The organism is Fictibacillus sp. WQ 8-8, assembly GCF_024494405.1.
GTDB lineage: Bacteria > Bacillota > Bacilli > Bacillales > Fictibacillaceae > Fictibacillus_C > Fictibacillus_C marinisediminis.
The window spans coordinates 1-98347 of the sequence record NZ_JAMXKG010000012.1; the positions used below are offsets into that span (position 1 = coordinate 1).

Genomic DNA, 98347 nt, shown 5'->3' on the forward strand with positions numbered 1-98347 from the left:
TGGAGATTCTTTACCTCCTTGAAAAATTGAGGTAATGGCATCCAGTATTACTTGAAGCCCCACGGCTACCATGATGAAAGAAGCAACCATTGAGGCAATGGTTTCACTTTTCCAATGTCCATACCCGTGATCTTCATCGGGTGGCCTCTGAGACAGCTTTAAACCGATTAATACAGCAATAGAGGCGATGATATCGGTTGTATTGTTTAGACCATCCGCATTTAAAGCAGCAGAGTCACTTATATATCCAATCGCTAACTTTAGAATGGAAAGACAAATATATGCAATGATACTAATGATGGCTCCGCGTTCGCCTAATTTAAGTTCCTTATATTTTTGCTCTTCCACTATCTGACCCCTCCTATAAGCACCTCACTATAATAACCACAGGGATAGTGGTGGGTCTAGAGCAATGTTCTTGTCCTATTTTATCTTTGTAAACACTATGCAATTTAGTTGTGTAAAGGCAACAAAAGAAGAAGGAAGTAAGACATTGCTAAAAGTAAAAAAGCCGCATGATTAGCGGCTTTCCTTTTGCAATTCTTACGGTTCGCAAAGTATCAGACAACGCGAATTATCGCTGTTGTTCTGTCATCTGTTTTGTTTTTAATCTTTCTTCTAATACATGAATCATAAATAGGAAATGATCGGCTTCCCGAAGTACATGGTCTGCTAATAAGGGATTGATCACGTTGCGGATTTGTCAGGATCTAATAAGATCGAGCCCGCCTTTTTAAAGGCACGCAGTTCAGTAGTAGCATCTTCACTGTCTTTATTCATCTTTCCTATAATCGGATAAGTTGGCTGCTTACGGTGTAACATGGATTCAACATCTCTGGCTCGGTTTAAAAGGGTCTCAAAATCATCACCAAATTTAAGAGCTGTCCTGACCAGATTTCTTTCAGACTGGTCAAGTAATGAGGCAATAAATCTTGAATGTTCCATCATGATTTTAAGCCAAAAAACATTCTCATTTATGATTGCATCCTGAATCGGATCTAGGATCCCCTGATTAAAATTTGTAACGAGAAGGCTGTTGAAAAATCTATTCTGAGAAGTTCACAGGAACTAAGGCAAAGTAAAGAATAACTCTACCGAAAGGGGTGGTCTTCAAAAGCAGAGTTATTCTTAAAAAGTGGGAAAGGAATATGCTATTGTCCCTAACATATTACTCAGTTATTAACTTAAGGTGCGTATGGAAAAGGCCCATTATTTCGGAGAGGGGCTTTTTTGATTTACTAATACAAAGAAAAGCTCTGTGAAGGGCCCAATTCCACAGAGCTTTGCAAGAGAAAAGAAGGTTTGATTGGGATTGGCATCCCTAAAATAATATATGTAAGAAGATAAACAAAGGACTGGACGTTATACCTACGGTGGTGTTTTTTCCTTATAAGAAATAACGCACATTTTTAAGTTTTGTTTCACAATCTACCATATTTCTACATAGAATATTGAGAGATTAAGAGATTTTCTCTTATTTTCTCAAAGTACTTTTAGATGGAGGTGAAATTAAATGTCATCTTCTCACAAAAAAAAGAATGTTAAACTTAAATGTAAATGTAAACGTAAACGTTCATCCTCAAGTTCATCATCAAAATTTATTTGTAAAAAAAGAAAGAAAAAGAGTAAACATCATCACTAATGGTATAAAAAGCTGGGAGGAAGGAAGTCTATCTCTTCGGAGGTAGGCTTTTCTAATTTCTTAAAAAGGACGACACTCCGAGGTAGCCAACTACCGCAGAGTGGTCTTTAACCAAGATGGTTTCTAATGGAATTACAATCATCAATTCCTCACAATTATTAGAGCTAGGGAGTCAGTTTTTAAAGAATGGAAAACCCTTAACGTATTGTTTAGATCCTAACCAATTAGATAAGGAAGTGCACAATGAGCAAAGTCCATGAATAAATAAAAAACTTCTGCTCTTCCAGTCAGGTTAGAGGAGCAGAAGCTTCTTAAGAATCCCTGATTGATGAGGATTCCGTCCTTGCATTTAATTGTATTCATTCAGTTTACCAATATGCGGAAAAGAACAAAAAAATTAATGAGGTAAAAACCTATTATCTTACCAAGGGATCATCGACTTTTGAAATCCTGGTAAATTAAATTTGTTCCAAAATGCTCTTTTATTTTTATTAATGGTTTTATATGACAGTTATTAATTTTTGTTTTTTCATTTTGTAAAATATCGAGCAGCGAAGTAAGGACCCAATACATAAACAACCACAGTGAGTGGGGAGGGTTCCTATGTAAATAAATGTCCATTGTATTATTTGAATTCATTTCAGAAAGTGTTCCAATCCGATTTCAAAGGCCGATAACAGATATTCAGCTGTACCAGGCTCGGTTTCTGATAATGCACGGAATTGCTGCATCGCTCGATTAAAACGAAAGGTAATTTGATCTTCTTCCTGGTCTGGCGGGACCATGGAGAAGATAAGAAGTTCCTTTTGAATCTTTTCTAATAAGTGAAGTTCAATATTATCTGTTTTTCCCCTTTCCAAATTACTCAAGTATCCTGAGGAAACACCAAGTTGATTGGCAAAAGCGTTTAACGTTATCCTTTTCTTTTCTCGGACATATCGGATTCGTTTTCCCAGATCTTGCATCATGAATGTGGCTACCTTCTTAACAAGTGCATATGTGAAACCTTTTCTAGGTAAGGACTATTTCTCTGCGGTGTTTCTTATTTCCTTTGTTTTTTCGTTACCTACCTTTAGGAAAGGTGATTCTTTTGTGAAATCGGCCCATTAGCTACACTAGTTCAATAGTTACCACTTTTTCATTGAGGGCACTTGAATTGGAATCCTCTCTTTTTTTAGGCTGTTTTAGCATTAATTGTAGCTTTGCTTAACCTTGTTCAACTAACGGGCAGGATAGTTCAATAACCCTATCCTTTTACGCTTCTACAACCAATGGAGGGGTAGGTATGCACCTAGCTTACAAAGATGAATATCTTATTGGTAAAACCATTTTAACTACGGAGGAATAGTTATGGGATACTTTGTTACAGTAGAGCCAGGTGTAAATCTATATGTTGAAGATCTTAACCCAGGGGGTAACAAGACCATAGTATTTCTACATGGCTGGCCGTTGAGCCATAAACAGTTCGAATATCAGTTTGATGTTCTTCCTGCAATGGGTTACCGCTGTATTGGCATAGACTGGAGGGGTTTTGGTAATTCCGATAAACCAATTAGTGGCTACACCTTAAATAGACTGGCTGATGATATCCGCACTGTTGTTGGTACACTTCAATTAGAAAATTTTACGCTTGTGGGTCACTCAACAGGTGGAGCAATTGCGATTCGATATATGTCTAGATACAACGGTTACGGAGTATCCCGACTTGTCCTTGTTGATGCTGCAGCTCCCACTGGCTTTACCGCAGAAACTGCTAATAACTTTCTTAAAGAAGCCTTAAATGACCGCCCTAAAATGATGCAGGACGTAACAGATGGCTTTTTCTTTCAGTATGTAACTCGCCCATTCTCAGACTGGTTTTTTCAAATGGGATTACAGGCTGCGGGATGGTCGACAGCGGCAGTCATTGTTTTATTAAGAGATGAGAATTTGAATGAAGATCTTCCAAAAATAGTTGCCCCAACTTTAATTATTCACGGCATTCATGATAAAGTTATTCCATTTTCACAAGCTCAGGAACTAAATCAAAAAATAAGAAATTCAAAGCTAGTCTCGTTTCAATATAGTGGTCATGGCCCTTTCTGGGAAGAACGTGGCAAGTTTAACCAGCTATTGGCACAATATATTCATTAAAAATTTTACTTATCAAATAAATGTAGAATTGAAACAGTGTCTGGTGAGCGTTCTAAACTTGGTGCATACCAAAACCGTTTAGAGCACACAATCAATAACCTTGGAACTTCTTCCGAAAACTTAACAGCTACTGAATCTCGTATCCATGAGGGTTTGACATGGCGAAGGAATTAATGCAACAAACTAAAGCTGGAATCCTTGCTAAAGCGTCTCAAGCCATGCTAGCTCAAGCCAAACCAGGCTCCGTAGGGCGTTCCAGCTTTGTTTATGAACATAAATAAGTGACCCCACATATCTTGAAATAGGTCATTTGACTTTTAATCAAAATGTGGAGGTTAATAATGGTAAATTTTGATAGGGATCGATTCTTTTGGAGGCAAGACAAATTTCATCAAATCAAATATTATTAACATATGACAAGCGGACTGATTTAGAGTCAGCCACAAATGTTTCGAATTACTGGATTAGAAGCAATATGGGGCCTGTTGGTATCGCGAGTGTAGGAATGAAGGATGCACTAACAGCAGAGAACGCAATACGTCCCGATATGGCAATGATAACACCAGCTGACAATTCGAGGATGAGATACATCATGATATTTAGGGATAATACAATGGCTGGCATAATGTACACTGTGCTCCCTTGTTTTGTTAACTTAGAGGGAATGACTGGTTTTAGGGGAGAAAACTGGGCTCCCTTTAGCAGAAATATGTTTGTTGGTATGTAATTCAATGGTGAACTTTGGATACTGACACTAATCAAAGTTGATCATTAGCTTAAAAGGAAAGCTCAAGAGCTTTCCTTTTTTGTTAAATCGGTTCCAATAAATGTCTTATGCCTGATGTATTCTGCATACAAATTAGAAAATAATCCCCTGATTTACTCCAAGTGTGACTTAGGGACTCATCTGCTTGACCTTGTTCAAATCTAAAAGTCGTTTGATCATGAAGAGCTTTTTTTGTTTCCTTGTCTTCATTATTCAACTTCTCATCGCCTCCCCAATTACGATTAATTGTAAATTACGACTGAATTAGACAAATTCCTGCAAATGATATCCATCATTTGTAATTTATTTTTAGTGTTGACCGAACATATATTCGCATATAATAGTATCAGGAAGGTGATGGATATGCTTCGGGACCGAGGGAAGATGAAGTGGCAAAGAATGTTTATCCCTGAGCATGTAAAGGGTTTAAGGGAATTTGATTGGGACAATAAGAGAAAAGTGAAGCCTGAACTGGATGAGCAGCAGTTGGAGTTGATGGAGGAGACCATATGCAGGCGATGGCCGAGAATCAGGATTTGTGTTTTACCTACTTCGAAAGAGGTGATTTTAATTGTTGATTGGGAAAGTGCACTATGTAGATAAGTATAAAAAGGAACTACGCATCGTTGATTTTCATCAAGAAGTACATAAAGTTATGATAACCGATTTAGTGGATGTGAAAATGAATTAAGTGTCTCAAAAACGGATCACGTTCGTATCGTTGAAAGAAAACATTGATACATCAACAGCGACAGGAAAGTTGATTTTCAATATCTTCGCTTCGTTATCCGAATTTGAGCGAGATATGATAATCGAACGAACAAAGGCAGGACTAGACGCAGCAAGAGCAAGAGGTAAAAAAGACGGCCGTCCGAAAAAAGATGAGGAATCTATTCAAAGAGCACTAAAACTGTATCGCTCGAAAGAATATACGATACAGGAAATTACGGAGATGACAGGCGTCAGTAAAGCAATTCTGTATCGGAATATTGGGAAATTAATAGCCGTGGCTCGTTAACGGCTGTTTTTATTTGGATTTAGGTTGATAGCGGTGAGCAAAATCGTTTTCAAAATGGATGTAAAAAATTAAAATAAAGGAATTTAGTGGATTGTGTTCGCTGATGAAAATATTCATTAACTTTTATTGGAGGGTGGTAATTTGAGTATTGTTATTGAAAAGCTTTGACGAAACGAGAGGTGTCCCTGCGGATTAAAAAAGAAGTACAAGAAATGTTGTATGAATAATCTAGATACTTTATCTGTTGATATTAATGATGATTTGGAAATTAAAAAAGGTTTAGACAGAATAATGAAATCGAGTCGGATCAAACGGTGCCTACATCCACAACAAGATGAATGCACTGATGAGCGACTAAAGCATTACAGTAGTAAACTAATACGACAAGACCTACTTTCTTTAAGGGAGGCTTTTTTACAATTTATAAATACTTGAATGAGAATCTCTTATCGAATAACCATATATGGCCTCATCATCTCATAATCCTCGTGCTCTAAGATATGACAATGCCAAACATACAATCCTGTATACGGCCCAAACTTCATGATGATTCGTGTAACTTGTTTCGGATTAGCCCTGACTGTATCTTTCTCTCCTCGTTCTTGTGGAGCGGGTGGCATCGCTGGCCCCGTATAATGGATGACCCCTCCCTTATTATATTTGTCGACATCAAAAGGTCTTCGGTCTAGTATTTGGAAATCAATTAAGTGGATGTGAATAGGGTGTGTATCCGTCGTTAAGTTAATGAGATACCATATTTCGGTTGATCCCAATTTAGGATTTTCTGTTATGGGGTAATCCCATTGTTTATTATCCAATAACATGAATTCCCGTCCATATTGATCCATATTATCATTTAAGGTTAAGTATCTTATCTTTGAAGCTGACTGTTCCTGTAACTTTTGAATAGGCTCCATGTACTGCGGAATAACACTTGTATCAATATTTGTAAGAGGAAGAGAGACACTAAATTGCATAATTATACTTACTACATTTGCAGGGTCCGCATCTGGAAAAGGTGCGGGGGCGTCATTTGTCATGATAATGTTTTTTCCCTCAAGATTGGTAAAGTTAATGATAACATCTGCTCTTTCTGCTGGAGCAAGTAGGATTTCATGGATACCTATCGGATATTCCATTAATCCGCTATCCGTCCCGATTTGATAAATGAGTTGTCCTGAATCAAGCTTGATCCTATAAAAACGTGTATTCGATCCATTTAACAATCGGAATCTGTATTTTCGTGGTTCCACTTTTAAATAGGGCCATACCTTTCCATTAACAAGGATGGTTTTCCCAAAAAATTCAGGAATGATGGATGTTTCTAATCCCTTGATCGGCTTTGGTGGCTGGTTTGGATAATAAAGAGATCCATCTTTATGAAAAGACCTGTCTTGAATCATTAGAGGGATATCATATTTGCCGCTGGGTAAATTTAATAAACGTTCCCGCTGATCTCTTATAAGATAAAAACCTGCCAGTCCCGCATACACATTGAGTCTGGTAATCCCAATCGTATGGTCATGGTACCATTGAGTTACAGATCTCTGGTTGTTATCGTATTGGTAGACTTCCTTTTTAAATTTTGGACCGACTAGTGAAAATCCATTGGTAAACCACGCATCTGGATAACCATCGCTATCAGGTTCAACGCTTGCCCCGTGTACATGTACCACCGTTCTTACTTGGGGCACATCGTTATGGGCACCATGCACTGTATAGTCTATCGGCAAAAGATGCTTATCAGGGAGATTGTTGATCCATTTAATAAACACTCTTTCTCCACTCTCTACTTCAATTGTAGGACCTGGAAAGCTGCCTTCATAACCCCAAACAGTTGTATCATTTAACTCATTATGGAGTGATTGCTTAAATTCCGTCATATTCACTTCATAATAAGTAAGAAGAGGATCTTTCCATGTAGGTTTTAGAATAGGAAGGATAGGGAGTTCATCTACAAATTTAGAGAGAATCATATTTTCCGCTCCTTTATAACTGCAATCATAATTACCTTCTAACTAAAGGTTATAAATATTACAAGCCATGTATGAATGGATTATGCCAAGAAACAAAAGAAATCAAAATATAAAAAATCTCTTGTTCAACAATCGGGTGCGATGGTTAAATAAGCTATCTATAAAAGTAGGTTCAATGTGAAATCCTTAGGAGAAGGAAGGCTGGGCAACCTTTTTCTAAGGATTTTAACACATGCTTTTAAGGCATGTTTTTTTATTGGTAAATGAATGACAAAGGAAAAGCAAGCGTTAACCTTATTAACGAGTTTAAACAGAAAGCTGACCTCAAGAATGTCTTTTTAGATGAGGCACAAGAAAATTTAGAGGTTGTCTTGAAAAGGAACGAGCTTACCTGGAATCATTGAAGAAGGTAATCTCGGATCAAGAGCAATTTCACAAAGGGATAAGTGAAATCATGGAGAGAATTTCTGAAGATAAACAGTTAAGAAGGATGTTAGCGTTGTTGATGGTAAAAGAGTGTAGCCTGATAAGCAGCAATAAAATCACTCTTACTTTTTACAGTATGGAACCTTATCGTTTTAAATTCAAAAGACAAGGATGGGAACTTTCCCGTCCTTGTCTTTTTCTATGAATAATTTTACACTTGTTAGTTTGATTTTGATACGATTTTGGTATCGAGCGTTGGTTAAGGGAATTCTGGTTTGTTACGGGGTAAGGAATAATTTCGACATTAATTTCAAAAATCATAATTATTTTCTAAGGTCATTTTATTTTATGTTATTTTATTTTACTTTATTTTATCTTTCCTTTATTTCTCGGTAGATTGGGACAAGAATGTTTTGGGACAAGCCCCCCCTGGGACAAAAAAGATAAGTAATGTACTTTTGATTAGAGAGAAAACACACCAAAATCTGCCTGAACAGAAAAATTAATGTGTATTTATTAAGTTGTGAATTTGAATCCAGTTAATCGAATTTGTTAAAAATCATTGTTACCAAAAATCAGCATCCCACAGACCAGAATTAGCTTATAAATAGGAAAATTATATCATCTCCCATTTTGTGCTTATATAAAAATTATCGATGTTTTTTTGGATACAAAATCAAGAAATTATTGGTAAAATGAGTCATATGTCGAACATTGGAGTTGCTAAATATGTATATTTCACAACTAATGATAAGAAACTTTAGAAATTTTGATAATGCAATATTCAGTTTCAATAAAGGAGTAAATTCCCTAATTGGAGAAAATGGGGCAGGGAAAACAAATGCATTATTTGCTATTCGTTTATTGATTGATACAAATCTACCTATCAAAGCTGCTCAATTAATCGAAACAGACTTTAACAGAAATCTTGGTGATTGGAGAGGCCATTGGATAATCATAAGGTTAGAGTTTAAGGATTTAGCTGCAAGTGAAGGCACGCAAATGTTGTCTAATTATATCGAAGACATGGATACCGAAGAAGATAAAGGGACCTATAATTTTCACTTCATGCCTACACAAAAGATTAGAAAGGATTTATATAAATTATCCGAGCAAATAGATAAGGATAAAGAAAAATTAAAGTCTATTTTAGACACCATAACCATTAATGATTACGAATCAGTATTTTGTTTTCGAGGAAGCGTTGATTTTACTGATGAAGAAATATACAGAAAGTATGTTGGAGATTTTGAAAACATTATATTCCCTAATCCAGAGGAAGAGTCAAAAGAAGCTTTAGGTGAAAAAACTTCACAACTTCATTTAATACGAAATGAGATTTCATGTACATTTATAAAGGCACTTCGAAATGTAGTTAATGATCTAAGAAATTCAAAAAGCAGTCCCTTGTTAAATTTATTAAGAGGTACCTCAAAAGATATTCAAGTGGAAAATTTCACTGAAATTATGGAAATGATAAAAAAACTCAACAAAACAATATGCGAATTAGATGAGATAGGGCAACTATCAGAAAAAATAAAAAAGACATTAATAAATACAATTGGACATACTTATGCACCAAATATATCAATAAAATCAGAGTTGCCAGAAGATATTAATAAGTTAATGCAGTCTTTAACTCTTTGGGTAAGTGATACAGAAGAAAGCGGGTTTGAGAGTAAATTAGAAGACCTAAGCTTAGGCGGTGCAAATTTGCTTTATATCACTTTAAAGTTGTTAGAATATGAATTTAAACAGCCAAAAGAGGAAAAAGCAGCTCATTTTCTATTGATTGAAGAGCCCGAAGCACATATTCATACTCACATACAAAAAACCATTTTCGAAAATTATTCCTTCCAAAATACTCAAGTTATCATTTCGACTCATTCAACCCATATTTCATCTGTAAATAAAATAAGTTCGATCAATATCCTTTGTAAAGAAAACCAAAGAACCAATGTTTGTCAGCCAAACAATGGTTTATCAGACGATGAGTGTAAGAGAATTGAAAGATATTTAGATGCTATTAGAAGTACGATACTTTTTGCTAAAGGAGTCATTTTAGTTGAAGGAGATGCAGAATTAATTTTAATTCCTGCACTATTTAAAAAAGTTTACGGAATCAGTTTAGATGAAATTGGTGTAAGCATTATAAATATGAGTAGTACAGTTTTTAAGCATATTTGCATTACTTTTTTCCGATTATCGCATTAAACGGAAATGCTCTATTATTACTGATCTTGATAAATCCATTATTCCACTTAATGAAAATAAAGAACTGGATGATAAATTTGAGCGTAAATGTAGAAATTCACAAGAAAGCGGACTACTAAGAAAAATTTCTCTAGATGATTTTTGTATGGATAATAAGTGGGTGAATGCATTTTATGCCGATTATACATTTGAAGTTGATTTCTTTTTGAGTGGAAATGAGGAAACCATTATTCAATCATTAAAAAATATCTATATACAGCAGGCTGCAATTAATACATCTATGGAAAAATTAAAAGTACTAGATACTGAGACTGGCGGAAGAGAAGCACTCAGATTAGCTGATGAGGTAGCTGGGAAAGGTTGGTTTTCTTTATTACTTGTTGAACAATTATCTTATCAATCATATATACCAACATACATTATAGAAGCTATTTGCTTTGTTTCACAGCTCAATGAAAATCACTTAAGGAAAATAATCAAACATAGAGCTGAAGAAGGTTTATTTATAGATGAAAAATTAAGTGAATTATATACATTTCTTTCGGACGAACCTGAAGAAGATTATTCCTTTACTGAAATAGTCAATTATTTTTATGATTTAAATAAAAATGATCAATTCTTCCAACTTTACAATGTCTATACGCAATATATGGAGAATTAGCAAATGTATAACGAACTTAATACTGAACAGAAAAACGCAGTTAAAGAAGACGGTAACGTTTTAGTAATTGCTTGTCCAGGTAGTGGTAAAACAAGAGTTTTGACTTTGCGAATTGCAAAAAATTTAATGGAATTGGAATCAAAAAAACAATGCATTGTTGCACTTACCTATACAAACCGAGCAGCAGAAGAGATCCATCAAAGAATTGAAAAATTAGAAGTAGATACAAGTCAATTATGGACTGGTACGATACATTCCTTTTGTGTAAATTGGATTCTAAAACCTTATGCAGGTTATATTCAAGAATTAAAAGATGGTTTTTCTATTATTGATGAGTTTACTCATGAACAATTATTAAAAGTTATAAAGGAAGAGTACTTTCTTTCACCTTTTGTTGAAAATATTACAGCTTTCAAAAGAAATGGTGACTATAAAACTAATGACCAAAATATTAAAAATGCTGCAAAAGAATTTCATACAAGACTATTAAATAGTAAATTTATTGATTTTGATTTAATTCTATATTTTTCGTATAGACTTTTATTGGAAAAACCTAAAATCGCAAGGACTTTATCTAGGTTTATGAAAAACTTTTATATTGATGAATTTCAGGATACTCAGGATCTTCAATATGGAATAATCGGAGAAATAATAAAATCAAGTGGAAACACCAGTAGCATTTTTATTGTAGGAGATCCAGATCAAGCAATTTACGAATCCCTAGGTGGACAAGCAAAAACACTTGATGAGATTCAACAAGATATCGGTGGAGCTAAAATTAAGGAGCTGCACCTGTCAGGAAATTACCGTTCATCACAAAGGATAATTGATTTATACAGTTACTTCCAGATGAATGAAATAAAAATTATCGCCCTAGGTAAAAAAGCAAAAACACAAGGCATTATTACTTATAACCAAACATTACCTAAAAATGATCTTCATAAGGAAATAGCTCGTTTAATAAAGAAAAGTTTGGACCAAGGTATTCCAGAATCCGAAATCTGTGTAGTTGCACCTAGATGGATTTTTCTCACAGATATTGCAAGGAAATTAAAAGGGGAACTTCCCACCGTTTCATTTGACGCTCCTGGTTTAACACCATTACCGAGGAATCCAGACAACTTTTGGTATAAATTAGCAAGGTTGTTTCTGACTAGACCTTCGCCAGGATTATATCTTACTAGAATTAGATGGGTAAAAGAAATTATTAATGATTTGAATTTTATTGGTGTTTATTCCCAAGTAGATGATTATGACAATTGTAGGAAAATGCTTAATATAATTAATCGGATAAAACCTAATGAGACTGATGGTATTAAGTATTTAAGTGCATCTTTTAAAGAACTGTTTAAAAAAATAAACGTTGATATAACAAATGAAAAGTTGCGTCTTCATTGGGAAACCTTTTTTTCTGGGATAATCAAAAGATCAGAAAGGGAGGATTTTAAACATATACCAACAGATGTTAATTCTTTTAAATCAATGTTTATGCAATCTAAAGGCGTAGTAATAAATACTTGTCACGGGGTAAAGGGTGAGGAGTATGAAACTGTTATTTCCTTTGGTTTATTAAGAGGGTACATTCCTCACTGGAATCAAATAATTAATAGATCGTACCAGACGGAATTTTCTGCTTCAAACAAGATGTTGTACGTTATTGGTTCAAGAGCTAAAACAAATTTACATTTAATTTCAGAAACAGGCCGATTCACAATAAACGGAAATTCATATGAACCAAACTATCAATTGAACAGTTTAACATTTAATTATGATTATGACCTTATTTAAGGTTATCTCTTAGTTAAGCTCTAAATAATAAAATTAGTGGGCTTGACTTCGTGTCACTATTGATGTTTTCACACATTCCTATTGAACGAGCGACCGAAAAATTCAGCTGTTCGTTCAATAGGTGCTATTATGGCAACTAGTCCAGATTGGATGATATAAATGCAAAGACACCTGCAATTGCTACATTCATCTGTTAAAGCCCCTTAATCCAGAACTGATGCTCGGTGTATCCAATAATATTATGGAGAAGGAAGCATCACTAATTGACTCCTATAAAATCCTTGCCCGAAGTCGTAACTAAGCTTTCATGTCCTAATAATTCCTGCAATGTTCGCAGATCCACTTTATCTTTATTCTCTTGCAACAAGAGCGTAGCAAACGTATGTCTTAAGTGATGCAAAGAAAAACGATGAGAGGGAAGCCCAGCATGCTCTAAAGCTTGCTTAAATATCTTGTGTAGGCCCCTTGGATTTAATGGTTTGTTGCGGGCATTATAAAAAATCGGTTCACTATAATGTAATTGAGATTCTTTTAGGTTTTTTTGATAAGCCACAAATAATGGAATAACGGTAGGATGAAGGGGAAGAAGACGCTCTTTTTTTCCTTTCCCAAAGATTTTGATGGTCTGTGAAATCAAATCCACCTGTTCCCATGTTAAATCAACCAACTCCTGACGTCTCATACCTGTGGTAGCTAAGAGTTTAAACATCAGTTCGTTGCGGATTCCTAGTGGCCTGGTGTCATTTTCTAAGGATGAAAATAGCTTATGCAAATCTTGTAGCGACATATATTTCGGCAGTTTTTTATCGGCCTTAGGTGCTTCAATTCCAGCGGTAAAATCCATCTTCATGTAATTTTCTTTAAGACAAAACTGGCTAAATGATTTTAAACATGAAATTCGGCGCTGCAAGGTGCGCGGTTTAATTCCATGATTAAGGACCTGATCCTGAACAAAACGACGTACACTGGATGCGGTAAGCTCATCAAGATTTAAAGATCGATGATTGTGCATTAGGAACTCACCAAAGAGTTTTAAATCAAAGGTGTAGCTATATAAAGTGTTAACCGAGTAATTTTTTTCAACTTCAAGATACATAAGATAGTCATCAGACGCTTGTACATAATTCATTTTTAAAAGACCTCCTTGGGAATTATGAGGATCAACCCTGGGAATTATGTTCGAAACCATAAATTATAGGAACTCCAGTGACTTATGAGGAAGAGAACCCTTATTATTGGGAACTCGGAGCAAATTAGGGGACGATATGAGATATTATCGGAACTTGGAGGCAGCAGCCCTTGACAATATTATGTTTGTTTCTAGTTAACATAATATATATTCTAGGAAGCTATGCAGAAAAGAGCAAAATCTGTATCAATTGTTAAGTTTACTACTGAAATTGAGACAAAATGAAAAATGATACAAAAATGCTCTCGAATTTATTTAGATTGTTTTATTTTACTTTTCAATTGAACCGGCTGCAGTTGTTCCATCGGTAATACATGATTAAATAAAATGAGGAGCTTTTACCTCTTTCTTTAAAAAAACTAAAAGATTGAATGTTGAAACCACGAGCTTCTTTTGAACTATAAAGTGGCCTGGTTAATTAATGGAATTTTTAAGATAGCAAGCCTTACATCAATCATGTAATGATTTATTGGGTGGTAAAGAACAACATACAGAAAATGATCCGTCTTTTTTCAATTCTGTTTTTAGTACATCCTTCAATCCTTTCCATTATTCCACTATATTTAATGTTATAATTGCTAAATATTAACCTACGTGAAAATTTTAAGGAAGTGATGGCGGATGGAACGTTGGAAAAGAAATATGTGGGTTTTATGGATCGGAGTTTTTTTCACTTCGGCCAGTTATTCTATGGTTATCCCCTTTCTGCCTCTGTTTCTTCTTCAGATTGGTGTGCACTACCACACTGAAATGTGGGCGGGAGTATTATTTAGTGCAGCATTTTTGGCAGGTGCCATCTCCTCTCCTTATTGGGGACTATTAGCGGACAAATATGGAAGAAAGCCAATGATCATTAGAGCTGGTTTTTCTCTTTTTGTTATTTATACGCTTACCGCCTTTGTGAACAATCCCTATGAATTGCTGGTTCTGCGGATCATGCAGGGGCTTCTAACAGGATTCATTCCTGGAGCCATCGCTCTAATTGGTACAAATACACCAAAGAAGAATGTAGGATACGCCCTGGCTATGATATCGACAGCAACGGCTTCAGGCGGGATTATTGGACCTCTCCTTGGGGGCGGTATTTCCACATTAGTCGGAAACAGATGGTCATTTGCCAGTGGAGGATTATTGGTACTATTTTCTACGATTCTCGTAATCTTTATGGTAACAGAGGAAAATTTCACCCCAAGTACGACGAGGGGATCGGTCATCAATGATATCCGGACTGCGACAGCTAACCGCCAATTTATGATTGTCTTGTTATTAACGATGGTGACCGTCTGTTCGCTTATGACCATTGAGCCTGTCTTACCTTTATACATACAAAAATTAGGCGGCTCTGTCGAAAATATTTCATTGCTGGCAGGTGTGATCTTTTCTTTACCTGGTATTGCAAGTATTTTATTCGGAGCGTTCTGGGGTAAATTGGCAGATAAAATCGGGTTCCGCACGGTTTTGATCATTGGGTTATGCGGCGGCGGGCTTGGTACATTGGCACAAATGTTATTTCATGGAATCTGGGGATTCTCCATCATACGATTTATGTTCGGCATTTTTTTCTGCGCGGTCTTCCCTGCTTTAAATGGTCTGGTTGTTAAGCTAACACCGGATGATTTTAGAGGCAGGGCCTTTGGACTGAATCAAACCGCTAATCAAATCGGAGGGATGCTCGGTCCAGTCCTTGGCGGTTTTATAGGTGGGATTTTTACGATTCACATTGTTTTTCTAGTCACGGGAATCTTCCTCTTGATCGCTACGGGAATCGCATGGACGTCAAATTGGGAGAATACAAGCAAAAAGAGGCAGGAAAAATTCAGAAGCACCTCTACCTCAGTATAGCCCTTATCAGTACACGTTTTGCAATATCATTCAAACACCCCTGTCGAATTTCGATATTCGACAGGGGTGTTTATGTCTGAGAATTGTTCTGGAGTAAAGGAAAGCTATAGGACGGTTTAATACCCTCTTTTAAAATCAACCTTATTATGTAGCACCCTGTTTCCTTCAATCATTTTTAGTGTTTCTACAAAACAGGCTGCACTCTCCTCAGGTGTGGTAACTGCTGAGATATGGGGAGTGATATGAACATCGGGATGATTCCAAAATGGGTGGTCGTCTGGCAGCGGCTCATGGTTAAATACATCGAGCACAGCAAATCTGACTTGACCTGAATCTAGAGCATGAATCAGCGCATCATTATCAACCGATGCACCTCTTCCCACATTTATAAAACCCGCATCAGTTAAATGATGAAAGAGTCGCCCATCAAAGAAATTGGTTGTTTTTTCGGTCAACGGTAAAGTATTAAGGATGTAATTCATTTCATGTAACTGTGAAAAATGGGCATCAACAGTCATAACCTCTTTAAAATATTCTTTTTTCTTCCCGCTTAAAGAAACCCCATAGACTTCCATCCCAAATCCCGAGAAAATTTTTGCAGCCGTTTGGCCGATCTCACCGGTTCCATAAACCATGGTTTTTTGTTTATTTAATAATTGTGGTGGAATGGGATGCCATTTTTTTTGATGCTTTAATTCTTGAAATTGCTCATGTAACTGTACATCCTTAAGTATGTAGCTCAAGCAATACTCGGCAATCCTTTGTCCAAAGGAACAAATGGTTCTGGTTAATAACACCTCTTCATTCCACTGTTTTTTGTATAAAAAACAGTCAACACCCGCTCCCAGGAATGCACCCATTTTACTGAACTGTAGTCAAAATTGGACTTCAAATTAAAGGATGCATAAGCATCAGCCCACGCAAGATCCTCCTGCGTCATCTGTTCTTCAGGCAGAAAACGGAAATCTTTTTGTAAATCTTCCTTTTCGATAATAGTCTTAAGTTCTTCGTACATGGGGCTTACGACTAGTAATTTATTTATATTAATTTTTCTCACCCCTTTTTCATAAACAATAATTGGATGACTTCATTATAATCCAGAATGTCAAAACAGGAGTGTTTATCTCTTTCCATTTTAATTTATAGAACGATTTCCATATCCATCAGCGCTGAACTCAAACTTTTCCCATGGCGATCTAATGAAAGGGAACGAGTCACACCCCCTCCTAATGCGTTATCCATAACAAAGTTTAAAGCACCGATCTTAGGGAGTTCATATCTAATAACGTCTCCCTTTACAATTTCCTGAAAAAATTCTTTTACCCGCTCTGCGGTTATAGATTTTTTTACCTTCTCATAATCACCCATTTCATAAACGATGACAGAAACATTCGAGATATTTCCTTTATCTCCAGTTCTTGAATGGGCGATTTCCTTTAGTTTCAAAATTTACACCTCCTCGTATTCCACGTCAATTTGGATATCACTTTCAGGGATGAGTATTGAGGCAATGGAAACAATGTCCTGAATGTTTACCCGTACACCCCCGCCTCCTGCAGGTCCATTCGTATAGAGGGCTTCTACTTCTTGTCCTATTGCCAGAGCATCCTTCTCTTCGCTGCTCCTAGCCGCTATTCGTAAACGAACCTCTGAAGGTGTAATGTTCTCACTTGATAAGCTTGATATTGACTCTCCATATAATGAGGACACTCCTATAAAATCAATGGTTAAATCCTGTATCTTAATATCCCTGTGATCGATTCTTTTTCTAATGATTTCCTCAGACAGTTTAGCTCTATTTAAGCAACCTGAACCGCCATAGCTGATTTCCGCTTCCACAATGAATCCATCTTTATACCCAACGCTTGTTTTATAAAAACCGCTTTTTTTCTTTCCTGACGCTCCTTTCACAAACACACGATCAGAAGACGTCTCCTCCACTTCAATTTGAGAAAAATCCGCGATCACATCAGGAGTTAAATACCTCGCGGGATCATGAATTTCATATACCAATTGTTCTTTTACCGTACTCGTCGATACAACCCCGCCTGCTTCATCAAGCTTAGTTAAAGTAATATCTCCATCCTCATTAATTTCAGCGATTGGAAACCCGACATTCCATAGGTCTTCCACTTCTTTATAGCCTGGATCAGCAAAGTAGCCTCCTGTGACCTGGGCGCCGCATTCCAGTAAATGGCCTGCAGCAGTTGCTTTTCCCAGTCGTTCGTAATCCGTCATCTCCCAGCCGAATTCATACATTAACGGACCGACCGTCAGAGAAGGGTCAGAGACTCGGCCCGTTATCACGATATCAGCATCTTCTTTTAAAGCCCTAACGATTCCCTCCATGCCGATATAAGCGTTCGCCGAAATAATGGGTGTTTGAATTTCTTTCAGCTTCTCCCCGGTTTCCATAACGGGTAAGTCTAAATACTGCTCGATGTTCGAATACACGTCATCTCCTGTAACAGCAGCAATTTTCAGGTTGCGGATTCCTTGTTCCTGTGCCATTGCTTTGACCGCTTTCGCTGCTGATAATGGATTGGCAGCTCCCATATTCGTAATCACTTTAATATGGCTTCCAGCACACAAAGGCAATATTTTATCCATTCGGTACTCCAGTAATCGGTTGTAACCCTTATCTGAATCCTTCAATTTTTCTTGTTGAGCTAAGGCAATGGTTCGTTCAGCCAAACATTCAAAAATGATATAATCCAAATGCCCTTTTTTCATCAATTCAACGGCAGGCTCAATCCGGTCGCCTGCATAGCCTGCACCTGCACCAATCCTTATCGTCCTCACACTTTAATCTCCCATCCGTTATCCTTTAAGAAGAATGAACCCCTGCTGATTGCAATATTCTTCTGGCCCGATCTACAATCGGCAGATCAACCATTTTCCCGTCCAGCTGCAAAACACCCGAGCCGTTTACTAATGAACGTTCAAAGGCTTTTACTAGTCGTTCCGCTTCTTCTATCTCTTCTTTTGTCGGAGCAAAGACTTGGCTAACAAGCTCAATCTGGTCAGGATGAATAATCAGTTTTCCATGAAAGCCCAGTTGCTTGATCAACGTAGTTTCTTTTAATAAACCATCGCAATCCTTAATGTCCACGTACACCGTGTCAATTGGGCCTTCAATGCCAGCTGCCTTCGATGCAATCACGAGGTGCGACCGTGCATAGAGCAATTCCATTCCGTTTTTCGTCAGATCCGCCCGGATGTCCAAAGCAAAATCCATGGAACCAAATGCCATACGTATTACACGGGGGCTTGCAGACGCGATTTCAAAAGCGTGATGGACCCCTAGAGCTGATTCGATAATGGGAACGATTTTAATTTGACATGAATCCATGTTTCTTTTCGTTTCTAATTCGCTGATTATGCGATCAAGAAAAACGATTTGTTCGCTGGTTTCGGCCTTCGGCAAGACAATCCCTGATACACCAGCCCTCAGTACATTCGTCAGATCCTCATAAAAGTAAGGAGAATGATAGCTATTGATCCTTACAAAATTCACTTTGTTTGCATGAAGATCAATCGCTTTTCTCACTCTTGTTCTGGCCATTTCTTTTTCATCTGGAGAAACAGCATCCTCCAGATCATAGATCAGCACATCTGCACTTAAGCTGCCTGCCTTTTGTAATTTCTTTTCATCAGACCCAGGTACAAACATCCATGTACGATATTCATTCAAGCACATCACCACCCTTTTAAACTCTCACAAAACTCCCGTTGTCCGATATTTATCAATTGTTGATGCATCAATGCCGAACTCTTTTAAAATTGACTCTGTATGTTCCCCTACTGCCGGGATCGGATTCATTGCCGGTTCCAAATCTTCAAACGTTACCGGCGGAATTAAAGCTTTCAACATTCCCGCCGGTGATTGGACGTCTCTCCAGCGATTTCTGATTTTCAACTGTGGATGATTAACAAATTCCTGAACCGTATTCAAATGAGCGTTAGCAATTTCAGCCTTTTCCAGCCTGCTGATAATTGCTTCTGCACTCAGGTTTTGGAATACAGCATCAATGATTTCTTTCAGCTGACTGCTATTGGCCAGTCTCCTGGCATTGCTGTTAAAGCTGGTATCCGCCTTTAATGCAGGGTCTTCTAAGACAATCTCACAGAAATTCGCCCATTCTCGTTCATTTTGTATCCCCATGAAAACCAGTTTTTGATCTCCTGCCAGAAAAGGTCCATAAGGATAGATCGTGGCATGGCTTGCTCCAGTTCGTTTCGGTTCAGATCCTCCATACTCAGAATAGTAGAGGGGATAACCCATCCATTCTCCAAGAGCCTCAAGCATAGAAACTTCCAACACTTGCCCCTTTCCTGTTTTAAAACGGGAAATCAAGGCGGTTAAAATACCAGAGTACGCATACATCCCGGCGGCTATATCAGCAATGGATATTCCTGCTTTGGATGGTGTCTCTTCTGTACCGGTAATCGAAACCACCCCTGTCTCACATTGGATCAGAAGGTCATATGCTTTTTTTTCTTTATAGGGTCCATACGATCCATACCCCGAAATTCCACAGATGATAAGCTGCGGATACTTTTCTTTTAAAACATCGGAACAAAATCCAAGCCGATCAACAGCCCCAGGTTTTAGATTCTGAATAAAAACATCCGCCTCCGATAGAATTTTATCCAATATGAATTTACCATCTGGATGTTGCAAATCAAGCGTTATTGACTCTTTTGAACGATTGAGCCAGACAAAGTGGCTGGACATTCCCTTGGCGGCTGAATCATATTGTCGGGCAAAATCCCCGGTGCCCGGCCTCTCCACTTTTATGACGCGTGCCCCTAAATCCGCTAATTGTCTGGAAGCAAAAGGTGCCGCTACTGCCTGCTCCAGCGTAACAACTGTTATCCCATCTAAAGGCAGCATTCAAATCCTCCTTTCTATTCATAAATCGAAACCTCGCCCCACTCTGGTAACTAGAGTGGGGCGTAAGGAAATTCAGAAAGAAATAGCACCCGTTATAAGCGCAATAACCGTCATAACGATGGTCGTTCCAAATGCCCAGAAGAAAACACTCTTCTGAAGGTCACCCAGATCCACCTTACATAAACCAAGAAGAACAAAGACAGATGGATTTAATGGGCTTAACGGAAACCCTGTTGTAGCGTTTCCTAGTAATGCGGCACGGCCAATGTCCAAAGGATCAATACCGAACGAGGCTGCTGATTCGCTCAGAATCGGAAGCACTCCATAATAAAAGGCATCGGGAGAAAATACTAAACTTAACGGCATACTGATGACGGCTATTAAAGTCGGAAGGTGCGGCCCCATCCAATCCGGTATGATGGAGACCATTGACACCGCCATGGCATCCAGCATTTTTGTGCCTGAAAGGACGCCAGTGAAAATACCTGCGGCAAAAATGGTAAAGCACACTAAGACCATGCTTTTTGCATGTGCAGCGATTTGGTCATTCTGTTTCTTTACATCTGGAAAGTTCACGATTAAAGCAAGGGCAAAAGCAAGGATAAATAAGACAGGTACTGGCATTAATTCCATGATTAAAACCGTTATAAGAACCACCGTTAGAATAAGATTGAACCAGAACATTTTTGGAAGACCAGTTGCCGGCATGTCCAAAGCGGCGGCCGTCTCTTCTTCAGCATTTTTTCCATGATGATTCGTCCATTGAACAACTCCCAGACGTTTTCTCTCTTTCTTGCCAAGTACGTAAGAAACAAACACAACCCAGGCCATTCCTGCAAGCATGGAAGGAATTATCGGATTAAACAGTTGTGAAGAAGTGGCATCCAGTGAAACCATGGCTCTTGCCAGCGGTCCGCCCCAAGGGATAATGTTCATGACCCCCGCTCCAAGGGCTACGGTACTTGCCAGGATAAGAGGATTCATGCCCAGCCTTTTATAAACAGGGAGCAAGGCAGTGATTGTAATCATAAATGTCGCAGAACCATCTCCGTCCAAAGCAACGATTAAGGTAATGATGGCAGTGGCCATTACGATTTTAAGCGGATCGCCTTTGGCAAATCGAATCAACCGTGAGATCATCGGGTCAAACAATCCTCGATCAATCATTAATCCAAAATAAAGGATAGAAAACCCGATCATGATGCCTGTCGGTGTTACTTTCTGAACGCCCTCAAGCATCATTTCTCCCATTTCAAGCCTAAAGCCGCCAATCAGACCAAATACGATCGGTACGAGTGCAAAAGCAATTAATACTGAAACTCGTTTCGTCATGACCAAATAAAGAAAAGTAGCAATCATTAAAAATCCTAAAATAGCCATTCCCTAAACCCCCTTATTATTCGTTGAGTAGAAAGCGGTTACAATTTCTCCTATACCCTCTGTTTCAGACTCCCCCCTCTCACTTGCTGCAGGTGGCCTGTCAGCCTCCGTTCTGTCATTTCTTTTACAAGACTTACGCAATCCATCAGCTTTTCAAAATCAATTCCGGTTTCAATACCCATTTCGTTAAGCATAAATACAAAGTCTTCGGTAGAATCATTTCCTGCAGCGCCTGGCGCAAATGGGCATCCACCCAGACCGCCAATGGATGTATCGAAAGAGGTTATTCCAGCTTGCAAAGCAGCTAATGAATTAGCTTTTGAAAATCCGTATGTATCGTGGAAATGTGCTGTAACTTTAGCCTTTGTACCGAGGTCTAAGGTTTTTGAGAATAACTGATAGACCTGATATGGATTCGCTCGGCCGATCGTATCGCATAGAACAATCTCATCTACCTCTAACGTTTCCAATGTCTTCACCAAATTCAATGTTGTTTCTTCCGCTACAATCCCTTCATACGGGCAGTGAAAAGAGGTGGCAATACTGAACCTTACAAACATATCCTCACTTTTTGCTTCTTCTACCACTAGCGATAATTGGTGCAGTGATTCTTCCACGGACATCCGAACATTTTTCATATTAAACGTCTCGCTTGCACCAGCAACAAGAGCAAGGTTTTTAGCGCCCGCTTCTCTTGCCAGTTCAAATCCTCTTTTATTCGGAATGAGGACCAGATATTGCAAATCCGGCTTTTGATCAATGTTTCGATAGACAACATCGGCGTCTGCCATTTGCGGCACATGCTTTGGCGATACAAACGAGGTTGCCTCTATTCTTTTGATCCCTGTCTCACCTAAGGCATGAATGAGCTGTAATTTCTGTTCGGTTGGGATAAACGTTTTTTCATTTTGGATGCCATCTCGTGGCCCCGATTCCATGATTTCTACACGTTTTGGTAAATTCATCAGTCCCTCTCCCCCTTATCGTTTTAGAGCGCCTGTTTCATTATTGGTGAGAATCCCTTCCTCTTGCCATTCTTCATATTGTGAGTCTGTAATCCCGAGCTTCCCTTTTAATACCTCTTCCGTATGTTCTCCCAGCTTAGGTCCAGGCCAGTTAATGCTTCCAGGTGTCTTGCTCATTTTTGGAACAATGCCAGGGACCTTAAGTTTTCCTAACCCCTCTACATCCAATTCGCAAATCATTTTACGAGCAATAAAGTGAGGGTCTTCCATCATATCTTCCACGCTATAAATGGAGCCGGCAGGAATGTTGTACTCATCCAGTATTTTCAGCGCATCCTTTAAGTTATGCTGGATTGTCCAGCCGCCTATGACTTTATCCAAGTACTCAGACTTCTGTACACGTCCATGATTGGAAGAATAATCTGGATCTTCACCCAAATCCTCTCGATTGATGACATCCATCAGCCTTTTAAAGATTCCATCCCCATTTGCTCCAATAACCACATATTTTCCGTCTCTGCAAAGGTACGTATTGGACGGTGCAATTCCGGGTAATGTACTGCCCGTTCGTTCACGGATCACCCCGTATTGGTCATACTCTGGAACGGCACTTTCCATTAAGCTGTAGATGGCCTCGTAAAGAGCGACATCCACACATTGCCCTTCTCCCGTATGATTTCTATGATAGACAGCCATCAATGCCCCCATCACGGCATAGAGAGCAGTTACAGAATCTCCCAAACTAATCCCTACTCTGGTCGGCGGCCGATCGGGATAGCCCGTTAAATACCGAATACCTCCCATTGCCTCCCCAATACTGCCAAAGCCTGGTTTATTCCGATAAGGACCGTCCTGGCCATATCCTGAAACACGAACCATAATGATAGAGGGATTATATTTCTTTAAGTCGTCATAACCAATGCCCCACTTTTCCAGCGTGCCAGGTTTAAAGTTTTCAATAATAATATCTATCTCTTTAGCAAGCTCTCGAATAATTTCCTGCGCTTCTTCCTTGCGAAGATCTAAAGAGATGCTCTTCTTATTCCTGGACTGCACATACCACCATAAGGAAGTCCCCTCATGCAGCATTCTCCATTTCCGAATGGGGTCCCCCTTTCCTGGCGGTTCAACTTTAATAACCTCAGCACCAAAATCCGCCAATAATCTTCCTGCGAATGGTCCAGCTATTAAACTGCCTATTTCCAAAACCTTCAGTCCTTTTAAAGGCTCTCTCTTTTGATGATCCATCATACTCCCACTCCATTCTAGTAGTTTAACCTTCAAAGGATGTAAGCGCTTTACATCCTTTGAAGCGAACACTTTTTCTGTCACTTCTTAAAGGGTTCGATCTTGTATTATATAAAAATTCTGATAATTATAATAATAGTTAGCAGCGGTTTCTTTGTCAACGGTTAACCGTTGACATTTTTTTAAAGAATGGCTTCTGTTATTCTTTAACAACCCCTCGAGTTAATGTAAACTAATAAGTAGACAGAATTAATGCCTTGAACCCATGTTGCTTAGGAGGGCTTGAATTGAGGGAAATTCAAAAAACAGAACTTTTGCATAGTCAGGTTTATACGATATTAAAAGCAATGATCATGGAGAGTGAATTTCAACCTGGAGAACGATTAGTTGAAACGAAGGTCGCCTTACAGCTTGGCGTAAGCAGAGGAACCGTTCGTGAAGCCTTTCAGATGCTGTTAAAGGATGGTTTGCTCACACGGGATAATAATGTCATATTTGTTTACAACCCTAGTGTTCAAGATATAGTGGATGTGTATGAATGCAGGAAAAGTCTGGAGTCTCTTGCCGTTAAATTGGCAACTACTCATATTCAGGACGAGCAATTGAATCAGCTTGGCTTCGTTCTTGAGGAATCAAAAAAGGCGGTAAAAAGAAATGATACCCAAACACTTACCAATCTAAATCAGGAGTTTCACGATATCATTGACTTGGCCTCCCATAATAAACAGCTCATCCAATTATGCGAGGTGATCAAAACAAAAACGCTTTATATTAGGAACAATGTCTTAAAAAATCATTTTAAAAATTTCTCGGATTTTGTAGATGATCACGAACGGATTTATTTGGCTATTAAAGGGCGAAAAGCTAGTAAAGCCGAACAGGAAATGATCACACATATTGAAAAAAGCTTCGAAACCATTCAAAACGCTTTAAATTCTGATCCTATATAAATAGGTGCCTGGCACCGGTTTTTAATAAACAAAATCCCTGATCCGTAACGGATCAGGGATTTTGTTTATTAAAGATTCTCAACCCCATTAACAACATGTCCCTCCTGTTTGTTTTTTATCTTAGAAATGTACACTAATCAAATATCAAATTATGATTTGATCCTTTTCCATCAGTTACTTTCTGCCTGATTAATTCTAAAGATATTTCCTGCTAACTGCTGATTTTCCGTTTGAAAAAATTAGAATCTTTTGGGATAAATTGCACTTAACATATTATTCCAACCGCGTTACTCTATGGTGGAATAAAAGAAACGGAGGATTGATAAGGTTGAAACTGATTAAAAAAGCAACATCCTGTTTGTTCATTTCCATTTTAAGTATTGCTCTGCTTGTTTCACCTGGAGGCTTTACGAGCAAAGCTTTCGCAGAGACGAACACCTATGATGGTAAAGCCCCTTCATACAACAATTGTGATGACACCGGAGTAACGAAGAAATCGTTGAAGATAACGAATAATGATGGTTCATACGCCACCCTTGAACTTCGCTTTAGCACGAAATGCAAAACAGCATGGGCAAAGATTACATTGAGCAGAGCAGCCAAAACAGATGGCGAAGCTACTGCATTAGTCGTACGAAGCACAGATAATAAACAATACGGCTGCCATAATGCAGGCGGAAACGGAGAGATCAATAAAGGACAAAAATCCTGCTATACGCCAATGGTCTATGATTTGGATCCCCGTAAAGCCAAGGCAGTTGGGTTTTGGCCGTATACCCGCGGGGAGACAGGCTGGTATTAAATAAGGAAAGAGTGATTTTTGTTGAGGAAAAAGTTAAAAGGATTTGTTATTTCCATAGCTATGATCTTAGCAGCGATCATCACGTCTTTCGGAACGATTGATCAGCCTGTCTATGCAGAAAACCATTCGTATGACGGTAAGAGTCCTTACTACAATAATTGTGATGACAGCGCAGTAACAAAAGACAAGAAATGGATTGATTCCGTCTCCTATGTAGAGTTGAAATACAGCACTTCATGTAAAATCGCCTGGGCAAAAGTAAAGATCACCAAAAAAGCGACGTCAAATTATGAGGCAGATGCGAGAATTGTGCGCAATACGGACGGCAAAGCCCTAACGTGTGACAGCTCAGGAGGAAACGGTTCAGTGAATAAAGGACAAACTTCCTGCTATACAGGAATGGTATCCGATTATGCCCCAAGAAAATCGCAGGCACAGGGCAAATATGCCATACCGAACAGTGATGCTTATAAGGTGGCAAAAACGATCTGGTATTAAGGAAAAGCGTCATGAGTCCAGTTTTGGACTTATGACGTTTCTTTTATATAGATAATTTAAGAAAGTGCCTGAAACAGTCCAAACATACTCTATGTGGTTTCCCCGTTTCTACGATTTAATCGTTTGAGAATTGGTGAACTGGTAATCATAACATAATTTGTACAGTTCCATTAATTCGATCTCATCCGGCACCCTCGGATTATTGCCGGGACTTCCGCTAGCCAAGGCGTCTCTGGCCATCTTTTCTAGACTTTTCAAAAATTGCTCCTCCTTAATTCCCCATCCTTTCAAACTAGGAATATCAAGCTCGAGGCAAAGGGCTTTCATTTCTTCCACCAGTTTTTGCGCAGTTTCCCTTTTTGTAAGCCCTTTCGTTTCTTTAAAAATTAAATTCCCGATGTCTGCGAGCCTCTCATAGCAAGCTTCAAGACTATACTCCAGAACAGCAGGAAAAAGCATTGCATTCGAAATGCCATGAGGCACATGGAACAGTGCACCGATCGGTCGGGACATTCCATGAACTAAGCAGACCGATGCATTGGAAAATGCCATTCCTGCCTGGAGGGCAGCAAGTGACATTTTTTTCTTTGCTTCTATATTTTGAGGATCATGATAGGCATCTCGTATACTTTCCATAATGTGCCCAATGGCAGAAAACGCTAATGAATCGGTAAAAGGATGGGCACGTCTTGAAAGATATGCTTCAATCGCGTGAGTAAGGGCATCAATTCCGGTTGCTGCAGTTATACTTTTAGGTGAAGAAATGGTTAGGACCGGATCTACAATCGCTGCTGCCGGCATAAATGCGGGCTGCTTAATCATCATTTTAATATCATGTACGGTATCGGTTATGATTGTTACATCAGTTGCTTCAGATCCGGTCCCAGCTGTGGTAGGAATAGCAATTAATGGAACGGCTGACTTCTGTGCAATCTTTCGGCTATTCATATAATCGCTGATGGATCCTCCATTTGTACCAAGAACGGCAACCGCTTTTGCTGTATCAATACAACTTCCTCCACCTAAGCCAATAATAACGTTGCAGCACTCCGCTTTAAGCTTTTCCAGAGCTTCATAAACAAACGTATCTGTCGGCTCAGAATTGATGTCTAAATACATGACTGAGGATATTCCTGATTCTGTTAAATAATGTTGGCATTCTTCAACGTACATCAGCTTTTCCATCATTCGGTCGCTGATGATGAGTGCTTTGTTTCCGAGTTTAGACGTTTCTTCCCCCACTTTCTTAAAAGAATGTTGTCCGTAGAGTATAGTTCTTGGCATTTGCAGAACTGAAACCATAATAGCTACCCCCTTCTTAACAATGCTTTCTTCCATGCGTATTGCTTCGACAAGGTTAAGGAGATACCCTTTCTGCTTTTCCCGATCTTCCTTTTGCTGCGCTGTTATTTGTAACGCTGATGTGACCCTTGTCCATATTTCATCTGATAATCAGCATAAACTGAATACACCCATTTGGTTCTATAAACTAACAGTATGAAAAATAGAGCTAATGTTCGTTAGCTCTACTTGAATTGTTTTACTTATTTTGTTTCAAGCTCAGTTTTATTTCTTCTTCTACAAAGCCATAAAGACTAACAGATGTAGCAGTGTTTCTTATACATTTAAGATCCTCAAGGTGAACCATCATGTTCCTTGCTTCCGCCAAATAAGAGATCGCTTCCTTCATTTTCTCTTTATAAGCTTTGGTTGTTCTTTCGATTTCTGCAGCGAACTTTTCATCCGTACCAGGTGTAATACAAGTTTCGTACATATCAATGATTTCATCTGTTCCTCGTTCAGGGTCATATTCATGAGGTGCTGTGCTATCAAATATTGCGATGCCTTTTTCACGAAGGATGACCATGTCTAAACTGTTTGGATCAAATCCGCAGTGGTAAACCTCAACGTCGTATCCTTTTTCTTCTCCAGCAGCTGCAATCTGCTTCAGCATAGTTGATTTCCCTGATCCCGCTCTGCCTTTAATAAAATAACGTTTGCAAATATCTTCTGTTAGATTTTGAATATAGTCAACTGCGCCATTTGGAGTTGCTGCACCTAAGAACCGATGTTTTACATTTGAAGTTTTTCCAGCTGTCTCCTCTCCATAGAAAAGGTCAATCAGCTCATTCGTCAATTCATTGGCTTTAGCAAAACTCATGTTAGCGATATAGATATCTTCAATGTCATCATGTGCTTTAAGTGATTCTGCAAATGTTGTATATGCTTTTTGAAATTTTGCGGAAATCTCCATATTAAGCTGATGGATTTCATCATTATGTTCAGAAAGATATTTAGTGGTCCTTTCACTTTCAAGAATGGTTATTTGCAAATTTTCGCTTGCTGCCTGTTTGCGAATATCAGGCACTGCATCGTCAATAATTCCAACACCGGCATCAGGAACAATTAACCCTTCTGTCCATTCATTATTAGATGCACAATGCAAATATTCAATAGTATGTCCTTCTGCTCTTAATGTTTCACCTATTGTATTTATGAATGCAGATTTATCTGATCGTAATCCCCCTTGAAGCAAAAACACACGATTCAAACCCCTTAATGCGGAGTCATAAAGACTAATATATCCTTTAGCTGTATTTCCACCTGCATAATAATGAAGCACTTTTCCACCCATACAATCACCCTTTCCCTTTTCTGCTAACATATGTTCACCATGAATAAGGGTGAATGCCTACCTTTAAAAAGATAAAGCTCTTTTCTAAAAGATTGTTGCTTTTGGGTCATTTTAGTAAACAGCCATCATTGACAAGTTGATTGGAGTGTAAGGTGCGAGACTCCTGCGGGAAAAGCGGGACAGGTGAGACCCACAGGCGCGTGCGCCGAGAAAGTAGGCGCTGGCGCCGGTAAGGCTCACCGCACGACCCCGCGGAAAGCGAGCATCCTGAAACGGAAATCAACCACTCCTAAGAGCAACAAAGGTTACGAAAACAGCCAAAGATAAAAAGCTTTTTTCTAGACCATTACCTAACTTTCGAACCTCTTCTATTTCTTTTACAAGCTAATGGTTGCCCCTAGATGATTTCAGGGAAATGAGCGTTTGCCAAAACAAAACTAAGCGATCAGGTTTAATGTTTATTTAATAATTCTTTATAATCTACACACTAATCTTTTATATTTACGTATTAAACTATTAACTGAAAGAACTTCATGAATGCCTATTGTCCTTTACGCAAACGGTATCTAAACCATGTGTTTCATTGCATCACTCAAAAATACGCAGTAGGTTGGACGATATTCGCGACTCTGACAGTAACCGATTAAACTTTTAATGAAGATATTAGACAACGTTGAAGGAGGAAACGATGACATTAACCAACGAACAAATTCTTACTGAGTTATCGGATCATCAACGAGCCATAGCAAAAACAGGTGGCCCTGCAATTACGGTAAAGTCTTTCTCCTGGAGTTTTGCCTTATGAGTATGTCAATGGGGAATGTTATGGATCTTAAAATTACACATGAAAAATTGAACGGCACTCATTATTTGGAATTAGTAGGAGAAGTTCAGAGCTACACGGCACCCAAGTTGAAAAAAATACTTGTCCCATTATCAGAAAAAACTAAACAAGACATAATTATTGATGTTGAAAAGATTGATTTCATAGATAGTGTTGGGTTAGGAGTTTTCGCTGGCGTGCTTAGATCAACGAAAAGGAACAACAGTACGTTAATGCTAAGAGGTATGACGAATCGCGTCCGCCGATTATTTGAGGTAACAGGGCTTATAGAAATGGTTGAATCCAGCAAAAACAAGAAGACCATGGAAACGTTTGCCTAAGTTCGGCTTGTAAAAAAGAAGTATTCTTAAAAGTCAAAATGCAGGATATCCTTTACCTCATCCTTTATTTTCGTCATTTACTTTTAAACCATTACTAGACTCAATGTTCTTATATTAAATTGAATAAAAAGTCTCATTCTACTCCTCATTCCCTTTGTATATGGATGATGGTGAAACAAAAATTCAATGCAAAATTATTTTGAGGGGAATGAGATGATGAAGCGAATTCGTGTCTGGTATTGGGTCTTCACAGCATTGTTAGCAGCCTTAATGCTCGCAGGTTCCATTCCTGATATTCTCTCTGTTTCTGCTGCTGTGGATTTATTTAATCATTTGGGCTATCCTGACTATCTTTTGCCTTTTCTCGGAATTGCCAAATTGTTGGGTGTTATCGCCATTCTGGTGCCAGGCGTTCCAAGATTAAAAGAGTGGGCCTATGCCGGTTTTTTCTTCGATCTGGCCGGTGCGATGTATTCTACGATCGCTGTTGGAGATCCCTTCAGTTCATGGGTAATCTTTTTTGTTGGATTTATCTTGATTGCAGGTTCGTACGTTTTCCATCATAAGAAGTTAGCTGCAGTAACATTGAAAGATTCAACCCACACTTAAACCCCGATTTCATCAAACCTCAAAAGGCAGTTCCTGTTATAACAGGAACTGCCTTTAATGATTTGTTAGAGCTATTTCAAAAAATTATGTGCGGAAAGAGTGTAAAGTTTCACAGTTTCAACAAGTTCTTTAATATCAACATATTCATCGGCATGGTGCGGGATATACCGATCACCTGCTCCTGTTGTAACGATTGGCACCCCTGCAAGATGAAGAAAAGTACCATCTGTTGCACCTGGTACACCGTTATAAACAGGATCCTTGCCCGTAACTTGGGTATATGCCTGTGCCATCGCTTGTACAACTTCATGATCTTTTGGCGTCTCAGTCCAAGGACGGTCTTCAATCAGTTCGAGTGTTGCTTTAAAATCATCATCTTCTTCACTAAGCCGCTCAATAATATCTTCAATTTTGCTTCTTAATTGTTCGTGCTCCTGTCCCGGTACCGTCCGAATATCAAGAGTGGCCATACACTGTGCAGGAACTACATTGATTTGCGGCTCCCCCTTTACTGGTGCTTGGAGAATTGTAGGCGTGATACTTGGCCATCCGAGATAAGGATGTTCTCCCAGTCTTTCTTTTTCTGTTTGTTCCAGTTTATCCAATTCTACGATTAATTTAGCCATTCTTGTAACAGGATTTATTCCTGTGAGCGGCATAGCGCCATGAGCCATTTTTCCATATGTGTTCAAAACGATTCTCATCGCACCTTTTTGGGTAATGCATATCTGATTCTCCTCTGGTTCACAAATAATGGCTCCATCCACATCATTCGCCCAGCCATTCTTTATAAAATGTTTAATACCCATCATCATGCCTTCTTCGTCACATGGGATACAAAGTATAATTTTACCTTTGAATGCTGCGCCTGATTTTTTCATAGAATGTACAGCAGAAATCGCAGCCGCTAAATTCCCTTTTGTATCACAAGAACCTCTTCCATAAATTTTACCGTTACTGATTTCTCCCCCAAAGGGGTCATACGTCCAGGAGTCCAGGTCTCCTTCAGTTACCACATCTGTATGCCCTTCAAACAGAAGGGTTTTTCCGGAAATACCAGAGTCATAGATTGCTATAACATTCGGGCGTCCAGGCACTACTTCTTCATAGTAAACTTCTAATCCAATGTCCTTAAGATAATCAACGATGAAACGGGCTAACTTTTCTTCGTTTCCGTCTTCAAGATTTGGGCGATAAACACTTTTAATACGGATAAGGCTTCTTGTCAGTTCGACTACTTCTTTTTCATCAACATATTGGAGAATAGATTCTATAGCAGTTGTCATTGCTCCCTTCCTTTCCAAAGTGATTTTTTGACATCTTTACTTGATGGTAAGTTCTTAATCCCTTCAGCCTTCATAATGGCCTGGATGACTGCCTGTGCTAAAACGTCTGCAGCAATGGTTCCAATCAGATCAACAGAAGCACTCATATCTCCAGCAGCCAAAGAAAATATGGTGTCCCCATCATACATCGTATGCACAGGATAAATCGTTCTCGCTAATCCGTCATGAGCCATGGAGGCTACTTTCGAAGCTTGTGACTTCGTTAACTTAGCATTGCACGCGACAACTCCGATCGTTGTATTCGTGCCAGCAGTCAATGGAATTTCAGGTTGCTCAATCATCCATTCTAAGCTGCTTCTTATATTCCCTTGGTCATCTCTTGCACCCGCAATGACTTCTCCAGTTTCAGGATTTCGAATCTCCCCTATGGCATTAACGGCAACAATAGCGCCCACAATTAAACCACTGGGCAAAATTAAAGACGCCGAACCGAGACCTCCCTTCATTGCTCGATGATGGCCAGCTACTTTACCAACCGTGGCCCCGTATCCTGCTCCTGAATTACCAAGTGGAAAATGTCCCCTTTCCGCGTTGGATGCTGCCTGATAACCCATTTCCCGATCTGGCCTTGCCGAAGGGTCACCAACAGGCAAATCAAAAAGGACTGCTGAGGGAACAATCGGAACAACTCCTACTCCAACATCCAAACCAATCCTTTTATCCTCTAAAAACTTCATGACCCCGCTTGCTGCATCCAGACCATAGGCACTTCCTCCCGCCAGGCAAATACCGTGCACTTGCTCAACGAGATTCAGGGGGTGAAGCAGATCCGTTTCCCGAGTCCCTGGAGCAGCCCCCCGAACATCCACACCACAAACGGCGCCTTTTTCCATTATTAAAACAGTACATCCTGTATAACCTATACGGTCTTCTTCATTGCCGATTTTAATGCCAGGGACATCCGTAATATTTTGAAAACATTTCACTACATATCTCCAGAAATCTTGGATTTTCTGTTCCCGCTATGATCCAGTTTTTTCCAAGCTACAACTACTGCCAGGGTAATGATAACGGAGACTATAGCTTCCGGTATGCCATTAGTAACCGCAATTGTAACCGCAACACCCGGTGCAATATAGCCTCTAACCACCGCCATGATTAAAACGAGGAGCGTATTGGTAAAAGCTCCGATAAAGCCAGCCACTCCAATAGCGGCATATTCGTTGACTCTCCGAAGTGAAATATAAGAGAAGTAAGCAGTGACACCAATAAACAATCGAGGAAGGATGGCCACTAGTGGATCCTTGAATAGTGGTATCGTTGCATCCAAAAAAGATGAAACACCGAAGATTAATCCAATAACCAGTCCAACAAATGGCCCTTGCATAACTCCTCCAATGATTGCAGGAACATGCATGATGGTTGCATTTCCTGCTGCTGTTGGAACAGGAATAAAACCTAACCGAGTGACACCAAGCAAAATAGCTACCGCTCCTAAGACACCTGCAATGACAATCTTTCTTGTGGTTAATCCTCTTTCCATTCGATTACCCTCCTTATTTTTAAAAAAATGATAGTTTGGTAGTGATCTCTAGTAGGGAAAAGGGAATGCTAGTAAGAATGCAGCGAATAAAATACAAAAAAGAATAGCTATATAATCTTTGGTTTGAGCCTTATACTTTGTGTAAATTGACCGTTCACTTCCTGGTGTATAGCACCTTGCTTCCATTGCGAGCACTAAATCCTCTGCCCGGGACATAGCAACATTGAATAATGGAATAATAATAGGGAATACATCTTTTGTTCTTTGGATAATTCTCCACCAGGCACCCGTTCCAAACTCCGCTCCTCTTGATGCTTGGGCCTTCATCATTTTTTCCATTTCCATAGCAAACGTTGGAACAAAACGGATTGCTATCGTAATAATCAGCGCAAATTCATGAACCGGAAACTTTACATGCTTTAATGGTCTTAATAAACTCTCAATCCCATGTGTAATTTGTGTTGTAGAAGTACTTAAGGTTAGTACACTGCTTAAAAAGATGATCTCGATAAAACGAAAGGCAGAAACGACGACTAGCCTTATGCTGTCACTTGTTATCAGGATAAATCCATAATCCACTAAAACCTTTCCACCAGAAGCAACTTTGGTATAGAACAACAATTGCAGCACGGCTAATATCAAAATGAATGGGATTGCAGGCTTGACCCCTGATAAACCATAGTTAATGGGAATACGTGACATGTAAAATAACCAACAGGCAAAAGCAAGAGCAATAATATTACCTCCGTAGGTGTCACATACAGCCATTGCAATGACTAGAATCGTGAAGGCTAAAAGCTTTACGCGGGGATCCATACGATGAACAAGTGAACCAGTAGGCAAGTACTGGCCAATCGTTATATTGCGTGTTAATTCAAATTCAAAACCAGCCAACATTATCACCTCCTATGAAGGATAGAAACGATTTCCTGTGCGGCAGACTCCATTTCATATGCTTTAAGATTGACTGGATAACCTCGTTCTTTTAGACGTGCGAGAATCTCTACAGTTTGAGGTGCTCCAATATGGTGTTTAGCTAGGGTTTCCGAATTACCGAAAATGTCTCGGGGTGTTCCTTCAACCAGATTCTTCCCTTCTGCCAACACATAAATCCTTTGAGCTAAATAGGCCACTTCCTCCATGTTGTGAGAAACAAAAATGACTGTCATGTCTTTCTCGTTCAACTGACCTATTTTGTGCAAAAGTTCTTGTCTCGAATGGGGGTCAAGACCTGCTGTAGGTTCATCTAATACCAAAATTTTGGGTTGTAATGCCAGAACACCGGCCAAAGCAACTTTTCTTTTTTGTCCACCGCTCAGGGCATAGGTCACCCGGTCTTTCAGTTCCTCAAAAGAAAGGCCGACCAATTCCATTGCCCACTTGACACGATCCCTCACTTCTTTTAATGGGAGTCCCATTTTTAAAGGGCCATACGCGATATCATCACCGATCAGCTTTTCGAAAATCTGGTCTTCAGGGTTTTGAAACACGAGGCCTACTTTTCTTCTCAAAGCTTTTACATCAAGTTTTGAATCAGATAAATTTTGGCTATCCACCAATACTTCTCCGCGCTGAGGACGCATCAAACCGTTGAAATGCTGAATTAACGTGGATTTGCCGGATCCCGTATGACCAATAATCGCGATGCATTCCCCTTTTTTCACTTGTAAATTAATCCCTGAAAGCGCCTGGTACTCAAGAGGGGTCTTTTCCATGTACGTATGATGTAAATCTTTCACTTCTAAAATGGGAAGATCACTCATCCTACAATCACCCCTCTTTTGGCTGATAGACGTACAACTTCTTGGACAATCTCGTTATTCTGGATTAAGTCTGCCTGAAATTCTTCGTCGTATTCATGAATCAATCTTGCTAATTGACTGGCAACAGGAACATCAAGCTTCAATTGATGCAACAGTTCATACTGCTGAAAGATTTCTCTGGGCGGGCCGTCCAATACAATCTGGCCTTGTTCAATAACGATCACCCGGCTGGCCTCTGCTACTTCCGACATATGGTGGGTAACGGATATTATGGTCATTCCGTCGTTATTCAGTTTGCGGACAACTTCCAAAATATCTCTTCTTCCATGGGTATCCAGCATACTGGTAGCTTCATCAAGCACTAAACAATCTGGCTTCATCGCAATGATTCCCGCAATGGCGACCCGCTGTTTTTGTCCGCCTGATAGGTGATGAGGCGGTCTTTTTCGAAACTCGCTCATCCCTACTGCTTCCAATGCATATTCAATTCTTTCTTTCATCTCGGATGCGGGTACTTCAATATTCTCTAAACCAAAGGCGACATCGTCTTCAACGATTGTCGCAACAATCTGGTTATCGGGATGCTGAAATACCATACCTACCTTTTGGCGAATCTCCCGGATTACATTCGTTTCCTTTGTATTGTAACCGCTTACCAACACATCGCCATTACTTGGCTTAAGAATTCCATTCAAGTGTTTTGATAGGGTGGACTTGCCGGAGCCGTTATGTCCAACAATCGCAACATATTCTCCTGGAAAAATATCAAAAGTAACTCCATTCAATACCGGTATGGAAGTATTGTTATTCACACTATATTCAAAACTAAGGTCGCTAACTTGAATAAGAGGTTTTGTCATTAAAATCCCCTTTCCCCTATGCTCTGTAAACTACAACGTTTTCGTTTTTACCAGCGGTTCATCAGCCTTCATAACTGAGTTTTGCTTTTTTAAACTGAAAACTAGCAAACTCGTCATTATTAAACTAAAGCCTAGAAAAAATAGCCCTGCCTCCATCTTTCCAGAAGCATCTTTTAAATAACCGATCATGTAAGGTCCGACAAATCCTCCTAAGTTACCAATCGAGTTAATCAGTGCTATTCCTACTGCTGCTGAGGCTTCTGTCAAAAATAAAGCAGGGAGTGACCAGAAGGGACCAAAAAAACTGTAGATTCCAACGGTTGCAATGGACATCATTAAAATAGAAAGATAAGGATTAGACGTCATCCCTGCCCCAATTAAGCCTAGAGCCCCCAATAAAGGAGGTAGAGCCGTAAATAATCTTCGCTCACCTGTTCGATCTGACCGTCGGGCCCACCAAATCATACAAATTCCTCCAGCAATGTAAGGCACCATTGAAATAAGGCCGACTTGGGTGTTAGTGAGCAACGAAGAGAATGATTTTATGATGGTCGGCATCCAAAATCCAATGCCGTATAGACCGATAACCAGCGTTAAGTAGATGAGTGATAGTTTCCAAACCAGAGGGTTGGTTAGCACTTCACGAGTTGAATGGTGTTTCAGGCTCCCTTTCTGTCCGTTTTCATGTTGAATTTCCTGTATGAGCCACTCTTTTTCTTCTTTTTCCAGCCAATTTGCGTCTTGTGGACGATCCGTTAAGTAAAAAAACGTAACAATTCCAATGATGATTGCAGGTATTCCTTCTAAAACGAACATCCAGCGCCATCCAGGCATCCCTGCCCAATTAATAGAATCCATGATCCAAGTAGATAATGGAGCTCCAATGATATTTGAGGCTGCAAGAGCTGTCATAAATAAGGCGAAGGCTCTGGCCTGCTCTTTTGCCCGGAACCAGTAGGTAATATATAAAATAACTCCTGGAAAAAATCCCGCTTCCGCTACTCCTAAAAGAAAACGCAAAACATAGAGGTGTGCAGCACTCTGAGCCCAAGCTGTCATAATAACAACTAATCCCCAGCTGATCATGATCCGTGCGATCCACTTTCTTGCTCCTACTTTGTGCAAGAGTATATTGCTGGGAATTTCAAACAGAAAGTATCCAAAGAAGAAAATACCAGAGATTAAACCAAACGTAGAGCTTGCCAGTGCTAAATCTTTGTTCATATCTAATGCGGCATATCCAAGGTTTACTCGGTCAAGAAAGGCTACAATGTATAACAAAAAGATAAACGGAATGATTCTCCAAAATACTTTTTTTGTTGTACGCTCTTCAATTGATACATTAGGTTGATGCATATAAACCTCCCCTTCTTATTCTGTTTTCTTAATACTTAAATTTAGACTAGATTCCCCGGCCGCCATCGACATTCATAATTTCTCCAGTGACCGCTTTTGCTAGATCAGAAGCTAGATATAAAGCTGCCTCCGCAATATCCTCCGGTTGAATCAAAGTGCCCAGAGGGACACTGTCGAGAAAAATTTTCTTTTTGTCTTCCTCAACCTTTTCCTCATCACCAGGTAAGAATTTTCCCAGCATAGGAGTTTCAGCTGGTCCTGGATTAATGGCGTTAACCCGGATTTTATAAGGAGCTAATTCAAGTGCCAGTGCCTTGGTTAACATGATCGCCGCCCCTTTTGATGCACAATAAGCGTTTAATCCAGGTCTGGCCCGTATTCCTGCAATGGAAGCGATATTAATTATCGATCCTTTTCTCATTTTTTTCATATGAGGAACAAGATGCCGTGTGGTCAAAAAAATCGATTTCGCATTTACGTTCATAATCTTATCCCATTCACTTATGCTCATTTCTTCAATGGGAGTGAAAAACTGAGGAACTCCCGCGCAATTTAGCAGGACGTCTAAATTTTTGTATTTATCGACGGCTTCATTGACCAGGTATTGGACACTTTCATCATCTCCTACATCTGTCTGAATGACCATTACTTCTCCTGCTTGTCCTATTTCTTCGGCTGTAAGGTTAGCAGCGTCTCTGTTTAAGTCTGCTAACACGACCTTTGCTCCTTGGGCTGCAAACACCTTAGCTGCAGCTTTCCCCATTCCCGAGCCAGCCCCTGTAATGATAGCTGTTTTTCCTTCTAGCAATCCTGCAGTCATAGATTCATCACCACCATACGTTCATCTGTCATTTCCTGAATGGCGTAATGCGGTCCTTCTTTTCCAATCCCGCTGTTTTTCACACCGCCATATGGCATTACATCATTACGATAAGTTGATACATCATTTATGATTACCCCGCCGTATTGCAAAACTTTAGCCGCTCTCATCGCCAGCTGTAAATCACGGGTGAAAATGCCAGCCTGCAACCCATACTCTGATTGATTGGCGCATTGGAATGCTTCTTCAATATCCTGATAAGGAATGATACTAACAATGGGAGCGAACACTTCCTTACATACCACTTTCATCTCAGGTTTCGTGTTGACGAGTACTGTTGGAAATAATAAGGCACCTTCCCTTTTTACAGGCAACAAGGATTTTGCTCCTTGTTCAATGGCTTCATTCACCCATTTCTCTGAACGAATGGCTTCTTTTTCACTGATCATCGGACCAACGTCTGTTTCTGCTATTTCTGGATCGCCCACTTTCAATAGTTGTACATAATGTAAATAATGCTCTGTAAAATCATTCAGGACAGATTGATGAACATATAGGCGCTGAACAGCTATGCATGCTTGTCCAGCGTTGTGAAAACTGCGGCTCGCCGTAAGTTTCGCAGCTAACTCTAAATCTGCATCACTATGAACAATGTTCGGGGAATTGTTGCCCAGCTCAAGAGCTACTGGCCTTAAACCGCTTCGTTCTTTAATATGCCTTCCGACTTCACCTGAACCAGTAAATGTATACATCGCAATGCGCTCATCTTCCAAGAGCCATTCACCAACCTCACTGCCTGCACCGGTGACGATGTTTACATAGCCTTTCGGAAGACCTGCCTTCTCCAAAAGATCCACTAGCTGAAAAGTCGCCAGCGGGGTAGTGGTAGCAGGCTTAATTACAATGGTATTTCCAGCAGCAAGAGCGGGAGCAATTTTATGAACCCCTAACAGCAAAGGGTAATTGAATGGAGTAATAACTCCAATAACCCCTTTTGGGACACGAATGGTAAAGCCTAACCGGTTATCTGCCCCTTCCGTCGCCTGCAGCGGAATCATTTCTCCGGCGATTCTTTTGGCTTCTTCTGAGGACAAACGGATCGTGTTAATCGTTCGATCAAGTTCTCCCGCCGCATCTTTTTGGGTCTTACCCACTTCTTTTACTAATGAGAGTTCAAAATCCCTGCGTCTCTCCTCCATTAAATCAGCTGCTTTTGAAAGAATAGTAGATCGCTGGAAGGCTGTTAATTTGTCGGTCTTAAAGTTTTTTTCAGCCGCAGACACTGCCTGATCCACATGATGCTTACTTGCTTTAGCGATGTTTGCAATCACCTCCCCTGTGTACTTATGATAAACAGGAATAGTTTGTTCGGTTTGAACGTGTTTTCCATCAATGTACAAATAGAGTTTTTTATCATTCAATAATGAAGTTTGTGTCTCGGTCATCCTTCATCCATCTCCTTAATTAAAATTCATACTCTTAAACGTCATTTGTTCATGAATGGCACTTCCAAATTCACTCGTCGTGTTTTTCCCGCCAAGATCTGGTGTTGATACCTTTCCTCCAAGGAGTACCTCTTCGATCGAGTCTACAATTAAGTCCGCAACTTCAGAAAAACCAAGATGCTCCATCATTAAGCTGATACTCCAGATCTGAGCAATGGGATTGGCTATTCCCTTTCCGGCGATGTCGGGCGCAGAACCATGAATCGGTTCAAACATTGAAGGGTACGTTTTTTCAGGGTTAATATTTCCTGAAGGGGCTAGTCCAAGGCCACCTACAATAGCTGCCCCAAGATCAGTTAAGATATCACCAAAAAGGTTACTTCCTACAACAACATCAAGTTCTTCAGGCCGTGTAATAAAATAGGCCGCCAGTGCATCAATATGATAAATATCAGTTCGTATAGATGGATGATTCCGGCTGACTTCCTTTACGATTTCATCCCAGAAAGGCATTGAGTGATTAATACCGTTCGATTTAGTAGCTGCGGTCAGCCGTTTTTTGGTTCTTTTTTCAGCCAAGGAGTAGGCATATTTGATCACTCGTTCGGTTCCATATCTAGTAAACACATTGTTTTGTACAGCAAGTTCAAAGGGTGTATTCTCGTGTATCCGCCCTCCCATGTTGGAGTATTCTCCCTCCGTATTTTCACGGACTACTACAAAATCCAAATCATCATGCGCTTTATAACGAAGAGGGCTGTCCAATCCTCTTAGAAGTTTAATTGGACGTAAATTAATATATTGCTGAAAAGTCCTCCGAATAGGCAAGATCAGCTCCCAAACGGATATGTGGTCAGGTACAGATGGGGCTCCTATCGCTCCAAGCAGTATGACATCGTAATCCCGCAAAATTTCCAAACCATTTTCAGGCATCATCTTTCCATGTTTTAAATAGTAATCACAATTCCAATCAAAGGAGTCGATAGAAAAATGAATCCCTCCGTGAAGTTCCTCAATCCTTTTTAATGTTTTTAACCCTTCTGCCATCACTTCAGGCCCAATTCCATCTCCAGGTATGGCGGCAATCGAAAAATGCTTCAAGTTATCACCTCATTTTGTTCTGTTAACGATAATTACTTTGCAAGTTTCGTGCCAATTCTGTTAATTTTAAATTTTCTGAACTTACCACGTAAAAAAATAGTACGCGAAGAGAATTTTTGTCGCGTTTTACAACAAACGTTTCAAAATAAAACATCATAATCGGTATTCTTTCATTTTCCTCCAAAGAGTTGACCGGTCAATCCCAAGAGCATTTGCTGCCTCTGCTTTGCTCTCATATTTTTGAAGTGCTCCTTGAATTAACTCTTTTTCACTCTCTTTTATTGTGATTGCACTGCTCTCTATTGTTCTTGTGTTGTTCTTCCTAAGCTTAGGGTAAAAAAAGGAAGCATCTTCAGCCAAAATTTCTGTTCCTTTTTGCAGTAAAACAATTCGCTCCAAGACATTTCTTAATTCACGGATGTTACCCGGCCAGTGGTAATGCTGCAAAACAGAAATAAAATCTTCTTCAACTTTTACTATTTGCTTGCGATGCATTTCGTTGAATTGCTCAATAAAATGTCCGGTAAGTAAAGGGATATCCCCCAGTCTATTTCGTAAAGCTGGCAATTCAAGAGAAAGTACATTTAACCTATAATATAAATCTGTCCTAAATTCCTTCTTGGTAATTCCTTCTTCAATATTTGAATTTGTGGCTGCAATAATTCGAACATTAACAGGGATCGTTCGTTGTCCGCCAATTCTGCGTACAGACCTTTCCTGAAGAACACGCAAAAGGTGCGCCTGTATCTGCAAGGGCATTTCGCCAATTTCATCCAAAAACAGGGTCCCTCCATGTGCTAATTCGAAGAGTCCTTGTTTACCGCCTTTTCTTGCACCTGAAAAACTTCCTTCTTCATAGCCAAACAATTCACTCTCCAGGAGACTTTCAGGAAAGGCTGCACAATTAACAGCAACAAAAGGACCAATAGCACGGCTGCTTTCCAGATGGATCCCTTGAGCAAATAATTCCTTACCTGTTCCAGACTCTCCTGTAATTAGAACCGTTGCATCCGTTTTCGAAAAGATCTTTGCTTGTTCTTTGGCCTCACGGATCTCTTTTTCCTCTCCAATAATATCCTCGAGTCTATATTTAGCTTCTAATCCGTTATCATGCAACTTTTTCCTTAGTTTCATTTCCAGCCTTTGCAGGTCAGTGATTTCCTTAAAATTAGATACAGCTCCTACCACAGTATGGTTAAGAATGACTGGAAAACGATTAATAATAATTTGCCGATCGAGAATCTTAGCAACATCCCCTATTTCTTTCCTTCCAGTCTGAAGCACTCTAAGCATATCCGAGTGCGGAATAAATTCCGTTATGTACTTTCCAACGACTTCACCTTCAAGTCCTAAATACTTTTTTGCATTTTCATTGGTTAGAGTTATTTTCCCTTGGCGGTCTACCGCTATTAATCCATCATGAGCAGAATCGGCGATGGCTTGTACCTGGTATTTTTCTTTGAACATCTCTCTGGTGACACCCAAGAGATTTATTGCCTGTCTTATAGAGGAAAATACGGTATCCATTGATGGTTGAACATAATATAGGTTCTCTTTTGTTTGTTGGGCAATGGGCAGATGACTTTCCCAAGAAGGAACAAGGAATGAGGTGTTGGTCTTTGCATTCGCAAGATTAACTTGCTCCCTGCTCCAAATTTCCAATTTATTTTTTTGATTGGTATTTTCAGCATCCAGCCATTTTTTATCTTCATCAGAAACAATGATCAGCGGATTTTTGTTTATAAGCCCATGGACATTAATCGTTTTTTCGAAATCACTTAAATGTAAGGATAGGGGGACAATGGGAATTGAAAAAGAATGAACCTCGTTTACATAAATCGATGGGGTGAGAAGGACAAAAGGGTTCATTACATGATCCATGACCGTTTTTCTTGAGTGGAATGAGGATGATTGAATACCACTCTCCTTTAATATGTGCGTAATGAATTCCTCAAGCACCTTATCCACTTTGTATAATGCAATCATTGATCAACCTCTTTTCTTATAAGTTAGAATAAAAAAGGAGCGCTTATCCTTTTGCTAATTAATTTTAAATCTAGTGTAACATAGTTATTTTTCAACTTATCCATTTAATAGTAAGGTTTTCTAGTGTTTTACTCAGTAGCGTAAAAAAGACTAACACTATAAAAAAAGAGAATAACCTGCACTCTTCAAATAAAAATTATCCAACTTCAAAAAAGCCTATCCACATTTCTCAAAAATGAAAAGCCTTTCTCTAATCGTTATAGAGTCATATACTTACCCAACTTCAAGCCTTTTAAACTGTGAGAGGACCAGCCGGTAATATTCCATCTCGAGCTCCATCAGCTCCTCGTGGCTTCCTTGTTCAATAATGTTTCCGTGATCGAGCACGATGATGTTATCGGCCTCCCGTATGGTGGAAAGGCGGTGCGCAACGATGATGGCCGTCCTCCCTGCAAGAAGGGTCTTCAGTGCTTTTTGAATGTTGACTTCGGTTTCAGTATCGATACTCGCGGTCGCCTCATCTAGAATAAGGATGCGTGGATCCGCAAGCAGGGCTCGTGCAAAAGACAAGAGCTGCCGCTCACCTACAGACAGGACATTTCCCCGCTCTTCTACTTCCGTCTGGTAGCCATTCTTCAGCTTGTTGATAAATAAGTGAGCTCCTACCGCTTCAGCTGTTTTTTCTACTTCCTCATCCGTTGCGTCAGGCCGGCCAAACCGAATATTTTCCATAATGGTTCCTGAGAAGATGAAAGTATCTTGTAGAACAATACTCACTTTTTGGCGAAGACTATCAAGCTTCATGTCTTTAATATTAATATCGTCAATTTCAATGGTGCCCGCGGTCGCATCATAAAAGCGGCAGATTAGATTGGCAATGGTAGATTTTCCTGAACCGGTATGCCCGACTAAAGCAACGGTTTCTCCCGCTTTAATGATCAAATCGATGCCGTTTAGCGCTTTTCGTTTTCCATCGTAAGAAAACTCCACCTCCTTAAACGTGACCTTTCCTCTCACATCTTCCAGTTCCACAGGATTCGTAATCTCCGCAACATTTGGCCTTTCATCTAAGAATTCAAAAATCCGTTCTGAGGACGCCATACCGACAAGGAGCTGATTGTACACTTGGCCAATCCTTGAGATCGGCTCCCAGAACATACCGAGATAGAAGGCAAAAGATACGAACACCCCCATCTCAAGAGAGCCTTGCTGAATTAAATGCGACCCATACCAAATCAGAATGACGGTCCCAATGGCGTTCGATACATCAACAAAGGGACGGAACATGGCGTTTAGCCTTGTCGCCTGTTTCCAGCTCAAAAGGTTGTCGTTGTTTATCCCTTCAAAGAAGTTCATATTCTCCTGTTCTTGAGTGTACGACTGAGTCACCCTGATGCCTTGAATGCTTTCGTTCAGATGAGAGTTAATCTTGGCCTGCCGGGCACGGACCACCTGCCAGGAACGGCGGATTCGGCGGCGGATACTCGTTGAGATGATAAACATGAGCGGGACAACCACCATGATAGCCAATGCAAGCGGCGGACTGTAGACAAACATAAGTACAATGATTCCAATTAGCAAAATTAAATCCATTAGGACATTGATGACCCCGTTCGTAAACAGGTCCTGAAGCGAGTTAACATCATTAATCACCCGCACAAGTATAGAGCCTGCCGAACGCTGATCAAAGAAACGGTGGGACAGCCGCTGGATATGCTTAAACAAATGCTGTCGGATGTCACAGATAACGAGCTGCCCCAGTTCATTCATCCACCTGATTCGATACGTGTTGGCGACCCATGAAACGATATACATGGTGCCAATGGCCGCGATCAGTTCAATCAGCAATGGTGTGTTTTTATTTTTGATCGCATGGTCAAAAGTCAGAACTCCGATAAAAATAGGCACGACGAGCCGGATCCCTGTCGTAAGCAGCATGGCCGTCACCGCTTTTGGCAGCAGCGATTTTTTGTAAGGCCTCATATACTCGAAGAGCCGGAGCATGAGCCCCCAGTTAAACGGCTTGTCAATGGGCGGTTCGCTGGAATAAAAGAACCGTTCTTTTTTTCGTTTCACCATGTTCAATACCCCGCTGACACTCGTTTGGCTTCGAGTGCTTCTCTATCCTTATATTGAAATTCGTACGTACGTTTATATAGCCCTTCTTGCTGGATTAACTGTTCATGAGTTCCTCTTGCGGCAATCCTGCCGTTCTCAAGCACTAAAATCTCATCCGCATGTTTCAGGGAAGAAATGCGATGGGCGATAATAAAAGTCGTTCGGCCTTTCATGACTTCCTGGAAGGCCTGTTGAATCTTAAATTCCGTTTCCATATCCACAGCGCTCGTCGCATCATCTAAAAGGAGGATGCTCGGATTGATGAGAAGCGCTCGCGCGATGGAAATCCGCTGCTTTTGGCCACCGGAAAGACCAAGTCCTCTTTCTCCAAGCTGAGTTTCATACCGCTGAGGAAGCTCCATAATAAAATCATGTGCCTGTGCCATTATTGCTGCTGCGATAATGTTGTCCATGTCCGCATCCGGGTTACCATAGGCTATGTTATCTTTGATGGTTGAGGAGAATAAAAACGATTCTTGAAACACAACGCCAATATGCTGCCGGAGTTTATTGGGATCATATGTTGATATTGATTTACCGTCAATCAGAATCTCGCCATGCTGAGGGTCGTAAAATTTGGAGATTAGCTGGGTGAGTGTCGTCTTACCGGAACCAGTCGCTCCCATCAACCCAATAATCTGGCCCTTCTTCGCATGAAATGAAATGTCTTCAAGAGGAGGATTTTCTTCTGCTCCGTATCGGTGCGTAACCCCTTTAAATTCGATATCCCCTTCAATGTTTTCGATAGCTTCCGATTGATGGTTGAGCTCGCCAGGTTCATCCAGGAGCTCTACTAACCGTTCACCGGAAGCTTTTGATTGTGAGAAGGTATTAATGATAAATCCAAGCCCCATAATAGGTCCGATAATGTACCAGACTAAACTGAAAAAGGCGACAAGCTCTCCAGGCATGAGCTTTCCTTGAATGACAAGATAGCCGCCATACGATAAAAGAAAGACGACACAAAGATTGCCGATCAATTCCATGAGAGGAAAGTATTTTGCCCAGATGCCAGCGGTAAAGATTTGTTTATCTTTATAATTGTTGTTGGTAGCCATAAACTTACCAATCTCGAAATCTTCTCGGGATAGTGACTTTACCGTCTGCATCCCGCTGACATTTTCCTGGACCTTGGTGTTCAAGTTTCCCATTGACTTACGTATGGCTTGAAACGCAGGATGAACCGCTTTATCAAACCGATAGACCACAACTCCCAAAAATGGGAGTACGCCTAAGGTAACAAAAGCAAGCGGGACGGAGTAATAGAACATCACCATCAAGCTGAAACCAATGAGAAAGACAAAATTGATCAACTGTGCAAAGCCGAAAGAGAGGAAGAAACGAAATCCTTCAACATCTGCAGTGAGCCGGGACATAAGATCACCGGTTTTGGCATTATCGTAATAACCAAAAGGCAAGAACTGCAGTTTTTCATACAATGCTTTCCTCAGCCGGTAGACCGCACTGACACCGAATAGATCGCCAAGATACTGATTAATAAAGGTGAATCCGCCTTTGGCTGCCATCAGGACAACGAAGGCCAAGGCAAGCTTAGGGACATTTTCGTACTTTCCTTTCAAAATGACATCATCTATCGTATATTGAAGCACCATCGGATAGATGACAGTCATGCCCGTTAAGATAATGAGTGTTAGGACTGACCAGATGAAGTACCTTTTGTAGGGCCAATAAAATGCTTTCAATTTCCGGAATGTTTCCACAATCTCACCCGCCACTTTTTTATAAATTTTGAAAAGAGCCACAATATAGATATTATAATGCGGGTCCAAATAAATAACTAATATTTGGGATTTAATCCGAAATTCCTAGCTTCTCCTTCCTCTCAGTTTCTATTTCGCTTACTGCTGCAAGGGATTTTCCTAGGTCATTTCATGGATACTTAATAATTTAAACGCGTGACTTATGAAGCATTTTTACTTTAAATGAAAAAACCCTCATCCTAAACACCGATTGAGTGTAATGGAAGAGGGTTTTAAATTATTCGGTACCAATTGTCAGTGATCGGCCTTCTTGAACAGCGCCTTTAACATTGATTTTTGAAAAAACATTGTGAGTGACGAGTGTAATCCAAAACGCGAGGACACTGCCACTGAAGAATAACGAGAGGCCTTGGAAATTGTAGATAAACAGCAGGATGAAAAGTGCTCCGCACCAGAGCAGAAAGCTATGGAGCGGGAACATGACGGCAATCAGGAAGACGTTCTTTATATACTGCAATGGTTTGCATTGGTAATGAACATACACAGGGAAAAAATAAAGGTTGAACGTACCGAACAATACGACACACGCGAACCAAATGATCTTTGCATAAACCAAGGCTGTAGAAGTCTGGTTCATGTAAAACTTGTAATCTAGGACAAACAGCAGCAAAGCGGCCATAAGCACAAGACCGATCTTTTGAGACTTGAAGAGTTCTTTGCGATATGTCTGCCAAAACAAATGGAACAGTTTGATATCCGTGTTGCCTTGTACCCATTTTCTTGTCACGGTGTACATGGCGATGGTTGAAGGAAACAATCCAAAAAGAACAAACCCCGCCAACGTAAATGCCAGCCAAAGTATGTTCAAATAAGCAATCCTCATGACCCATTCACACATATGATAAAGTTTCCCAATGTATCCTTTTTCCACAACTGCCACTCCTTACTTTATATCGTCAGTGTCCATCATAGTCTCATGACACGTACCACATGCTTCTCTGCCTGCTGAATTTCAAACCGCTGCTGAGGATCAACAATGACTTCTTTGTCATCCAAGTATATGGATTGATTAGAATCCATCGGAAGATCTAAAAGAATTTTCCATCCTTTATTTTTCATTGCAATCTCATAAACCGTTTCTTTCTCATTTTGTGTAATGGAAATATCGCATTCGTTCTGTTTCTCTCCGAGCCCAATTTGTACATTCCTCACCGATAACGTATCCCAGCCTTGTGGAAGACGGGGCCTTATGGTCACTTCTCTCCAATACGCTCTCGGCTGAATGCCAAAGATATGAGTCAGCAGCGGCCATACTATGCCATAGGACGTCCATGCCTGTACGAAGCATCCGTAATCTGGAGACATTTCATGAATCGATCCAGGCAGTCTTTTATTGAATGTGCTTGCTATGAGATTAACAAACTTTAACGCTTCATCTATTCGGTCATACCGGCATTCCGCCACCGCCTGGACGCTTGTAGAGATCGTCATCATATGCGTACGGTACATACCTGATAGATATGTACCCCACGGTCCGGTGAATTCATTGGTTCCCATCCGGTCCAAGGCTTTGATCGCCTGTTCTCTTGGAGCAAGCCCTGTTTCCATCGGCGTATTGATCACCCAGTTTTTAAAAAGCCAAGGCTGCTGCACATTTCCATCTAGTTTTGACATCTTTTCTTTCATTTCTTGTAATTCTGCTGCAGCTTGATCGGAACCGCCTTCTCTCGCATTGTTGATGTACAAATCTATTTTTTCAAGAACCAGATCTGGTGTTGCCATCGCATCAGCGTAGAGACCTTCATCTTCCAGCCAAAAGTCACGGTTAATAATCTCGCCAAGCTGTTTACCTATTTGTTGATAATGAAGAGCTGTATCCTTTTCACCCATCAGCTCGGCCATCAATGCTCCTGTACGCAACGCTTCATACGTATAGACCGCTGTATCGATTAATTCAACGTTTAATCCTTCGATTTCAATGATTCCATATCCTTCCGGAAGCAGATCATGATCAGGATCCATCTCTTCAAACAGCCACTTAATGCCTTTTTTTACTGACGGATACATCATCTTTATGAAATCCCTATCACCCGTCCAAAGAAATGTTTCCCATACACATTTAATAAAATGCGGTGTTTCTTGGGTATTACCTTTATTTGCTACGGCTCCGCTCGTCAGGATCTCATGAACGATGCGGCCGTTCCCGTTTTCTGTTTCTGATACTTTTTGAAGGAGTGATAAGGTTTCTTGCGCTAATTCCAGGTTGCCAAGTGGAAGGTTACCCAGCAGAGCATAGCTGCTGTCACAACCGAACCACCACGAGTACTCTGGATGGCCGGCAGCCAGCCCTCGGCCTAATCCCTCGACTTCCATTGTCAGCCAATCCATATTAAACTTGTTCCAATTGAACACCTTTTCCAGCTGCTTATCAGGAATGGAGATAGCTGTTTTGCTGAGCATCTCGTTATAGCGTGTTTTCTTTGTTTCAAACAACTCTTTTGAATGTTCTTTCATGTTACTGAACGTTTTTAGTGCCGCTTCTGCCGATTGGTTGGATCCTGCTACAAAAAACGTTAAGGTAATTGTTTCACCTTGGCTGATTTCGAAAGACTCATAGGTTAGCTGACCCGAAATCCCTTGCCCAGCCGTATGCTCAGGACCAAAAAGAGAACGTTCTATTTTACTTTTAACGAGTGGCCTGTCGGAGCCGAACACAACATACCATGGGTTCAACGTATCGGATCCTATGAAGACATCGTTCTCTTCATCCAATTCACCGGCATCTTCTCCATCCTGTATTCCGATTTGATCGGAATACCAGACAGGGCTTAAGTCCGTTCTACCTAAGAAAGAAGCTTGAAATACCCGCCTTTTGTCTGATTGATTCGTAACTTCATAGGTGACGACCGCACCTTCTGTTTGATCCGGACAAAACTGCCTTCTGATGACTGTCAGTTCACGTTCCTTAATCATATATTCATGCTCATTGTAAAAAGGATAGTTATGAAAGACGTCTGCTTCCTCGAGCCAGAACCCATGAGTTGAGTCCGTTTCTTGGAGATGCAGCCAGTATCCGTCCAATAGTTTGATCGGATGCGTCCACACACCTCCCATTTCATCCTTAACGTGATGCCCAAAATCGGGAAACAACCCACTTTGTGCTCCCACTATATAGCTTCGGTCGCCGGCACAAATGTACAGATCCGACAACATTTCTTTTTTTCTTTCGATAAAATCATTTACTGCAGGATCATTCAATTGCTGTTCCTTAATAGTCATATTGCTTCCCCCTTGCCGTAGTTAGCCCTTTACTCCGCCAGACAGCGAGATGCCTTCAATAAAATATTTCTGTCCTACAAAGAAAAGAATAAGTGATGGCAGCATTGTAACAACGGATGCGGCCATTAAATAGTTCCATTGAACATCATTCTGGCTTTTAAAGAAATTGATTCCCAAAGCTAGTGTATAAAGGTCGGGCTTGCTTAAATAAAGCAGCGGGCCCATAAAATCATTCCATGCCCCGTTAAACTGAAAAATGGCTACCGTTATCAGCGCTGGCATGGTTAAAGGCACAATGATTTTCCATAGGATACCGAGCGTTCCAAGGCCATCAATTTTTGCTGCGTCTTCTAGCTCTGTTGGGATAGACATATAGAATTGCCGCAAAAGAAAGATAAAAAAGGCATTTCCAAAGAAAGCGGGAACAATTAGAGGCAGAAATGTATTAATCCAACCTAAACTCTTAAATAAGTAAAAGACGGGAATCATCGTTACAGCGGTCGGCAGCATCATTGTAGCGAGCATGACCAAGAAAAGGACATTCTTGCCTTTTGCACGGAACCGCGCAAAACCATAAGCGACAACCGTACAGGAAAGCAGCGTGCCAATGATCGTGCTCACTGTAATGATCACTGTATTTCCGAGCCATTTTCCAAATGGAAGAGACTGAAACGTCGTCACATAGTTATCCCACCGGATTGGATCCGGAAGCCATTTCGGAGGAAACGAAAAGACCTGCCAAGATTCCTTTAAGGAGGCAGAGACCATCCAGAAAAACGGAATGAGCATCACGATGGCTCCTAATATGAGTAACGAATAAACAATGAGCTGTCCGATGATCTTTGATGCTTTCAATTTTTTCTTATCATGGTTCTTTGCTTTATGAATTACTGAAGTTGACATCGCCGTTACCTCTTTTCTCCTTCATAATGCACCCATAAGGCGGAAGATCGAAAGACGAGCAGGGTAAAAATGAAGATGATGATAAATAAAATCCAAGCAAGGGCAGAAGCATAGCCCATATCAAATTCTTCAAATGCTTTTCGGAATAAATAGTAGTTAAAGAACAAGGTGGAGTTTAAAGGTCCTCCCTTGGTCATCACATATGCCTCGCCAAAGGTTTGCAGCGCACCAATAATACCGGTAATTAAGTTAAAAAAGATGGTCGGAGTGAGCATCGGAACCGTAATATGCATGAACTTTTGAAACTTGCTTGCTCCATCAAGGTCAGCAGCTTCATATAAATAATCAGGTATGCCATTGAGACCAGCGAGCCAGATTATGATACCGCCGCCTACACCCCATAAACTCATGATGACAATAGACAACAACGCCCACTTAGGGTCAAAGATCCAGCCAGGCCCCTTGATTCCAAAATAACCAAGGACGGTATTTAAAAGTCCAATCTGGGGATTAAAAATGTACATCCAAAGAACCATAACTGATACTCCACTTACGACCGCAGGGAGGTAATAGATCGTTCTAAAGATGCTCATCCCCCGTACAGCCTGATTCAGCAACATTGCCACCCCAAGTGAAACAATCAGGCCAATAGGAACGGAGAACAATGAATAAATCATGGTTACTTTGAGTGCCTGCCAGAATAAAGGATCGCCTGTAAAGGCTTTTACATAATTATCGAGGCCTGTCCATTTGGCAGGCGTCAATAGATCCCAGTCTGTAAAGCTGATATATAGAGAAGCAATCATCGGACCCAAAATGAAAAAAAGAAAACCGAGCAGCCAAGGAGAAATGAGTAAATAAAAGGTGAGTCCTTCTTTTCTCTCTGAATTCAGCCATCTTTTTTTCGTTTTTGCCTGATAGATCAGCGGACGTTCAGTAACAGTATTCAAATTAGATTCTCTATGCATGATTTCACCTCTCATCTACTGATTAAGGTGAGTCTGTCATTGACCCACCTCAATCTATTGATTCCATAATCCTCTTATTTTTGTGCTTTACCTAACTCTTCATCAGAATTTTTAGCCGCCTGATCCAACTCTTTATCAATGTTCATTTTTTTGCCAAGCATGAATCGTTCCATCAAGTTAGCTACTTCCTTGCTGCCAGTCGCTTGATAGTAAGGACTGATTCTTTCAGGGAACATTTGAACATTTTGAATCCCATCTACAAACGGTTTAAAGTCCTTGTCTGTTGTTTGACCTTTTTCTTCAGCTACTTTCTTAACAGCTGTAAAAGCATGGTCGGCAAATACTTTACCGCCTTCAGCACCTGTAAGGTACTTTAAGTAATCCCATGCTGCTTTTTTGTGTTCAGACTGAGAATACAATCCATAGCCTGCATAAAAGATACTGTTTACTTCACCCTTAGGTCCTTTAGGTACATCCACAGTTCCGAATTTCAAATCTGGATTTTTTCGATAGTCCATGATCGGCCATCGTCCACCTAGGGCCATCGCGGTTTTTTGAGCTCCAAAAAGATCTACACCTTTAAATGCTTCCGAATCAGAGGTCGTAGGTACGATCTTGTCTTTAAAGTACATATCATGGTAGAAGTTCAGCGCGTCTTTTGAACCGTCGCTGTTTAAATATCCTTCAAACTTCTTTCCGTCATTGCTGATAAAGCTGCCACCATATCCGTATAGAAGCGGAATTAGGAAGCGCTGTTCAGCTCCGCCCATCTCCGTTCCCCAATGAACAATGTTGCCATTTTCCTTTTTGGTTAATTTCTTAGCTGTGGCGTAAAAATCATCCCACGTCCATCCTTTTTTGGGATAAGGAATCTTGGCTTCATCAAACATTTTCTTGTTGTAGTAAACGGCAAGCGTGCTGTAATCCTTTGGAAGCGTATACAGTTCACCGTCAATCTTTCCTACATCTAAAACGTTTTGGTAATAATCGTCATAATTAATCCCGTTTTTTCCTTTGGCATAGTCGGAGAGATTTTCAAAAGCGCCTTTTTCCATATAAAGCCTGATGTCGCCATCACCAACTTGAAAGATATCAGGAGCGTCTCCGCCTGCAATCTGCGTCAGAAGCTTCGTACCGTACTGATCAGGGACCGATTCAATTTCAATTTTCACATTCGGATGTTTCTTCATATAGGAATCGGCGACTTTTTGCTGCAAGGCCTGGCCTTCTCCGCCTTCCCATGTTCCAACTCTCAGGGTGATCTGATCGCCTTTGGCATCCGTACTGGTGTCCTTGCTGCACCCAGTTAACATTAGTCCTGCCGCTAGAGACATGGTTAAAAGCATCTTTCCGGCTTTTTTCATTTTGTTGTTCCCCCTTCAATCCATTTTTATATTGTTAGTGGTTAAACCACGGACAACCGGAAAACCCAAAACGTTTCGGGTTTATGCGTTAGTATAATATGTATAGTTGTCTCGAAAACGTTTCGGATTTTTAGAAGAGACTGCCCCTCATTTAAAGGATGGATGCAGTTGATTCTCTTATAACTAGTTTGCTGTTTAGAACTCTTTGATGAGGCTCCACTTGGTTCTCCAGTATACTGATTAGCATTTCAGCTGCTTGATAGCCCATCTGGTATTTATCTTGAGAGATTGTAGTTAGAGCAGGAGTAACATAGGATGCCAAAACAATATCGTCATAGCCGATAATGGATAGTTCATCCGGCATCTGAAGATTTAATTTTTTTGCCGCCCTTATGACTCCCAAAGCCATTAAATCACTTGCACAAAATATTGCTGTGATCTCCGGATGGTTCTGAAGCATCTGCAACGCCTTTTCTTCGGCTATAACTTCTGAAAAAGCCCCATTGGCAATCCATTCGCTCCGAACGATGATTTCATTCTCAAGCAGAGCCTGCGAGTATCCTTCTAATCGATTCTTGCTGACAAAAGCAAAATCGTGTCCGTTCATGAACCCAATGTTCTTATGGCCTAACTCAATTAAATATTCAACAGCGGTCTTTGCTCCAAGAACACTATCAGTTGTAATAAAGCCGACTTTGTCTGAACGGATGGGAATATCAATGAGTACACATGGGATATCGCTTGTTACAACTTCTTTAAGATAAGTGTCATTGGTTTTTATTCCGGAAATAATCACCCCGTCTACTCTTCTTTCCCTGCAAACTTGAGCATACGTTTTTACTTTCTGTTTGGCGGAACTGGTACTGAACAGCACTAAATCATAGTCATGCTGTCCCGAACAATCATTGATTCCGCAAAGGACTTCATAAGTAAAGTTATCCTTTACCCCCTCCCTGAACATTTCAGAGACGAGAAGTCCGATTGTTCTTGTTTTCTTCATTACTAGGCTGCGGGCAATGGAGTTCGGACTGTAGTTCAAATCTCTGGCCGCTTGCTTAACTCTTTGTTTTGTTTTTTCACTGACATCGTAATAATCATTAAGCGCGCGGGAAACTGTTGTAATGGAAAGTCCGACCCTTTTGGCAATGTCTTTTATCGTGGTCAAGTTCCATTTCCTCCAAAACGTTTTGGTAATGCTACAAAAATTATAAAGCAATATTGAAAGCGTTATCAATATTTATTTTTAATTTTCAGAAATTTTTAATCGCTTGAATCATGAAGACAGATGATTCACTCTTACCGTGTTTCGATACAGTCATTCCCTTTTGAAGAAGTTGTTCCCCGCTCCGTATGATCGAATGTCCACTATCCATATCCGTAACGATGTATTCTGACATTGAGTTAAGCCCTTTGCATTTTAACTTTATTTCTTCCTGTTGCTCATCGATTGAAAAATAGAAGACGAGACTCCTATCCTCATCCGACAATACATATTGAAAGCCACCATAACTTATCTTATTATCATTTTCATCACGGTTGCATTGTTCATTTAAACGATATAGGTCCCCGTTCTGCACAAAGGGAAATACCTTTTCCTTATAAAACTTGATGTTTTTTTTCACTTCCTGCCTTACTCGTTCTTTCCATTCTGGCAATGGATGAGAGAGACCCAAACGATGAATCATAGCTGTCCTCATATGAAATGCTATCTCTTTTTCCGTACACTCATTCAGCCTCAGTGGCGGAAAAGCATAATCACCGTTCATATTCGGTTTGGATTGAGACCAGACAAAATGCAAACAAGCAGAAGGGGGCAATAACAAGCTTGAAGCCCAAAATACCTGAAGCTGGTGGAGCAAATAGTCAGGGTCACTTAAAAAATTCACATGATTATGCTTCATGATTCCCAAATCTGTCCGCAAGCCCCCGGATGAACAATTTTCTAAAATAACATAAGGATGCTTTTTTCGAATCATATCCAATACTCTGTAGTAGCCAAGGTAATGCTCAAACAGTCCATCTCCAGCGCCATGTCCATGATCTGTACGGCTGCATCCTGCGTGAGGATCAAGATTAAAGTCTAATTTGAGCCAATCACACTGATAGTCGATAATTAAACGGTCCAAGACTAAAAGGGCCCAATCTTGTGCTTCCACATTTCCGAAACAAATGTAACCAAGAGGCTCTCCGTCTCGTTTAGCAATAAAATCTTCACGTCTGGAGCCGATTGCTGCCTTTTTCCCCAGTCCTTCAATTTCACACCAGAAACCGAACTTCATGTTTCTTTCATGGACTTCATCACTTAACGCTTTTATCCCTGAAGAAAAACGATCTGTGTTTACCTTATCCCAATCACCCCGCCAATCAAACCATTCTGAGTGGCCATCCGGCGGACCAAACCATCCGGCATCCAATGTGCAGACATCGATTCCAAGAGATTGTGCAATAGCAGCATTCTCTTTAAAGATGTTCTCATTGATTTCACTGTCTTCATAGGTCCACCAATGATTCCATTCCACTAGAGGATTATCTAATTCTTTGTTGGCAGGAATCCAAAACTCCCTTGCCCAGCGGTTAAATCGAACAGCCATCTCATTCATGTCGTGGCAGTCTGATTCAATAGTAAGGATACGAACACTTTCCATATCTTCCTCTGGAAACAACTCTTTGTAAAACTCCCAATCTGAAAGTCCTCCACTGAGATGGACACCTTTCGTGCTGGGCTGAAAACGCAGCACCCAGTTTCCGGACCAGGCGACCGTAACCATTCGAACACTGCTTTCAGTATTCAAAAAAACAAAGGGATGAACGGACGCTGAAGACCGGCCCAACCGATTCTCCAGAATTACTTCTTCATTTATTATTGTTTTAAAAGGCTGATATTCATTTCCCCAACCACTCTTGAAGCAGGTTAGTTCAGAAGCTGTTTGAATCCATTCATTAATACTGTCTACCCTATCAATTCTTAATATCTCCTTTGAGATATTCTTAACGGTATTCCAAAGTTCCTGTACCCCAGAGCCGGTGTATAATTTCTTGAAGTACTCCACTCTGAAGTGCTGAGATTCATACGTAAATGAACGTAAAATAAACGTTTTTTCATGACATTCTTTTTGTTCTACAAACTTTAAATCCTCTAAATGATACTGCTGTCCATCACACGTTACAGAAAAGCCCATCTCTTCATTCCTTTCTTTTCAAATGCAGAAAACTATGTAACATTTTTCTACAAAACTAATAATTCACCACTTATTAAGGATTCCCTTGTGAAAAATACAAATAAAAGGCCTGACTCTCACTCCTACGTCACTTTGAGAGTCATTAAGTTACAGATTTGGAATGATTGTAAGTACACACTTTCGCGTTCCATGGGCATTTTTTATACCGATCAGCCTTTAAGAAAATAGAGGAATTGGATAAGAACGAAAAAACAAAGTGGTTCACCTCATGGTTTTGTATATATTCAGCAATTCAATCAAAAAATTTCGACCTGCCAAATATCCAAACCGAATCGTTGTCGGCCTTTCATTCGGGTCTTCCGAGAGCTCGGTTTGTCTTTTACTACTACCTCGTCGTGTCGAAAAAAACAAGATCAGAAGTATGCTGAAGAAAGAGCTTGAGAACTAAAATCAAAAAGCAGTGATTCCCGATGGTGGGATCACTGCTTTATTAATCTATGGTGTTACCTGCTTTTTGCTGAGTACTTCTTCAGCCGAGGATGAATTGAACATTTCCCGGTCTTTTGCTAGTTTTTCGATGATTTCTTCTTCCAACATGATTTTTTGTGGAGTCAAAAGGTTGACCGCTACTCCAGCAATGAAGGTCCAATACCGTGCTCATGCCCAACAAGTCGCCTAACGAAAAACCTTGTCTAACTTTAAAGGGTCTCTTCAATCGTTACTGCTCCCAATCTTATGAACTACCAGAATAACTGATGGCTATAGCTACATCTTTGGATGTAAATATGGTTATAAGTGTTTATGAAACCATTTGACTACATTTGGATAGATTTTTTCAGTAAACAAATGTTCTTCCTGGTCATACACCAACAAACTTTTCTCTTGGATTGGTATGGAGTTAACTAGATCATAGCTATTTTCTACAGGAACTGCTTGATCCTGTTTACCATGTATGATGAGAAAAGGTTGAGTTATTTGGGATGCTGCGGCCTGAATGTCATATTGAACAAGATCGAGGGCAAAGATAGGGAAGAGTGAAAATTTTTTCCCATAAAAATTCTCGATTACTTCACCTTGTATAGACTTCTCCCAGAGAGTAGGTCCAATAATCGTTTGTCTAAAATTCTGTTCTAAATAAGAAACAGGAGCCAGGGCACAAGCGGCTTTAATTCGTGTATCTATGGAGGCCAAATACGTTACCAAGGCACCTCCTAGACTATGTCCGATGACCCCAAGTCTTTTCGGGTCCACTTGTTCTATCTGACTGGTCCAATTTACCACCGTTCGCACATCTTCTAGCCAACCAGAAAAAGTCGTATCTTGTGCAAATTCTCCTTGGCTTTCCCCAGAACCGATAAAATCAAAGCGAACAACGATATATCCTTCGTTGGATAGATGGCGTGCTATCTTAACACCCATGCGATTTCCACCGATCTTGTCCCCAGTAAATCCGTGTGCAAACAACAGGACAGGAGCAGTTTGGTTCGAGTCCTTGGTTGGTAAGTGAACCATTACTGACATTTTTTTGTTATCCCGACCATCGATCCAAAAGTGTTGTTCCATAATCGCCCTCCAACCATGTTTATGTAGTTATTATACTATCTCTTTCATTCTATTGGGGTAGCGTCAGGAAATACGGATTTACAACGTTAAGAGTTTTTTGATTATTAAAGCCCGATTTTACTCTAAAAAATAGCGAATACAAAGAAAGGTAACTTGCGTCACATTCCGTTGTGTTCAGCACAAAATGATCGGTATCAAAGTAGATTAACAATGATCAGCATACATTGATGGATAGGGAAGTAAAGAACCTGCTTAGAACTGCCAAGGTCTGTTTTGGCTTAATTAGCTTATGCTATTCACGGCCTCAACTTCTGGATTAAGTTCTTTCGCCTTTTTCTTTTGATTACGCTTATACACCAACGTTGTTAGTATAGGAGTTAACAAAGCAGTGATTATTACTGAAGCAGCCACTTGCAGAGTTGCAATCGGGGCTATAGCCGCGAAAGTCGGGTCAGCCATTGCAATCGCTTTCGGAGTAGCCGCCGCATTACCCGCTGTCGTTGATGCCGCAGCACCGGCAAGTCCAGTACCACCAGTTAATCTATCGACTATGATACACACAACACCTGTGATCACTACAGTTGCAAACCCAAGAATAACCCCTGTCCAACCTGCAGAAACCACCGATTTCAAGTTAATATTGTTGCCTAACCCGAAGGCGAAAAACGGAACCAATATTTCTCCATGCTTCGCGCAAAAATTACGGATGTCTTTATCTAAATTCCCCAAGATGGCTCCCAAAGCGATAGGAATGATAACAGAAACCATTGCCATATATGGAATATTAGCTAAACCAGAGCCTGATAATATTAACATCGTAAGAAAAGGTCCTGTTTCAATACTTTGTACCACGTAAGAACCGGAATCGCTTTCATCACCTAAGCTACTGGTTAATGCAATAAACATACCGCCATTTGTATCGTTCATAGCTGCAAGAATCGCCAAGGCCGATAATCCCCAAAGGTCACCGCCAAAGAACTTAGCTACGCATATCGCAATTAGAGAAGCAATACCCACTTTTGCAAACAGAATGGAAAATCCTCTTTTCAGCATTACAGGAGCAGCTTTTAAAGTCATCTTGGTTCCTACGCAAAAAAGGTATGCAGCGATAAGCGTAGGAAACCCTTGTGAACCCAAAGCTTCGGTAAAACCTCCGATTTTAATGATTTGGGGAAAAAAGGTATTGATAATTGCACCGAGAATCAATGGGACGACCATCATACCGCCAGGTATTTTCTGAACGCGTTCTAAAATTTTCATTTTAATGTCCTCCTATTAATCGAAAATTAATATTAACTTTTGTCCTTAAGCTTCGCCCCATTTACAACGAAACGCCCAGCAATCCGCGTGTTAATTGAAAATCAACGTTACCCTGTCGATAGAGACGTGGAGTGTAGTCATGCTCTATGGTTTGCTTGCAACGCTCAAGAATATGTCCGGTCCAAGCGGTGGGATCGCCAGTGAGTACCACATCCAAATCATTGGCATAGGTTTGCTGCACCGTCAACTCCGATGCCACTTGCAGCATAGGTACGAATGGATGTGTCTGCATTGGCTGACCATTAACCAGCGCAATAATTAACTCTACACCAGTAGCTGCTAAGCCCGTGAGGGTCTCCACCCAATGCTCAGTTGGGGTTCCCATGACGTGGAAACCGGTGAGGCGAGCATGTTCACCATAGGCCAATGACGGCTGGACATTGGACGAAGTCAACACTTTCTCCCTGTAAGCAGTGGTTGAAAGTAACCTACTGTTCTCAGGAACCACCACCATGCCACCTGCGCTGACAATCATTTTTGACAACATTGCAAACTGACCGCTAGCTGCATCTGTTACAGAACCATCGCTGATGATTCCAATGCGCAATCCTTCTAGTCCCACCGTTTCCTTCGTACTCGGCCCAGCTACGGACAATTGATCAGCAAACCATGCTTCCACCTTCTGCGATACCTTAGCAATTCCTCCGTCAAGTTGAATACTGGCGAAGCCAAGAAGGCTGCCGTCAACACCCATCTCCTCCATCTGGTGAAGCATAAAGTCATTGTGGGTTTTTTCACAGCCATGTTCCAGTAACAGACAATGCTTGACCAGCGGATGAGTGATATAGCCAATCATAGTGCGAGCATACATCTGCTCAGGTTGGCCACCATTATTGCCGCATCCTTCCGTGTGAGCCAAGGCCACAAAGTGCGAGATCTTCTCGGACCCACCAAGCCCCTGTTTGTTCAGCTGCAGAGCAATCATATTCGCCACTTGCCCGGAACAAAGACTGGTGGGCAGGATTAAGCCGATGCCAGCACTGGCCCGGGTGAAGCGAATAGGGTTGGTGGTTGCGGCGACGTCCGTTCGAATCGCAATAGGTTTCCCCGTTGGCTGTGGTGCATTAAGCAAAGTATCAAGTTGGCTAGCATCGGTTTGACGCCAGTTACGCCAGATCTGCACTTGTGAATGGCCAGCCTTCTCACCAACACTGCGCTGACCGGAGGCAGTCTGTATCATCAGTTCAAAGGCTTGGCTGCCCAACTCATCCATGGACATGCCCTCTTGATACTGACCGGCGTTGATATCCATATCATTGGCCAGCAATTCAAAGCGACGCGTCGTTGTCACCACCTTGAGAGTCGGCACAAAAGGAAAGTTGGTAACCGAACCGTTCCCTGTCGTAAAGAAGATCAGATTGCAACCTGCAGCTACCTGCCCGGCAATACCCTCGAGGTCATTACCAGGGCTATCCATAAAGTAGAATCCGGATTCGTTCATGGGCTCAGCATAGTCAATGGCATAATCGAGGCGAGTATCCGGGGCTTTCTTGCGGGCTGCGCCAATGGACTTGAGGGTAATGTTATATAAGCCACGATATTTATTGCCACCGGATGGATTTCCTTCAGCGCTCGTGCCATGCCAAGCCGCTCGCTCCTTGAATTGTTCTACTAGGGTTAAAAATTTGCGGGCGGTTTCCACGTTACGGACCTTCTGTAACACATAGGACTCAGCACCCATTAATTCATCGGTTTCTGCCAAATTGGCGGCCCCTCCATATCGAACTAATTCCTTTGATATCCAACCCAGCAGCGGATTGGCAGAAATGCCAGAAAAGGCATCTGATCCGCCACATTGTAGGGCAATCTTCAGATGGCTAATGGATTCAGGAGTCCGTTCCATGGCGCCCACCGTTAGTAACCAATCACGCACAATATTTTCCCCTATGGTCAGATTTTCTTGGAAGCCGCCTTTGATGGACAGGAATTGGTGCAACACGTCATCAACTGGATAATGATGTTCGCGTAAATACGCTTCTAGCATCCGGTTGGTCACTGTTTCGTTGCCATAGTCTACGATCAAGACAGCACCTACGTTAGGATTGACGATAAATCCGGCCAGCGTGCGCAGCAATAGCGCTAGGTTATTCGGTTGTTCAACGCTCCCCTCGGTATGAGCCACGGGGACAATCCCATCTATTTTGGGGTAATGCTTCAGTTCTCCTTGCAGACGAGCGGCAAGCTGCTTAACATAGCTCCCAGTGATTGAGGTTGTGCCCAACAGGACAATATTGTTGCGGGTACCGACGCCGCGCGCTTCGCTACGACGATAACCCATAAAGGTGCGCATTTCCGAGGAAGCGGGCAATGCTTGTGCCGGTTGGAAATTCACCTCATCTAGAACATAAGGAGGAATTTGATCAGAAAAATTGGGTGTCGCCGGCAGCGCAAATTCCAGAGAACGAAATGTAAGCGCTTCCAAAACAGCCTTGTTGATTACATAATTGCCAGGCTTAATCGACTTTATGGCCACACCAAAGGGTAAATCCCAGGAAAGTAAAGATTCACCAGGTCCAATCGCTTTCACAGCAAAGCGATGGCCTTCCATGACGGTATAATTCAAGATCAGGGCTTGGCCTTGATAGTTAATAATCGTGCCAGCATCCAGTTGTCGAGTAGCAACGGCGACATTATCTCCGGGTAAAGGAAGTCTAGCAACTTCATCAAAGTGGTAAGGTACGCTCATAGATTTTGAACTCCTTAAAGTAGATTTTACTTGGAACTAGATACCAAGGTTTGGCCAGGAAAATAAGCGGAACTTACGGTCTATCTTTTGTTTTGGGCAAGATCATCCTTCCCTATATAGTTTAAGGCAAGTTTGCTTCGTCCTTTCAAGATGTTGAATCATCATTTGTTCGGAATTTCCTGTCTCGATGCCTTCGATAATCTTTATATGTTCTTTAATGGTTTCCAATCGTCTTGCCGCACGATATAGCCCACGCATTCCTATGCGTCTGGTCATATCCGAAATTTGTTCAGAAATGCCAATGATGCGTTGATTATTGGTCGATTGATAAATCAGGTGATGGAATTCTCGATCCAGTGTGATGAATTTAAAATCATTCTGCATTTCCAAATTCATCGACTCCGTTATCTGCTTCAATCGGTTTAACGTACCTTCGTCGATAAATTCTTCTGCTTTCCGGACGATGGCAGGTTCTAACATGAATCGCAATTCAAATATATCAATGATGTCTTTAAACGTGATGGGCTTCACCTGCGTCCCTTTATAGGGAATGATTTGCACCCAATTTTCCGCTTCCAGCGTTTGCACCGCTTCCCGGAAAGGAGTCCTGCTGATGTTAAACTGTTCTTGCGCACGCCTTTCGGTGATCATTTCGTTGTCCTTTAGTTCACCTCTGATAATAGCTTCTTTTAGTATGGTATATGCCTTCATTTTTAATAGTTTTGAATCAGAAGCCACAGTCTTGTTCATTCCTTTTCTCCTCTCCTGGGGTATCTAAGGTGTAACATCCACTCGTAAAAATATACAATGTTATGAAAACTATATATTTTAATCAAGAGAATTATAAACGATGGGATAGGCGTCATTGGAGAAAAGCCTAGTCAACTCGGGAAGATCTGGGCTTTCAGAATCGAGAGGCTGACAGCCTGCCTCCCTTTAAGCTAAACATTGGTCACCGTACCAATTTTCTCGATTGACTCGGTTATTTCATCCCCTGATTTCAACCATTCCTGCCTATCTTCAGGGTAACCTAAAATGACGCCATTCGAAGTGCCGGAGAAGATTAAATCCCCTGGTTGCAGTGTGATATATTGTAGCTTACGATCGTTGCACAGCTAAAGACCATATCTCTGGTGTTGGCAGATTGACGAAGTACACCGTTGACCATGCACTTGATATCGAGGTTCGTTGGGTCTCGCACTTCATCGACTGTTCCGAGGTAAGGACCTACCGGAGCAAATTGATCCAAGGCTTTACCAAGCAGCCATTGTGGTGTGCGGAATTGCAGATCCCTTGCGATATATCATTTCCGACCATGCAGTCAAATACATGCGTAAGTGCTTCTTCTTCAGCCCACGTTTCATCCCTCCATGTTGTAAACGCTTTAATTATATCGAAAGACGAATGACAACGAATTCTAACCCATCGTGTTATAAATCCTAATACCGGATCTAGCAAGGGTTCTCTACTCGATGTGATGAAAGTCAAATATGATATAAGACTTATAATATGTGATTTATTCTGTATCATATATTATTTTAATTAAATGATATATGGTATGTTTGACTTTGTAAACATAAATTTTCTGTATATTCAGATAAAATAAAAAGAATTGATCTTCACTTTTTCAACTTGTCATGTGTTTCAAGGAGTAAATTGAAATATTTGTAATTATGAGATGTTAGACGACGAAGTATGCTACACTTTGTTTCATCCTTCCTGTTGCTAGCCTTCTTGTAATTTTTCATCATGAGAGTGCCGGATTTTCATTCGGGTCTATTTTGAGACGATGCCCTCTGCGACAAGTTTATCAATGGTTTTTCGAAACATGATTCGGCTAACTGGACTGTTCCTCTAATCGTGTTAATACTGCCCCACCTTTTTCTCATTGAAAGCCATTATGATATAAATTCATTGAGGGATATCAGTACTTTTGTATTCTATAGGCTTACTTTTTTGCCGCGTATACCATTAAAATAAAGGATTTGTACAAGAAGATGTCAAACAAATTAGTTAACACCTGGAAAAGACGAAGAAGTAAATTTTCTTGTAAAGGTGGCCATCTAAATAATGAATACCATTCACGGAGTCCTGGAACGCAACGCGCGAAAGTTTCCAAAGAAAGAAGCCTTCATTTGCGGTACAGCACGATTAACCTATGCAGATATGAACAGCAGAGCCAATCAGTTTGCCCGTTTACTTATGCAAAGAGGCATCAAGAAAAACGAACAGGTTGCCATCCTGTCTAGGAACAACGAAAATTACTTTTTTGCCTACTTTGCTCTGTTAAAAGCCGGAGCCATCCCTGTCCCTCTCAATACGAAGCTTAACGTCAAAGAAGTCTTATCGGTTATTGATCGGATGGATTGCAGGGGAATTCTTTATGAGGGCTTATTTCACCCATGCCTAACCCCAGATGAAGAAAGTTCTCTTCTTTCCTTTCCCATTGAGCAAGGAGTCACAGATTCAAAGGCTTGCTCACCAGTTAATTTAAATCTTTCCATTAAAGCAACCGACGTTTGTGAGATCATGCTAACTTCAGGAACAACCGGCTTGCCTAAGGGAGTGATGCTCACTCATGCCCAGGTTTCCTCTGTTGCCTTGGGGATCGCAATAGAATTCCATTTATCCCACAATGATCGCATCCTTTCACAAATGCCTCTTTCCCATTCCGCTCCACTAAATTGTTTTTTCATGGGCGGGCTTTATTGCGGTGCTTCTCATGTTCTTGGAGATTTCACACCTCAGAACTTTCTCCAAAGGATCCATCAAGAAAAAACGACATTCACCTTTGCCTCTCCTATCGCATATTTGCTTGCAGCCAAAGAACCTTCCCTATCGAATTATGATCTATCCAGCATGCGGGTATTCGCCTATGGCGGCGGAGCCATGCCTCTTGCTTCCTATCATTTTGTGACAAAAGCCTTTCATAACAAAAACTTCTACCAGGTTTACGGCTTAACGGAAGCCGGGCCGAACGGGTCCCTTTTGCGCCCGGAGGAACATGAACATAAACCAGGAAGCATTGGTAAAACCCCGGTAGTAAATATGGAGATGAAAGTCATCAATGATGATGGAACAGAAACTGCTCCTGGTGAATACGGTGAAATTATTTTAGCAGGTGACAGTGTGATGTCCGGCTATTTCAATAACAAAGACGCCACAGACGATATCCTTCGTGAAGGGTGGATTTATTCCGGTGACATTGCTTATCGTGACGAAGACGGCTATCTATTCATCGTCGACCGAAAAAAAGACATGATCATTCCCGGTGGTGTCAACGTGTATCCTCGCGAGATCGAAGAAACTCTGACGAAACATCCGGATGTCCTTCAAGCATGCGTTGTAGGGATTCAAGATCAGGAGTGGGGCGAAACCATCAAGGCTGTTATTGTAAGAAAAGAAGATTCAGAGGTCTCAGAAGGTGAACTTAGAAGCTTTTTGTCTGTTCATCTAGCTGAATATAAGTGCCCACGTACATACAGTTTTGTTACTGAACTGCCGTACAATGCCAACGGTAAAATCTTAAAACAGCTCGTAAAGGAGATGTGACACGTGAAAAACAATGTTAAGAACAATAGCTGTATCGACTATACAAAATGGAAACAAGGAAAGGAAGCCAATTGGTATAATGACGATCCGATACTTGTCCGCTATGCTAAACGTTACCTTTCAGAGCCCATCTTTACATATGTTGAACCTGCCTTTCAAAAAACAGGAACGCTTGCTTCCGGGCCCATTGATCAACGAGCGGTACATACAGATCGTGAAGGCGCTCCGAAACTGATTCGATATAACCGCAAAGGTGAAGAAATCAATGAAGTCTGGTATAACGAGGGATATTTGCAAACGGTAAAGGACGGTTATGGAACAGGCGTCGTATCCTATCGCTATGATGAGAACGCCCCTGAAAAGGTTCCTTTCATGGTGAACTCCATTCTGCTTTATTTGCTGTGTGAAGCTGAAAATGGCTTCACTTGTCCTGTAGGACTTTCACAGTCCGTTGCTTTCGTTCTTGAAAAATTCGGATCCACTCAGCAAAAGAACGATTACCTTTCCCGCCTGTCCTCTACCGATCCTGAAGTACACGCTCAAGGAGCGACATTTTTAACCGAGATACAAGGCGGGTCAGATGTGGGAGCAACCCAAACCATTGCAGTTAAACACGGCGACCACTATCTCCTGACAGGGGAAAAATGGTTCGCGAGCAATTGTGATGCCGAAATTGCCATTGCCCTCGCAAGAGTCAGCGAAAAACCATCTACAAAGGGACTCGGACTTTTTATCGTGCCAAAGACACTGTCAGATGGGACAAAAAACAAGGTAACGATAAGAAGGCTTAAGGATAAACTGGGTGTCCGTGCAGTCGCCAGTGGGGAACTCATCTTAAAGGAGGCAGTCGGATATCTCATTGGTGAAGAAGAGAACGGCTTTAAATACATGGCAGAAGCTCTCAATGTTTCAAGGCTTGGCACCTCACTCGCAGGGCTTGCAGTTGCAAGAAGAGCACTTCTTGAAGCGGCCGTCTACACAAGCCATCGTAATGCATTCGGGGCAGCGGTTATCTCTTATCCCATGGTACAGGAATCATTGACGAACATGATGACTGAAATTGAGGCAGCATGGTCGATCTCCACTCAGATGATTTCTTTATTCGACCGGGTGCATACCTTTAATGAATCCACCCCTGGAAGTACAGCACTCCTCAGGATCCTGCTCTCACTAGCCAAATACCGGTGCAGCGACCTAGGCGTATCTGCTGCCAAGGAGGCGCTTGAACTGCATGGAGGCAATGGATACATTGAAGAGTATGTTACCCCTCGCCTTCTTCGGGATGCAGTCGTTAATCCGGTTTGGGAAGGAACCGCAAACATCCAATCGCTCGAAGTGCTAAAAACGCTTCAAAAGGGCGGAACAGTACCGTTTTTAGAAGATTTGAATCAAACCCTGAACCAAATCGAAAATTCCGAACTTCTTCAGCTCCGAACCCAAATAAAGATGGAAGTTCAACGAATGGAAGAACTGTTTGAACATGTATTAAAACAAGATGGTCAGCAGCAAAGTGCCCTCGCGAAGAAACTGGCGGATTTTATGTATGATGTGTATACAGCCGTCCATCTACTGGAAGAAGCGCAATATGATCTTCAACATACGGGAGATAACAGGAGAATGATCGTCGCAGAACACTGGTACAGAATGAGATTTGATCGTTCTCCTGATCGCGGGATCCTGGGTGATACCATTACCGATGAGAAGTTTGAGAAAATCGTTTGCTTTCATTGAAAATTGAAGGATGAAGGAGCGGGGAAAACTCCGCTTTTTTTTTTTTGCAAAAAAAGAACCGAATCAAAAGGATCCGGCTGCTCAATGAGGGTATTTCATCAGGGGGTGTGTCAAGAGATTGTTTAATCCCAACGATTATACTCCCTATCATACCACAACGCTTTAATAAGTAAATGCTTTTATGCATTAAATTAATAAAATTATTTTTCACACACCTGAAAAAGCCATAAATCCACCATCTACTGGAACAGTAATACCCGTCACAAATCCGGAGTATGATTCATCCGCTAACCAAAGCATCGTTCCTGGTAAATCCTTTGGTTTCCCAAACCTCTTCATCGGAGTGCTTCCTATAATTTTACTTGACCGGTCTGTATAGCTTCCGTTTTCCTTCAAAAGCAGTCCGCGATTTTGTGTCGTTAAAAAGAACCCCGGTGCAATCGCATTCACACGCAGACCTGTTTCCGCAAAATGGACGGCCATCCACATCGTAAAATTATTGATCGATGCTTTTGCCGCACTATAAGCAGGCACTTTTGTCATGGGTGAGTAAGCACTCATGGATGAAATATTGATAACAGCCGGTGATTCTGCCTGCAGCAATGCCTTGCCGAATACTTGAGATGCAAGAAAAGTGCCGGTAAAGTTAGTTGAGAACACGTTGGAAAATCCGTTCTCATCCATATCAAAAAATGATTTTCCTGAAGCTTCTTCGTCGTATGTCTCAAAGTCAGTGATCGCATCGGGATGGTTGCCTCCAGCCCCATTGATCAGTAGATCGATGGAACCAAACGATTCTAAAATCTCCTCTTTCGCCTTTTCTAATGATTCCCGGTTCAAAACGTCAGCGGAGACAGAAAGAGCGGTGCCGCCAGACTGCCGGATCTCGTCGACAACCTTTTGCCCTTTTTCAGCGGTACGGTTCAGAACTGCCACTTTCATGCCGTGGCGGGCGAGCTCACGGGCCATCTCGGAACAAAGGACCCCGCTGCCGCCGGTGATGACCGCTGTTTTATGGTTTAAGGTTTCATGCACGGGAATCATACGCTAACTCCTTTTTTACGCATGAAGTTGTAGCAGATGACCTTTACTCCAAATTCAGTAAGGTTGCGGATCGTTTGCTTATAATTTTCAATATAACTATTGCGTTCTTCATTGCCGAGTTTGATCGCTTCATGGATATTCACACTTTCTACAACCTCTGCATGAAATCCCTTTGATTGAATGTACTCCACTTCAGCCTTTATTTCTTCCTTATCCCATACTTCCCCGACAGGCTTTTGGTGCAGCGCCCAAACGATTCCCTTCACTCCTGGAATTTGTTTAACATGATCCAGTGTGACCGTATCGTTCCCGCGGCCGTACCATCGAAATGTGATATTCATCTTACACCTCCGTATCGTTCAGTGGTTAAGTAAATAGATTAAGAGAGTACACTCTACTTCTTTTGGGACCTAAAGTCAGGATTTCTTTTTAAAGCCGCTCCAATAAGTGCTGCCTTTCCGTCAAGATGGCTTATGAACAATCTGTCTACTGTTCCTTGCTGTTCCGGCAAGACTAAGTCCTTTAAAGAATCCTTGATTGATCGTAACAAAAAGGGGTTTTGGGTTATTACACTACCTCCGATGATTATTTTATGAGGATCAAACAAATTAATAATGGTGTAAATTCCCTTACTAAACGTTTTGATCACATCATCCATCAATACAATGGAACACGAATCACCTTTATAATAGTTCTTGACCCATTCCTTTGTGGAAAAATGCTGACCGGTTTGAACCCTTCCTCTTCTGGAAATAGCTGGGCCACTTGCAAGCTCCTCAATTCTCTGATTGCTTGATGTCACAAAAGATAATCCAAGTTCTCCGGCAAAACCACATCCATTGAGGACTGATCCATTATACAAGGTGCAGCAAGCAATACCGGTACTCCATGTAATATACACAAAAATTTCGTTTGATTTACTGTTAGCATGCAGCCACTCACCATATGCAGCCATAACGACATCATTATCAATCCAGACTTCCGTTTGAAATGTATTTCTTAACCTTTCTGCAATGGGAAAGGACGACCAGGAAAGATTGTTTTGATAGACAGCCATTCCTTTTTCAACATCCACTTTTCCAGGAACACCTGCACCAATACCATGAATATCTTTCCATGAAACACCAGCATCTGACACCACTCTTTTTATGCAATTCACAACTTGATCGAACATTTCTTCAGGGTGATGAGGCTTGCTTTGAATGGTTTTTACTTCCTGGCAACTTCCTTGTTCATCGACCAGACAAGCCGCAATTTTGGTACCGCCGATATCTACACCAATAGAATACATCGATTGACCTCCTATGAAGAAAAGCTAATCTTAACCACCTGATTAAGATTTCTAGGATGGTCGGGGCTTAATCCTAGCGCAGTTGCCCGATAATAGGCTAACATTTGTAAATAAGGCATTAGACACAGTAATGCTGCTTTACAATTGGAACTGCATGGAACGGTAATAACAAGGTCTGCTCCTAATCGTTCATGCTGGTTTCCAATCAGGACTGTCCGCCCACCGAATGACTGAACATCGAGAAGCAGCGATTCTTCTATTTTTCTTGGCAGGTCACCGGTTGATAACAATAATACAACGGTCTTTTCATCTACCATTGAGATGGGACCATGCCTAAATTCAAGGGCAGAATAGGCCTCACATTCGGTTTGTGTCATCTCTTTTAATTTGAGGCAGCCTTCTTCCGCTAATCCAAAAGAGCTTCCCGTTCCAAGAAAAATAAACCGTTGATTCTGCTCAGTCTCAGCAATCTCACGCATCATTTCTGTATCCTTCAACGTCTCTTTTACTATTTGGGGAACAAGCAGTAAATCATGCAGCTCAAGCTGAGCCAGTCGGGCAGAATATAGCTGTAGTGCGTACAGCATGTTCGTGAACGATTGAGTCATGACAACACTTTTTTCTTGTACGTGATTCAATATGATAGATTCTCCACTTAATTGAGTAATTTCGGAATCGGCATGGCAAGTCACAGCAAGGGTTGCAATTTTCTTATTTCCTTTTACCGATTTTAATGCGTGCAGAACTTCTGATGTTGTTCCAGATCGGGAAATAGCGATTAGTTTATAATGGCAATCTTGTGCAAATGTCTGTTGAGGATGTAAAAAAACTTCCGAAGCTGGAACCGCTTGAGCAGCCATTCCTGTTGTTTCTTGAAAAAAACGAGAAGCAGAAATGGCAAGATAATAAGAGGTTCCGCATCCAATAAACAAGTGAACACATTTATTTTCAGGTTTCTTTATTGAAAGATCCAACATAAATTTTTGGGTTGTTTCCAATGTTGCTGCCTGTGAATGGATTTCTTGAAACGTAAATGAGCTACTCATGAATAGTACTCCTTTCCATTACGTAAGATGGTTACACTTTTTTTCAATTCGTTCCATCTTTCCAGCGATATAACTCCAGCTCTTTCTTCCATGGCATTAGCAGCTGCAGCAGCTGCAGCAGCTCGCAATACTTCGGCTGTTTTTTTACCTTCTATCATTTTTGCAATGAGAGCGGCAATGAGTGTATCTCCGCAGCCGACCGTATTTACTGCTTGTAATTTAGGAGGCACCACTTTCCATCTCTCACCATGGATGACGGCAAACAATCCGTTTTCCCCCATCGATACAAAAGGATAAGAGATACCTAGATTTTGGCAGTGTATGATCCAATCAAAAATATTATCCTCTGACCAAGTTGTTCGGTTTGTCATCTCTATAAGCTCCTGAAAATTCGGCTTGATCATAAAAGGCTTAGCTTTAATTGCTTCCTTTAAGGACTCACCGCTTGTATCCACGACCGCCTTTGCGCCTAAAAGTTGAACGATACCTACCAAATCCTCGTAGGTGTATGAAGGCAAACCAGAAGGAAGACTGCCCGAAAAAACAACAAATTCACTTATCTTTGCAAGCTGCTGCAGGCGGCGGCGAAACCCGCCATATTCTTCCTCTGAAATGACAGGTCCTTTCTCCAATAGTTCTGTTTGGCTCCCTGCCTCTTCATCCAATATCGTCATACACAGTCGGGATTCACCTGCTGCAGGTTCAAAATCATGTTTCACTGCAGAGAGATCCAGCATGTTGCATATGCTCTTTCCGTTATTGCCCCCAGCAAACCCAGTGGCAATGACAGGAACATGGAAAGCTTTTAATACTTTTGCCACATTGATACCCTTGCCTCCCGGTTCTTTGTGACATGTTCCTACCCGGTGTATGTGGCCGGTTCTGAAGCTGGAAAGTTTATAAGTAATATCAATAGCAGCATTTAGGGTAACTGTCGTAACAAAGTTCTGATTTGTCATTGTACGGTTTTTGGAATGGACTTCAGCAGCAATAGTTTTTCTTTCACGATGGATTTTACAGCTTCTCTTGATGTCACGAAAACCTTACGCGGATCATTCTGAAGAGGATTTTCATGTAAAAAATGGGACAGCTCTTTAAAAAAAGCCTGCTTTAACTCTGTTGAGAAATTCACTTTACTTACGCCACAGCCTATCGCCCGTTTTAGGTCTTCATCCGGAACTCCGGACGCACCATGCATGACGATAGGAACTCCGGTTTGTTCCGAGATTTTTTTTACACGGTCAAAATCCAGCCTTGGCGCCTTTTTATACTGACCATGAGCTGTACCAAATGCTGCAGCTAAAAAGTCAATCTTCGTTCTATACACAAACTCCTCTGCCATGGAAGGGTCTGTATAATATTCCATGTCTTGTGATTCATCGTCTGCCTTTCCGATAGCACCCAATTCTGCTTCTACTGGTACATTTACATCGTGGCAAACACTAACTACTTGTTTAACCAAATCGATGTTCTCTTCAAATGGGAGGAGAGAACCATCAAACATTATGGAAGTATAGCCTCCACGCACACATTGATGTACGGTTCTTATGCTTTCTCCATGATCCAGGTGGAGGGATACTGGAACACTGACACCGTCAGCTGCGGTTTTAACCATGCTTACCATATGATCCATTCCCATATAATAAATGGTTGCAGGAGTGGATTGTAAAATTATCGGTACGTTCAAATCATCAGCAGCTTCAGTAATGGCTCGAATCATTTCCAAGTTATGAGCGGGAAATGCTCCGATCGCATAATGGTTTCGATAGGCATCATTCACCATTTCCTTTGAGCTAACTAACGGCATTGGTATCCTCCTTTACATCATTGATTTTCCTTTTAAAGCGGTTCTTTTTCACAAAATCATCGTCATTTAAGTGGGGATATTGATGATAGAGCCGATTAATTTCCTCCATTTGTCCCGGTGATAAATCTTCCTTTTGATTTAAACACCATCTTCCTTCCAGCATTCCTTGCCTTCGAAGTATTTCATGGATGCCAGGAATACATCCAGAAAACTGATGGGCAGCATCAAAAATTACAGCATTAGCATCCGTTATTTCTATATTCCGTTGCAATAAGTCATCATAACTTACTGCGTTCGGAGCATTCTGCAGCCTTTTTTTTATGTCCTCCAATAGTTCCACTGCTTTCTTGGTCCAGACTGCCCAATGACCAAGCAGTCCTCCGACAATTCTTTTCTCAACCAATCGGCCATCGATAACAAAACGGTAAGGCGTGAGTAAATCAGCTACAATATTGTCGTCATTCCCGGTATAAAGCGCTATTTCATCTGTTCTTCCTGATTCACAGACTGCTCTTACTACGTCTATTGTTTGATAACGATTGAACGGAGCAATCTTGATTGCCATCACATTTGACAGGTTCGCTATTCTTTTCCAAAACTCATAACTTAGGATTCTCCCGCCAACAGAAGGCTGCAAATAAAAACCAAAGACCGGAATTATGGAAGAGATGGCTTCCATTCGTTCAAAAAGCTGTTGTTCTGTCCAGTCAGACAGCCCACCCATGCTGACCAAACCTAAATCGTAGCCAAGCTCTCTTGCCAGCCTTGCCTCTTTTAACGCTTGATCTGTTGGTCCGCAAATTCCCGCAACCATAACAAACGGCCGGTTAAGGCTTGCGTCAGCTGCTTCCTCTATCGCTAATCTCAAGACCTCTTCAAACATTTTTGGCTGATCGCGAATTTCAAACTGGGTAGTATGCACTCCTACTGCAAGACCACCGGCACCTGATGCAATATAATACCTTGTTAATCTTTTTTGGCGTTCTCTATCCAGTTGCCGGGAAGAAGTAAGGGCTAAGGGGTGGGCGGGTATTACCATACCCGATAAAAGAGCTTTATGCTTTTCTGGGCAAAGCTGTGCATTCATTTAAAAAGCTCCTTCCCGTTGCTGAAAATGAGTCGGCTTGTTAATCATTATTCCGTCTTTTTCGACCCACCGGGCAACCCATTCAATCATCTGCTGAAGCGGCACATTGGGATAACCCAATAATTGATGAGCTTTTGATGCATTGCTTAATAACGCTGTTTCTTTTTCTTCATTTAGAAAAACGGGTTCCTTTTGCAGCAGATTTCCAAACTGTCTGGCAAGCCAGCGGATAGAGATGGTTTCTGGACCTGTTACATTTATAATCAATGGCGGAGAGTCTGCCAATCTTAAACTTCGGATGGCCATTTCGTTGGCATCTCCCTGCCATACGACATTTACATGCCCCATATTTAAATCAATGGGTTTTCTTTCTTTTACTTGCCTTGCCACATCCAGCAGCACGCCATACCGTAAATCAATGGCATAATTTAATCGGAAATGGACGATTTTGATTTGATGCAGGTGAGCAAAATATTCAAAAATACGTTCTCTCCCCAAGCAGGATTGAGCGTATTCCCCTATTGGGCCAGTTGGATGGGTTTCTGTGGCCCCACCTTTTGATACAGGTGTCAGGGGATATACATTTCCAGACGAGAAATTGACAATATTTGCTCCTTTGAATTTTTGGGCCACACATGCTGGCAAGTAAGTATTCATAGCCCATGTATACGCCTCATTGCCGACCGTTCCAAATTTAAATCCAGCCATATGGATAACATTTTCAGCTTCTGGGAGTTGATTCAGCTGATGAGGATCCAATAAATCCGCAGCGATAGTTTCTACTCCTTCTTGCTCTAGTTCTATTCGGGCTGGGTGGCTGCTGAAGCGGGATACAGCAATGATTCTTTTTGAAAGCCCCGCTTTATCTGCAGCCCTTCTTGCCATTTTTGCCAAAGTTGGCCCCATTTTCCCGCCTGCCCCAAGAATGATAATGTCACCGGAAATGCTTCTTATATCTTCAATTAATCTTGGGGATGGTTCCGAAAGCTTTTTTTCTAATTCCGCTATTGTATTCATAGGTCTCTTTCATCTCTCCTTTTTAAGACAAGTCTTTTTAATGTCCCTAATTTTCAAAACCAGTTCCTTACGTTGACAATAAACAAATGTCCACGACTTCATATTCTTTAATTGTCGGCAGTTGGATCCTTGCCCATCCTCCGTGCTGGACAAAGTCTGCGCTTTTTTTGCTTCGTAAAAATGTAATAGAATCAACCTCTTTTGGTAATCGGATGTTTATCGTCAAATCTGGTAAAGGCAGTACTTCAGTAATCGGTCTCGTCATCGAAGCTGTGTAATTGATTACATGAATAAGAATGCGGTTCTCCCCTTGATTTCTCAAGGATACATGAATGGATTCTGTATTTTGTACCGAACCGACGTGGATTGGAATTTCCACCAGTGACTTCACCGCATTCTCCATCAGCTTCCTGTATTCCGGAAGAGCATACGCTTCATAAAATTTGCCTACATTTCCGGCAAAGTAAATGCTTTCTCCCAATCCATAGCCATTTTTAACGACATAGGGGTGCGATGTTTTTCGCGGAAGCTCACAATATCTCGAAATCTGTTTTTCCCGGTAGAACATCACGCTTTCTGCACCATGATTGCTAGCAACTTCAGTTCCTAACCGTGCAGCTGGAATTAACTGCTGGTCAATGGATGTAAGCAAATCATGACGTGAATCACATTCAATATGATCGTATTGGCAGTGGCGAATAGCACGTAACGTTATGCCAAACACTTCTGCTAACAAAGGCTGATTCCTTTTCTGCCCATCTTCCTGATAAAGAGAAGTATCAAATGATCCTATGACCTTCCCTCCTCTATTAACATAAGCTTTGATACGGTTGGCCTCTTCCTCGTTCATGACACTCACATTGGGCAAAATTAAAAGTTCATACTTTGCAAGTGAACCATCTGTTATCGATGCATTGTCTACAATATCAAACGGTATCCTGCTTCTTGATAAAACATCATACCAACCCATAAAGGAACCTCGGGCATCGCTCTTGTCAGGATCTCTCATTTTGTCCTGGCCAGCTGTAAAATCGGTTTCTTCTGCGGAAGATTGATAAAAATTGGCGGTATCATAAGACCACATTAAAGCAACAGATGCCATTGATTTTGTATCGGTATAACACCCTTCATTCTCTTCAAGAAAGGTATTGATTTCCCTCACCGTTTGCATTCTTGGGTCAAGATTATTGTCATTGTAAACTCCATACCACGTATTGGCACCGTGAGAAACAGCCATTGCATGAGTCAGCCATGTTTCAGCTGCCGATAATAAATAACGGGACCAGGGGGCAAGCCGGCCGGCAATCGCTACACAATAAGGTTTGCCAGCAGACTGGGTTTCAAGCAGTTGAGCTGTGGCAGCAGGTTTCCAGATCGGGACCTGTCTCAGATCATCACTTAAAAATCCTCCTTCGGCTAAGAGCATATCTTGATGTTCAACGGTAAGCCGGTTATCCCGGCTGCAATAAATGGTTGGGACCAGTTGAGGGCTGTTCATGTAAATCATGGCATCCGGTTTTTTGCTTTTTAATAAACGGCTTGCTTGTTTCATAAAAAGGGCAATGGACTCCCTTTTAAAACGAAATAAATCCTTTCTTTCTTGAGGCGTTGCTTTTTCCCACACAGGAAGTTCATAATGAAAAGCCTTTTGGAAATCATGTTTACAGCTTCTGCAATAGCATCCTTCAATACGAAAAAAGGGACCATCCAGGAAAATCCCTTTTATTTTATAAGCTGACAGATTTCTTATGACTTGAAAGGCATACTCGCGAAAAGGGGAATTTATGCAAGAATATGCCCCAGATCCATAAGCACTTGGTATGGGCTCACCATCCGGAAAAACCTGCTGATAGTCAGGATGCTGCACAGCAAGCGAGGATGAAAGCCAGTGAACATTGAAGTATACAATAGGGTTAATTTCCAGCTTGTCATACTGGGATTCTATTTGTTCCAAAATATTTTTTCTAACTTCTACAGCACAATCAGATGGATAGAACGTTATGCCGGACTCTCCTTCAGCAATATCATGTACTTCTACGTGTTCACAATTAAAGCCCAGGCTTTTTCGAATGAGAAACTGCTCTTGAAGGTCAAGCCTTTCATAAACTTCAGGCCCGGGTGGAATAAAATCAACAATCCTCAACGGTTTTTTTTTCCATGCTAATGTTCTCATAGGTTACCAATGCTCCTTAGCCTTTAATCGATCCTTGCAGCCCGCTTACAAAATGACGCTGCATGGCAATGTAAAAAATAATAACGGGAACAAGGGAAATAACAACTCCAGCAGCCATTGTTTTTACATCCGTACCAAACGTTCCGGATAAGTAAGCAAGCCCCAAGGAAATCGGGAACAAACTGTCATCTTTTAATATGATGAGCGGCCACATGAATGAATTCCAAACAGAAATAAATGCAAAAACACTTAAGGCGGCAAGCGTCGGTCTTGTTAATGGCAGTATGATACTCCACCACACACGAAAAGGACCACAGCCATCGATAATCGCAGCTTCCTCAATTTCTTTGGGAATTGCCAAATAGGCCTGCCTCATTAAAAAGATAGAAAAACCTCCTACTAGACCTGGTAAAATAAGTCCCCACCATGAATCTACCAATCCCAGCTTTTCCACAATGATATACAAGGGTACCAATTTCCCCTCTTCAGGGAGAAACATAGTTGCGATAATGGCATAAAAGATAAAATTTCTTCCCGGGAAATTCATTCGGGCCAAAGGATAAGCCGTTAGGGCAGTTAAAAAAATGTGGGCAGGAACCATGATGATGATTAATAGAAATGAATTTAACAGATAACGCGGAAAAGGAATAGCCGTCCACGCTTCAATAAAATGGTCAAAGACAGCGGGTTTTGGAATAAAACTTGGCGGAAAACTGAAAACATCCTGGCTGTTCGACTTGAATGCAGTAGATAAAAGCCATAAAAATGGTCCTATGAAGATGCAGGCTACCCCAATTAACAGCAAATACAAGAGAGTAAGTTTACTAACTTTCTTCCAATTTGTTTTTTGTCTATTCATCATTGTATGGATTGCCCCCCTCTTGAAAGCTTGTAATTGAAGATGGTCAGGACCATAAGGATCAGCCACAATACCATTCCCATAGCAGTAGCGTAGCCCATATCAAATTCAACAAACGCTTTTTGATAGATATAAAGAGGTAGAGACATTGTACTGTCCAGTGGGCCTCCACCTGTCATTACGTAGATGCTCGTAAACATTTGAACCGTTCCGAGTGTGGCCATAACAACTGTGACAGCAAAAACAGGCCTTAGCTGGGGTAAGTATACATGCCAAAGAATTCGGATTTTTGAAGCCCCGTCAATTTTTGCCGCTTCGATCAACTCCTTGGAAACCGTCTGCAAGCCAGCTAAATAAATCAGCATATAAAAGCCCGCCGCCTTCCAAGCTTCCAGCATAGAAACCGCCGGAAGTGCTGTATTTTTATTCAACAGCCAATTTATGTCTGCATGATCCCATCCTATTCCATGAAGGGCTGCATTAATTAAACCGGTTGGATGATATAAATATTTCCACACGATGGCTACAGCCACCATCGCTGTTACAACAGGGAGATAAAAAATAACACGGAAGAGAGTGATTCCTTTAATCGAACGGTTTACAAGTATGGCCAAAAATAAAGGGAGGATGACCAGCATAGGGACGGTTATAACAAAGTATTTCATGGAGTTGCCCAGTGCAATCCAAAATTTTTCGTCCTCCATCATCATTTTGTAGTTTTTAAGCCCCGTCCATTCAGCAGGAGATAAAATATGATATTCGGTAAAAGAATAATAGAAAGCGTTCAGAGTCGGCACATATTCAAAAACGAGGAGGAGCACAATTGCCGGCAGCAGGAAAACATAAGGAACATAGTTGAATTTTTTCTTTTTCTTTTGTTTAACTGAAGCTTTGACCGTTTGGTGAATATTTGTTTCTACTTGGTGGACGGCCATTTTACCACTCCTTTCAATCAAACAGTAGCAGCGGACGGGAAACCCTCCGCTGCTCTTTTTAGGTACTAAACGTTATTTTTGATTCTTTAGTGCTTGATTCCAATAGTCTACCGATTTATCCAGTGCTTCTTTTGCCGATTGTTCACCCATCAAGGCAGCACGGATTTGTTCAGTAAAATAGTCTCTTAACTTTTCCTCATCTTTGATCCCTAAAATATTAACCTTTAAATGCGGAGCTGTTTCCACCATAATTTTCCTTGCTTCATCATGAATGGTCTTCCCCTTTGATTCTTTAAAAAACGGGTCTTCCAATGTTTCAGTAGTCGATGGGAATATAGGAACAAGTTTGGCAAAATCCAATTGATTCTTTGCGTTAGTAACAAAAAGAGCAAACTTAGCGGCTTCTTTAGGATGCTCTGATTTCTTTGGTACGACAAAGGTTTGAATGGCTTTAACAGCTACGGTTCCATCTCCTCCGGTTACAGGTTTTGTCACTTTGATCTTCTTAATTTCATTAGGAGCATTTTTTTCCAGATTGAGTAAGGTGGCTGCTACGGACTGCCCAGCCTGTGCCTGCTGCTTATTTTCATAGGTTTGCTGAAGCTGACGGTCATCCTTCGTTACCGCCCCGGGAGCAATTGCTCCATTCTTGTAGCCGTCTACAAACATTTGTACAAATTTCACGTGTTCGTCTGAATTAAATACCGCTTTTGTATGATCATCATTAAGGATGGGAAGCCCTTGGCTCACAAAAACTTCAATACCCGGCAAGTCATTGGAACCATATACTTTTGGAAGTTTCTCATGAATCATTTTTCCGTTTTCCAAGCTTTCTTCCCATGTTTTTGGTGGATTGTTGGGATCTAATCCTGCCTTTTTATACACTTCTGTATTAATGGTGCCAATTGGAGGTCCGCCATAGTACCACGGAAGCCCTTGAAGTTCATCCTGGAATGTTAAGCTGTCAATCAATCCAGGAATATACGCATTCAATTCATCTTTGGAGATAAGTTTATTAAGCGGGGACAGAACATTGTACTGCTGAATCATGGAGATATCACTGCTGGCCAGATTGACCACATCCGGCACTTTCCTGCTTTGTAAGGATGTCAAAAACTTTTTGGACGCATCGGCACCCGGAACATCTACCCATTTAATCTTGATATTCGGATTGGCCTTCTCGTAATCATTGATCATACCCTGAATATAATCATTAAAATTCTTCTTTAAATTAATCGTCCAAAATTCAAGTTCCACCTTTTCTCCGTTTTTGCTGTCACTTGATGCTTTTTCCTCGTTTGAACAAGCTAACAAGGGAATAAATGCAAGTAGAAAGACCAAAAATAGAAACGCCAGTTTTTTCCTTTTCACGTAAGCCCCTCCCCAACCATCAAATTTGATTTAACCAGGTTTATGAAAGCATTTTTGTAAAGGTTTTCATAAACTTGACTTCATTATAATGACCACTTTATTTATAGACAAGTCTTTTAACTGTCTTTAAATATATGATTTTTCAACATTTACAAAGGATTGGCAGAAACAATCCGCTGATATTTAATTTCCTTCCCTACCCCTTTCTTTGAGTCACGGGAAAATGAATCATAAAATAGCTTTTCCTCCTCCATTTCATCCAGTGTATCAATTCGTCCATCAATAAAAGACATAAGCCGATCCCGTACTGTCTCTATCCTTGCCAGCAGTCCGCCATAACGAATATCAAGGATTTCCCATCCAAATGGTTTGTTATTTGTAAACCATTGTCTTCGATGGATCATATGAAGCTCCTTAACGGCTTCTTCTAAAAGGTTCAATTCTTTTATAGCTATTTCCTTTAGTTCTTCCTTCCTGTTTCCATGGTAAAATTCACTTATTTTTAATCCTAATTCACTCTTAATGCTTAGTACCGTACACAGCTTCATCATGAACGAGTAAAGAGATTTCCAAGGAGAAGATGTCCCCAAATATCTTTGCAGTTCGTCTTTAATGTCTTGAAAATGGTGTGAAAATCCGAGGCCATCTATATTTTTATCGAACAATCCGAGTAAAATATCCTGCCACAGCAGGTACTTTGCGGGACTGTCGGGAATCAGGGCATGTATGTTAGCTTGAGGATGCACATCTAACTTTCCCATCGTTAAAAATGCCTCATAATTTCCACCCGTGCAGAATTCAAACCGCTTTTTCAGCTTGTGTTCGTCAACAATGCTGTTATACCCATGTTCCGCAAATAACTGCAAACCTAAAAGGGCAAAAAAGAAATTGCTTTCCGCGCCATTATCACCCCACAATGTCGCAAAAACCTCTCTCACGCCTTTTCTTTTGCATACAGCCAAGGCAGGATTGCTTGTATGAAACGTCTTTTCATAATGAATCGTAGGACCATGCCAGGTCCAGATTCCTCCTGCAAAAATCGGGAGACTTCCGAAAGCAGCATGTTTGTCAATATACTGCTCATAAAAGCCTTCTTCCTCATTGTAATAATCCCAATACACCATTTGTACTTGTTTAGAGACTTGTTTTGTCTCTTCTTCAGGGATTTCAATATTTAAATCATAATAGGCATCCGTTTCAGACCATACTCGAAAGTACATATCACTCCAAATCATGGGACGCAATTTATACTTTTTCAGGATATCTTCGACTAGCTTTAAATGTTGAGTCATTAAGGAATAACGGTTTTTTTTCCCCTTCTGGTCAAGGTAGTTTCCCCTGCCTAGTCCATGTGCTTCGTCCATTCCAATATGGATTCGCTTACTTCTAAAAGGAGATGAAGCTGATACAATCATTTTTTCTATGAACTCATATGTGTTTTGATTCCCGACCAGCAAGACGTCTTCCGTGTCTCTGATCGCTGAAGTGTGAGACCATTTTAAATACGTTGATAAATGGGCTAACGTCTGTATGCAGGGAATCACTTCGATTCCTAAAGAGTAGGCGTAATCATCAATTTCTTGAAGCTCCTCATTACTATATCGTCCGCGCATATAGCCAAAATACGGATCATCATCAATCGTATACGTGTCTTCTGTATACAGCATCATGACATTTAAGCCCATAATGGCCATATAACGAAGAAAAGTTTTGGCCGTTTCGGTTTTCATGACAGCGTTTCGGGAACAGTCAAACATTGCCCCATTCATATCAAAATAGGGCTGTTCTGTTATGTGGAACATTTCTTTTTCACGCGTTGCTTCCACAAATAATCCCAGCGCCCGGAAAAAATGTATTTTATCGTGGTAAACAATCAAACCTTGGCCATTTTCCAGCTGAACATCTAGATGCGAGTTTGAAGATTTTACTACATGAATGGGAAGTCCATCTTCACATATCTCAATGCCAAGCAGTGGAGCAATTTTTTCAATTCCTTCTTGCAATGTCTCCAACTCACCCAGAAATGACACTTTCATTGTCATCCTCCTCCCATGACGGGAAGATGCGACTGAGCGACTTTTTTAACGGCCTTTGCCGCATCATAAATCCCTTCTTCATCTCCCAGCAGCACGGTTTGGGTGATCCACAAAACCTGCTGGTCACCCATTCGTTCAGCAACGGGGCAAGTCTGTATCCTTCTTTCTCCTGTCCATTCCTCAATTGAATTCTGTATGGCGTCGTATTTCGTAAGAGACGTATATCCGCTTGCACATGGAATTCCTTCTGCAGAAAGCCGTTTCATGAACTCAGCTTTATGAAAAGACCTGGCGAACTCTTCTTCCAGATAAAACATATAGAGGTGATAACCGTTACGGGTCACCCGTAAATCGTCTCTAAACAATTGTATCCCGTCAATGTCTTTGAGCAACTGATCCAAAAGAATCGCATTGCGATTGCGCCGTTCCACCTGTTCTTCAAGCCGCTGCATCTGTCCGAGCAATACTGCTGCCTGAAATTCAGTAAGACGTAGATTCCATCCTATCGTGTCGTGCTGGTACCAAGCACCGTCACGACTCCTTCCTACGTTGCACAAAGACCATGCCTTGTCAGCTAGAGTACGGTTGTTTGAAACGATCATTCCTCCTTCACCAGCTGTTAAATTTTTGCTTGATTGAAAACTGAACGTGCCAATATCGCCAATGGCTCCTACTCCTTTTCCTTTCCATTGAGATCCTACCGCCTGGGCTGCATCCTCAATCAATGCAATCCCATGTTTCCTCGCGACAGCGCTTAACCGGTCCAAATCTGCTACCGTCCCTCCGATATGAACCGCAATAATGGCTTTTGTCCTTGGGGTGATGGCTTCCTCCACCTTCTCTGGGTCGAGAAGCATGCTATCTTCTTCTACATCCACGAACACAGGTATCGCTCCAAACATTAACGGGGCCGTTGCTGTAGCTATAAAAGTATAAGGGGGCATGATTACTTCATCGTATGGCTTTACTCCCGCTGCCTGCAAAGCAACGGTGATAGCAACGGTTCCATTTACAACACTGACGCCGTAACCAGCATCTTGAAAACTTGCAAACTTGTTCTCGAAAATAGGAAGTTTTGCTTCATAACCTGCTAGATTTGCTCCTCCTGAACCTCCCCATTTTCCTGAGTCTATCACTTCGTACAGCAGCCGTTTTTCTTCCTCTTCACTAATGGGCCAGATGGGATAGGGTTTGTTCCTGACGGGAACGCCTCCATGTATGGCGAGCTTATCCATGTGATTCTCCTTTCTATAACGTACCGGCAACTTTTTGTTTTTGGTAAAAACGCGCTACTTTCTGAATGGCCGCAATCATTGCTTCGATATCTGTCATTGTATAAAACTCATTGACAGGAAGCCGTATGGCGGTTTTCAGTATGTTTTCAGCTTCAGGGCACAATACCCCTTCATAGGCAGCACCAGTCACGTCAAAAGGAAAGGTACTGTTTTGATAAGCTGAACGCTTTTGAAATAATCCGCTTTTGTAGACCACTTCAGGAATATAGCCTGCTGATGCGGGAATTCCTTCTTCTTTCAAGGCAGCCGCAAATTCATCCCTAGTGCAATGAAATTTGGAAGGTTCAATACGGAACATATAGAACCAATAGGTGCAAACATTGCCAGCATCTACTTTATGTGGATGAATACCATCTAGCTCTTGAATTCCTGCTGTAATCTTGTTTCCATATGCTGTTCGGATGGAACAAATCCCAGGAAGCTTTTTCAGCTGTGCGATTCCAACGGCTCCTTGTAGTTCCGTCATTCTGTAGTTGGGAGCAAGGTAAGAAAGATCTCTATTTACAATGCCACCCAGTCTTAAATAATTCTTGTCAGCAAAAGCATGAGTCAATTTATAATCCTGCTCATCAGCAGAATTTACGGTTACCATACCGCCATCACCTGTGCTGATATGCTTAAAATCATTTGTGCTGAAACAGCCATAATTACCAATGGTACCTGCCAGCCTTCCTTTGTACGAAGCAAGATAGCTCTGTGCACAGTCTTCAATCACTTTTAACCGGTACTTTTTTGCAAGAGCCATGATCTCATTCATATCTGCAGGATTGCCTGCTAAATGAACGACTAAAATCGCTTTTGTCCTGGGTGTTATGCACGCTTCAATGGATTTTGGGTCCATATTATACGTGTGAGGATTTAGATCAGCAAAAACAGGGATGGCATTTTGATAAAGAATTCCAATTAAAGTCCCTTGATCGGTGATGGGGCTCGTAATGACTTCATCACCTACAGTAATCCCAGCTGCACCCAGTGCTGTATGGATAGCTGCAGTACCAGATGAAACTGCCACACTGTAGGAAATCCCGTACATTTCATTAAACGTCTTGAGAAACGTTTTTACTTTTTCTCCGTTATGATAAAAAAGCGTATTTTGTTCCAATGCCTCCACTAGTTCCTTTGCCTCTTCTAATCCAAATCGTTTACCCGTTCCAAACGGCGTATCCTTCACTTTCCTGCCGCCGTGAACAGCCAGTTTTTCACTCATGGAACTTCGTCTCCTTCCCAGGAAGCACCATTTCTTCAGTTCCTGCTTCCACTTTCTGCTTTTTGCAGTAAACTCCGAATCGTTCGATATAAGTACCACTGTTATCTTTTTGTTTTACCGGAATGCAAATGACTGCACCTAAGCATCCGTTCGTATATTCCACTTCTCCTTCTGGCATTATTCCTTGAATCTTCATCCTGGTACGGCGCCTTACCCACTCGTTGATCTGGTCTCCGGTCCAAAAATGGTAACCCATCTCTTTTGCCTGACGTACCACTTGTTTCAGTGCCTCCTTCACCGTTGGTTCCCTGTAAAGATGGATCTGATGAAATAAAAAGTGGGCAACACCTCGCACCTCCTTCGCCTTTGTTAAAAACGGCTCAATGATGGACGTATCTGCTAGTCTTGATAAATCCACGTCCTGTGTTAAAAATCCTATTTCTAATACGTCATAGATACGGTTTTGTTTATCTGCCCATGCAATAGGAAAATAGGGGTGGCATGTGCCAAACAAAAAGCCAACATTCCCTTTTTTACTAGGGCCTCTCGTTTGATCCGACTGGATGCCGATACTTTCACACCATTCAAATAGTTCTCCCCAGTTTTGAAAAATCGTGTAATGGTTCTTATTGGAGACAATTGGCTCTTCACCGCTCACTATATGGAGCCAGTCTAACTGTCTTTTCATTTCCAATTCACTCCAAAAACCACCGTCCTCTTTCCTGGCATTGTAGTGAAGTGCAATTTCATGGCCTTTCTGACGGATAACAGGATATATAGCAGGGCTGTATCCCGGCTCCATCATGCACCAGGTGCTATGAATATCACATTCTTCTAAAATAGCTAGAGTGGTATACGCAGATTCATCGTCATTTACATCACTATCATGAGAGACCATGGCTAACTGCTCTATGCCATCTGGCCAATAATCAAGAAAAGGCAGTGTCAATCCCTGATCAAGGACGGTTTTCATCAAATGAGAAATCATAGCTTCTTTCCATAAATCAGCATAAGGAACAGAAAAATATGGCTGGCCAGTAGAGGTTCGCAAACGATCCATCTCCCAATCCATTGCAAACCCATCGTCTGCCTTTAACAGCCCATCATCTAAATTAGCCGTGCCATCCGGAGCTGGCGGCCCATCTTTTGTTACAGGTTCTCTTCCCTGCTGCATCCCGACAATGGCTCCAATGATATCCACCGTCCAGCGATGAAGGATGCCTTTTCCTATGTCCCATTTCTCAAGCAAGGCGCCAGTACTTCGTCCTTCTGTAGAACCTGATTTGATTTCTCCGGACTTTTGGCAATGAAACAAAGAGGGTGATGCAGTCCAAGGAAATGCGTGAAAAAAACGTAAAAATTGCTGATTGTAAACGCCATAACCACCATCTATTAGGTACTCTTTCAAGCCCATGCGTCGGGCAAACTCCCCTAATGTGCCAAAGGAAATAACAGAGCCTCCCGAGTGGATGTAATCCCATAGATCCTCTGTCTCCTCAAGCTTTAGTGGCGGCAATGCCAGCACAACAATGTCAAAGTGATGTAGTTGTTTTGTTTCTTCTATTGGTGTGAATGGGATTCCCGCATACTGAAATAAAGAACTAAAATAACATTCAAAAACGTTTTCGCCTCTTCCCCAATTATGGATGGCGCGTTCTTTATCCAGGTACACACCTACCCTTGCCATCCTCAATGGCGGGCCATCCTTTCTCCGAGCTGAACCGTTTTACCAGTCTGCCGGCTTTCATTCGCCGCTTCGATAAAGCGGATTAATTCCATGGATTCTTCCATGCCAACCGGAGGTTCTCCGGTTAAAAACATTTTCATTACTTCTTCAAGCAAGCTCGCGTAATGCGGCTTTGTACCTTTTTGGCAATCCACAAATGCCGTACCTGAACTTCGGTGGACCAAAGCGCCAAATTGATTATTTCCTGTACGATTGCCTCTAACCGTTCCTATTCTTCCATCCGCCCACTTGCCAACGATGACATCGTGATCATTATTTACGGTGCAGCTTGCTTGTTCGCACCCTGCTCCCATGACGGTAAACAGCATCTCTACCGAATGAATCCCATACCAAAAGAGGCCGGGCAACGGAGGTTCAATTTTCATGGGACCGTATGTATCTGCCCCGATGATCGAACTTTTATCCATGGCGGCTTGCTGAAGTTCTTCAGAAAATCTCAACGATGAGCTGCTGCTGACTGGCACGTGGTACTGCTGTGCCAGCTCAAAAATCTGACGGGCATCAGCAGACGTACAGGCTAAAGGTTTATCAATATAAATCGGTTTTCCATAACGAACAATTCTTTTAAATTGTTCAAGGTGGACTCTTCCGTCTACTGAAGTTAATAAAATTGCATCTGTTTGTTCCGCTACTTCTTCTGGACTCCCGGTCATTTTCACTTTGTAGTTTTCTTCCAGCTGCCGTGTAATCGATCCTACCCGCGAAATGCTTAGTTCAAAATCCGGCGAGCCCCCCGGATAAGCAGCCACAATCTTACCCCCCTTGATATAATGAGGATTTTTCTCATTATTTAAAAGATCGGTAAAAGCTGGACAGTGAGTGGTATCAAGACCAATCATTCCAATTTTCAGCATTTTGATGATGTAGCCTCCTCCTGAAATTTTCTGAATAATCAATCTCATTATAATGGCAAAGTTTATTTAAAGACAAGTCTATAAAATGTCTTTTTTTCTTAATTTCCTTCAGCTATAATAGGTTCAACATGTCTGATTTTTGGAGGTAAGTAAATCGTATGGCGTCTCATTCTCCCGAGGAAACGGAAAATGGTGTTGCTATTGGTGTGATCGGCCCTTCAGCTTTAATTGAAAGAGCCCGTGAAGCGCTGCACTCTTTTCCATCTTTCATACCACTTTTGCGCAGTTATGAAGAAGAAAGTGAAGTACTGGATCTCACAAAAGACTTACTAGCGAACGTAGAGGTATTGCTTTTCCTCGAATATCACTTGTTCAGGAAGGTAAAAGAGCAGCTTCATTTTCATATTCCCGTCCATTACGTACCTCTTATGGGAACAGGTTTGTATCGTTCTTTGTTTCGAAGTAAAAGCCTGTATGGTTTAAGGATGCTGACCATCGATTCGGTTCCTAACCAGTATGTGAATCAAATTTTAACTGAGCTTAACGAAAAGAACACAGTCCTGCATATATTTGAAGGAAGTCCGTTGGCTACGACGGAAGAAATGGTGAATTTTCATTTATCACATTTTGACAACAGGCCAGGCTCTTCCGTGTTGACAGGTATTGAAGCTGTTTCCGAAAAACTTACCGCTCTCGGAATACCAAATGAATGGGTCACCCCTACCCATCAGGATTTAATCGTATCGTTGGAGCGGGCGTTATTAGCCACCCGTACAAGGAGAAACAAAGAATCTCAAATTGTCGTTGGTTTAGTAAACATTGATCAGTTTCGCAAGATGGTGGACAGCTATCCATCAGAACATGAGGTTCAAAAGCTGAAACTTGATTTACACCGGCTGCTGCTCGATTACGTGAAACTTCTCGACGGCCACTTAACAAGCCTCGGCGGAGGAGAATATTTATTTTTCACTACAAGAGGCATCTTTGAAAGAGAAACAAGAGGTTATAAATATTTGCCTGTCCTGGATGAGGCTGATAAACTGTTGGGCATTTCCTTAAGTGTTGGAATCGGCTTTGGCCGAACAGCCACCGATGCGGGAAACCATGCGAGAGTGGCACTCCGACAGTGCAAGGAATTTGGCGGAAAAGCCTGCTATATCGTCAGGGAGGATCTCAGTGTGATCGGGCCAGTAGAAATTACCCATCCGATGATCTATGACCTTTCCATAACGGATGACAAACTTCTTGAGGAAGCAGAAAAGGCTGGAATGTCGGCTGCTTATATGAGCAAATTGATGGCACAAGTCGCCCGGTACAAAAAAGCTAACTACACTGCTCAGGAACTCGCTTCCATCCTCGGTATTACCATCCGAAGTTCCCACCGAATCCTTGGACAATGGATAGATGCAGGTTTGGTAGACGTGGTGGGAGAAGAAAAAATCTCATCAAAAGGCCGTCCCCGCCAAATTTACCGGCTGTCTTTTGTTGCCGACCATTTAAAAAAAATAAGAGAAGCAGTGGAATAGACTCTATTCCACTGTATAGTTTTGAAGCTTTTCACTACTAACCTTACAGCCTATCCCGTACCGATCACCAAGGTATACGGTTCCTTCTTCCCGTACAGGCCCCTCCGAAACAGGATCATCTGCAAGAAAAAAAGGTCCATTTAAATCTACTGGTGCTGATATTTGCAAGTAATTAAAAAGATGGGCACTCGCTGCCAGACCAAGTGTAGATTCGGTCAAGCCCCCTCCGAGTAAAGCCAGCCCCGCTTCCTTTGCAATTTCCCCGCAAATTTTTGCACGGTACAAACCTGCCATTTTAGTCAGCTTAATGACAGCCGTATCACATGCTTCCATCCGAATCGCCTGTAGTAAATCACCTGAACTCCAAATGCTTTCATCAAGTGCAATAGGAATGTGCACTTTCCTTCGAATTTCCGCGTGTCCTAAGAGATTATTTGCACTAAGCGGCTGTTCGAATACATCCACTCCTAAATTCTCAAGTTTCCTTGCAACATAGATGGCTTGTGCCACAGTATAGCCCTGGTTCGCATCAACCCGGAAAAATAGGCCGGGAGCAGCTTCCCTTACCGCTTCTGCCAAATGGATATCGTGATCAGGATCAAATCCGATCTTAACATCCAGCCCCTTGTACCCTTTTCTGTTAGCTTCTGTGGCTTTTTGAACCGCTTCATTCACGTCTCTTGTACTAATAAGATAAGACAGGCTGATCGTTGAATTCGTTGAACCCATCCATAATTCTCCAATGGTTTTTTTATTCCTTTGTCCGATTAAATCATGCAGCGCTGTATCGATCGCAGCTTTGGCAATCGGTTGGCCAACAGTCAATCCACTCTTAATTTCCTGGTTCATCACTTGGTGCACATAAGAAATGTCGTCAATCCTTTTCCCTATGAGAGCCGGAATGAAATAGGTGTTGATGGTGGTGGTAACTGATTCGATCGTTTCATAGCTCCATCGATGGCTGGGCCGTGCCTCCCCCCACCCGCTTATTCCATCCTTATCCGTAATTTTTACATAAACATGTGGAGCACCTGCTTGCATATCACCTACTGAACCACCTGAAATCCTAAAGTCCTGAAGCATGGGTAATGTTAAAGGAAAAACTTCTATTTTAGAAATAAACATCTTAAAGCTCCTTTCTTGAAGCATGACTAACTTCCTAATTTTTTCCTAAACTATTAATAGACATTTTATAGACGTGTCTTTTTTTGATAACGTTAAGCTACAGAGAAAGCTACAAAGAAAATTGCCTGAAAAAGGAGGATTACTATGAAAAGAAAAATGAGTGTGATCGTACTCTTGTCTTCCATCTTGATGTACAGCCTGCTGACAGGTTGGGCTCCTCTTCCAAGAGCGGCGGCTCAGACCGACGTACAACCCGGTGAGATTTTAGCTGATTATGCTGGTGTTGTCAGGGAAACATCCCCTCGCTCTGATGGGATTTACCACATTGATACCCCGAGATCCATTCAAAAACTGAAAGAACTTCATATCAATACGTACTACTACCTCGTTTGGCATGAGAAAACGGATTGGGACGATTTAAAGAATGAGTTTTTGCCTGCAGCCCGTGATGCCAATATCAATATTGTTGTCTATCTCGTACCTCCCTCTGAATCTACCGGCGTTCGAAAATCTTATCCTTACACCACCGATTACATTGCATGGTCAAAAGCTATTGCCCAACTCTCCCTTGACTTCCCTAATCTTATAGGATGGGCCATTGATGATTTCAACCACAACCTGTCTACTTACACACCTCAATATATGGCACAAATGAAACAAACTTCTGAGGCCATTAACCCAAAACTCATGTTTACTCCGCAAATGTATACCGACTCCTTGAACGAAAGCTTTTTACAAACAAGAGGTGCTTATATTGATGGCGTCATATTGGCTTTCAGAGATGGAATCTATCGAAATACGCAAGTCTATGAATCTGCTCAACAGCAAATTGATACCGCTTACAACCTATTAAGTTCCTATGACCTTCCGCTTTATTGGATGCTGTATGCTTCACAGCTTTCCCTTACCCCGGCAAACCCTTCAGCAAACTACGTAAGAGAAGTCGTGCAAATTGCCTTGGATAACTTGAAAACAGGCAAAATTAAAGGGGTCACTACGTATGTTCTTAAAAAGAACTTTGAACCTGAACCAATAGACGACAAGGCCTTTAATGATACTGGGTATCTTAACTTTTTTGTTGGAGCAGGTGCACCTACCACAGCCGGAGATTATGAGGAAGCTTCACAGAACATCCGTGTGGACCGAAAATCTGATCAATACTCGTTAACATTCCAGACAATGGATCATGGCCCCAATGCGATGGGTTACCATAAAAAACAATTGCTGATCGATAGCCAGGTGGTGTGGGAACAGGACACAGCCGAAATTCTGACGGATTTGCAGTGGAATACCATTCACGTTGATCTTACTCCGTATTTAAGCGGCAAGAAGAATGCCCGGCTCTCCTTTCGTTTTTATGAAGCCCGCCCTGTCAACAATTTCTGGACTTATGCTGGTTTTGATGGTCTGCAGCCAGAAGGATTCTCTGTAGAGAATGGTGATTTTGCAGATAATAGCTCCTGGGCATTTTCCTCTATCTCTGCCGCCATTATTGGTGAGATTATGCATTACGACGAAAATCGAGCCGAGAGAGCCTATGAACAAACAAAAAGATCCTATTTAACCTATGAGTTGTATCACTCTATTTATACTGCAGATCTTAAGACAGAAACAAAGACCGATTTAGCAGAAAAGGCTGAGATGGTAATGGATGAATACTTTTCCGAGAATAATCAAAAAGCGATCATTAAGCTTCGTCAGCTGAAAAACAAAATACGGATTAAAAGCGGACGGGAGATTTCCCTGGAAATGGCAGAGAAATGGGAATCAATATGTGACGAACTGCTAACCTACTATGAAAGCGAGATGTGAAGAATGTCCCTCTGGAATTTTCCAGAGGGTTTATTTCTTATAAATGCTTATTGACGAACTCAAGGGTTTTATCAATATGTTCTTGGCTTCCTGGAGCATTGTGTGTCGAGAAAGGATAAACCTCTATTGATTTTTCGGAAGTTATGTGATTATACACGCCAAAAATCGTTTTTGGAGGGCACACCGCATCCTTTAACGCGACAGATAATCTGACTTTGCTTTTAATATTTGAAGCGAAATTAAGATTGTCAAAATAAGTTAGGTTTTCAAAAACCTTTTCCGTGTATTGGGGATACCTTGCTAAAAAATTCTCGATAAATACGAGAGAGCCTTCTGTTTTTAATTGAATCGCCAGCTCCAAATCACACATATTCGGAACGTCTGCCACTACCAATTGCGGCCGAGGATCCAGAGCAGCCACAGCTAAAGCAATCCCCCCTCCCAAACTTGACCCTATTAAACAGATTTTTTGTGGATTTACCTCTGGACGCGTTAAACAATAATCAATGGCCCGTTTAGAGTCCAGATAGACTTTATAATAGTAGTATTCTTTCTTGTTCATAAGCCCCTGTGTTGCCCAGCTGCCTAGTGTTCCCGAACTATAACAGGAATCATCCCCCGTCTCTCCCATTCCCCTGCAATCCACTGCCAATACAGCATAGTCCTGAATCAGCCACTGCATATACTGGGAAATGGATCCTTTGCTGCTGTTGTATCCGTGAAAAAAGATAAGGCATTTAAGATTCCGTTCCAGTCTTTTTGGTTTTAGAAAAATCCCCTTTATCAGAGATCCGTATGCTCCGCGATAAGCAACCTTTTCACATTGGATTTGTTTAATGGGATATTCCATCATTTCTGCCTGTTCATTTAACTCAATACATTCCAGCTCTTTCAGTGCCTGTGACCAAAAAGAATGAAAATCATGTCTTGCCGATAGAAGTGGTTTGTAGGCACTGTATTCTTCAATTGCTTCACGAACTTGCCTCATATCATCATTCCCTTCTTCGGTAGAATGGAACAAAATTAATAGATTTTAGCTATTCAGAAGAATAGAAACCGCTGCTCCCTTCGCTGGAGAATAGAACTCTTTTGAAAAAACAATCTTCGTCTGAGCAAAAGCGTCGGAAAGAGTACGTTGCTTTGCGGAAGAAATCGTCTTCTCCTGAAATTCATAAATTTGGTTATAAGGTGCTTCTATAACGATTTCTTGAGGATTTAGCAAATGAATCACCTGCACCAGAGCACGGCCCAAATAATTTCCGTATTCTTCTATCTCTTGGTGTACCCTGTGGTCTTGCTTAGCTAACTTTGTAAGATCCATGTCATTTTTATCTGAAGGAGTATAAGAGAGGCTTTGAAGAAATTCCCGAAAAGCTTCCATACTGATTATTTTTTCAAGGCAACCCTTCTGGCCGCACTTGCATATTGGACCATGTGAAGCCACAGATAGATGGCCAATTTCACCGGCTGTCCAGCTGTTGCCATTCATTACTTGATTGTCTGCCACATAGGCTCCTCCGATCCCCTCGCCAATCCTTATATAAAAGAAACTAGATCGCAATTTTGGTTTGACCGTTTCTTTACCTCTTTCCGCTGCAATTTTCACATTGTTAAAAACCTCGACTGGCACTTTAACCTCGGTGCTAAGAATTTTTTTTAAATCCACATCCTTCCAATTCAAATTTGCCGATTGGTATACATACCCTCTTGTCGGGTCAACAATGCCAGGTACGGCAATCCCAATCCCTTTTGCCTTATGAAATCTGCTTGCTAAGTTTTTTGAGAGGTTGATCACTTCATCCAAGACGGATTGGCTTTTTATGGATACTGACCCCTCCTCTAGTTCATTTAATTGAAAATCCAATACGATATATGAGATGTTGTCTTGCTGAACCATTAATCCGATGGTTTGCAGCGCATCTGGCCTTAAGCGCAGCAAAACTTTTGGTCTTCCTGCTCCAATCGGTTCTTTTATTCCCGACTCAGCAATCATTTTTTGTTTCAGCAATTGTTCAACGATAAGAGACACTGTATTTTTGCTTACCTTTAACGCTTGGGCGATCTCCTTTCTTGAACATGGTTCATGTGTCCGAATATAGTCCAAAATATTTTTTTGATTGATTTCCCGTAACAGAGCAGTACCTTTTACCGGCATTCTATATTCTCCTGTCCTTTTCCGTACTTCTTTATAGCTTTTTAATCTTTCCTTTAAACCGATCGATAAATTGGGCATTCCATTCATCCCCTCCTGAGGCGTTTCCACTCATCCAAATGGGCGGCTGAATGCCTTCAGCCACAAGCAAAGCGATCGCTTCAGCTGTCATGGCATTCAACAGATAGGCATTCGCAAATGTAGAAATAGCGGCTACTTTTTGCTCCAATCCGCTGATTTGCAATATCGCATCGCCTACTCCAACCTTGCTGTCCAAAACGACATCCACCAATTCATGCAAGTTTTGCTTGGAAGGGTGACGGGCAGGGTGGTCAGCAGGAGTACTTGATGCATGCTCCACAGAGGTTACACCAATTGTTTTTACACCTCGCAGTTTGGCTTCCAAGGCCGCATCGATGGTCGCTGCATTAATGCCATAAGCATTAACAATGATCAGAAGATCGTCTTTCACAAGTCCATAGTCTTCGATCACAATTTTTCCATAACCCGGTGTCCGCTCGATCGCCATCGAACGAAGAGCTCCTCCACTTAGAAGCGTTCCTTCATCCAGCATAGCACTGATGTGCATAAGACCACCGGCACGAAAAAACAGCTCCTGTGAACCTAAATTGGAGTGGCCGCCAGGACCATAAGCGAAAACAAGTTTATCCTGCTTCACTTGTTGTGCCACCAACTTCGCAGCCTCTGTAATAGCATGCTGCTCTTCTTTGTGTATTTTTTCCAAGTGACGGATAATCCCCTGCAAATATTCAGTCATTAAGGGTGTTTTCATGAAAATAAGCCTCCCTATTCATATATACAGAAACTCCATTTTTGTACGTTTCGGTTATGGTTAATTCATTCTTTTCTGATTGGTGAAGCAATAGAAAATCTGCTGGTGCACCTTCACAGATGCCTTTCTGTTGCGGCAAATTCATCACCGTGGAAGGATGGATTGAGGCCAGGTCCACAGCAAGAGATAAGCTGCACAGTCCCCGCCTGATCAAATGGTTAATCCCCCATGACTGCGTTTGAGCTGACCCTGCCAAAAGATCGGCATTATCATTCATATATAGCCTTCCGCTCTTATCCAGTACAACATCACCGCCAATATGAAGATGATAAGAACCTTCAGGCATTCCGGCTAATGAGACGCAATCACTGACCAGAATGGCCAGCTTCCCTTTCATCCTCAGGATGACCTTTATGACTGAATCGGGGAGATGAAATCCATCAGCAATCATGCAGGCGGCAAGCTCATCGCTTGCCAGCTGTTCCCAAAGGTAGTTAGGATGCCTCTTTAACATGACATGAGCACCATTTCCTAAATGGGTAGACATCTTCGCTCCCGCCTCAATCGCGTTTTGGATGTTTTCAGGGGTGGCAGATGTATGGCCTATGGAAACGAGAACACCATGATTTGTACATTTTTTTATAAACGATGCGGACCCAGGCCATTCGGGTGATACGGTGAGGATGGAAATCCGTCCCCCAGAAGCTTCTTGCCACATCTGAAATTCAGTCCAGTCAGGAGCTTTAACGAATTGTTCAGCATGAGCTCCCCGAGGTCCATCCTGGGGAGATAAGTAAGGCCCCTCTAAATGAATGCCCGGAATGGCTTGATTGACCGTTTTGTTTGTTACTGCTGCTTTTTGGAATACGGACAACGAGTTTATAATGTTTTCCGGGTGATTGGTGATGATCGTAGGATAAAATGTAGTTACTCCCTGGCTCCATAAATGTCGAACGGTAGATTCGATAGAAGCAGGTGTGAGCGTTGCGTCATTATAATCAATTCCTCTATACCCATTGACTTGTAGATCAACAAAACCCGGTGCTATGATCGGTAGTTCTTTTCGCTGTTCATCCTCTTCAATAGAAAGAAACACTCCATCTTCAAAACTCACTTTTACTGCTTTGCCAGTTTTATAGTGAATCGCAGAAACTTGTTTCACTTAACAGCCACCGCCAAATGAATCTTGATCTAGATATAATGTACAATTTTTGTGTTTTCGAAGAACGGAAGCAGGACAATCTTGTGTAATTGTTCCATGAAGCACCGATTGTACAGCATGTGCTTTTGTCTTGCCTGGCACCACACAGTACAGGAATTCAGCTGAAACCAATGCAGGTATCGTTAATGTAAGCGCCTCTTTTGGCACCTCATCGAGAGAAGAGAAACAGGCATCATTCACTTGCTGTCGCCGGGATGCCTCGTCTAATGTCACCACTTTCATTGTTTTTGGATCATGAAAATCTGCAACTGGAGGATCGTTGAAGGCAATATGGCCGTTCTCACCGATACCCAAACAAACAATATCAACAGGTTTTTCTTTGATTAGTTTTGTGTAACGATCACATTCTTCTTCTGCTCCATTCGTCGTTTGAATAAGATGGACTTCTCTTGGATGAACTCGATCATATAACTTATCTTTTAAAAAAGAACCAAAGCTTTTAGAAGATCCGGATGGCAAGTCCATATATTCATCCATATGGAAAACTGTAATCCGGCTCCAGTCAATGCTGTTATCTGCTGCAAGATTATCCAGCAATTCGTTTTGAGAAGGAGCCGATGCAAAAACCATCCGTAGATTTTCCTGAATCGAGAGAAGTTCCTTAATCTTGCTGCTAACATCACTTGCTGCTTGCTGTCCCATCTCTTTTCTCGTTTCAAATACCTTTACATTTAAACGATCTGCTCTACTCGTTAATGGATAAACCGTCATATTCCTCCCTCTCTTTCTTCTGGATAAGGTTATCAATTGCTTCTAATATTCTGTTTTCAACCGTTCGTGAAAACGGGGATGGAAGCGCAAAATAATAAATAGAGTCCTTGGCTTCATAGCCTCCTTCACTCAGTTGGGCTGCTGTTGAAACATAACCAATCATCCCATTGCTGTACGGAAGGGGTATGATTCGTCCTCCATACTTTTCTTTCAGCTTCAGACCATATTCTGTAACCATTTCGGCGTTCATGGATAGAAAGGACAGATCTTCACAAAACGTCATCAAACGGAGCTTTAAAGGTACCCCCGCCTCAAAGTCCGAAACACGCTCTTTCATAATGGTGCACCATTCCATCATCAAAAGGTCTTTAGGATAAGCTGCTGGTTCATAATGCTCGTCAGAAAGTAATTGCTCAAAGTCCAAGGACAAAACGGTGGTTGAAGTATGTACTTTTGCAGATATTACGTCCTTCCAATGCCTTTCATTAAAGCAATCCAATACTGAGCTTGCTAATCGTGAACCAAGTCGTTTTACATCCTCTTCTTCTCCCCTGTAAAAGGCATCACCTTTAATAAGGGCCGGCCGGATGTCACCGCAGCACCCCTGTAAATAACCAGCTATACATCCATTGCCTATTTTCATTTCTACGATCTCAAGCGCAGTTCCAGGAAATTCGGAAGATACATGGTTATTTCCGGTTGTAGTCGGATGGCATGCATAATGAATCAACAAAGCTTTCGTCTTTTGGCAGTGGGTTTCAAAGCGAACGAGTATGACTTCATTGTCCACTAAACCATCAGGATTAGGGGCCATGATGATCTCACCGTTTACTGCCTTTCTGCGGTTAATCCCTATATCAGAGGAAGTAGCTCCTTTTTTTACCGTCACTTCTTCGGCATTTTGTTTTGCAGACTCAATCGCAAGAAGAAGTTGTTTCTCCAAAAAATCAATATAGGAGTTACTGTAAATCCCCAGATAGGAAGTAAACAATCTGCTTGTTTGCGGACCGGAATGATTGTGTGTCGCGTGAAAAATAATGGACTCTGCGGGGATAGAAAATTGTTCAGCGATTTTCTTTTCAAGTTTAGAAACTAGATCTGACCCCCACCAAATTAAATCAGCAATAATTAACAACGAAGGGTTCTTATTTGTTTCTTCAAAGAAACAAAAAACACGGACATACAGCTTCGATTTAATTTCTGTGAAAGGGTCTTTACGATGTGCAAAACCAGCCAAATGAACTGGCTGAAAAGGAGTAATATCCTGTTTGGACGTTCCTAACCATATACTCATTTATTTTCCGCCCTTTTTGTTCATAATTAATCATAGTCTATGACTAAATATCCATCTAAAAAATACCACCTTAATCAATGAAAGTCAATTAATATTTTGAAAATTTTAATTATTTAATAATCATGATGGAAAACAGCTATCTAAATAGGAATGCGGCATCATTCCTGTTTCGGAATCATGCCGCACAAAGAGCGGTTATTAATTAATGGAAAATGTTATTATTACCTTTTTAATCATTGTCTGCCGGCGATGATGCTTTCCGGCTGTTGGGCCACCGCATTTGGAGTAAGCGGTTTTTTGTCACCAGGATACGGTGTATCAAAACCTTTTGTCGCGTACCAGACCGCGTGATTCAGCATGTTTGCATTAATTTCGTCAGGGGATGCATTTTTCCCGCTCATCCATGACTTGTTTTTGTTGGACCATTCCGTCCATTGCTCTGCCAATGCCTTAGACTCTGAAGTACTCGCTTCTGTGTTCGCAAGTGCAGCTGCATTGGCCGTTGGCTGACCGTTTAATGTGTCAAGCGGGATTCGGTTCGCTTCAGCTTCATATGGTGTGAAATCTGGCTTATTCGTAAAAATTTCGCTCATCGG

The 98347-nt window shown here is 41.3% G+C and carries 78 protein-coding genes and 8 pseudogenes; 19 read left to right on the top strand and 67 right to left on the bottom strand.

The window, feature by feature from the left end; translation table 11 throughout:
* The 3 genes and pseudogenes from M1K46_RS19920 to M1K46_RS19930 form a co-directional block, all read right to left on the bottom strand.
* Window positions 1–348, bottom strand: a 348-nt coding sequence (locus M1K46_RS19920) for a cation diffusion facilitator family transporter (RefSeq protein WP_256227417.1), incomplete at its 3' end; no start/stop codon positions are given.
* Window positions 349–574: 226 nt separating this feature from the next.
* Window positions 575–1017, bottom strand: a pseudogene (locus tag M1K46_RS19925) (DUF2935 domain-containing protein); the annotation flags it as partial.
* A gap of 1260 nt (window positions 1018–2277) precedes the next feature.
* The gene (locus tag M1K46_RS19930) at window positions 2278–2610 is read right to left on the bottom strand and encodes a helix-turn-helix domain-containing protein (protein ID WP_256227418.1); all 333 of its coding nucleotides are present in this window, start codon (window positions 2608–2610) and stop codon (window positions 2278–2280) included.
* A 382-nt stretch (window positions 2611–2992) separates the two neighbouring features.
* Between M1K46_RS19930 and M1K46_RS19935 the strand changes: the two genes are divergently transcribed.
* From M1K46_RS19935 to M1K46_RS19945, 3 genes and pseudogenes are all read left to right on the top strand, one after another.
* Entirely contained in the window at window positions 2993–3775 is a 783-nt protein-coding gene (locus M1K46_RS19935) for an alpha/beta fold hydrolase (RefSeq protein ID WP_256227419.1), read from the top strand.
* Window positions 3776–3793: 18 nt separating this feature from the next.
* Window positions 3794–4056: pseudogene (locus M1K46_RS19940) on the top strand (flagellin); the annotation flags it as partial.
* 89 nt (window positions 4057–4145) lie between these two features.
* Window positions 4146–4502 (top strand): hypothetical protein, encoded by a 357-nt coding sequence (locus M1K46_RS19945; protein ID WP_256227420.1) that lies wholly within the window; start codon window positions 4146–4148, stop codon window positions 4500–4502.
* An 82-nt stretch (window positions 4503–4584) separates the two neighbouring features.
* Here the strand turns inward: M1K46_RS19945 and M1K46_RS19950 are convergent, their stop codons facing one another.
* Complete coding sequence (locus M1K46_RS19950) at window positions 4585–4758, bottom strand: hypothetical protein (RefSeq protein WP_256227421.1); 174 nt, start codon at window positions 4756–4758, stop codon at window positions 4585–4587.
* A gap of 182 nt (window positions 4759–4940) precedes the next feature.
* Here M1K46_RS19950 and M1K46_RS19955 point away from each other — a divergent pair, with 182 nt between their 5' ends.
* The 3 genes and pseudogenes from M1K46_RS19955 to M1K46_RS25900 form a co-directional block, all read left to right on the top strand.
* Entirely contained in the window at window positions 4941–5144 is a 204-nt protein-coding gene (locus M1K46_RS19955) for a YolD-like family protein (RefSeq protein ID WP_256227486.1), read from the top strand.
* Window positions 5145–5232: 88 nt separating this feature from the next.
* The gene (locus M1K46_RS19960; RefSeq protein WP_256227422.1) at window positions 5233–5559 is read left to right on the top strand and encodes a recombinase family protein; all 327 of its coding nucleotides are present in this window, start codon (window positions 5233–5235) and stop codon (window positions 5557–5559) included.
* Between the two features lie 168 nt (window positions 5560–5727).
* Window positions 5728–5994, top strand: a pseudogene (locus M1K46_RS25900) (SEC-C metal-binding domain-containing protein); the annotation flags it as partial.
* Window positions 5995–6005: 11 nt separating this feature from the next.
* On the opposite strand, the gene M1K46_RS19965 reads toward M1K46_RS25900, so the two are convergent.
* Window positions 6006–7535 (bottom strand): multicopper oxidase family protein, encoded by a 1530-nt coding sequence (locus M1K46_RS19965; RefSeq protein ID WP_256227423.1) that lies wholly within the window; start codon window positions 7533–7535, stop codon window positions 6006–6008.
* Between the two features lie 1155 nt (window positions 7536–8690).
* On the opposite strand from M1K46_RS19965, the gene M1K46_RS19970 reads away from it, so the two are divergent.
* From M1K46_RS19970 to M1K46_RS19980, 3 genes are all read left to right on the top strand, one after another.
* On the top strand, window positions 8691–10175 hold the full coding sequence (locus M1K46_RS19970) for an ATP-dependent nuclease (RefSeq protein ID WP_256227424.1): 1485 nt from the start codon (window positions 8691–8693) through the stop codon (window positions 10173–10175).
* A 145-nt stretch (window positions 10176–10320) separates the two neighbouring features.
* On the top strand, window positions 10321–10836 hold the full coding sequence (locus tag M1K46_RS19975) for a hypothetical protein (protein ID WP_256227425.1): 516 nt from the start codon (window positions 10321–10323) through the stop codon (window positions 10834–10836).
* Window positions 10837–10839: 3 nt separating this feature from the next.
* The gene (locus tag M1K46_RS19980; protein WP_256227426.1) at window positions 10840–12624 is read left to right on the top strand and encodes a UvrD-helicase domain-containing protein; all 1785 of its coding nucleotides are present in this window, start codon (window positions 10840–10842) and stop codon (window positions 12622–12624) included.
* A gap of 259 nt (window positions 12625–12883) precedes the next feature.
* On the opposite strand, the gene M1K46_RS19985 is transcribed toward M1K46_RS19980, so the two are convergent.
* Window positions 12884–13753 (bottom strand): tyrosine-type recombinase/integrase, encoded by an 870-nt coding sequence (locus M1K46_RS19985; RefSeq protein ID WP_256227427.1) that lies wholly within the window; start codon window positions 13751–13753, stop codon window positions 12884–12886.
* Window positions 13754–14434: 681 nt separating this feature from the next.
* On the opposite strand from M1K46_RS19985, the gene M1K46_RS19990 reads away from it, so the two are divergent.
* Entirely contained in the window at window positions 14435–15655 is a 1221-nt protein-coding gene (locus M1K46_RS19990) for an MFS transporter (protein WP_256227428.1), read from the top strand.
* A 116-nt stretch (window positions 15656–15771) separates the two neighbouring features.
* Here the strand turns inward: M1K46_RS19990 and M1K46_RS19995 are convergent, their stop codons facing one another.
* The 8 genes from M1K46_RS19995 to M1K46_RS20030 form a co-directional block, all read right to left on the bottom strand.
* Entirely contained in the window at window positions 15772–16515 is a 744-nt protein-coding gene (locus M1K46_RS19995; RefSeq protein WP_256227429.1) for a D-2-hydroxyacid dehydrogenase, read from the bottom strand.
* Window positions 16516–16795: 280 nt separating this feature from the next.
* Complete coding sequence (locus tag M1K46_RS20000; protein WP_062232332.1) at window positions 16796–17101, bottom strand: AtuA-related protein; 306 nt, start codon at window positions 17099–17101, stop codon at window positions 16796–16798.
* Window positions 17102–17104: 3 nt separating this feature from the next.
* Window positions 17105–18457 (bottom strand): acyclic terpene utilization AtuA family protein, encoded by a 1353-nt coding sequence (locus M1K46_RS20005; RefSeq protein ID WP_256227430.1) that lies wholly within the window; start codon window positions 18455–18457, stop codon window positions 17105–17107.
* A gap of 25 nt (window positions 18458–18482) precedes the next feature.
* Window positions 18483–19349 (bottom strand): HpcH/HpaI aldolase/citrate lyase family protein, encoded by an 867-nt coding sequence (locus M1K46_RS20010; protein ID WP_256227431.1) that lies wholly within the window; start codon window positions 19347–19349, stop codon window positions 18483–18485.
* A gap of 24 nt (window positions 19350–19373) precedes the next feature.
* Complete coding sequence (locus tag M1K46_RS20015; RefSeq protein ID WP_256227432.1) at window positions 19374–20552, bottom strand: CaiB/BaiF CoA transferase family protein; 1179 nt, start codon at window positions 20550–20552, stop codon at window positions 19374–19376.
* A gap of 72 nt (window positions 20553–20624) precedes the next feature.
* Window positions 20625–21932: a CitMHS family transporter gene (locus M1K46_RS20020; protein ID WP_256227433.1), complete on the bottom strand. Its 1308-nt coding sequence runs from the start codon at window positions 21930–21932 to the stop codon at window positions 20625–20627.
* 50 nt (window positions 21933–21982) lie between these two features.
* Window positions 21983–22897, bottom strand: coding sequence for a hydroxymethylglutaryl-CoA lyase (locus tag M1K46_RS20025; protein ID WP_256227434.1), 915 nt, complete (start codon window positions 22895–22897; stop codon window positions 21983–21985).
* Window positions 22898–22912: 15 nt separating this feature from the next.
* A complete protein-coding gene (locus tag M1K46_RS20030; protein WP_375162227.1) occupies window positions 22913–24145 on the bottom strand; it encodes a CaiB/BaiF CoA transferase family protein in 1233 nt (410 codons plus the stop codon).
* 287 nt (window positions 24146–24432) lie between these two features.
* Here M1K46_RS20030 and M1K46_RS20035 point away from each other — a divergent pair, with 287 nt between their 5' ends.
* The 3 genes and pseudogenes from M1K46_RS20035 to M1K46_RS20045 all read left to right on the top strand — a co-directional run.
* Complete coding sequence (locus M1K46_RS20035; protein ID WP_256227436.1) at window positions 24433–25095, top strand: GntR family transcriptional regulator; 663 nt, start codon at window positions 24433–24435, stop codon at window positions 25093–25095.
* A gap of 328 nt (window positions 25096–25423) precedes the next feature.
* The gene (locus tag M1K46_RS20040) at window positions 25424–25897 is read left to right on the top strand and encodes a DUF2690 domain-containing protein (protein WP_091009805.1); all 474 of its coding nucleotides are present in this window, start codon (window positions 25424–25426) and stop codon (window positions 25895–25897) included.
* Between the two features lie 108 nt (window positions 25898–26005).
* Window positions 26006–26395: pseudogene (locus M1K46_RS20045) on the top strand (DUF2690 domain-containing protein); the annotation flags it as partial.
* Window positions 26396–26503: 108 nt separating this feature from the next.
* On the opposite strand, the gene M1K46_RS20050 reads toward M1K46_RS20045, so the two are convergent.
* Both M1K46_RS20050 and M1K46_RS20055 read right to left on the bottom strand, forming a co-directional pair.
* Window positions 26504–27697 carry an iron-containing alcohol dehydrogenase gene (locus M1K46_RS20050; RefSeq protein ID WP_256227437.1) on the bottom strand — a complete coding sequence of 398 codons (1194 nt, stop codon included), beginning with the start codon at window positions 27695–27697 and terminating at the stop codon, window positions 26504–26506.
* Between the two features lie 238 nt (window positions 27698–27935).
* The gene (locus M1K46_RS20055; RefSeq protein WP_375162228.1) at window positions 27936–29030 is read right to left on the bottom strand and encodes a PRK06851 family protein; all 1095 of its coding nucleotides are present in this window, start codon (window positions 29028–29030) and stop codon (window positions 27936–27938) included.
* A gap of 801 nt (window positions 29031–29831) precedes the next feature.
* On the opposite strand from M1K46_RS20055, the gene M1K46_RS20060 reads away from it, so the two are divergent.
* Together M1K46_RS20060 and M1K46_RS20065 are read left to right on the top strand one after the other, a co-directional pair.
* On the top strand, window positions 29832–30194 hold the full coding sequence (locus M1K46_RS20060) for an STAS domain-containing protein (RefSeq protein ID WP_256227439.1): 363 nt from the start codon (window positions 29832–29834) through the stop codon (window positions 30192–30194).
* A gap of 213 nt (window positions 30195–30407) precedes the next feature.
* Window positions 30408–30803, top strand: coding sequence for a DoxX family protein (locus M1K46_RS20065; protein WP_234293187.1), 396 nt, complete (start codon window positions 30408–30410; stop codon window positions 30801–30803).
* Between the two features lie 71 nt (window positions 30804–30874).
* Here the strand turns inward: M1K46_RS20065 and M1K46_RS20070 are convergent, their stop codons facing one another.
* From M1K46_RS20070 to M1K46_RS20195, 26 genes and pseudogenes are all read right to left on the bottom strand, one after another.
* Window positions 30875–32089, bottom strand: coding sequence for a M20 family metallopeptidase (locus tag M1K46_RS20070; RefSeq protein WP_256227440.1), 1215 nt, complete (start codon window positions 32087–32089; stop codon window positions 30875–30877).
* The gene (locus M1K46_RS20075) at window positions 32086–33075 is read right to left on the bottom strand and encodes a P1 family peptidase (RefSeq protein WP_256227441.1); all 990 of its coding nucleotides are present in this window, start codon (window positions 33073–33075) and stop codon (window positions 32086–32088) included. The genes M1K46_RS20070 and M1K46_RS20075 overlap by 4 nt, the downstream gene beginning before the upstream one ends.
* On the bottom strand, window positions 33075–33632 hold the full coding sequence (locus tag M1K46_RS20080) for an ECF transporter S component (protein WP_053358239.1): 558 nt from the start codon (window positions 33630–33632) through the stop codon (window positions 33075–33077). Before M1K46_RS20080 ends, M1K46_RS20075 begins: the two co-directional genes overlap by 1 nt.
* A gap of 48 nt (window positions 33633–33680) precedes the next feature.
* Window positions 33681–34526 (bottom strand): energy-coupling factor transporter transmembrane component T family protein, encoded by an 846-nt coding sequence (locus M1K46_RS20085; RefSeq protein ID WP_256227442.1) that lies wholly within the window; start codon window positions 34524–34526, stop codon window positions 33681–33683.
* Window positions 34527–34531: 5 nt separating this feature from the next.
* Window positions 34532–35395: an energy-coupling factor transporter ATPase gene (locus M1K46_RS20090; protein ID WP_256227443.1), complete on the bottom strand. Its 864-nt coding sequence runs from the start codon at window positions 35393–35395 to the stop codon at window positions 34532–34534.
* Complete coding sequence (locus tag M1K46_RS20095; RefSeq protein WP_256227444.1) at window positions 35392–36255, bottom strand: energy-coupling factor transporter ATPase; 864 nt, start codon at window positions 36253–36255, stop codon at window positions 35392–35394. The genes M1K46_RS20090 and M1K46_RS20095 overlap by 4 nt, the downstream gene beginning before the upstream one ends.
* Window positions 36256–36285: 30 nt before the next feature.
* On the bottom strand, window positions 36286–37611 hold the full coding sequence (locus M1K46_RS20100; RefSeq protein WP_091009824.1) for an MFS transporter: 1326 nt from the start codon (window positions 37609–37611) through the stop codon (window positions 36286–36288).
* Between the two features lie 46 nt (window positions 37612–37657).
* Window positions 37658–38431: an SDR family NAD(P)-dependent oxidoreductase gene (locus M1K46_RS20105; protein ID WP_256227445.1), complete on the bottom strand. Its 774-nt coding sequence runs from the start codon at window positions 38429–38431 to the stop codon at window positions 37658–37660.
* Entirely contained in the window at window positions 38428–39876 is a 1449-nt protein-coding gene (locus M1K46_RS20110; protein WP_256227446.1) for an aldehyde dehydrogenase family protein, read from the bottom strand. The genes M1K46_RS20105 and M1K46_RS20110 overlap by 4 nt, the downstream gene beginning before the upstream one ends.
* Before the next feature lie 15 nt (window positions 39877–39891).
* Window positions 39892–40977 carry a tartrate dehydrogenase gene (locus tag M1K46_RS20115; protein WP_256227447.1) on the bottom strand — a complete coding sequence of 362 codons (1086 nt, stop codon included), beginning with the start codon at window positions 40975–40977 and terminating at the stop codon, window positions 39892–39894.
* A gap of 153 nt (window positions 40978–41130) precedes the next feature.
* A complete protein-coding gene (locus M1K46_RS20120; protein ID WP_256227448.1) occupies window positions 41131–42963 on the bottom strand; it encodes a sigma-54 interaction domain-containing protein in 1833 nt (610 codons plus the stop codon).
* 273 nt (window positions 42964–43236) lie between these two features.
* Window positions 43237–45042, bottom strand: coding sequence for an ABC transporter ATP-binding protein (locus tag M1K46_RS20125; RefSeq protein ID WP_256227449.1), 1806 nt, complete (start codon window positions 45040–45042; stop codon window positions 43237–43239).
* Window positions 45043–45044: 2 nt separating this feature from the next.
* Window positions 45045–46802: an ABC transporter ATP-binding protein gene (locus tag M1K46_RS20130; RefSeq protein ID WP_256227450.1), complete on the bottom strand. Its 1758-nt coding sequence runs from the start codon at window positions 46800–46802 to the stop codon at window positions 45045–45047.
* Between the two features lie 277 nt (window positions 46803–47079).
* Window positions 47080–47733: a YesL family protein gene (locus tag M1K46_RS20135; RefSeq protein ID WP_256227451.1), complete on the bottom strand. Its 654-nt coding sequence runs from the start codon at window positions 47731–47733 to the stop codon at window positions 47080–47082.
* Window positions 47734–47768: 35 nt separating this feature from the next.
* Window positions 47769–50081 (bottom strand): glycogen debranching protein, encoded by a 2313-nt coding sequence (locus tag M1K46_RS20140; RefSeq protein WP_256227452.1) that lies wholly within the window; start codon window positions 50079–50081, stop codon window positions 47769–47771.
* 21 nt (window positions 50082–50102) lie between these two features.
* Window positions 50103–50984, bottom strand: coding sequence for a carbohydrate ABC transporter permease (locus tag M1K46_RS20145; RefSeq protein WP_062232366.1), 882 nt, complete (start codon window positions 50982–50984; stop codon window positions 50103–50105).
* A gap of 5 nt (window positions 50985–50989) precedes the next feature.
* The gene (locus M1K46_RS20150) at window positions 50990–51952 is read right to left on the bottom strand and encodes a carbohydrate ABC transporter permease (protein ID WP_256227453.1); all 963 of its coding nucleotides are present in this window, start codon (window positions 51950–51952) and stop codon (window positions 50990–50992) included.
* Between the two features lie 74 nt (window positions 51953–52026).
* Window positions 52027–53316, bottom strand: a complete 1290-nt coding sequence (locus M1K46_RS20155; protein ID WP_256227454.1) for an ABC transporter substrate-binding protein — start codon at window positions 53314–53316, stop codon at window positions 52027–52029.
* Window positions 53317–53467: 151 nt separating this feature from the next.
* On the bottom strand, window positions 53468–54481 hold the full coding sequence (locus M1K46_RS20160; RefSeq protein WP_256227455.1) for a LacI family DNA-binding transcriptional regulator: 1014 nt from the start codon (window positions 54479–54481) through the stop codon (window positions 53468–53470).
* Between the two features lie 85 nt (window positions 54482–54566).
* Window positions 54567–56495, bottom strand: a complete 1929-nt coding sequence (locus M1K46_RS20165; RefSeq protein WP_256227456.1) for an alpha-galactosidase — start codon at window positions 56493–56495, stop codon at window positions 54567–54569.
* Window positions 56496–56762: 267 nt separating this feature from the next.
* A pseudogene (locus M1K46_RS20170) lies at window positions 56763–56864 on the bottom strand (LLM class flavin-dependent oxidoreductase); the annotation flags it as partial.
* Window positions 56865–57284: 420 nt separating this feature from the next.
* On the bottom strand, window positions 57285–58058 hold the full coding sequence (locus M1K46_RS20175) for an alpha/beta hydrolase (protein ID WP_256227457.1): 774 nt from the start codon (window positions 58056–58058) through the stop codon (window positions 57285–57287).
* Between the two features lie 282 nt (window positions 58059–58340).
* Window positions 58341–59318 (bottom strand): 2-keto-3-deoxygluconate permease, encoded by a 978-nt coding sequence (locus M1K46_RS20180; protein ID WP_256227458.1) that lies wholly within the window; start codon window positions 59316–59318, stop codon window positions 58341–58343.
* 61 nt (window positions 59319–59379) lie between these two features.
* Window positions 59380–62064, bottom strand: coding sequence for a UxaA family hydrolase (locus M1K46_RS20185; protein WP_256227459.1), 2685 nt, complete (start codon window positions 62062–62064; stop codon window positions 59380–59382).
* 102 nt (window positions 62065–62166) lie between these two features.
* Window positions 62167–62814: a GntR family transcriptional regulator gene (locus tag M1K46_RS20190; RefSeq protein ID WP_256227460.1), complete on the bottom strand. Its 648-nt coding sequence runs from the start codon at window positions 62812–62814 to the stop codon at window positions 62167–62169.
* Window positions 62815–63005: 191 nt separating this feature from the next.
* Window positions 63006–63313 (bottom strand): annotated as a pseudogene (locus M1K46_RS20195) (fumarylacetoacetate hydrolase family protein).
* Between the two features lie 821 nt (window positions 63314–64134).
* Here M1K46_RS20195 and M1K46_RS20200 point away from each other — a divergent pair.
* Entirely contained in the window at window positions 64135–65616 is a 1482-nt protein-coding gene (locus tag M1K46_RS20200; protein WP_256227461.1) for a class I adenylate-forming enzyme family protein, read from the top strand.
* A gap of 3 nt (window positions 65617–65619) precedes the next feature.
* Window positions 65620–67347, top strand: a complete 1728-nt coding sequence (locus M1K46_RS20205; protein ID WP_256227462.1) for an acyl-CoA dehydrogenase family protein — start codon at window positions 65620–65622, stop codon at window positions 67345–67347.
* 207 nt (window positions 67348–67554) lie between these two features.
* On the opposite strand, the gene M1K46_RS20210 is transcribed toward M1K46_RS20205, so the two are convergent.
* From M1K46_RS20210 to M1K46_RS20290, 17 genes and pseudogenes are all read right to left on the bottom strand, one after another.
* Complete coding sequence (locus tag M1K46_RS20210; protein ID WP_256227463.1) at window positions 67555–68391, bottom strand: SDR family oxidoreductase; 837 nt, start codon at window positions 68389–68391, stop codon at window positions 67555–67557.
* Between the two features lie 20 nt (window positions 68392–68411).
* A pseudogene (locus M1K46_RS20215) lies at window positions 68412–68732 on the bottom strand (mannonate dehydratase); the annotation flags it as partial.
* A gap of 53 nt (window positions 68733–68785) precedes the next feature.
* Window positions 68786–69682 carry an ROK family protein gene (locus M1K46_RS20220; protein ID WP_256227464.1) on the bottom strand — a complete coding sequence of 299 codons (897 nt, stop codon included), beginning with the start codon at window positions 69680–69682 and terminating at the stop codon, window positions 68786–68788.
* A gap of 11 nt (window positions 69683–69693) precedes the next feature.
* Window positions 69694–70728: an SIS domain-containing protein gene (locus M1K46_RS20225; protein ID WP_256227465.1), complete on the bottom strand. Its 1035-nt coding sequence runs from the start codon at window positions 70726–70728 to the stop codon at window positions 69694–69696.
* A complete protein-coding gene (locus M1K46_RS20230) occupies window positions 70725–71687 on the bottom strand; it encodes a 1-phosphofructokinase family hexose kinase (protein WP_256227466.1) in 963 nt (320 codons plus the stop codon). The genes M1K46_RS20225 and M1K46_RS20230 overlap by 4 nt, the downstream gene beginning before the upstream one ends.
* Window positions 71684–72535: a class II fructose-bisphosphate aldolase gene (locus M1K46_RS20235; RefSeq protein WP_256227467.1), complete on the bottom strand. Its 852-nt coding sequence runs from the start codon at window positions 72533–72535 to the stop codon at window positions 71684–71686. The genes M1K46_RS20230 and M1K46_RS20235 overlap by 4 nt, the downstream gene beginning before the upstream one ends.
* Window positions 72522–73622, bottom strand: a complete 1101-nt coding sequence (locus tag M1K46_RS20240; protein ID WP_256227468.1) for a dihydrodipicolinate synthase family protein — start codon at window positions 73620–73622, stop codon at window positions 72522–72524. Before M1K46_RS20240 ends, M1K46_RS20235 begins: the two co-directional genes overlap by 14 nt.
* Complete coding sequence (locus tag M1K46_RS20245) at window positions 73623–74639, bottom strand: NAD-dependent epimerase/dehydratase family protein (RefSeq protein ID WP_256227469.1); 1017 nt, start codon at window positions 74637–74639, stop codon at window positions 73623–73625. It lies immediately after the preceding gene.
* A 67-nt stretch (window positions 74640–74706) separates the two neighbouring features.
* Window positions 74707–76812, bottom strand: coding sequence for a beta-galactosidase trimerization domain-containing protein (locus tag M1K46_RS20250; RefSeq protein ID WP_256227470.1), 2106 nt, complete (start codon window positions 76810–76812; stop codon window positions 74707–74709).
* A gap of 16 nt (window positions 76813–76828) precedes the next feature.
* Window positions 76829–77674, bottom strand: coding sequence for a carbohydrate ABC transporter permease (locus tag M1K46_RS20255; RefSeq protein WP_256227471.1), 846 nt, complete (start codon window positions 77672–77674; stop codon window positions 76829–76831).
* Entirely contained in the window at window positions 77671–78606 is a 936-nt protein-coding gene (locus M1K46_RS20260) for a carbohydrate ABC transporter permease (protein ID WP_256227472.1), read from the bottom strand. The genes M1K46_RS20255 and M1K46_RS20260 overlap by 4 nt, the downstream gene beginning before the upstream one ends.
* A gap of 72 nt (window positions 78607–78678) precedes the next feature.
* Entirely contained in the window at window positions 78679–79977 is a 1299-nt protein-coding gene (locus M1K46_RS20265; protein WP_256227473.1) for an ABC transporter substrate-binding protein, read from the bottom strand.
* Between the two features lie 149 nt (window positions 79978–80126).
* Window positions 80127–82013: a beta-N-acetylhexosaminidase gene (locus M1K46_RS20270; protein ID WP_256227474.1), complete on the bottom strand. Its 1887-nt coding sequence runs from the start codon at window positions 82011–82013 to the stop codon at window positions 80127–80129.
* Between the two features lie 2 nt (window positions 82014–82015).
* Window positions 82016–83248: a DegT/DnrJ/EryC1/StrS family aminotransferase gene (locus M1K46_RS20275; protein ID WP_256227475.1), complete on the bottom strand. Its 1233-nt coding sequence runs from the start codon at window positions 83246–83248 to the stop codon at window positions 82016–82018.
* 13 nt (window positions 83249–83261) lie between these two features.
* Entirely contained in the window at window positions 83262–84515 is a 1254-nt protein-coding gene (locus M1K46_RS20280) for a DegT/DnrJ/EryC1/StrS family aminotransferase (protein ID WP_256227476.1), read from the bottom strand.
* A complete protein-coding gene (locus M1K46_RS20285) occupies window positions 84508–86208 on the bottom strand; it encodes a hypothetical protein (protein WP_256227477.1) in 1701 nt (566 codons plus the stop codon). The genes M1K46_RS20280 and M1K46_RS20285 overlap by 8 nt, the downstream gene beginning before the upstream one ends.
* On the bottom strand, window positions 86205–87116 hold the full coding sequence (locus M1K46_RS20290) for a Gfo/Idh/MocA family protein (RefSeq protein WP_256227478.1): 912 nt from the start codon (window positions 87114–87116) through the stop codon (window positions 86205–86207). The genes M1K46_RS20285 and M1K46_RS20290 overlap by 4 nt, the downstream gene beginning before the upstream one ends.
* 158 nt (window positions 87117–87274) lie before the next feature.
* On the opposite strand from M1K46_RS20290, the gene M1K46_RS20295 reads away from it, so the two are divergent.
* Window positions 87275–88642, top strand: coding sequence for a GTP cyclohydrolase IIa (locus M1K46_RS20295; protein WP_091005084.1), 1368 nt, complete (start codon window positions 87275–87277; stop codon window positions 88640–88642).
* 3 nt (window positions 88643–88645) lie between these two features.
* Here M1K46_RS20295 and M1K46_RS20300 read toward each other — a convergent pair whose 3' ends face one another.
* Complete coding sequence (locus M1K46_RS20300) at window positions 88646–89767, bottom strand: mandelate racemase/muconate lactonizing enzyme family protein (protein WP_256227479.1); 1122 nt, start codon at window positions 89765–89767, stop codon at window positions 88646–88648.
* Between the two features lie 144 nt (window positions 89768–89911).
* Here M1K46_RS20300 and M1K46_RS20305 point away from each other — a divergent pair, with 144 nt between their 5' ends.
* Window positions 89912–91579: a hypothetical protein gene (locus tag M1K46_RS20305; RefSeq protein ID WP_256227480.1), complete on the top strand. Its 1668-nt coding sequence runs from the start codon at window positions 89912–89914 to the stop codon at window positions 91577–91579.
* A gap of 37 nt (window positions 91580–91616) precedes the next feature.
* On the opposite strand, the gene M1K46_RS20310 is transcribed toward M1K46_RS20305, so the two are convergent.
* The 7 genes and pseudogenes from M1K46_RS20310 to M1K46_RS20340 all read right to left on the bottom strand — a co-directional run.
* Complete coding sequence (locus M1K46_RS20310; RefSeq protein ID WP_062232414.1) at window positions 91617–92567, bottom strand: acetylxylan esterase; 951 nt, start codon at window positions 92565–92567, stop codon at window positions 91617–91619.
* Between the two features lie 45 nt (window positions 92568–92612).
* Window positions 92613–93812: an ROK family transcriptional regulator gene (locus M1K46_RS20315; RefSeq protein ID WP_256227481.1), complete on the bottom strand. Its 1200-nt coding sequence runs from the start codon at window positions 93810–93812 to the stop codon at window positions 92613–92615.
* Window positions 93766–94524 (bottom strand): sugar isomerase domain-containing protein, encoded by a 759-nt coding sequence (locus tag M1K46_RS20320; protein WP_256227482.1) that lies wholly within the window; start codon window positions 94522–94524, stop codon window positions 93766–93768. The genes M1K46_RS20315 and M1K46_RS20320 overlap by 47 nt, the downstream gene beginning before the upstream one ends.
* On the bottom strand, window positions 94502–95686 hold the full coding sequence (locus tag M1K46_RS20325; protein ID WP_256227483.1) for an N-acetylglucosamine-6-phosphate deacetylase: 1185 nt from the start codon (window positions 95684–95686) through the stop codon (window positions 94502–94504). The genes M1K46_RS20320 and M1K46_RS20325 overlap by 23 nt, the downstream gene beginning before the upstream one ends.
* On the bottom strand, window positions 95687–96457 hold the full coding sequence (locus M1K46_RS20330) for a 6-phosphogluconolactonase (RefSeq protein WP_256227484.1): 771 nt from the start codon (window positions 96455–96457) through the stop codon (window positions 95687–95689).
* Entirely contained in the window at window positions 96432–97751 is a 1320-nt protein-coding gene (locus M1K46_RS20335; RefSeq protein ID WP_256227485.1) for a neutral/alkaline non-lysosomal ceramidase N-terminal domain-containing protein, read from the bottom strand. Before M1K46_RS20335 ends, M1K46_RS20330 begins: the two co-directional genes overlap by 26 nt.
* 233 nt (window positions 97752–97984) lie before the next feature.
* Window positions 97985–98347 (bottom strand): annotated as a pseudogene (locus tag M1K46_RS20340) (phosphoesterase); the annotation flags it as partial.

What these genes read in the sequence shown, in the direction of transcription:
- M1K46_RS19970 (WP_256227424.1), top strand. Translation starts at nt 8,691, where the DNA reads ATGTATATTTCACAACTAATGATAAGAAACTTTAGAAATTTTGATAAT.
- M1K46_RS19930 (WP_256227418.1), bottom strand. Translation starts at nt 2,610, where the DNA reads ATGATGCAAGATCTGGGAAAACGAATCCGATATGTCCGAGAAAAGAAA.
- M1K46_RS20235 (WP_256227467.1), bottom strand. Translation starts at nt 72,535, where the DNA reads ATGCCGTTAGTTAGCTCAAAGGAAATGGTGAATGATGCCTATCGAAAC.
- M1K46_RS20145 (WP_062232366.1), bottom strand. Translation starts at nt 50,984, where the DNA reads ATGTCAACTTCAGTAATTCATAAAGCAAAGAACCATGATAAGAAAAAA.
- M1K46_RS20305 (WP_256227480.1), top strand. Translation starts at nt 89,912, where the DNA reads ATGAAAAGAAAAATGAGTGTGATCGTACTCTTGTCTTCCATCTTGATG.
- M1K46_RS20300 (WP_256227479.1), bottom strand. Translation starts at nt 89,767, where the DNA reads ATGTTTATTTCTAAAATAGAAGTTTTTCCTTTAACATTACCCATGCTT.
- M1K46_RS19955 (WP_256227486.1), top strand. Translation starts at nt 4,941, where the DNA reads ATGTTTATCCCTGAGCATGTAAAGGGTTTAAGGGAATTTGATTGGGAC.
- M1K46_RS20275 (WP_256227475.1), bottom strand. Translation starts at nt 83,248, where the DNA reads ATGGATAAGCTCGCCATACATGGAGGCGTTCCCGTCAGGAACAAACCC.
- M1K46_RS20270 (WP_256227474.1), bottom strand. Translation starts at nt 82,013, where the DNA reads ATGAAAGTGTCATTTCTGGGTGAGTTGGAGACATTGCAAGAAGGAATT.
- M1K46_RS19965 (WP_256227423.1), bottom strand. Translation starts at nt 7,535, where the DNA reads ATGATTCTCTCTAAATTTGTAGATGAACTCCCTATCCTTCCTATTCTA.
- M1K46_RS20210 (WP_256227463.1), bottom strand. Translation starts at nt 68,391, where the DNA reads ATGATTCCCGTGCATGAAACCTTAAACCATAAAACAGCGGTCATCACC.
- M1K46_RS20155 (WP_256227454.1), bottom strand. Translation starts at nt 53,316, where the DNA reads ATGAAAAAAGCCGGAAAGATGCTTTTAACCATGTCTCTAGCGGCAGGA.
- M1K46_RS20105 (WP_256227445.1), bottom strand. Translation starts at nt 38,431, where the DNA reads ATGACTGCAGGATTGCTAGAAGGAAAAACAGCTATCATTACAGGGGCT.
- M1K46_RS20185 (WP_256227459.1), bottom strand. Translation starts at nt 62,064, where the DNA reads ATGAGCGTACCTTACCACTTTGATGAAGTTGCTAGACTTCCTTTACCC.
- M1K46_RS20055 (WP_375162228.1), bottom strand. Translation starts at nt 29,030, where the DNA reads ATGGGTGGAAAAGTGCTTCATTATTATGCAGGTGGAAATACAGCTAAA.
- M1K46_RS20065 (WP_234293187.1), top strand. Translation starts at nt 30,408, where the DNA reads ATGATGAAGCGAATTCGTGTCTGGTATTGGGTCTTCACAGCATTGTTA.
- M1K46_RS20165 (WP_256227456.1), bottom strand. Translation starts at nt 56,495, where the DNA reads ATGGGCTTTTCTGTAACGTGTGATGGACAGCAGTATCATTTAGAGGAT.
- M1K46_RS20230 (WP_256227466.1), bottom strand. Translation starts at nt 71,687, where the DNA reads ATGACAAATCAGAACTTTGTTACGACAGTTACCCTAAATGCTGCTATT.
- M1K46_RS20025 (WP_256227434.1), bottom strand. Translation starts at nt 22,897, where the DNA reads ATGAATTTACCAAAACGTGTAGAAATCATGGAATCGGGGCCACGAGAT.
- M1K46_RS19985 (WP_256227427.1), bottom strand. Translation starts at nt 13,753, where the DNA reads ATGAATTATGTACAAGCGTCTGATGACTATCTTATGTATCTTGAAGTT.
- M1K46_RS20220 (WP_256227464.1), bottom strand. Translation starts at nt 69,682, where the DNA reads ATGTATTCTATTGGTGTAGATATCGGCGGTACCAAAATTGCGGCTTGT.
- M1K46_RS20240 (WP_256227468.1), bottom strand. Translation starts at nt 73,622, where the DNA reads ATGAATGCACAGCTTTGCCCAGAAAAGCATAAAGCTCTTTTATCGGGT.
- M1K46_RS20295 (WP_091005084.1), top strand. Translation starts at nt 87,275, where the DNA reads ATGGCGTCTCATTCTCCCGAGGAAACGGAAAATGGTGTTGCTATTGGT.
- M1K46_RS20120 (WP_256227448.1), bottom strand. Translation starts at nt 42,963, where the DNA reads ATGATTGCATTATACAAAGTGGATAAGGTGCTTGAGGAATTCATTACG.
- M1K46_RS20315 (WP_256227481.1), bottom strand. Translation starts at nt 93,812, where the DNA reads ATGCCCAATTTATCGATCGGTTTAAAGGAAAGATTAAAAAGCTATAAA.
- M1K46_RS20255 (WP_256227471.1), bottom strand. Translation starts at nt 77,674, where the DNA reads ATGATGAATAGACAAAAAACAAATTGGAAGAAAGTTAGTAAACTTACT.
- M1K46_RS19995 (WP_256227429.1), bottom strand. Translation starts at nt 16,515, where the DNA reads ATGGGTGCATTCCTGGGAGCGGGTGTTGACTGTTTTTTATACAAAAAA.
- M1K46_RS19980 (WP_256227426.1), top strand. Translation starts at nt 10,840, where the DNA reads ATGTATAACGAACTTAATACTGAACAGAAAAACGCAGTTAAAGAAGAC.
- M1K46_RS20015 (WP_256227432.1), bottom strand. Translation starts at nt 20,552, where the DNA reads ATGCTGCCTTTAGATGGGATAACAGTTGTTACGCTGGAGCAGGCAGTA.
- M1K46_RS19975 (WP_256227425.1), top strand. Translation starts at nt 10,321, where the DNA reads ATGGATAATAAGTGGGTGAATGCATTTTATGCCGATTATACATTTGAA.
- M1K46_RS20020 (WP_256227433.1), bottom strand. Translation starts at nt 21,932, where the DNA reads ATGGCTATTTTAGGATTTTTAATGATTGCTACTTTTCTTTATTTGGTC.
- M1K46_RS20070 (WP_256227440.1), bottom strand. Translation starts at nt 32,089, where the DNA reads ATGACAACTGCTATAGAATCTATTCTCCAATATGTTGATGAAAAAGAA.
- M1K46_RS20290 (WP_256227478.1), bottom strand. Translation starts at nt 87,116, where the DNA reads ATGCTGAAAATTGGAATGATTGGTCTTGATACCACTCACTGTCCAGCT.
- M1K46_RS20150 (WP_256227453.1), bottom strand. Translation starts at nt 51,952, where the DNA reads ATGCATAGAGAATCTAATTTGAATACTGTTACTGAACGTCCGCTGATC.
- M1K46_RS20335 (WP_256227485.1), bottom strand. Translation starts at nt 97,751, where the DNA reads ATGAGTATATGGTTAGGAACGTCCAAACAGGATATTACTCCTTTTCAG.
- M1K46_RS20250 (WP_256227470.1), bottom strand. Translation starts at nt 76,812, where the DNA reads ATGAGAACATTAGCATGGAAAAAAAAACCGTTGAGGATTGTTGATTTT.
- M1K46_RS20060 (WP_256227439.1), top strand. Translation starts at nt 29,832, where the DNA reads ATGAGTATGTCAATGGGGAATGTTATGGATCTTAAAATTACACATGAA.
- M1K46_RS20200 (WP_256227461.1), top strand. Translation starts at nt 64,135, where the DNA reads ATGAATACCATTCACGGAGTCCTGGAACGCAACGCGCGAAAGTTTCCA.
- M1K46_RS20110 (WP_256227446.1), bottom strand. Translation starts at nt 39,876, where the DNA reads ATGACCGAGACACAAACTTCATTATTGAATGATAAAAAACTCTATTTG.
- M1K46_RS20080 (WP_053358239.1), bottom strand. Translation starts at nt 33,632, where the DNA reads ATGGAAAGAGGATTAACCACAAGAAAGATTGTCATTGCAGGTGTCTTA.
- M1K46_RS19935 (WP_256227419.1), top strand. Translation starts at nt 2,993, where the DNA reads ATGGGATACTTTGTTACAGTAGAGCCAGGTGTAAATCTATATGTTGAA.
- M1K46_RS20245 (WP_256227469.1), bottom strand. Translation starts at nt 74,639, where the DNA reads ATGAATACAATAGCGGAATTAGAAAAAAAGCTTTCGGAACCATCCCCA.
- M1K46_RS20310 (WP_062232414.1), bottom strand. Translation starts at nt 92,567, where the DNA reads ATGAGGCAAGTTCGTGAAGCAATTGAAGAATACAGTGCCTACAAACCA.
- M1K46_RS20190 (WP_256227460.1), bottom strand. Translation starts at nt 62,814, where the DNA reads ATGAACAAGACTGTGGCTTCTGATTCAAAACTATTAAAAATGAAGGCA.
- M1K46_RS20225 (WP_256227465.1), bottom strand. Translation starts at nt 70,728, where the DNA reads ATGAGTAGCTCATTTACGTTTCAAGAAATCCATTCACAGGCAGCAACA.
- M1K46_RS20330 (WP_256227484.1), bottom strand. Translation starts at nt 96,457, where the DNA reads ATGACGGTTTATCCATTAACGAGTAGAGCAGATCGTTTAAATGTAAAG.
- M1K46_RS20030 (WP_375162227.1), bottom strand. Translation starts at nt 24,145, where the DNA reads ATGGATCATCAAAAGAGAGAGCCTTTAAAAGGACTGAAGGTTTTGGAA.
- M1K46_RS20090 (WP_256227443.1), bottom strand. Translation starts at nt 35,395, where the DNA reads ATGAGTGATCTTCCCATTTTAGAAGTGAAAGATTTACATCATACGTAC.
- M1K46_RS20260 (WP_256227472.1), bottom strand. Translation starts at nt 78,606, where the DNA reads ATGGCCGTCCACCAAGTAGAAACAAATATTCACCAAACGGTCAAAGCT.
- M1K46_RS20100 (WP_091009824.1), bottom strand. Translation starts at nt 37,611, where the DNA reads ATGCATCAACCTAATGTATCAATTGAAGAGCGTACAACAAAAAAAGTA.
- M1K46_RS20125 (WP_256227449.1), bottom strand. Translation starts at nt 45,042, where the DNA reads ATGGTGAAACGAAAAAAAGAACGGTTCTTTTATTCCAGCGAACCGCCC.
- M1K46_RS20280 (WP_256227476.1), bottom strand. Translation starts at nt 84,515, where the DNA reads ATGAGTGAAAAACTGGCTGTTCACGGCGGCAGGAAAGTGAAGGATACG.
- M1K46_RS20140 (WP_256227452.1), bottom strand. Translation starts at nt 50,081, where the DNA reads ATGACTATTAAGGAACAGCAATTGAATGATCCTGCAGTAAATGATTTT.
- M1K46_RS20175 (WP_256227457.1), bottom strand. Translation starts at nt 58,058, where the DNA reads ATGGAACAACACTTTTGGATCGATGGTCGGGATAACAAAAAAATGTCA.
- M1K46_RS20050 (WP_256227437.1), bottom strand. Translation starts at nt 27,697, where the DNA reads ATGGTTTCAGTTCTGCAAATGCCAAGAACTATACTCTACGGACAACAT.
- M1K46_RS20095 (WP_256227444.1), bottom strand. Translation starts at nt 36,255, where the DNA reads ATGACAAAACCTCTTATTCAAGTTAGCGACCTTAGTTTTGAATATAGT.
- M1K46_RS20180 (WP_256227458.1), bottom strand. Translation starts at nt 59,318, where the DNA reads ATGAAAATTTTAGAACGCGTTCAGAAAATACCTGGCGGTATGATGGTC.
- M1K46_RS20320 (WP_256227482.1), bottom strand. Translation starts at nt 94,524, where the DNA reads ATGAAAACACCCTTAATGACTGAATATTTGCAGGGGATTATCCGTCAC.
- M1K46_RS19990 (WP_256227428.1), top strand. Translation starts at nt 14,435, where the DNA reads ATGGAACGTTGGAAAAGAAATATGTGGGTTTTATGGATCGGAGTTTTT.